99 protein-coding genes, 2 tRNA genes and 1 pseudogene are annotated in these 115,343 nt (G+C 41.0%); 56 read left to right on the forward strand and 46 right to left on the reverse strand.

Features of this window, described 5'->3' with window-relative positions; translation table 11 throughout:
- Positions 1–384 (forward strand): WGxxGxxG-CTERM domain-containing protein (locus AB0756_RS31740; RefSeq protein ID WP_408104034.1); only part of this gene is annotated, 384 nt, incomplete at its 5' end.
- A 158-nt stretch (positions 385–542) separates the two neighbouring features.
- Here the strand turns inward: AB0756_RS31740 and AB0756_RS31745 are convergent.
- Positions 543–1,454, reverse strand: a complete 912-nt coding sequence (locus tag AB0756_RS31745; protein ID WP_050045842.1) for a pentapeptide repeat-containing protein — start codon at positions 1,452–1,454, stop codon at positions 543–545.
- Positions 1,455–1,759: 305 nt separating this feature from the next.
- On the opposite strand from AB0756_RS31745, the gene AB0756_RS31750 reads away from it, so the two are divergent.
- Entirely contained in the window at positions 1,760–2,179 is a 420-nt protein-coding gene (locus AB0756_RS31750; protein ID WP_038082891.1) for a response regulator, read from the forward strand.
- 301 nt (positions 2,180–2,480) lie between these two features.
- Here the strand turns inward: AB0756_RS31750 and AB0756_RS31755 are convergent, their stop codons facing one another.
- Positions 2,481–2,672 (reverse strand): hypothetical protein, encoded by a 192-nt coding sequence (locus AB0756_RS31755; RefSeq protein ID WP_167844696.1) that lies wholly within the window; start codon positions 2,670–2,672, stop codon positions 2,481–2,483.
- Here AB0756_RS31755 and psaB point away from each other — a divergent pair.
- Entirely contained in the window at positions 2,671–4,887 is a 2,217-nt protein-coding gene (psaB, locus tag AB0756_RS31760) for a photosystem I core protein PsaB (protein ID WP_038082893.1), read from the forward strand. The genes AB0756_RS31755 and psaB overlap by 2 nt on opposite strands.
- A 688-nt stretch (positions 4,888–5,575) precedes the next feature.
- Here psaB and AB0756_RS31765 read toward each other — a convergent pair.
- Positions 5,576–7,624 carry an alkaline phosphatase D family protein gene (locus AB0756_RS31765; RefSeq protein WP_038082895.1) on the reverse strand — a complete coding sequence of 683 codons (2,049 nt, stop codon included), beginning with the start codon at positions 7,622–7,624 and terminating at the stop codon, positions 5,576–5,578.
- A gap of 720 nt (positions 7,625–8,344) precedes the next feature.
- Between AB0756_RS31765 and AB0756_RS31770 the strand changes: the two genes are divergently transcribed.
- Genes AB0756_RS31770 through AB0756_RS31780 form a run of 3 tightly spaced genes read left to right on the forward strand, consistent with a single transcriptional unit; the run spans position 8,345 to position 9,598 of the window.
- Positions 8,345–8,815 (forward strand): hypothetical protein, encoded by a 471-nt coding sequence (locus tag AB0756_RS31770; protein ID WP_038082897.1) that lies wholly within the window; start codon positions 8,345–8,347, stop codon positions 8,813–8,815.
- Positions 8,816–8,872: 57 nt separating this feature from the next.
- The gene (locus AB0756_RS31775; RefSeq protein WP_038082899.1) at positions 8,873–9,265 is read left to right on the forward strand and encodes a hypothetical protein; all 393 of its coding nucleotides are present in this window, start codon (positions 8,873–8,875) and stop codon (positions 9,263–9,265) included.
- A gap of 24 nt (positions 9,266–9,289) precedes the next feature.
- The gene (locus tag AB0756_RS31780) at positions 9,290–9,598 is read left to right on the forward strand and encodes a pentapeptide repeat-containing protein (protein ID WP_050045845.1); all 309 of its coding nucleotides are present in this window, start codon (positions 9,290–9,292) and stop codon (positions 9,596–9,598) included.
- A 439-nt stretch (positions 9,599–10,037) separates the two neighbouring features.
- Here AB0756_RS31780 and AB0756_RS31785 read toward each other — a convergent pair whose 3' ends face one another.
- From AB0756_RS31785 to AB0756_RS31800, 4 genes are all read right to left on the reverse strand, one after another.
- Positions 10,038–10,298 carry a hypothetical protein gene (locus AB0756_RS31785; RefSeq protein WP_237265888.1) on the reverse strand — a complete coding sequence of 87 codons (261 nt, stop codon included), beginning with the start codon at positions 10,296–10,298 and terminating at the stop codon, positions 10,038–10,040.
- Positions 10,299–10,372: 74 nt separating this feature from the next.
- On the reverse strand, positions 10,373–10,852 hold the full coding sequence (locus tag AB0756_RS31790) for a DUF4383 domain-containing protein (protein WP_038082900.1): 480 nt from the start codon (positions 10,850–10,852) through the stop codon (positions 10,373–10,375).
- 758 nt (positions 10,853–11,610) lie between these two features.
- The gene (locus AB0756_RS31795; protein ID WP_082051713.1) at positions 11,611–11,772 is read right to left on the reverse strand and encodes a pentapeptide repeat-containing protein; all 162 of its coding nucleotides are present in this window, start codon (positions 11,770–11,772) and stop codon (positions 11,611–11,613) included.
- Positions 11,773–12,033: 261 nt separating this feature from the next.
- Positions 12,034–12,162: a hypothetical protein gene (locus AB0756_RS31800; protein WP_272899745.1), complete on the reverse strand. Its 129-nt coding sequence runs from the start codon at positions 12,160–12,162 to the stop codon at positions 12,034–12,036.
- Between the two features lie 1,343 nt (positions 12,163–13,505).
- Here AB0756_RS31800 and AB0756_RS31805 point away from each other — a divergent pair.
- Together AB0756_RS31805 and AB0756_RS31810 are read left to right on the forward strand one after the other, a co-directional pair.
- The gene (locus AB0756_RS31805; RefSeq protein WP_038082902.1) at positions 13,506–13,991 is read left to right on the forward strand and encodes a globin family protein; all 486 of its coding nucleotides are present in this window, start codon (positions 13,506–13,508) and stop codon (positions 13,989–13,991) included.
- Between the two features lie 134 nt (positions 13,992–14,125).
- Positions 14,126–14,428, forward strand: a complete 303-nt coding sequence (locus AB0756_RS31810) for a P-II family nitrogen regulator (protein ID WP_038082905.1) — start codon at positions 14,126–14,128, stop codon at positions 14,426–14,428.
- 310 nt (positions 14,429–14,738) lie between these two features.
- On the opposite strand, the gene AB0756_RS31815 is transcribed toward AB0756_RS31810, so the two are convergent.
- The 4 genes from AB0756_RS31815 to AB0756_RS31830 form a co-directional block, all read right to left on the reverse strand.
- Entirely contained in the window at positions 14,739–16,325 is a 1,587-nt protein-coding gene (locus AB0756_RS31815; RefSeq protein ID WP_038082907.1) for a B12-binding domain-containing radical SAM protein, read from the reverse strand.
- A gap of 115 nt (positions 16,326–16,440) precedes the next feature.
- Entirely contained in the window at positions 16,441–16,785 is a 345-nt protein-coding gene (locus tag AB0756_RS31820; RefSeq protein ID WP_050045846.1) for a hypothetical protein, read from the reverse strand.
- A gap of 443 nt (positions 16,786–17,228) precedes the next feature.
- Complete coding sequence (locus AB0756_RS31825) at positions 17,229–18,188, reverse strand: orange carotenoid-binding protein (protein WP_038082909.1); 960 nt, start codon at positions 18,186–18,188, stop codon at positions 17,229–17,231.
- 43 nt (positions 18,189–18,231) lie between these two features.
- Positions 18,232–18,444 carry a response regulator gene (locus tag AB0756_RS31830; RefSeq protein WP_237265889.1) on the reverse strand — a complete coding sequence of 71 codons (213 nt, stop codon included), beginning with the start codon at positions 18,442–18,444 and terminating at the stop codon, positions 18,232–18,234.
- 678 nt (positions 18,445–19,122) lie between these two features.
- Here AB0756_RS31830 and AB0756_RS31835 point away from each other — a divergent pair.
- The 3 genes from AB0756_RS31835 to AB0756_RS31845 all read left to right on the forward strand — a co-directional run bounded on the left by AB0756_RS31835 (position 19,123) and on the right by AB0756_RS31845 (position 22,832).
- Positions 19,123–20,712, forward strand: coding sequence for a B12-binding domain-containing radical SAM protein (locus AB0756_RS31835; protein WP_038082911.1), 1,590 nt, complete (start codon positions 19,123–19,125; stop codon positions 20,710–20,712).
- A gap of 311 nt (positions 20,713–21,023) precedes the next feature.
- Positions 21,024–21,422, forward strand: a complete 399-nt coding sequence (locus AB0756_RS31840) for a hypothetical protein (RefSeq protein ID WP_038082913.1) — start codon at positions 21,024–21,026, stop codon at positions 21,420–21,422.
- 549 nt (positions 21,423–21,971) lie between these two features.
- Positions 21,972–22,832 carry a CheR family methyltransferase gene (locus tag AB0756_RS31845; RefSeq protein ID WP_050045847.1) on the forward strand — a complete coding sequence of 287 codons (861 nt, stop codon included), beginning with the start codon at positions 21,972–21,974 and terminating at the stop codon, positions 22,830–22,832.
- A 72-nt stretch (positions 22,833–22,904) separates the two neighbouring features.
- On the opposite strand, the gene AB0756_RS31850 is transcribed toward AB0756_RS31845, so the two are convergent.
- On the reverse strand, positions 22,905–23,348 hold the full coding sequence (locus AB0756_RS31850; RefSeq protein ID WP_050045848.1) for a hypothetical protein: 444 nt from the start codon (positions 23,346–23,348) through the stop codon (positions 22,905–22,907).
- A 264-nt stretch (positions 23,349–23,612) separates the two neighbouring features.
- Here AB0756_RS31850 and AB0756_RS31855 point away from each other — a divergent pair, with 264 nt between their 5' ends.
- Entirely contained in the window at positions 23,613–24,536 is a 924-nt protein-coding gene (locus tag AB0756_RS31855) for a chemotaxis protein CheB (protein WP_237265890.1), read from the forward strand.
- 87 nt (positions 24,537–24,623) lie between these two features.
- On the opposite strand, the gene AB0756_RS31860 is transcribed toward AB0756_RS31855, so the two are convergent.
- Entirely contained in the window at positions 24,624–25,526 is a 903-nt protein-coding gene (locus AB0756_RS31860) for an isoaspartyl peptidase/L-asparaginase family protein (RefSeq protein WP_038082917.1), read from the reverse strand.
- The gene (locus AB0756_RS31865; protein WP_272899746.1) at positions 25,523–25,645 is read right to left on the reverse strand and encodes a hypothetical protein; all 123 of its coding nucleotides are present in this window, start codon (positions 25,643–25,645) and stop codon (positions 25,523–25,525) included. Before AB0756_RS31865 ends, AB0756_RS31860 begins: the two co-directional genes overlap by 4 nt.
- A 967-nt stretch (positions 25,646–26,612) precedes the next feature.
- On the opposite strand from AB0756_RS31865, the gene AB0756_RS31870 reads away from it, so the two are divergent.
- Positions 26,613–27,839 (forward strand): sensor histidine kinase, encoded by a 1,227-nt coding sequence (locus AB0756_RS31870; protein ID WP_038082918.1) that lies wholly within the window; start codon positions 26,613–26,615, stop codon positions 27,837–27,839.
- 56 nt (positions 27,840–27,895) lie between these two features.
- On the opposite strand, the gene AB0756_RS31875 is transcribed toward AB0756_RS31870, so the two are convergent.
- Together AB0756_RS31875 and AB0756_RS31880 are read right to left on the reverse strand one after the other, a co-directional pair.
- A complete protein-coding gene (locus AB0756_RS31875) occupies positions 27,896–28,309 on the reverse strand; it encodes a response regulator transcription factor (RefSeq protein WP_038082919.1) in 414 nt (137 codons plus the stop codon).
- Between the two features lie 327 nt (positions 28,310–28,636).
- Positions 28,637–29,344, reverse strand: coding sequence for an alpha/beta hydrolase (locus AB0756_RS31880; RefSeq protein ID WP_038082920.1), 708 nt, complete (start codon positions 29,342–29,344; stop codon positions 28,637–28,639).
- Positions 29,345–29,738: 394 nt separating this feature from the next.
- Here AB0756_RS31880 and AB0756_RS31885 point away from each other — a divergent pair, with 394 nt between their 5' ends.
- A complete protein-coding gene (locus AB0756_RS31885) occupies positions 29,739–29,975 on the forward strand; it encodes a hypothetical protein (RefSeq protein WP_038082921.1) in 237 nt (78 codons plus the stop codon).
- Between the two features lie 165 nt (positions 29,976–30,140).
- On the opposite strand, the gene AB0756_RS31890 is transcribed toward AB0756_RS31885, so the two are convergent.
- On the reverse strand, positions 30,141–30,359 hold the full coding sequence (locus AB0756_RS31890; RefSeq protein WP_038082948.1) for a hypothetical protein: 219 nt from the start codon (positions 30,357–30,359) through the stop codon (positions 30,141–30,143).
- Positions 30,360–31,381: 1,022 nt separating this feature from the next.
- Here AB0756_RS31890 and AB0756_RS31895 point away from each other — a divergent pair.
- On the forward strand, positions 31,382–31,936 hold the full coding sequence (locus AB0756_RS31895; protein WP_237265891.1) for a vitamin K epoxide reductase family protein: 555 nt from the start codon (positions 31,382–31,384) through the stop codon (positions 31,934–31,936).
- Positions 31,937–31,990: 54 nt separating this feature from the next.
- On the opposite strand, the gene nuoB is transcribed toward AB0756_RS31895, so the two are convergent.
- Entirely contained in the window at positions 31,991–32,725 is a 735-nt protein-coding gene (gene nuoB, locus AB0756_RS31900; RefSeq protein ID WP_038082923.1) for an NADH-quinone oxidoreductase subunit NuoB, read from the reverse strand.
- 222 nt (positions 32,726–32,947) lie between these two features.
- Here nuoB and AB0756_RS31905 point away from each other — a divergent pair, with 222 nt between their 5' ends.
- Positions 32,948–33,328 carry a cupin domain-containing protein gene (locus AB0756_RS31905; RefSeq protein WP_038082924.1) on the forward strand — a complete coding sequence of 127 codons (381 nt, stop codon included), beginning with the start codon at positions 32,948–32,950 and terminating at the stop codon, positions 33,326–33,328.
- Between the two features lie 222 nt (positions 33,329–33,550).
- Positions 33,551–34,390, forward strand: coding sequence for a hypothetical protein (locus AB0756_RS31910; RefSeq protein ID WP_050045850.1), 840 nt, complete (start codon positions 33,551–33,553; stop codon positions 34,388–34,390).
- Positions 34,391–34,466: 76 nt separating this feature from the next.
- On the opposite strand, the gene AB0756_RS31915 is transcribed toward AB0756_RS31910, so the two are convergent.
- Positions 34,467–36,626 (reverse strand): Tex family protein, encoded by a 2,160-nt coding sequence (locus tag AB0756_RS31915; protein ID WP_038082925.1) that lies wholly within the window; start codon positions 36,624–36,626, stop codon positions 34,467–34,469.
- 217 nt (positions 36,627–36,843) lie between these two features.
- Between AB0756_RS31915 and AB0756_RS31920 the strand changes: the two genes are divergently transcribed.
- Positions 36,844–37,158, forward strand: a complete 315-nt coding sequence (locus tag AB0756_RS31920; protein ID WP_063779504.1) for a hypothetical protein — start codon at positions 36,844–36,846, stop codon at positions 37,156–37,158.
- 154 nt (positions 37,159–37,312) lie between these two features.
- On the opposite strand, the gene AB0756_RS31925 is transcribed toward AB0756_RS31920, so the two are convergent.
- The 4 genes from AB0756_RS31925 to AB0756_RS31940 form a co-directional block, all read right to left on the reverse strand.
- The gene (locus tag AB0756_RS31925) at positions 37,313–38,887 is read right to left on the reverse strand and encodes a hypothetical protein (RefSeq protein WP_050045851.1); all 1,575 of its coding nucleotides are present in this window, start codon (positions 38,885–38,887) and stop codon (positions 37,313–37,315) included.
- A gap of 299 nt (positions 38,888–39,186) precedes the next feature.
- The gene (locus tag AB0756_RS31930) at positions 39,187–39,819 is read right to left on the reverse strand and encodes a hypothetical protein (protein ID WP_038082926.1); all 633 of its coding nucleotides are present in this window, start codon (positions 39,817–39,819) and stop codon (positions 39,187–39,189) included.
- Between the two features lie 125 nt (positions 39,820–39,944).
- Complete coding sequence (locus AB0756_RS31935; protein WP_050045852.1) at positions 39,945–41,075, reverse strand: hypothetical protein; 1,131 nt, start codon at positions 41,073–41,075, stop codon at positions 39,945–39,947.
- A gap of 246 nt (positions 41,076–41,321) precedes the next feature.
- Positions 41,322–41,813, reverse strand: coding sequence for a DUF4385 domain-containing protein (locus AB0756_RS31940; RefSeq protein WP_038082927.1), 492 nt, complete (start codon positions 41,811–41,813; stop codon positions 41,322–41,324).
- A 271-nt stretch (positions 41,814–42,084) separates the two neighbouring features.
- Between AB0756_RS31940 and AB0756_RS31945 the strand changes: the two genes are divergently transcribed.
- From AB0756_RS31945 to AB0756_RS31960, 4 genes are all read left to right on the forward strand, one after another.
- The gene (locus tag AB0756_RS31945; protein WP_038082928.1) at positions 42,085–42,552 is read left to right on the forward strand and encodes a VOC family protein; all 468 of its coding nucleotides are present in this window, start codon (positions 42,085–42,087) and stop codon (positions 42,550–42,552) included.
- 99 nt (positions 42,553–42,651) lie between these two features.
- On the forward strand, positions 42,652–42,939 hold the full coding sequence (locus AB0756_RS31950; RefSeq protein ID WP_038082929.1) for a hypothetical protein: 288 nt from the start codon (positions 42,652–42,654) through the stop codon (positions 42,937–42,939).
- A 93-nt stretch (positions 42,940–43,032) separates the two neighbouring features.
- Positions 43,033–43,374 (forward strand): hypothetical protein, encoded by a 342-nt coding sequence (locus AB0756_RS31955; RefSeq protein ID WP_050045853.1) that lies wholly within the window; start codon positions 43,033–43,035, stop codon positions 43,372–43,374.
- Between the two features lie 176 nt (positions 43,375–43,550).
- Positions 43,551–44,630: a chemotaxis protein CheB gene (locus AB0756_RS31960; RefSeq protein WP_038082931.1), complete on the forward strand. Its 1,080-nt coding sequence runs from the start codon at positions 43,551–43,553 to the stop codon at positions 44,628–44,630.
- 35 nt (positions 44,631–44,665) lie between these two features.
- Here AB0756_RS31960 and AB0756_RS31965 read toward each other — a convergent pair whose 3' ends face one another.
- On the reverse strand, positions 44,666–45,244 hold the full coding sequence (locus AB0756_RS31965; protein ID WP_050045854.1) for a hypothetical protein: 579 nt from the start codon (positions 45,242–45,244) through the stop codon (positions 44,666–44,668).
- Between the two features lie 174 nt (positions 45,245–45,418).
- Between AB0756_RS31965 and AB0756_RS31970 the strand changes: the two genes are divergently transcribed.
- Together AB0756_RS31970 and AB0756_RS31975 are read left to right on the forward strand one after the other, a co-directional pair.
- Positions 45,419–46,879: a CheR family methyltransferase gene (locus AB0756_RS31970; RefSeq protein ID WP_050045855.1), complete on the forward strand. Its 1,461-nt coding sequence runs from the start codon at positions 45,419–45,421 to the stop codon at positions 46,877–46,879.
- A 290-nt stretch (positions 46,880–47,169) separates the two neighbouring features.
- Positions 47,170–50,193, forward strand: a complete 3,024-nt coding sequence (locus AB0756_RS31975) for a chemotaxis protein CheB (RefSeq protein ID WP_050045856.1) — start codon at positions 47,170–47,172, stop codon at positions 50,191–50,193.
- Here AB0756_RS31975 and AB0756_RS31980 read toward each other — a convergent pair.
- Both AB0756_RS31980 and AB0756_RS31985 read right to left on the reverse strand, forming a co-directional pair.
- Positions 50,190–50,942 carry a class I SAM-dependent methyltransferase gene (locus AB0756_RS31980; protein ID WP_038082935.1) on the reverse strand — a complete coding sequence of 251 codons (753 nt, stop codon included), beginning with the start codon at positions 50,940–50,942 and terminating at the stop codon, positions 50,190–50,192. The two genes, AB0756_RS31975 and AB0756_RS31980, sit on opposite strands and share 4 nt — an antisense overlap.
- Positions 50,943–50,952: 10 nt before the next feature.
- A complete protein-coding gene (locus AB0756_RS31985) occupies positions 50,953–52,533 on the reverse strand; it encodes a metallophosphoesterase family protein (RefSeq protein WP_038082936.1) in 1,581 nt (526 codons plus the stop codon).
- 119 nt (positions 52,534–52,652) lie between these two features.
- On the opposite strand from AB0756_RS31985, the gene AB0756_RS31990 reads away from it, so the two are divergent.
- On the forward strand, positions 52,653–52,835 hold the full coding sequence (locus AB0756_RS31990) for a hypothetical protein (RefSeq protein WP_050045857.1): 183 nt from the start codon (positions 52,653–52,655) through the stop codon (positions 52,833–52,835).
- On the opposite strand, the gene AB0756_RS31995 is transcribed toward AB0756_RS31990, so the two are convergent.
- The 6 genes from AB0756_RS31995 to AB0756_RS32020 all read right to left on the reverse strand — a co-directional run bounded on the left by AB0756_RS31995 (position 52,818) and on the right by AB0756_RS32020 (position 60,937).
- The gene (locus AB0756_RS31995) at positions 52,818–54,134 is read right to left on the reverse strand and encodes a PAS domain-containing sensor histidine kinase (protein WP_038082938.1); all 1,317 of its coding nucleotides are present in this window, start codon (positions 54,132–54,134) and stop codon (positions 52,818–52,820) included. The two genes, AB0756_RS31990 and AB0756_RS31995, sit on opposite strands and share 18 nt — an antisense overlap.
- Positions 54,135–54,336: 202 nt before the next feature.
- Positions 54,337–56,196 (reverse strand): CheR family methyltransferase, encoded by a 1,860-nt coding sequence (locus AB0756_RS32000; protein WP_050045858.1) that lies wholly within the window; start codon positions 56,194–56,196, stop codon positions 54,337–54,339.
- 99 nt (positions 56,197–56,295) lie between these two features.
- The gene (locus tag AB0756_RS32005; protein WP_038082940.1) at positions 56,296–57,342 is read right to left on the reverse strand and encodes a chemotaxis protein CheB; all 1,047 of its coding nucleotides are present in this window, start codon (positions 57,340–57,342) and stop codon (positions 56,296–56,298) included.
- Between the two features lie 348 nt (positions 57,343–57,690).
- The gene (locus AB0756_RS32010; RefSeq protein WP_038082941.1) at positions 57,691–59,574 is read right to left on the reverse strand and encodes an ABC transporter ATP-binding protein; all 1,884 of its coding nucleotides are present in this window, start codon (positions 59,572–59,574) and stop codon (positions 57,691–57,693) included.
- Between the two features lie 374 nt (positions 59,575–59,948).
- Positions 59,949–60,491: a single-stranded DNA-binding protein gene (locus tag AB0756_RS32015; RefSeq protein WP_038082942.1), complete on the reverse strand. Its 543-nt coding sequence runs from the start codon at positions 60,489–60,491 to the stop codon at positions 59,949–59,951.
- A gap of 215 nt (positions 60,492–60,706) precedes the next feature.
- Positions 60,707–60,937, reverse strand: a complete 231-nt coding sequence (locus AB0756_RS32020; protein ID WP_050045859.1) for a hypothetical protein — start codon at positions 60,935–60,937, stop codon at positions 60,707–60,709.
- 143 nt (positions 60,938–61,080) lie between these two features.
- Here AB0756_RS32020 and AB0756_RS32025 point away from each other — a divergent pair, with 143 nt between their 5' ends.
- On the forward strand, positions 61,081–62,409 hold the full coding sequence (locus AB0756_RS32025; protein ID WP_050045860.1) for an ABC transporter ATP-binding protein: 1,329 nt from the start codon (positions 61,081–61,083) through the stop codon (positions 62,407–62,409).
- A 50-nt stretch (positions 62,410–62,459) separates the two neighbouring features.
- Here the strand turns inward: AB0756_RS32025 and AB0756_RS32030 are convergent.
- Positions 62,460–63,030, reverse strand: a pseudogene (locus AB0756_RS32030) (Uma2 family endonuclease).
- Positions 63,031–63,109: 79 nt separating this feature from the next.
- Positions 63,110–65,638 (reverse strand): mannose-1-phosphate guanyltransferase, encoded by a 2,529-nt coding sequence (locus tag AB0756_RS32035; RefSeq protein ID WP_038082871.1) that lies wholly within the window; start codon positions 65,636–65,638, stop codon positions 63,110–63,112.
- A gap of 362 nt (positions 65,639–66,000) precedes the next feature.
- On the opposite strand from AB0756_RS32035, the gene AB0756_RS32040 reads away from it, so the two are divergent.
- The 5 genes from AB0756_RS32040 to AB0756_RS32060 all read left to right on the forward strand — a co-directional run bounded on the left by AB0756_RS32040 (position 66,001) and on the right by AB0756_RS32060 (position 72,471).
- Positions 66,001–66,189 (forward strand): hypothetical protein, encoded by a 189-nt coding sequence (locus tag AB0756_RS32040; RefSeq protein WP_050045861.1) that lies wholly within the window; start codon positions 66,001–66,003, stop codon positions 66,187–66,189.
- 8 nt (positions 66,190–66,197) lie between these two features.
- On the forward strand, positions 66,198–67,019 hold the full coding sequence (locus AB0756_RS32045; protein WP_050045862.1) for a cobalt-precorrin-6A reductase: 822 nt from the start codon (positions 66,198–66,200) through the stop codon (positions 67,017–67,019).
- Between the two features lie 1,271 nt (positions 67,020–68,290).
- Positions 68,291–69,658 carry an IS4 family transposase gene (locus AB0756_RS32050; protein ID WP_038082873.1) on the forward strand — a complete coding sequence of 456 codons (1,368 nt, stop codon included), beginning with the start codon at positions 68,291–68,293 and terminating at the stop codon, positions 69,656–69,658.
- A 1,097-nt stretch (positions 69,659–70,755) separates the two neighbouring features.
- Entirely contained in the window at positions 70,756–71,340 is a 585-nt protein-coding gene (locus AB0756_RS32055) for a ferric reductase-like transmembrane domain-containing protein (RefSeq protein ID WP_137986306.1), read from the forward strand.
- A 99-nt stretch (positions 71,341–71,439) separates the two neighbouring features.
- Entirely contained in the window at positions 71,440–72,471 is a 1,032-nt protein-coding gene (locus AB0756_RS32060) for a WD40 repeat domain-containing protein (RefSeq protein WP_082051715.1), read from the forward strand.
- 408 nt (positions 72,472–72,879) lie between these two features.
- Here AB0756_RS32060 and AB0756_RS32065 read toward each other — a convergent pair whose 3' ends face one another.
- The 7 genes from AB0756_RS32065 to AB0756_RS32095 all read right to left on the reverse strand — a co-directional run bounded on the left by AB0756_RS32065 (position 72,880) and on the right by AB0756_RS32095 (position 80,525).
- Complete coding sequence (locus AB0756_RS32065; protein WP_038092645.1) at positions 72,880–73,281, reverse strand: hypothetical protein; 402 nt, start codon at positions 73,279–73,281, stop codon at positions 72,880–72,882.
- 396 nt (positions 73,282–73,677) lie between these two features.
- The gene (locus AB0756_RS32070; protein WP_038092641.1) at positions 73,678–73,947 is read right to left on the reverse strand and encodes a YciI family protein; all 270 of its coding nucleotides are present in this window, start codon (positions 73,945–73,947) and stop codon (positions 73,678–73,680) included.
- A gap of 108 nt (positions 73,948–74,055) precedes the next feature.
- Positions 74,056–76,506, reverse strand: coding sequence for a phenylalanine--tRNA ligase subunit beta (gene pheT, locus AB0756_RS32075; protein ID WP_038092639.1), 2,451 nt, complete (start codon positions 76,504–76,506; stop codon positions 74,056–74,058).
- Positions 76,507–76,655: 149 nt separating this feature from the next.
- A complete protein-coding gene (locus tag AB0756_RS32080) occupies positions 76,656–78,623 on the reverse strand; it encodes an Hsp70 family protein (protein WP_038092636.1) in 1,968 nt (655 codons plus the stop codon).
- Positions 78,624–78,695: 72 nt separating this feature from the next.
- The gene (locus AB0756_RS32085; RefSeq protein WP_038092632.1) at positions 78,696–79,703 is read right to left on the reverse strand and encodes a hypothetical protein; all 1,008 of its coding nucleotides are present in this window, start codon (positions 79,701–79,703) and stop codon (positions 78,696–78,698) included.
- Positions 79,704–80,042: 339 nt separating this feature from the next.
- Positions 80,043–80,372, reverse strand: coding sequence for an S-layer protein (locus AB0756_RS32090; protein ID WP_038092629.1), 330 nt, complete (start codon positions 80,370–80,372; stop codon positions 80,043–80,045).
- A 15-nt stretch (positions 80,373–80,387) separates the two neighbouring features.
- On the reverse strand, positions 80,388–80,525 hold the full coding sequence (locus AB0756_RS32095; protein ID WP_167844697.1) for a hypothetical protein: 138 nt from the start codon (positions 80,523–80,525) through the stop codon (positions 80,388–80,390).
- A 448-nt stretch (positions 80,526–80,973) separates the two neighbouring features.
- Between AB0756_RS32095 and AB0756_RS32100 the strand changes: the two genes are divergently transcribed.
- Complete coding sequence (locus AB0756_RS32100) at positions 80,974–81,384, forward strand: acyl-CoA thioesterase (RefSeq protein WP_038092626.1); 411 nt, start codon at positions 80,974–80,976, stop codon at positions 81,382–81,384.
- Positions 81,385–81,548: 164 nt separating this feature from the next.
- A complete protein-coding gene (locus tag AB0756_RS32105) occupies positions 81,549–81,791 on the forward strand; it encodes a hypothetical protein (RefSeq protein ID WP_038092623.1) in 243 nt (80 codons plus the stop codon).
- Positions 81,792–81,828: 37 nt separating this feature from the next.
- Here the strand turns inward: AB0756_RS32105 and AB0756_RS32110 are convergent, their stop codons facing one another.
- Together AB0756_RS32110 and AB0756_RS32115 are read right to left on the reverse strand one after the other, a co-directional pair.
- Positions 81,829–82,614 (reverse strand): TrmH family RNA methyltransferase, encoded by a 786-nt coding sequence (locus AB0756_RS32110; protein ID WP_038092619.1) that lies wholly within the window; start codon positions 82,612–82,614, stop codon positions 81,829–81,831.
- 510 nt (positions 82,615–83,124) lie between these two features.
- Positions 83,125–83,206 (reverse strand) — tRNA-Leu (locus AB0756_RS32115).
- 191 nt (positions 83,207–83,397) lie between these two features.
- On the opposite strand from AB0756_RS32115, the gene murA reads away from it, so the two are divergent.
- The 3 genes from murA (at position 83,398) to AB0756_RS32130 (ending at position 86,152) form a co-directional block, all read left to right on the forward strand.
- Complete coding sequence (murA, locus tag AB0756_RS32120) at positions 83,398–84,792, forward strand: UDP-N-acetylglucosamine 1-carboxyvinyltransferase (RefSeq protein ID WP_038092616.1); 1,395 nt, start codon at positions 83,398–83,400, stop codon at positions 84,790–84,792.
- Positions 84,793–85,214: 422 nt separating this feature from the next.
- Entirely contained in the window at positions 85,215–86,090 is an 876-nt protein-coding gene (locus tag AB0756_RS32125; RefSeq protein ID WP_072040756.1) for a M48 family metallopeptidase, read from the forward strand.
- Positions 86,069–86,152, forward strand: a tRNA-Leu gene (locus AB0756_RS32130). The genes AB0756_RS32125 and AB0756_RS32130 overlap by 22 nt, the downstream gene beginning before the upstream one ends.
- A gap of 446 nt (positions 86,153–86,598) precedes the next feature.
- Here the strand turns inward: AB0756_RS32130 and AB0756_RS32135 are convergent.
- Complete coding sequence (locus AB0756_RS32135; protein ID WP_050045866.1) at positions 86,599–86,889, reverse strand: hypothetical protein; 291 nt, start codon at positions 86,887–86,889, stop codon at positions 86,599–86,601.
- Between the two features lie 317 nt (positions 86,890–87,206).
- On the opposite strand from AB0756_RS32135, the gene AB0756_RS32140 reads away from it, so the two are divergent.
- The 20 genes from AB0756_RS32140 to AB0756_RS32235 all read left to right on the forward strand — a co-directional run bounded on the left by AB0756_RS32140 (position 87,207) and on the right by AB0756_RS32235 (position 112,210).
- Complete coding sequence (locus AB0756_RS32140; protein WP_050045867.1) at positions 87,207–87,473, forward strand: hypothetical protein; 267 nt, start codon at positions 87,207–87,209, stop codon at positions 87,471–87,473.
- A 425-nt stretch (positions 87,474–87,898) separates the two neighbouring features.
- Positions 87,899–88,720 carry a WecB/TagA/CpsF family glycosyltransferase gene (locus AB0756_RS32145; RefSeq protein ID WP_038092611.1) on the forward strand — a complete coding sequence of 274 codons (822 nt, stop codon included), beginning with the start codon at positions 87,899–87,901 and terminating at the stop codon, positions 88,718–88,720.
- Between the two features lie 153 nt (positions 88,721–88,873).
- Positions 88,874–89,443, forward strand: a complete 570-nt coding sequence (locus tag AB0756_RS32150) for a hypothetical protein (protein ID WP_038092608.1) — start codon at positions 88,874–88,876, stop codon at positions 89,441–89,443.
- 610 nt (positions 89,444–90,053) lie between these two features.
- Entirely contained in the window at positions 90,054–90,881 is an 828-nt protein-coding gene (locus tag AB0756_RS32155; RefSeq protein WP_038092605.1) for an ABC transporter permease, read from the forward strand.
- Between the two features lie 15 nt (positions 90,882–90,896).
- Complete coding sequence (locus tag AB0756_RS32160) at positions 90,897–92,159, forward strand: ABC transporter ATP-binding protein (protein WP_137986307.1); 1,263 nt, start codon at positions 90,897–90,899, stop codon at positions 92,157–92,159.
- Between the two features lie 306 nt (positions 92,160–92,465).
- On the forward strand, positions 92,466–93,671 hold the full coding sequence (locus AB0756_RS32165; protein WP_050045868.1) for a hypothetical protein: 1,206 nt from the start codon (positions 92,466–92,468) through the stop codon (positions 93,669–93,671).
- A 279-nt stretch (positions 93,672–93,950) separates the two neighbouring features.
- Positions 93,951–94,892, forward strand: coding sequence for an alpha-1,2-fucosyltransferase (locus tag AB0756_RS32170; protein WP_167844698.1), 942 nt, complete (start codon positions 93,951–93,953; stop codon positions 94,890–94,892).
- 147 nt (positions 94,893–95,039) lie between these two features.
- The gene (locus AB0756_RS32175; protein ID WP_038092599.1) at positions 95,040–96,065 is read left to right on the forward strand and encodes a glycosyltransferase family 2 protein; all 1,026 of its coding nucleotides are present in this window, start codon (positions 95,040–95,042) and stop codon (positions 96,063–96,065) included.
- Positions 96,066–96,082: 17 nt separating this feature from the next.
- Complete coding sequence (locus AB0756_RS32180) at positions 96,083–97,009, forward strand: glycosyltransferase (RefSeq protein ID WP_038092595.1); 927 nt, start codon at positions 96,083–96,085, stop codon at positions 97,007–97,009.
- 63 nt (positions 97,010–97,072) lie between these two features.
- The gene (locus tag AB0756_RS32185; RefSeq protein WP_038092592.1) at positions 97,073–98,284 is read left to right on the forward strand and encodes a glycosyltransferase family 4 protein; all 1,212 of its coding nucleotides are present in this window, start codon (positions 97,073–97,075) and stop codon (positions 98,282–98,284) included.
- A 68-nt stretch (positions 98,285–98,352) separates the two neighbouring features.
- Entirely contained in the window at positions 98,353–99,702 is a 1,350-nt protein-coding gene (locus AB0756_RS32190) for a glycosyltransferase (protein ID WP_063779506.1), read from the forward strand.
- Positions 99,703–99,713: 11 nt separating this feature from the next.
- Positions 99,714–100,847, forward strand: a complete 1,134-nt coding sequence (glf, locus tag AB0756_RS32195) for a UDP-galactopyranose mutase (RefSeq protein ID WP_038092589.1) — start codon at positions 99,714–99,716, stop codon at positions 100,845–100,847.
- Positions 100,848–100,963: 116 nt separating this feature from the next.
- The gene (locus AB0756_RS32200; RefSeq protein ID WP_038092586.1) at positions 100,964–102,811 is read left to right on the forward strand and encodes a glycosyltransferase; all 1,848 of its coding nucleotides are present in this window, start codon (positions 100,964–100,966) and stop codon (positions 102,809–102,811) included.
- Between the two features lie 48 nt (positions 102,812–102,859).
- Positions 102,860–103,978 carry a glycosyltransferase family 2 protein gene (locus AB0756_RS32205; protein WP_038092584.1) on the forward strand — a complete coding sequence of 373 codons (1,119 nt, stop codon included), beginning with the start codon at positions 102,860–102,862 and terminating at the stop codon, positions 103,976–103,978.
- A gap of 259 nt (positions 103,979–104,237) precedes the next feature.
- Positions 104,238–104,912 (forward strand): class I SAM-dependent methyltransferase, encoded by a 675-nt coding sequence (locus AB0756_RS32210; RefSeq protein ID WP_038092583.1) that lies wholly within the window; start codon positions 104,238–104,240, stop codon positions 104,910–104,912.
- Positions 104,913–104,976: 64 nt separating this feature from the next.
- Positions 104,977–106,245, forward strand: coding sequence for a glycosyltransferase family 4 protein (locus AB0756_RS32215; RefSeq protein ID WP_050045871.1), 1,269 nt, complete (start codon positions 104,977–104,979; stop codon positions 106,243–106,245).
- A gap of 15 nt (positions 106,246–106,260) precedes the next feature.
- Positions 106,261–107,391 (forward strand): glycosyltransferase family 4 protein, encoded by a 1,131-nt coding sequence (locus AB0756_RS32220; RefSeq protein ID WP_038092580.1) that lies wholly within the window; start codon positions 106,261–106,263, stop codon positions 107,389–107,391.
- Between the two features lie 33 nt (positions 107,392–107,424).
- Entirely contained in the window at positions 107,425–108,594 is a 1,170-nt protein-coding gene (locus AB0756_RS32225; protein WP_038092578.1) for a glycosyltransferase family 4 protein, read from the forward strand.
- Positions 108,595–109,104: 510 nt separating this feature from the next.
- Positions 109,105–110,007: a hypothetical protein gene (locus AB0756_RS32230; protein ID WP_408034790.1), complete on the forward strand. Its 903-nt coding sequence runs from the start codon at positions 109,105–109,107 to the stop codon at positions 110,005–110,007.
- Between the two features lie 238 nt (positions 110,008–110,245).
- Positions 110,246–112,210: a glycosyl hydrolase family 28-related protein gene (locus AB0756_RS32235; RefSeq protein ID WP_038092576.1), complete on the forward strand. Its 1,965-nt coding sequence runs from the start codon at positions 110,246–110,248 to the stop codon at positions 112,208–112,210.
- A 32-nt stretch (positions 112,211–112,242) separates the two neighbouring features.
- Here the strand turns inward: AB0756_RS32235 and AB0756_RS32240 are convergent, their stop codons facing one another.
- A complete protein-coding gene (locus AB0756_RS32240; RefSeq protein ID WP_063779507.1) occupies positions 112,243–113,424 on the reverse strand; it encodes a nucleotidyltransferase domain-containing protein in 1,182 nt (393 codons plus the stop codon).
- A complete protein-coding gene (locus AB0756_RS32245; RefSeq protein ID WP_237265892.1) occupies positions 113,421–115,193 on the reverse strand; it encodes an ABC transporter ATP-binding protein in 1,773 nt (590 codons plus the stop codon). The genes AB0756_RS32240 and AB0756_RS32245 overlap by 4 nt, the downstream gene beginning before the upstream one ends.
- Positions 115,194–115,343 lie beyond the last annotated feature (150 nt).

The following is a 115,343-nucleotide window of genomic DNA, read 5'->3' on the forward strand; positions in this document are numbered from 1 at the left end:
GGTAGCGGTTTGGGTACTGGCGGTACCACCGATACAACGGGTACTGGCGGGACAACAGGCACTGGTACCAATGGTACAGGCAGTACTGGCATTGATACAACAACAGGTACTGGCGGGACAACGGGCACTGGCACCAGTGGTACAACGGGAACTGGCACCAACGGTACAGATACCACTACAGGAACTACCACTACAAATACAGATACAACAACTACAAACACAACTCAAGGAACTAGTGAAGTGAGAGGCGATCGCGGTTTCGATTGGGGTTGGCTCGGCTTGCTTGGTCTTATTGGTCTTACAGGTCTTATTCCCAAGCGGTCTCAACCTCACGCATATCGCGACCCTAATGAGGTAACTCGTTCTGGTTCCACCAGATCCTAGGTAAGAAGAAGATCTCTACCCCCCCTTAATCCTCCCGATGGATTGAGGGGAAATCTAATTTTCAGTTCCCTGCTCTTTTCAAAGGCAAAGTTAGAGTGGGTTAAAATTGATACTAGAACTTTCAATGTTGGCAGACATTGCTCTACAAGAACCCGTTTTCAATAAATTAAAACTCCTCTTTGGCGGCTACAGTCAAATCCTTGAGTTGTTTCAAAATGAACTTCTTTAAAGATTGTACGTTTAAAAGAAGCATCTGTTAGATTGGTCTTTGTGAGGTTAGCTTTAATAAATATCGCTCCTTCAAGAGAAGCTCCTGTGAAATCTGCTTTTGTCAAATTAACTTCTTTAAAAATAACTCCCCGTAAGTGTGCGTTTTGAAAGCAAACTCCCATAAGATTAGTTTTGTCAAAGATAATTGTTTTAAAATGTGCGTTTTTCCAAGAAGCACCCTCAAGGTTGGTTTTCCAGAAGCTAGTTCTTTTAACGAGAGATTTCATCAGGTTAGCTCTTTGAAGCTTGGCTTGATTGAGGTTAGTTTGATTGAAGTAGACGTTTAATAAATCTGCTTCCTGAAGGTCAGCCTGCCAAAGGGTTGTTTCCTGAAATATAGCTTGAGTTAGGTTTGCCCTTCTCAAAATTGCTCGTATAAGATTTGATTTCCAGAAAATTGCTGCCTGCAAGGAAGCAGCTGTTAAGTTCGCGTGAGTCAGTCTGGCTTTTTGAAGGTCGGCTGCATCAAGGTAAGCACCGATTAAATTTGCTTGGCTGAAATCGGTTTGGAAGAGAACTGCTTCTGAAAGAACAGCTTGGCTCAAGCACGCTCGACTTAAAGATGCTGCCTCAAGGGTTGCTCGCGTCAAATTGGCTTGATTGAGATTTGCTTGACTGAGATTCGCTCGATTGAGATTTGCTCGAGATAGATTAGTCCCTTGGAAATAAGCTCCACTGAGATTTTCTCCCGCTAGCTCTGCATCACTGAGGTCTATTTGTACTTGACAACTTTCTTTCTTGTGATAATTCCAAACGTATACTCCTTGCTTTAACAGTGCAAGATGCTGCTGGTTTGCCATCTCGTCATCATAGATTTAAAATACTGGTAAATTGCACGTAGTTAATTATTTATAAGATTATATAACAATTCCTATTTAATTTTTGAATACATATAGATCGAGCATTGACCATATGAGGTTTTTGTGAGACACAGACATACCTACTAAATTATTTAGAAAATTTTAAGCTTTAATTATTGAGTCGTCGCTCATCAGTGTTATAATGAATTGATTTTCTAGTTTTCAATCAAAACAGCTTTCAATATTGAACGTGAAAGAAAATTTAGCCATACTTAATTATTGATTTTTTAGCTGTTCAGTCTATTATGTTCACCGATTTCGCTTATCCAAATAAATTTCTATCTCTGAGTGGTTTGCAAGTACTTGTGGTAGATGATGACAGTGATACCCGTACATTAATCGGGTTGATTCTAAATGAGTTTTCAGCACGGGTTAGGACAGTGACATCGGCTCGTGATGCTTTAGAAGTGCTAGGACAATGGCAGGTAGATGTTTTAATTAGTGATATTGCAATGCCCAGAGAGAATGGTTGTTCGCTGATTCGCTGTATCAGAATGCATGAAGATAAACGAGTTAGCCAGATTCCTGCTATTGCCATAACAGCCTGGATGGCGGAAGATGGACGCGCAATAGCTTTCGAGTCTGGGTTTGATATGTACGTAGAAAAACCTATTGACCCCGAAGAGCTAGCGGCTGCTATTGCCGAGCTTGTTGGAAGAGAATGAGTGCAGATTTTTGTTCAACTAAAAATGGAATGAAGCTTTGTCAAACACAACAATATCATATTTAACAGTTTATTAGTATTTTGTATATTTCTTAATATTGGTAAGAGCCCTCGCTTTCTGGTGTATGAAAACGAGGGTTTAAGGACTTTTCTGTAAATATTTATAGTTTGTACTATTAGCTTGGAAATTCGTATTCAGGATCACAAACAGATGTAATACTAATCTACTTCTTAGGTAGGAAATGGAATAGAAGTGGTAGCAGTTAAATTAATTTATTACTTCTCAGGAAATGAATTCCATCCTACTGCTTGGAGATGAAAATCAGGAAGCTAAACCTTTTTGAGGCTCCTACCTTGTCAGTTTTTTCTACTTTTTCTGTATAGATGGGTTTTCGTTTCATCCTGAAAGAGTGTTTCTTCAAATGCAAGTCTGCTAGTTCTACCGAACTAGCAACTCGGTGTCTTTGTTTAGGCAGGACTTGAGTAAAATTCATGGCAGTAAAGTATCCTAAATTTAACCAGGATCTCGCACAAGACCCGACGACGCGTCGGATCTGGTATGCGATGGCTATGGGAAATGATTTTGAAAGCCATGACGGTATGACAGAAGAAAATCTTTACCAAAGGATTTTTGCAACTCACTTCGGTCATGTGGCGATCATTTTCCTGTGGGCATCAAGTCTGCTGTTCCACGTAGCTTGGCAAGGTAACTTTGAACAGTGGATTAAAGATCCTCTTCATATTCGTCCTATCGCTCACGCGATTTGGGACCCTCACTTTGGGAAACCAGCAATAGAAGCTTTTACCCAAGGTGGTGCTAGCAATCCCGTTAACATTGCGTACTCAGGTGTGTATCACTGGTGGTACACCATCGGTATGCGGACGAACAATGACCTGTACCAAGGCTCTGTGTTCCTCTTACTGTTAGCGGCACTTTTCTTGTTCGCTGGTTGGTTGCACTTGCAACCCAAGTATCGTCCTAGCTTGTCTTGGTTCAAGAGTGCAGAACCCCGTCTGAACCACCACCTAGCAGGTTTGTTTGGTGTGAGTTCTTTAGCTTGGGCCGGTCACTTGATTCACGTCGCTATACCTGAATCTCGCGGACAACATGTCGGGTGGGATAACTTCCTCACGACTCCACCTCACCCAGCAGGTTTGGCTCCTTTCTGGAGAGGTGACTGGGGCGCTTATGCTCTTAATCCAGATTCGCCCAACCATATATTTGGGACAGCACAAGGTGCGGGAAGTGCAATTCTGACGTTTTTGGGTGGTTTTCATCCACAGACTGAATCCCTGTGGCTGACGGATATGGCGCATCACCACTTGGCGATCGCTGTCATTTTCATCATTGCCGGTCACCAATACCGGACTAACTTCGGGATAGGTCACAGCATCAAAGAGATGCTCAACGCCAGAAACTTCTTTGGCATCCGCACGGAAGGACAGTTTAACCTACCTCACCAAGGTCTATACGACACCTACAACAACTCCCTACACTTCCAGTTGTCCATACACTTGGCGGCGTTAGGTACTGCTCTTTCCTTGGTGGCTCAGCATATGTACTCCATGCCGCCCTATGCCTTTATAGCAAAGGACTACACAACGCAAGCGGCTTTGTACACTCACCACCAATATATTGCTGGTTTCTTGATGGTTGGTGCTTTTGCCCACGCTGGAATTTTCTGGGTGCGCGACTACGACCCAGAACAAAACAAGGGCAACGTACTCGATCGGGTCATCAAGCACAAAGAAGCGATTATTTCTCACCTAAGTTGGGTATCCCTGTTCTTGGGTTTTCACACTCTAGGTTTGTACGTCCATAATGATGTAGTGGTGGCTTTTGGAACTCCTGAAAAGCAAATTCTCATTGAACCAGTTTTTGCTCAATTCATCCAAGCTTCTCACGGTAAAGTCCTTTATGGATTAAATACTCTGCTGTCTAACTCAGATAGCGCTGCTTCATTGGCTGGTGCTCCTTATTTACCGGGTTGGTTAGATGCTATCAACAATGGCACTAACTCTTTGTTCCTAACCATTGGTCCTGGAGATTTCTTAGTTCACCACGCGATCGCACTAGGTCTGCACACAACTGTTCTAATTTGTGTGAAGGGTGCCTTAGATGCCCGTGGTACCAAGTTAATGCCCGACAAAAAAGATTTTGGTTTTACCTTCCCCTGTGATGGTCCAGGTCGTGGTGGTACTTGCCAAACTTCTTCTTGGGAACAAACTTTCTTTCTTGCTATATTCTGGATGCTTAACTTGTTAGGATGGACTACCTTCTACTGGCATTGGAAGCATCTCGGTATTTGGCAAGGCAACGTAGCTCAGTTCAACGAGTCTTCTACATACCTCATGGGCTGGCTGCGCGATTACCTCTGGGCAAACTCCGCTCAGTTGATCAACGGATACAATCCTTATGGCATGAACAACCTCTCTGTCTGGGCTTGGATGTTCCTCTTCGGACACCTAGTTTGGGCGACTGGCTTCATGTTCCTGATTAGCTGGCGTGGGTACTGGCAAGAGTTAATCGAAACTCTAGTTTGGGCACACGAGCGGACTCCTTTAGCGAATTTAGTTCGCTGGAAAGATAAGCCTGTTGCTTTGTCTATCGTTCAAGGTTGGTTGACAGGTCTAGTTCACTTCACAGTTGGCTACATCCTGACCTACGCCGCCTTCCTCATTGCCTCAACCGCAGGGAAATTCGGTTGAAATTTTTAAAAATTTAAAATTCTCTGATCTTTAGCAAGCCTCCCTTTCTATGCTGTTACGCTAGAAAGGGATTTTTGTATGCTAAAAGCATTTTTTCTATTAGAGTTGTCAATTCTACAAGCTTATTCAAATCGAGCGGCTATTACTGCGTACTATTTCATCTAGCAAAGAAATCTATAACTACAAAGCAAAACAAAAAAAGCCTCCGGTGCTATAGAGGCTTTTGATGAATCAGCTGCTTTTTAAAAGTAGTAAACGTACATATTTTTATTCTGGCTTTAAGTCGTTAATAGACCCACAGTCAAAAGAAATAAAGATTCTTAAGTAGTGCTATATACAGAGCAACTTTATCTCATTTCAAAGGAACATCCCAATGAATGCACATTGCCCTCAGAATAGAATTCTGGGGCTATACAATTTACAGCGCTTTGCATCTGAATGAGGTACACCCTTTCATCCCCCCTTACCAAGCTACAGTGGTGTACGAAGTTTTACATAGTGCATTCATTGCGGTTTCGATCCCCCCTAACCCCCCTTAAAAAAGGGGGGAACTTCTTTTCATCTCTTTTCTAGAAATCTGTACACCATCGTAACCTTACCAGGGGGGAGACAGAGGGGGGTAATTTTTGTACCTTACCAAGTTGAAATCCGCTGTAAGTCCGCCTGCGCGGACTTCATATACCTGCACCTACTGATTTGAAATTGAGTAACTCAAAGTGTATCTAAATTTATCAACTTCTCCTTGTTTAGGATAAAATGTATGCTTTGTTTTTGTTTCGTCTGAGTCTTGTAATATATCTAGTACACCAAGTAATCTTTTATTAGTATAGTCTTCTTCAAAGAGTTTAATTGTAATTCTATAGTTGTAGGAAAATTCTGTGTTTTCAAATATCCAATTGTCATTTTTTTTCATACTTTTGGTAAATTTCTTGAAGAGATTTATTTGATTATCTACATAAACTTCTAAAAGACAGTCATCAGTCGCTTTAACTAAACCAACTGCAGCATCTACTGTCTGTGATAGAGCCTTATCAAAAAGACTAATTCCAGTTGTATTAGTAATCGTAGCAGTAACTTCCTCACATTTCAAAGATTTCAGAGTAAATTTTTTAGGTTGATTTTCAAAAGAAAACAAGTTTCTATCTATTTGTTGTCCATTTTCGTTAAATACCAAAACTTCAACTTTATCAGTGGAAATATTTACCCTCGTAAAATTATTTTCAGTAATGACCTGACTGGGTGTAACGACTTGTTCTTTATAAGAACCTAACAAATTCTCAGAATGCGGTATTTTTTCATCATAACCAAAATTGCTTGGTTTTCTACCACCTACGCTTTCTACAATGGCACTAACAGCGTTTTTTATAGCGCCATCAATAATCCAATCAAGTGGTGATGTAGAATCCGTATGGAAGAAATGAGGCTCGTATAATGGAGATGAAATAACCTGAATAACCTTTGTTCCATTAATCTCTTTGCCTTCTAAAATAGAAGTCATGGAACAATGAAAATCTCCAGAAAGAAAAATGACTTTTGTTAGTTTTTCTTGAGCAATTTTATTAAGAATTTTATTTCTGTCATTGTAGTATTTGTGTCCATATCTGTATAGTTCTCGTTTGTTTTCAGGGAATAAAGGAGTCGAAGAAACTATACATTTTACTCGATCTTTACGCTCGCTTAACCATTGCATCAATGCATCTTCTTGTTGTTGAGATATAATTTTATCCTCAATTGGGTTGCATTCTGTACGAAGATCCATGACAAAAAAATCAGCACATCCATCTTGATAGGAATACCAGAATGTATTACTTATATCATTATCGCCAGTTGGATGGGTTTGATTTTTATTAGTAGGATTATGCATATCTTGATAGATTTGATAAGCTTTTATTGCATTAATTTTATGAGTCCTTTGGCCTTGGGTTTCAGGAGAAACATCTTTATCGGGAAACTCATTTTTAAACTCATGGTCGTCCATAATCATGAAAGTTGGTATTCGAGCCATCAAGTTTTTAATATTCTCTTGAGAGAAAGCAAGTCTATATAACCTGTAATAATCATCTTTTTCAACAGTAGGAAAAATCCATGTTGATAGATAATCTGCATAAATTTGGTCTCCACAAAGAATTACTTGAGTTAACGGATTTTCTTTGTGCTGATTAAAGATCTGTTTGTATATTGCATCTGCTTCTGTTTTATACCAAATAATATGCCCCTCATCTATAGTAAGTCCCTTGGGGAGAATCTTATTGGATATACTAACTACAGGATTTTGTAGCATCCAACGACACGAACCTAAACCGATTGAACATCCAGAGTTGGAATTTAAAGACAAAGTTTTTATTTCAAACTCATCTAGCAGATGCCACTCAAAAGAATTCCAAGCCACGACATTATTATTATTAGATGTTACGACACCAGTAGTCTTCAGAAAAGTATCGTCTTCAGAATTCGGTGCAACCCCAACCCATCCAAATTGATAAGTATATTTTGTATCTGGTTCTAAATCAATAATTTCTATACCACATGACCAATCTAAAGATTCCTCCATTTTTTTTACGTGATATTGGTAAGTAGAGTTCTGTACCTTAACTTTTATACGTATAACCCCGTAAATATTTGTGTTTCCGTCCTTTCCTTGCTCGCCTTTGCCAAACACAAAAGCCTTAATTTTATTATTATTTTCTTTCATTCCAATAATTGCTCCAACGTGCAAAGGTTGTACTGTGGCGACCATATTTTTTTCCTTTTTACAAAAGCTTAATTTTCAAATCAAGAATATAGCTAGAAATACGCAAAAATTGAACTTTTATATAAAAATTTAAGGTTTTTTGTATCAATTTGTTATACCTCGGACTTACGCATTGACAGAACCCGTCGGATATGGCTAAACATTTTTAGCGCTTCAACGCTTGATTTTTAACAAATGAGAACTAATATCAACTACCGTAGGGGCTCAAAGCCTTGCACCCCTACAAGTCTGAAACGACGATTATATTGATATATACGATTGTAAACTTGCACTTAATATACTTTTGCAAACACTTAAGGCAAATGCATTAGAATTTTCTGTATTCATTTTTTTGTATTCTTCGTCACTTCTCAAATTAAATTTTGTTCTTCCTTAAGGAGAATTAGAATTAGCTATATGGCAGAGGTTAAGATATTCAAGATATTTTTGAATATAAATATAGCAGTCATAAATGATTTACAAACACTTCTTCCTTGTCTTCCTTGTTTAGATCTCAAATAGGATTGCTATAGATGAGTTATGACTCGACAAGACGTTGAGGCGATCGCTTCGCTGTTACCTTCGGCAGAACGCGCATCTACAAAAACTTAAACCACGAGCATAACTTCTATTCTAGGATTGCGTCGCCTGTAAGTGAATAACATAAAGTTGGGTGAAACCAAGCTTTGTGAGTGACTTATTCACATTTATGAAAAATTTTGAACTATGAAAAAAGCTATTTTCCTGATATTACCTATGGTTTTAATGGTGTTTCCCAATGGGAAAGTGCAAGCCCAACGAGTAGATTCTTCTAGAGAAACTGCGTACTTGGCATTAGTTAAGGGCGATACTCCTAACAATTGTAGCTTTATATCTGCCGACTACTTAGAACGGGTGTCAGACATTGTTGAAGATTTGTTGTTTGTCCGCCCTGATGATTCCCCAGAATGGGTCAGATATAAAGTGCGCTTCACTCCCGATCGCGATTATGCCCGTAATACCTTGGAATGGACTGCGCTTGCAGGAGGAAATTATACTAAAGCTTTTGTAAATTTCCGCAACAACAGCGTCCAATCCCGCACCTTCACAATGGCTGTTAATTACAACCAACCTAATGAAAGACGGTGTCAGTGGGAGGTAAGAGACACACAACAGGGAATTCAATCAAATTCTTCAACTTCATCTCTAAATCAGTGAAAAAGTTTTATATCTTTTTAAAGGTAATTGTTTTGCACAGTCAAGGAGAAATGAAAAATGAGCGACGCATCAATGCCCAACCAAGCAACTGAGCCAGACCAAAATATTGCTTCATCTCAGCAGGCGCAACAGCAAGCACCTCCAAATGCAGGTGGAAGTGCTCTGTTAGATGCAAATATAGCAGCAGGAGTCAGCACAAACCCACAAGGAGAAGTGCTCGCCGATCCAATTGCAACAAATTTCTCATCTGCAACTAGAACAGGTAATGCCAAAACCGCCGACGTTTCAACTGTTGCAGGACCTTATTCAGGCGATCTCGAGCAGTCAGAAAAAGGCTCAGTTCATCTTCAAAATAATCCCGATCTTCCCGATACTAACGTTCCAGGAAGACTACCCGATACTGACCAAATCGGTCTTCCAATCGATCCTGAGACCAATCTTCGAGACTAAACAATCACTTCCAATAAAACGAATATGAACATAGATGAATTTTCCAAACAATATGCAGTAGGTAAAAGAAATTTTAGCGGCTTGGATTTATCCGAAGCTAGCCTAAGCCATGCAGATCTTTCTCAGATAGATTTATCGCACACTAATTTAAGCAGAGCCTTTTTAGCAGGAACAAATTTAAGTAGGGCAAATTTGAGGAAAACAAACCTGCACGGTGCAGACCTCTGTCATGCAGACCTTAGTGAAGTGGATCTTACAGATGCTGATTTAGGAGCTGCTTGCTTGTTCAAAGCAAACTTAACTGGAGCAAAACTTGATGGCACAAATTTGTAATGGGCAGCTTTGGCGCAGGTCATACCATCAAACATTGACCTAAGTAATGCCATTATCAGTGAAACGATCCTACCTAGCGGTTACTCATCGGATGAAGATGATGAACTGAGGCGTGCAATTTCAAGAGATTCGTTTTATAAGTGGCTTCAAACAGCAGCAATATATGAATAAATCGCAGTCAAGCAAAACTACAGGCTTATCATAGCTCGTTATCCTCATACCTATACAAAGGTAGTTGAAAATTTATCCTAACCCAAACACTTAGCGTAAAAATTAACTATCTGAACTTTCTATTAGTCCTTTACTTTTTACAGATGTACCTCACTAAATTTACAATTCCCCCTTAAATTAGGGGGAATTTTTTTATCAATTTGATCTTGCAATTGATGAGTCGAGCGCTGTAGACGGGTTTTTAATTTTAACAAGCTTGTTACAAAATTTAGCTCAATTTTGGATCTTGAGCTTGTTCGGTATCCTCGGCTGTTTGTAGTTCTTCAGTTGTTTCGTCATCCGATAGCGGAAAAGGGCTGAGAGGATTAGTTGTGGAATCGCCTAAAGTAACGTGTACCCCTGGTTCTGGTGCTTGAGTTAGGTCTGGTACATCTTCAGACATATCCAAGTCGGTCATGCTAATGCTAGAAGAGTCTGAAGTTGCTGTAAACTGCTCTTCGATAGGATGTAACGAGTCTTTTGGTGTCATAAACTTACTTTTCTTTACAGAGATTACACAGAATCTGTAAAGACTCGTTATAACGAGTCTTTACGCATTATGGATTAACCATTTTGCGATACACTTATACCCTTTACCTTAGCTGGAATAATAAAGCCATAGTAGAAAGTGGCTAGTGCGGCTAAGGCATTGAACCAAACATTATTACCAAACAGTGGCATCAAACCGAACGTTGTTTTAGCGAAGGGTAACAATCCCATAATGGCGATTGCGGTATAAGCAACTGCAAAACTAACATTGAATAAACGTGCGCTGCTGGCGCTGAAATAGGAAGCAATTCCTAACAATCCAACAGAACAGCGTACAAGGTTATGCAAGAAATTAGTAGGGAACAAGCCAAATATATAGCCAAATCCCTTAGCATAAGGGCTTTCAGTTGCACCAAGTGGAACGTAAGATACATCTGTTTCAGGTATTGAAACCAAACCAGGTATAAACCCAGCTATACCTAAAACCAAAAACAGAATTCCAACTGCCAGAGCGCAATAACGCTCTGTCAACTTTCCTGCCGTAACGTTTTCCATGTTTTATGACTCCAAGTTTTGTAGAAAACCAATATTAGTTCTCTGACTTCGCACATCATGCTAAAAAAATTAGAATTCTTTTTACCTCTAACTAACGAGAGTGATAAATTACCAGTTGCTATATCTAAATGAAGGTGTTACTGTGAAGGTAAAATGTAATTGTGAATACAATACTTATTTACCTATCTCATGTCTCAACATACTTCTATTGATAGGGTACAAATCATTTATTGATAGTAAATAATTAGGTTAGTTATACCACCAAATACAGCGTTTTTTGGAATTCATGCAGTACATATTTAAGACTGCTAACCCTGAGATACAAAGATTGAGGTGTACTTCAATTGCTGGGTCATGCTATATTTTTTATAACTAAAATTTTGTACCATCATTAAATCATAGGAAAATATAGCTTGCAGAATTGAATTGGAAGTTTTTTAAATAACGATTAATTGCTAGTTATACTACTTTGATAACAAGTTATTCTCATATTATTTTGCATTACTGTATAGCAGTCCTAACTGAGTTACAAACACCTCTTCCTTGTCTCCCTTATCCCCCTTGTTCGGATCTCAAATAGGATTGTTATAGCCAGTTAATTTTATTGAAATTATAGATGTCCTCTGACCTTTTTCTCCCTCTAATGTTGCAATCTAGGGGTGTGGTCAAAAGTCGTTGGTAATTGAGCGATCGCTTAATATCTGTGAGATACATATAATGATAATCGTCCAAAGGGTAGGTTAACCTAGCTCACCTTGTTAACTTTGCTCCACTCCTCTTAAGTCTGCGTGAATCAAGTGTGCTCCTATCAGGTGTGCCCCAACCAAATTTGCATTAGTCAAGCACACATGAACCATGTTTACGTTGCTAAAGTCCCGTTCTCCTAATGCGTATCGTCTCAAAAGTTCCTGAGTATCCATATCTTTTGTTTCCTTAAATTTCGTTAAAAGATTTTGTCAATAAGTTTAGTAATGGTCTGTCACATCAGCTTGCTGATGTTTTATGCAGGCGTATACTTTTGAAGAAGGTAGCAAGAGATGGAGGCAGATGGCAGGTATGCTCAAGAATATGTGGATTCAAACTCCAACAAGAGTGTGAACACCGCATTGCTGACATAAACTGACATGGAAAACCTCTTGAATTATTTGGCAATTATCTGGACACGGTACTGAAGTATTCGCTTAGCCAACGGTATTCAGTCTGATAATCGGTTGCTGTGGCTCCAACAACTTAGGTTTGTTGAACAAAGCTTTAGACCGGGTAATTATTTGCTGCAGTTCTAGGCTTTGGATGGTGTTTTTCTTCCGCATAAAATTTACCTCTACTGTAATGGTTAATAAACTGGCATTTCTTGGTAACAGTGACTACAACGCCAGTAAATTCCTCCCAAGCCCATATGACGAAGCAAAGTATATGAGCAGCAAGGACAAATAGACCTACCGAGGGCAGGTTGCTTGATATATGTGCCCATATTTTCCTGACTGCTTCCAGTTATAGAACGAGATAGGTCTTTAAAAGACTTATTTAATAAGTGCATATTTTACTTAATTATTGTTAAAACTGAACTGAATATTCATTCTTGTTACAAAGAATTTATATTTGCATTTATGGTGATTTTTGTTTTGAAATTTTCCAACTTCCGATTTTTATCCCTAAAGCTTTTTAGCATTTAGCTATGTCTTTTTTCCTTAATGAATTTGAGTTTCACTCTAAACCTATAAAACGAGCTTTCGTTAGATAAGATAACTATAGGAATGACAGCAAAATTAATAGAAATGGCACGGGAGCGTAGAACTTGCTTACCCAAGCATGGCAATTGTCCAATTCAACCTCATAAGATGATTACCTAAATAAACTTACATACAACACCTCTCGAACCTAATAGGGTGTAGAGATTTAGATCCGGGAAGGCGTCTATGGCAATGTGTCTATGGCGTAGTCACGTAGCCGAAAGTATTTCTCTTTAGTTTTATCATAGCATGGAATATTTAATTACGCTTGTAAAATTGAGCAACTAACCAATTCTACCGATGAACTTTTGCCAAATTTAGGCACTTGGTTTATTGATATCTGTTGTGGAAAACAGTTTCAAGATATAGTATGGCGGTAATAGCAAACTCATTCTCAATAAAATTAATTATTGAGAAATACCCTGGCTACGATGCCCATTAAGCCCTTGATTTTGATGTAGATATCAATTACGTATCTCCTAGCCCTTTAAAGCTGGCATAGTGCATTCTAGGTGAAGTTAGCTGAAAGCCGTGAAAATCTCTACCCATGTTGTACACCCATCTGTACAATAATCATACCTAAATTTATACAGATGGAATTCCACAACATAAAATAAGCGCTAGCTTTAAATTTGGCTATCTTATAGTTAAATTGTATTTTCCCTATTTGTGATTTCTTATTTGTAATTTGGGAAAATACGAGAATTGTGAAGTATAATTTAAATAGAGAAACAGCGACGTTTCTGATATTAGGTTTTAACGTTGCGAATACTTTTTACAGCGTTGACAGTGGCTACTTTATCAACATCTGTTGGAAAGGTATCCACCGTTTATGATTTGTCTAGAAAAAGATGCCACTATCTTTAGTGAGCCGCGACAGTTTTAGATCAACTTGATTTCATTGTTTTTAAAGGAATCTGTTAATGAGCCTTATTATAAAGTCGATTGTGAACGCGGACACTGAAGCTCGCTATCTCAACCCTGGAGAATTAGACCGGATTAAGAGCTTTGCCAAAAGTGGTGAGGTTCGTATGCGGCTTGTTCAGGTTTTAACAGAAAACCGGGATCGCATTGTTAAGCAAACTGGAAACCAGCTGTTTCAAAAGCGCCCTGACATTGTCTCTCCTGGCGGTAACGCCTACGGTCAAGAAATGACTGCGACTTGCCTGCGGGACATGGATTACTACCTGCGCTTAATTACCTACAGTATCGTGGCTGGTGAGAACACGCCGATTCAAGAGATTGGGGTCATTGGTGTTCGAGAAATGTATAGGTCTCTTGGCACTCCGATTGAGGCTGTTGCTGAAGGCATCCGTGCGATGAAGAATGTTACCACCTCAATTTTATCATCAGAAGACGCAAGCCTTGTTGGCGGTTACTTTGACTACCTAATCGCTGCCATGCAGTAGGGCTGTCGTCAACATGGGAGTTGACCGTTAGTCGGCTCAGAAGACGAATCTACATCTTAGGGGTAGAAGTTGTAGCGCCTGTTTTATGAAAAACTTAAGCTTGAGAAGCTAAAACCTATTCTCTGGAGTTCTCCATGTCAAACTTCTCTCCCCTCGAATCCGCCGTCTTGATCACCATCATTGGGGAAACGGTGCTGAAAGACCGTATTGTCAAGCTACTGAAAAGTCATAGTGTAAGCGGCTACACTATTAGTCAAGTACAGGGTGAGGGCGGACACGGAAGACGCTTGTCAGACTTAGCAGGCTACAACACTAATATTGAAATCAAAACCATTGTTTCATTAGAAGTATCTGATGCTATCCTTGGCGCACTGAAAGAGGAGCAGGGTAAGCATGCCTTGATCGCTTTCCGACACAATATAGAAGCTTTCTATTAATTAACCTTTCTGAACCGAGCAGTTTTGACCAATCTGTTGCTTGAGCAAGTGCCAAGAAAAAAGGCAGCTATGCTGGAGGCACGCAAGCAATTGTTGAGAACCTTTTAATTTTCAGAGGTTTGATCTGGTGTAACCGTTCACCAGTAATCGAAGCTTAACGTAAGGCTAAGGAGATCCCTCTTCTAAGGGACTTCCAAATTAAAAAATCTCCAAGTTTTTCTTGTGGAATGGGCATTCCTGCCCGTCCTATAAACTGGGCGGGCAGGGATGCCCACCCCACATTCCGGGGTAATTTATTTCTTGGAAGTCCCTAAGCAACTACAGCCTTTGTTTCTACCTCTATCTTGCTCGCTGACTCTGCCAGAAACTGCGCTACCTGTTCATTAATCTCCCTTTTGACAATTTGGCGATACTCCACGAAATGCTCGATTTGGGCACAAACTGCGAGATAGCTACTTAAGCCGCCCGAATTGTAGCGATACATATTCCAAAGATTGCGCCAGAACTGCCAACGGGTTTTGCGAAAGACACCTTGCCGCCAGCATATGGTCAACAAGGCACGAATCGTTACCCAATTAATCGGTTTCTTCGCACCTTTACCTTTCTTAGGATAAGTCGCCTCGCCCAGAATTCGGTAGTGGCGATAAGCACGATCGAGGAACTTCGCCGGGTCGTATAATTGCCAAAATGCCTCTACATACTCGTGGGCAATCTCCTCTAAGGGACGGGTCGGTACGTAATTCATCAACGTGGTTTGGTTGATGTTAGCTGACTTACTACGGAGTCGTCCTTCCTCTTCTAACCGATGCCAGAGGGCTGTATCAGGTAATGCTTGCAACATACTGAACAGCGCTGTGGGAATTGATGTTTGTTCTACAAATTGCACAATTCTCGCGCCTGCGCCCGCCTTCTCGCCATCAAAGCCAATGATGAATCCTGCCATCACCCGCAAGCCCGCTTTTGCGATCTTATTCACTGCCTCACTCAAGGAGTCCCTTGTGTTTTGATGTTTTTGGGTCAGCGTTAAACTGGCTTCATCCGGTGTTTCAATGCCTAAAAAGACGGCTCCAAAATTGCATTGCACCATCCAATCCATTAAGTCTTGGTCGTTTGCCAAATCGACCGAGGCTTCTGTGGCAAAGGAAAAAGGATACTGGTGTTTCACCATCCAGGGTTTTAGTTCTTTAAGGAACAGTTTGACGTTGCGTTTATTGCCAATGAAATTGTCATCCACCATGAAAATGCTGCGTCGCCAACCCAGCTCGTAGAGGCGATCTAGTTCTTTAAGCAGTTGTTCCGGAGCTTTTGTGCGCGGCTTACGACCGTAGAGCACAATAATATCGCAAAACTCGCACTGGAAGGGACATCCTCGCGAAAACTGTACCGACATTTCTGCATAGGCATCGAATTCCAACAGGTCAAACCGGGGAATGGGCGTATTGGTAACATCTGGTCTTTCGCCATTTGCACGGAAGGTTCCCGATCGCTCGCCCCGTGCGATCGCTTCGATAAACAGCGGCAAGGTTATCTCTCCTTCATCCAAAATCATATAGTCTGCCCCTACATCCATCACTTCCTGCGGTAATGCAGTTGCGTAGGGTCCACCTACTGCTACCCGTTTTCCTCTGCGTTTCGCCTCCTGGATCTGCTCTAATAAATCTTCCTTTTGCACGATCATGGCGGACAGAATCACCAAATCTGCCCAATCCCATTCTACTTGGGTAACTTCGCGGACATTGCGATCGACTAGCTTAAATTCCCAATCCTGCGGCAAAATAGCGGCAACCGTCACTAACCCAAGCGGCGGCAACATCGCTTTGCGATTAAGCAATGCCAAGGTCTTTTCAAACGACCAAAAGCTTTTGGGAAACAGGGGATACAGGAGCAAAATATTCATCAAAAACCTCCAATAAACTGTATCCCTCGCTAAGACTGAATGGTGTATTCAACATACCACTCGCTGGAGAGTAAGATACACACTGATTAACTTAGATTACTAGAATCTAGTGTTTTTAAATACAGGTATAAACTGTACTGTAATTATACACTTTCACAAAGCGTCTATGTCTAAGAATTGCCCCTAAATTTGCTAATAAACAGATGCTTGCCAAACCCAACAAAATGAATGTAGGAGCCATAACTACACCAATCATGAACCAAGCTAGTACATGCAGTATCATGAGTAGAGCAAAGATACTGGCAATTCCAGCAGCTTGCCAGACCTGAACAGTCGGACGATGCAATAGTCTAAAAATTATTGTCAATGACGTAGCCAGCAGATTGGCTGGAATTAGAAAGGCACAAATGCCAATACAGTAAGTGCTGGAAAATCCAGTTAACGTGTGAAAGTCGAGCATTAGTTTCCTGGCTAAATTGCCAGATTTTAATATGGATATTTGACCTGAGAATCTTGTAGAGGCAGGAAGCTAGAGTAGCTAGCTATGCACTTAGATATGTCCCAAACTGGCATTTCTTGATAACATTCAAATACTTGTGATATAATTTTTATCGTTTTAGCTAAAAAACATCTTTACCTTTGTAAAAGTTCCAAAAATTGTGTTGCAACTAAATATGGGGTCTTCTCTATAAATCTTCAATCCATGTTGCACCCAAGCTTCAGCGAATAGTATTGCTAATAATTGAGCTTGATAAAAACAAAAAAAAACCCGTGTTTCAGGGGTTCAAAGGGTTATGCTGCTGCAAATGAGTTGCTCGCTACCTAAATAGCCCCTTTCTAATAGAATATTTACCAACTCTACTCCTCTAGACCCACCCAGATACTGCCTACCCCAAACCTGTTCTACTGGCTAAAGCCCATTTTAAGTAGTTCCTGGGGAGATGCCAGCACGTCAATTGCCACAAAGAAAATTTTGCCTTGCGGATTGAGCAAGAACCGCCATGCTAGATTTATGCCAACACTGTCACCAAACCAGGGAGTTTGCACTTTACCCGTCACTTGAATCTGGGTGAATTCTCCTTGTGTTGGTTCAGATACCCCTCGCTCTGGTATGAGCTTGAGTCCGTAGCATTCTTCGCGCATATAGGCGAGGATGTTCTCCTGACCCACAATCGGTTCTTGGAAAGGGGGTTGCAGGGCACCATCTTCAGCAAATAAAGCTACAGCCCCTTGGAAGTCAAAGGCGTTCATATTCTCCATATAGTTTAGGACTATCAAGTTGTTGATGCTCTCAATGCTGACCTTAGCTCTGGGTGCGATATCTTTAGGAGGAACCACAGGTTCTTTGACTTTTTGGGTGTTAACCGTTGGGGCATACCCCATATTGACAACAATATTTTGTAATACGGTGAGTTGTTGACCCCCTTCAAGTTGACGGATAGCTTGGAGGACATCAGATGCCTGTGGAGACAGTTCATAACTTTCTGGAATGGGAGCAACGATTCCTTGTTTCATCCACTCACCTAACTGATACCAGAAGCCCAACTTGATATTTGTGCCGAAAGATGAATATGTACGGCAGATGAGAGTATCACTATGGTTAACTAGATCGCACATAACTTGCGTTTGCTCTCTAGCAGGCATCTGCTTGATTTGAGTCAGGGTTTTTTCTGCGAAGACCATATTGGCTGCTCCCATAGCAGCAGGAGTAATTGTAACTCCCATCTCGGTATAGGCAAACCAAAGTAAAGCCAACTGATCCTCTGCACTGAGCTGATTGAATGATTCAATCGTAGCTGAAATTGCATGCTTCACTTGAGTTTCAGGAAAAATGGAGCGTGCAGACTCGATAGTAAAAGACATTTTTCAAAATCTCCAGAACGAAATTACATTAATTGATAGTGTTTCAAAAATGGTGATGCTCACTTGAAACTGATGTTTCTAACTGCTGTTCAAGACTTAAATCACCATGTCTAGGAACATGACCTAAAATCCGTTGCGCGATCGCATATGAGGACTGTTGGCAAATAGCTAAATAGGCAAGCACAGCCACGAACTCATCAATATCTAGGGGTTTGGTAAACCATAGGTCAAACCCACCAGACAAAGCCCTGTTCATTGTCGCCTGAAACTTTCTTCGCTTTAGTTGCAAAACGCTGTCCTAAATAACGTAACTGTTCAGGGGGTAGAAGTGCGAGCGGAAAAAAGTTAGCTTTAATTGGGACAGCAGTAACGTACTACATACAGTAGATATCATTTAACCATAGCCCGATTTTTTTGTTGTTTTCACCATCCCAAGAGGGAGAAGTAATTGAGAGTGAGCAAAATCTCTAACCTAACTATATTGTTAAGAAATTATGTACAGAACACTACATAACTTCTACTTAGTCATATTGGCGTTTTTGCAAGCATTGTCACAAAAAATTAGCTGAAATATTAAGTCTTAAAATTTAGCCACAGTTATACAAAAATTTATATAAATTCATTCTTTCAGTAGATGTTGAAGGAAATAGAAAATAATTAATGTTTTGAAGAATTAACTTATGAACAACTCATAATTCTTGACTTACACGATAAGACAAATTTATTATATTGCATAATGATTTGATTGAAATGTATAAAAGGTTTCTATAAAACCTCGTTAGTTTGGTCATAAGACCTCTTTCGTAAATGCTGGATTTGGATTTGAATGGTCGATTTTTGCGTCGCATAATCCGACTTTTGTAAAAAGTTTTACGCATCCGCTTGTACCACAATCGACCAAAACTGCACTTAGAATCTTAAAAAGAAGGAGCGTATGAAAACACTGTTGCTCTACCCCCAATTTCCCCAGTCCTTTTGGTCTTACGATCGCGCGATGGAAATGGCAGGACTCAAAGCAGCCATTCCGCCCTTGGGAATTATTACTGTTGCAGCACTCCTAAGAGAAGATTGGGAAATCAGATTTTATGACCGCAATGTCAGCCTAGAGACAGAGGCAGATTGGGAGTGGTGTGACCTGGTTATTCTCTCTGCTATGCTGGTGCAGAAACCGGATTTCCACGCCCTAATTCAAAAAGCAGTGCGGTTAGGCAAGAAGGTGGCAGTAGGTGGACCCTACCCCACGTCTGTGCCGCAAGATGCTCTTGACTCTGGAGCGCATTACCTCATCCTGGATGAAGGAGAGATGACAGTTCCGCAGTTCCTCGAAGCGATCGCTCTTGGGCATACCCAAGGGATCTTCCGCTCCACCCAGAAACCAGATGTCACGACTAGCCCCATGCCCCGCTTTGACCTGCTTGAGCGCGATGCATACTTCATGATGGCGATTCAGTTTTCTCGCGGTTGTCCCTTCAATTGTGAATTTTGTGACATCATTTCCCTCTACGGTCGCAAACCGCGCACTAAAGAACCTCTTCAAACCTTAGCAGAGTTGCAAACCCTCTATGACTTAGGCTGGCGGGGGTCACTCTTCATTGTCGATGACAACTTTATTGGGAATCAGCGCAATGTCAAACGCCTCTTACGAGAATTGATTCCTTGGATGAAACAACACAACTATCCTTTCACCTTCATGACCGAAGCCTCTGTGAATTTAGCAGAAGATGATGAACTGCTAGAGCTGATGGTAGAAGCAGGATTCTATGCTGTCTTTCTCGGCATTGAAACTCCCGACCAAGACAGTCTCGTTGTGACGCGCAAAATGCAAAATACACGTAACCCGCTAGTAGAAGCCTGCCGCAAGATCAACGTTGCGGGACTGCTAATTTATGCAGGGTTTATCCTCGGCTTTGATGGAGAACGCTCCGGTGCGGGTGAACGGATTCAAGCCTTTGTTGAACAAACTAGTATTCCTCAACCGATGCTAGGTATCCTTCAAGCCTTGCCCAACACTGCCCTCTGGAACCGACTCCAAACAGAACAGCGTTTAATTGAGGGCGTCGGCGTCACGGCTACGGGAGACCAGAATACCCTCATGAATTTTGTTCCCAGCCGCCCCATTGCCGAAATTGCTAGAGAGTATGTTGAAGGCTTCTGGACATTGTACGAACCCGCGAACTATCTGAGGCGATGTTTTCAGCAGTGCCTCAATATTGTTCCTCCGGCAAGGCGAACACAAACCATGCAACTACCCTTGGGTAAGGAGTTGCGGCTTATTGCCCAGTTAGTCTGGCATCAGGGCTTACGACGACCTGACATTCGAGGGCAGTTTTGGCGACAACTATGGACGCTTCTGCTGAGAAAGCCCCAAGTTCTTAATATGTATTTGGCGCTATGTATTGCGGGAGAGCATTTTTGGGAGTACCGAATTTTAGCCAGAGAACGGATGACTCAACAGCTAGGCTACGATCCACTATCCGTCTCTGTACTAAGAGAGCTTGAACCTGTCAGGAACAGTAGGTGTTGAGGACAGCAAAACATGGGTGTGGTCAAAAGTCGTTGGTAATTGAGCGATCGCTTAATATCTGTGAGATACATATAATGATAATCGTCTTAGGTGGGATGGGGAGGTGGAGCAACGCTCCACCTCCCCATCCTCATGACAAGCTAAATTTCGGCTCCTTGTATTTCTAAGGGGAAATGAAGGACTGGTGGGGCTTCTGGAAAACTTTTTGGGAAAGCTAACACGAGTTCGTCATGCACCAACAGCAATGCAGTAAAATTTTGACTTCACAAACTCCCGAAATATGAGAGTGTTTTAAGAAGATGTGAACTCAAATGAAATTTAGTGATGAGATGCGTTCCATTTGGATTAAATATATCCTTGATTCTATTGATAACGGTTATGTTAAAAAAGTGATTAGTCGCCTCAAGCGATGGCAAGGAGAAGGACAAAAAAGTGTGTCAAATTTATCTAAGTATTTGTTCCGCTTTCAGGATGCTGTTCACTATAACAAATATCGGTCAATGGGTTTACCAATTGGATCGGGAGAAGTAGAAAGTGCCCATCGTTATATTCCACAAAAACGCTTAAAAATTCCTGGTGCGACTTGGCATCCTAATACGATTAATCCAATGCTTGCTTTACGAGTGATTCGGGCTAATCATTGGTGGGCAGATTTTTGGAAACAAATAGTACCCGAAACAAAAATTTATGAAAATATTGCCTTTGCTTGAATACTTTTTCAGTCTTCTATAATTTATTCTCATAGTCATTTAACTTCATACCGAGGTTAATATCACCCCAATGCTGAGAATCTTTAAGAGATAGCTATCCTGTCAAAATAATACTAAATATTTTTAGCCGCCCTATTAAATAAAAATTTAGTTAACAAGGTGAGCTAGGTTAACCTACCCTTTGGACGATTATCATTATATGTATCTCACAGATATTAAGCGATCGCTCAACTACCAACGACTTTTGACCACACCCGCAATCTAGAGGGGAATTTTTTTGTCAAACATAGAAACTGTACAAATAAAACTTACCTGCAGGGGCTGAAGTAGAAGTAAAATGAAAATTTGTAAATTTTTATAAAATTTAGTGATTCTTCTTTACTGAGAGCGATAATTCTAATAGCTATTTAAAATCCCTCTCAATAAAAGTGCGAATACTGTAATATTTATGCCAACAGCAGGGTTCTTGCCTGTTAAATGCTGTATCAAGACAATTGTCTATCTGTAAGCACGGTAAAGGTCGTTTATAGCCAATAAGCAATAACTCAGATGTCTTCACAACTAGAGCAAGGTGATTTTGAGGCATTACTAGACTATTTGAGGCAAAAACACAATTTTGATTGCGCCAGTTATAAGAGTAGCGGCTTAAGCCGTCGAATTTGCTCTCGGATGCGGCAAATATCTATCACCTCCTTCGGAGATTACAAAGATTATTTAGAAGAGCATCCAGAAGAAGTTACTCATGTTTTCAATACCCTAGAGGTTAGTGTGACTGGTTTCTTTAGGGATAAAGCAGATTGGGATTATCTCAGCAGCGCGATTGTTCCTGAAATCATTGCAAGTAAGTTATCGAACGAACGTATCCGAGTGTGGAGTGCAGGATGTGCTTTTGGACAAGAAACTTATACTTTAGCAATGATTTTATCTGAAAGTGTTGGGTTAGAACAGTTTCGCAAACGGGTTAGAATTTATGGCACAGATATAAGTGAAAAGGCACTGAATCACGCTATCCAAGGCAGTTATCTCAGTTATGAAGTCAAAAATATTCCCCAGTCTCTGTTGAATCGGTATTTTGAATTTGCCAATAACTATTATGTTTTCCGCCATGACTTACGTGGCTCCATTATTTTTCAAAATCACAATGCAATCCATGACACTCCAATACCTCGGATTGATTTATTAGTATGCCGGAATATGTTGATTTATTTTAGTCAAGAAGCACAGACTAGAACTTTAGCACGCTTTTACTTTAGCCTCAAGGATAGCGGTTTCCTCTTTCTTGGTAATACTGAGATAGTACCCAATTTAGACCTCTTCACAATCGTAAATCTTAAGCACCGCATTTTTGCTAAGGTACCGCAGGCTCATTTCAGTCCTCAGCTATTAGTTCAAGCATTTAAGCGAATTTAACGTCATTTTAGGTTAAATAAATATATAAATAATTTTGCAGGACTACTTAATTCTTACTTCTACCACAACTATTTATTGTGGGTTTCCTCTCAAAGATTGTTGCCTGCTTTTTTCCTGCCTTCTAGAGTTAAACCTACCTTGACTGGCTGCAAACAGAGCTTGTGCTTGGGCAAAGTTAGCTTGAGATTGAATAAATTTTTTATGATTGTCAGCGCTCATCATTAGGTTCTCTGCCTTTAACTCTGCTAAATCAGACTTTTCCTCTGCTAGTTGTTCGGCAGTCCAAGTATTATTTTTTTCAAAAAGAGTTTGGGGAGTGACTGTACGCGATACTGTTTCCGTGTCGGGTTCTACGGGTTCTAACTCAATTAACTCCTTCTCAATCTCTGGCTCAATGGTTTCCTCGCGATCGCCTACAGTCTCAATACCTAAAGCTTTCTGGACTGCTTCTAAAACCTCAAGATATTTTTGAATTGCCAGGTATGGTGTAACGGGCTCGGAGTTCGGGTCTATCATAGTACATCCAAACATAAGTTACAGGCTCTTATATATATTGACAAATTTTTTGACTAATTTGACATTTTTTTTTGCTTAACAAATCTTTGAATTCAGCTATCAAAATCTATAGTTGCTCTAAGTCTTCGTTATGAACTGGATACACCGGGACGAATAAGAAAACTTTTTTTATCTTCTACCCTCTACCTTTCTTTTGATACTTTACGAAGCAAGGGACCGCTTGGAACAAACTCAAACTTCACTTGTCCGGATTGTGGCGGTAGTTTGTTCCAACTACAAGAACGAAATTTTCTCCAGTTCCGCTGTCGCGTAGGTCATGCTTGGTCAGCAGATAGTTTACACGCAAAGCAGGTTCAAGTCCAAGAAGAGGCATTATGGCCAGCAATTCGCTCTTTAGAAGAGCGAGCCGAGCTGATGTTTAAGTTAGCGGCTGATGCAAGATCTAACAAGCGCACTCGGTCAGCAAAGCTTTTTGAAGTACAGGCATTAGAAGCCCAACAACGCTCCGATATCATTCGACAAGCACTTTTCATGGGGCAATTGCCTGCTAAGACAACTGTTGCGATCGCTGACAAGGTATCTAATAAGGAGACAGAACAAGAAGCAGCGACTGACAAAGTGGTGTTACTAGCAGCAGGTGACGGTGGAATAAAGGCATTAAGCCAGATTTTAGTTGGTTTACCATCAAACTTTTCTGCAGCTATCATCGTAGTGCAACATATAGACACTCAGTCCGAATCCAGCTTGATGGCAGAGGCTATAAGTCGCTCCTCCACTTTGCCAATGAAGCTTGCACTCGAAGGAGAGCGATTACAATCGGGGATGGTTTACATTGCTCCTCCAAACCAACATTTGCTGGTGACTTTAAATGGCACCATTTGTCTCTCTGAAGCAGCACTCGTGGATTTTGTACGCCCCTCTGCTGACCTGCTGTTTCAATCAGCAGCAGCAAGTTTCAAACAAAAAGCGATCGCAGTTGTCCTTAGTGGTAGAGGTAAAGATGGTACTTTAGGGGTACGGGCAATTCATCAGATGGGCGGTAAAGTCATTGCCGCCGATGAGAGTAGTAGTGACTTTTTTGAGATGCCCGGTGCTGCTATTGCCACCGGGACTGTCAATTTCGTCCTTCCAGTGAACGAAATTGCTTCTACCCTACTCAACTTAGTGATGGCAGAAGCAACAGAATGAGACTGATGTGAGATTTAACTTACCTTCCCCCTTGTCCCCCTTATCCCCCCTGTCTCCCTTGTCCCAACAACTCTCAATCTTTCATCACTATCGTGCAAAAGCGTGTTCTTGAGCATACCTTCTTGTAAAGGCAGTCGGCTTGTCCTGTACCTCAGTCATGTAAGCACAAGCCATATCAGATGAGTTATGCGCCCAACCAACTCGTCCCTGGCGATCCAGAAGGATACAGCCTGCTTCTCCTGAAACCCTAGACGCTAAGAAGTCAATCGCCATCTGTGCTGCTTCGTCTGGGTGTCTGTCTCCAGCAAGGAAATCAATCGCAGTTTTAGATAAAACAACTGGAATAATTGACTCGCCATCACCTGTCGTTGAGCACCCACCAAGTCGATTATCAGCGAATAAGCCAGACCCAACAACTGCACTGTCACCAACGCGACCTGCGGGTTGATTTGTAGTACCGCCCGTTGAGGTACCAGCAACTAAGGTACCATTGCTATCCAAAGCTACACAGCCAATAGTGTTGGGGCGATCGATAACTTCTTGCTCCTCTTCCCATTCTTCCTTTTGCTCTTGAGCAATTAAGTTTTCTTTTGCACACATTTCGGCTCCGTTTTCTGCTGCATAGCGTTCTGCGCTTCGCGCTACAAGCAGCATTGGTTTTCGATCCATAATCTTACGAGCTACCGAAATAGGATGCCGCACGCCTTGAACGGCTGCGACTGCTCCCCAGCCTAAGGTAGCACCTTCCATGATTGCTGCATCTAGTTCTACCTCTCCCTGAGTGTTAAGAACTGCACCAAAACCCGCGTTAAATGTAGGGTCTGCTTCAAGAACGCGAATTGCTGCCTCAACAGCTGCTCCAGCACTACCCCCTTGCTTCAGTATTGCCCAACCTGCTTCTACTGCTGCCAAACAACCTGCATTGTTCGCGTCTACTTTTTCCTTTACAATGGTTTTTGCTCCACCATGAACAATAATGCTTATTGTCATAAATTTCCTTGAATGTTGATAAATTGTCTCTCTAATAAAGCTGCCAAAAACTGGCTTGAAAAAGCTAAGTGTGGAGAGCCGTAATAAAGCGATCGCTTCTGGGCGGCAAGCTTTTTCACTTTATAACTCTCTGCCCACCAAAAGATGACTTAAAGACATAGATATTTGCGAGCATTGCTCACTATACAAAAGTCAGTGATTTTAAAGATAAAAGTGAGTCATTGATTGGAAAACAATGATGGCTTAACTTATAACCTCATTTAAAAAAATACTGTTTTTTCTTGATTTTAACTTCTCTCAATAGACGTATTTCTCTGTTAAGCTATAAGTTAAAAAAATATTAATTTGATTTGGTATTTTAGATATCATTTGAAATGTACAGCAATCGAATATCGTTCCACGATCGATCTCACGATTTCTCTCACAGCCAAAGTTACCGATCTCTTCCGCTATAGTTAAGTATCGATATTGTCAAGAAAAAAGCCCCCCTTTTCTATTTTGGGGACTTTTAAAATTTGAAGCTACTATCGTAAGGAAAAATCTTTAATATATAGCAATCCTAAATCATTTGTAAAAAAAATGGATTGCTAATGGCTAATGGCTAATGGTGAGACCAGCCCTGTAGGCGGGTTTCCCGCGCCGTAGGGGACTGGCGAACCCGAAGGGCTAATAGCTTTTTGACCATTAGCTATTAGCGATTAGCAGTCTTTACTCTTATTCTTATATTTCATTTAGGACTGCTATATATATTGTTAAGGAGTTAGACTGCATCAAACCAGTCTTTAACTATCTAACAATTTAACCCTGTGACTTTGTTTAAGCTTCTACCTAAAGAAGGGCTCAATATTAAGTAGCACTGTAGCTTTAAATACAACATTTTTATCCCAAGCTTTGCTTGGGAATAAGTAGATGAGGCTCTGCCTCATGTGACTGGAGTGGAGCCTCCTAAGTAAGGCATTTTCAGCCAGACACTGGAAACGAGAAAGGACTGGGTTGGCAGTGCCTACGCCAGAGTTTTGTCTTGAAAGCCGTTTAAAATTAAACTGAGAGGGTTTTTCGATTCACTTCCTCCGCACCAGAAGCACAATGAATTTTAGTCAGTTACTTGATGAAAAAATAGAGAGCATCGTCCAAAACTGGGTTGAAGCAGTTTGCCTAGATCGACAAATTTCGAGTACCGATAATTTAACACATTCAGCTATACGGAATCACCTTCCCGATGTTCTCAAAGCAATGGCAACCGTGCTTTCTCAATCCCAAGACAGCGATATTGAATCCATCGTGCAAAACAGTCTCGAACATGGTGTTTTACGTGCTGCACAAGGTTTTACTCCACCAGAAATTGCACGCGAGTATCGTCTGCTACGGCAAATCATATTTTCTACTCTAGAAGCAGACTTAGTCAACGGTACAGTTCGAGAAGTCATGCGAGTTCATAGAGCGATTGACGAAACGATCGATGAAGCTATCGGTCAGTGCTTTAAAAGTTATGTGGAGGAGCGATTGCAGGAACTACAGCAGCTACAAAGTCAGGCAGAATTAACCAATCAGGAACTAACTCGCTTGGTAAAAGCGAATCAGGAAAACCTTTCTCAACTAGCCCACGAACTCAAAAATCCTCTGACTTCAATTATTGGATACTCCGAGTTGATTTTGCGATCTTCTCAAAAGAATATTCAGCCTGAGGGGACTCTTAGCCATCTTGAACATATTGAGCGAGTGTTGCGTAATGGCAGACAGTTACTTCGCTTAATCAATGATGCTCTGGAAATGTCGCGGTATCAGGCTGGGAAGATGCAACTGCATCCAGTACCAACAGATGTATGCTCTTGTATTGACGATATGGTGAAAATGTTGGAACCTCTTGCAAGTGCAAAAGACCTACAGATAATTGTTGATTGCAATTTAGCGCCGGTCGATCGCTCCAATTCAGACATACCTAAAACTGTCGTTGTCGATCCGTTAAGATTACAACAAATCGTCACAAATCTTCTTAGCAATGCCATTCGCTATACAGAGTCAGGAAGTATCAAATTAAGGTGCAGTATGCTACCTGACGATCGGTGGTGTCTTTCAGTCAGTGACACAGGCGTTGGCATTGCACCAGAAGACCAGATGCGTATCTTTGACCCTTTCTTTCGAGCTGAGAGTAGTGTTAGCCATCTCGTTGATGGTACTGGCTTGGGGCTAGCAATTGTCTCGCAGTTAGTAAAACTTATGCAAGGAAAAATAGAGTTAATTTCGCAAATAGGCGCTGGCTCCACTTTCAGTGTTATTTTGCCTGTCACCTTGAGCTTGAAGACTAAAGAATGAAAGATGAAATATAGCTAAAATATGTAGATGATTTTTCATCTTTCATTTTTTATACTTTAAACTGTATGGCTCATAGTATCTTTTAATCGTAAAAATGCTTTAATTCTTGCCATTAGTTCATCATAATCAATAGGCTTGCGGAGAAAGTCATTAGCTCCTAAATTTAACCCTTCAGGTATATCTGCTTCCACATAAGCCGTAATCAGAATAATGGGAATAAAAGGTAGTTTTTTATTCTGCCGAATACGCCGCGTAACTTCGTAACCGTCCATTCCCGGCATCATAGCATCAAGCAACACCAGATCGGGTGGTGATGCTTCTATCATGGTTAACCCTGCTTTGCCATTGCTAGCAACATCAACTACATACCCTTCTTCTACCAAAACTGCTTCTAAAAGATGCAGGTTATCTTGTGTATCATCTATAACTAAGATGCGTTTAGCTTGAGGTTTAACTTGAGAAGAGAACATAAAATGAAGCTTCCTTTTGGGTAAAAAGGTTTGTCTGAATTTTGTGCCTTACTACCATTACCTCAGGAGGTACGGTGTAAAATGCCAGCGATCGCACTTCTGATAAGACTGAAGCAACTTCAACTGTATTTTGGGGTTTTACACGTTGTAGATCCCCCCAACCCCTTTAAAACGGGGTTGGGGGTCCGTCCTGTTTGAAATGAAAGTTTGCTTTATAGTAGCTAGTTGTTAGCTGACTAACCTCTTACCTCAGGAGAGTCTCACCTTCAGCCAATCGGAAATAGATAGAGGTAGATCCCCGTCTGAACTTTGGTTACTAAATTTCATTTAAACGCTTTCTGGCATAAACCAGGTCAGCCCAGAGCGTGCAATTGTTGCAGGTACTGTGTGGAAACCATCGAACTCTTGATAAGTGACTTTATAGCCAGCTTTGTTCAAGGCTGGCACAATTCTACGACTGCATCGGTCAATTTGCAGGACGTTGTCCCACTTACCGTGTGAGATAAAAATACGCGGTGAATTCTGTATTAAAACAGGTGGGACGAACCCTGGTGAGAAAGCTATGACATGAGAGAATAAGTCGCCATTGGTGATACCGATACCAAGTGCATAAGAAGCACCATCAGAAAAACCTTCAACTGCAATGCACGTTGGGTCTATGGCGTAGTGACTAAATGTTTGCGCTAGGGCTTGGTCAATAAAGGCGATATCAAGACCGTAGTGACCGTACAATACATCCCAAGTTTTCAAGCGTGAATCAGGTGCAAGTAGAACGACCCCAGATGCATCAGCAAAGTTTAGAAATGGGGTAAGACCGCTACGTCCATTACCACCTGCACCGTGCAGCATCAGTATGAGTGGTGCGGGTTGAGAAGCTTGGTAATTTTTTGGTATGTAAAGAAGACCGTCGCGCTCGGTATCTAGTTCTAGTGGTTGCAGACCGAGTAGTGGAGTTCCTACTGGCTGCGTTGGTCGCGATCGCAATTTTCCCTGAGTTGCTGTCTGTACTGGCTGCTTTAGTTTATCTTGTGTCATCAATCTATTCCTCGACCTATTTTGAGTGGAGTGCATTGTTGTCCTTAGTGAGTGAATCACCCTACACCAATGCTCAATAGGTAGCGCCGCCTTATCGGTAGGTACACAATATTTGTCAAGCGTAATATTTAGTAATATCGCTGTTATTTAAGATTATTGTTTTTAACAAACCTACTAGCAGAATATTACAATAGTTTATTGACAAAATATTAAAAATAAAATTTCATTTCATATATCAAAATAATGTGTTCTTTATTACAATTAAACTTTACAGAATCTAGGTCTTTTAGTAGAACTATAAGAAAAGGTGAGTAATCCTTAAGGATGATGTCGTAAGTCGTAATTATTTGGAAATATAGCAGCAAGTCATTCTTAATGATACGGCAAAAAACTCATGCATTCACAAGATACCCAAACAATAAGAGTTGAGAATAAACATCGCTCAAGAGAAACCAACTTGAACTATACAAGTTATCAGCAACAAAGCAACTTAGAGTCGATGGAGCAGGAAGTACATAAAGCTATTCCAAGCCAAACTTCACTTAATCCGCTAGTACGCAATGGTTTAATTGTAAGTATTTTAGCGTTGCTATTTGTGGCTTCTATTTACTATGGGGTTATCAATCCTTAACCTGTCCCAAAGCCAAAGGTCATTTCATCTCAATCGCATACAGAGAAGCTATTGATCGAGCAACGTATCTAAAGACCAAGAGCAGCGCAAGCTAGGCTTTTAGAGTGGCAGAATTAGGAGCATTCTGCAAAAATAAGGCAAGATGCTATTTGTCTCAAAGGCATTTTAGTTCAGAGTTCCATCAATATCTTCCTCATGCAATAAAATTGTGGTTTCAGGACCAATTCTCCCCATATCTGGTTCTGGACCCTTTGCCATTTCAACAGCATATTTCCAGGTGTGAGAATCTGGTTGAAAATATAAAATTTTGCCTACGCCTCCAACGAAACGAACGACTTGATATTTATTGAATTTGGGAGGTACTGTTAATTGGTCGGTTATCATTGCAGATACTCCTAATAAATTGGTTACTTCTTGCTTCTTCTTACAAAAGAATAAATATAAAACCCAGAAATAACGTCTAACTAAAGAGTTGTATGAATTTCTACCTAGAGTTAATTTTTTATTAACAAATGCTGTAACTTCTAACACATATATTTTACTTTTATATTTGTATAATTCATAAATACAGCAGATTTCAACTTGGTGAGGTACAAAAATTCCCCCCTCTATCACCCCTTGGTAAGGCTACAGCGGTGTACAGATTTCTAGACAAAAGATGAAACATCGTGAAAAGGGAGAATTGGAATGAAGTTCCCCCCTTTTTTAAGGGGGTTAGGGGGGATATAAACCACTTTTAATGCATTTTAGAAAACTTGGTAAGTAGGTCAGTATTAAAAATTATCGTCATGACAAGGCAGATGGCAGAGGGCAGATGGCAGAAGGGAAGAGGTTTTTAGGCAACTTTACTTTTCGTTACATACTTCGGTTTTTTTGCGCCTTTCTACTTACACCACCGTGGCTTGGTAAGGAGGGATGAAAGGGTGTACCTAATTCACATGCAAAGCGCTGTAAGTTTTGACTGTTAAGTTTGCAAGGGCTTTCAACTTATTTAAGAACTGAGAAACTTATAATTTCTCACAATTATTTTGGTCGAATATTACTTTAAATATTACTTTGTAGTTGCGATAAATGAGAAGAATTGCAACTGTGCAAAGAACGGATAAATCCATTCCTTAGGACAGAAGTCTTAAATCAGTAAGTAAATTAATCTAAAAAAAAGGGGGCGCTAGTTAAAATTGCAGAAGCAATTTTTAACAAATAACGATTATTTTCTCTACTTAAAAGTAGGGAAAATAATTAATAAATTCTTTTTTACGAAAACATAATAAAAAACTTTACCATCAAGGGCTTTCTAACTGCAAATATCCACTTTAAGTAGAGAGGCGCAAAAAAACAGAATTAATTATATAACGAAGCCTAAAAAGCTCTTCCCTTCTGCCATCTGCTCTGCCATCTGCCTTGTCATGACGACAATTTTTAATACCGACCTACTTATATATATTATGAATCCAGAGCAACTCAGTCACGAACTGCGATTTGGCGACAGCCCCGACTTAATTCGTCGCCGTTGGATCGTTGGTCTATCTCTAGTAAGCGCTACCATGGGAATCTTGGTCTCGCTTTATCAAACCGGAATTATTCGCCACTTGCCTGACCCACCAATACCATATTTTGACTCAGACCGAGTTGACGCGTCTGAATACGCATACAGTCGGCTTGAGACTCCTGATGGGCTGATGATGGTAACCAATTATGCCATCACAGCTTGGCTAGCCGGAGCCGGTGGTCAAAATCGGGCGCAAGAGAACCCATTATTGCCGATCGCAATGGGTGCTAAACTCCTCTTTGACGCGGTTACCGCACTTGAACTCGCTCGTGAGGAATGGAGCGAGAATCAAGCGTTTTGTGCGTATTGCCAGATTGCAACACTTTGCTCCCTTGCATCAGTTGCGATCGCAGTTCCCGAAGTTTTGAGTGCGATCAATACCCTCACAGGTCAAGGGAAGGATAAAGTATGAAGGATAAAAGCTGAAGGATTAAAGTGTAATTTTTAATCCTTCAGGCTTTATCCTTTATCTTTCATTGGTCACTGTTTGCCCCACAGTCAAAAGACCAGGAGGCATTTCTGTTCCCATTGCTTGTGCTAGCGCTGCCGGTGGCTTATCGCGCTCGGGGGATCGCAAATACTCTCCCGTCAAGATGCGTGAACCGGGTTTCATGCTGTGGGTAGTGCTGTAGTAGCGATGGGTCTGGGTAATTTTACCTCGCTCCTGCATAGAATCATTAGAGATTTTTTTGCGAAGCTTGATGATAGCATCCATGATTGCTTCTGGACGGGGAGGACAACCAGGTATGTACACATCTATTGGCAAAAGTTTATCAGCACCCCGAACAGCTGTTGGAGAATCCGCGCTGAACATACCACCAGTAATCATGCAGGCTCCCATTGCAATAACGTACTTTGGCTCGGGCATCTGCTCGTAAAGACGCATTGTCGGCTGAGACATTTTCACGTTTAAAGTTCCTGCCAAAATGATTAAATCAGCTTGACGCGGACTAGCACGAGGAATGAGACCAAATCTGTCAAAATCGAATCGGGAGCCAATCATAGCTGCAAATTCAATAAAGCAGCAAGCTGTACCGTACATCAGAGGCCACAAGCTAGATAACCTCGCCCAGTTATACAGGTCATCTATGGTCGTCAGTATAATATTTTCTGAAAGTTGATTGGTTACTCCATAGCTTGTTGGAGCTAAAATTGTTTCTTTCCCAGATGAGCCATTTGGATTATTTTCATTGGGATTCATGAATTTGTCCGGTCTCTTAATAAATTTAACGCTTGTTTTGTTTTTCAAAGCTCTGCTATAAAAATATAAATTTTTTAGATAGCAATTTATTCCGCCATTAGAAATAAGCTTTGATTAAATTTATATGTGATATGAAATACGATAAAAATATAATATAGAAATACTATTTGATTGTTGAGATAAAGATAGAGCCAGTATGCCCACCCTACTACGAAATGACAAATGACAAAAGTTGTTTTTGGTAACGCTGCAAGCGAAGGTGCAAATCGTTGGGGATGGTTCCTCGGTCACTTCATCACCCCAATTAACGATCCGCGATCTACAGAAGAACTAGAAGTAAAATGGGCTACCCATAAAGCTGGTGACAACAGAGCGGAATGGGCAGTCAATAACCAAGCTGCGACTATCTCTATTCTGATTCATGGAGAATTTCGCTTAAAATTTGAAGATAGGGAAATTTTATTATCACGTGAGGGTGACTACGTTCTCTGGCGTGCGGGTGTACCCCATTCTTGGGTAGCTGAGTCTGACTGCACGATTCTCACTATCAGATGGCCTTCAAAACCAGGTGATAGCGTCTCTACAACACCTAGTAGTAGTTAATAGGGTAGGTAGCTATTTCGTGGGAGCAATTGCCCTCAGAATAAAATTCTGGGGCTACACAAACAAAGTCCACCTACGTGGACTTCTTATCAAGTCCGCATAGGCGTGATTTTAATCACAAGTATATTTTTTCCAAATTGGGATGCTCCCTATTTCGTTGACCTCTACCCCTGTTACTTAACTTATTGGTACAATAAGTCAATAGTTTTGCTATCAACTTAGATGGAATCTGTAAACGAGGATAATACCGAGCTAATATTTTTAAAAGATTTACAGTTAGGATTGTGTAATAACGAGCCTGAAAATGTGCAAGATTTGACTGTACTCTTTGAAATTATGGATGTTATAGAAAATACTATAGAAGTTTTAGAAAAAATTTTCACCGGAGTCAATCAATTCAATAGCACAGTTGCTCAATCTCAAAAAACTAAACAGAAAGATAGTCAATTTATAGAATCTACAGAGCCTAAGTCGGGTGAAACATTGGAAATTGAGGATAGAATAGAGCTTTTATCCGAGCAAGTAGAAACTCTAAAGCAACTGTTGTATTACCGGGAGGTAGAACTACAGGAGATAAGACACGAGTTGCACAATACTAATATGGATTTGTGCGCTGCAATTAATTCCCCTTGGCTATCACTTGATGAGGCTAAAGAATTAGCAAAACAACTTTTGGTAAGTAAAAAGTCCAGCCATGAAATTTTAGCAGAACTGCTCGGTACTATCTGTAATTTGGCGCTTGAACCTTTAGATTTAGAGGACAGAGAAATATCAAATTTTATTAAAGCTTCAATCAACAAGCCAGTCAATTGTAGTCTGACAATTAATTATCAAGGGTCTCTCACCGATATGATAGCGGTGAGAAAGAAAGCAGCGGAAACTCGGGCAAAATCTAAAATGCTTAGAGAGCAGTCTCGTAAAATTCAGGCTCAATCTAGACAGCTTAAAGCTCAATTCATAGAACAGGGAATTAAATTTGTTAGCTCTCAAGCTTCATTCACTGCCCGTCAGCGTAACTTTAGGCGCAGGCGAAAGCTGAAAAAAAATTATCGAGCTGACTAAAGTCAGCTCGATAATTTTGTCGATTTTGAAGAGTTTGCTATTCTATAGCTCATCTTTAGAGAACAAGCCAAAACATTTACTGCTTAACGGATTTCATTGACAAACTAATCCGCTTCAGTTTCTCATTCACTTCCAGCACTTTGACTTTCACGACTTGTCCTACTTTCACAATTTTCTTGGGATCGTCTACAAATCTGTCAGCCAGTTGAGAGATATGTACCAATCCATCCTGATGTACGCCAATGTCAACGAATGCACCAAAGTTAGCAACATTGGTAACAATTCCTTCTAGTTCCATTCCAACTTTCAAATCAGCGATTTCCTTAATTCCTTCTTTGAAAGTAGCATACTTAAACTCAGCTCTTGGATCTCTTCCCGGCTTTTCCAATTCGCTCAAGATATCGCGTAATGTTGGTTCGCCAACGCTGGCGGTTACGTATTTTTTGAGATTGTGTTTTTTGAGTTGTTCGGCAATTGTGGTGATTTGAGTTAAGGGGACTTTTAAATCGGAAGCGATCGCTTCCACAACCGAATAACTTTCTGGATGCACAGCAGTATTATCGAGAGGATTTTCACCATCACGAATGCGTAAGAAACCCGCAGCTTGTTCAAATGCTTTTGGTCCCAACTTCGGAACTTTTAGCAGTTGTCGGCGGTTTTTGAATACACCATTTTGGTTGCGATAGGCAACAATATTATTGGCAACACTAGACGTAATACCAGAAACAAAGGTAAGAAGTTCTTTAGAAGCAGTGTTTAAGTCTACACCAACGTAGTTAACGCAGCTTTCAACAGTTTCATCCAATTTCTTCTTTAACAATTTTTGATCCACATCATGCTGATACTGCCCTACCCCAATCGATTTGGGTTCAATTTTGACAAGTTCTGCAAGGGGATCTTGCAGGCGACGTCCAATACTAATAGCCCCCCGAACAGTGACATCTAAATCGGGAAATTCTTCTAGAGCAACTTTGCTAGCTGAATAGATAGACGCACCCGACTCGTTGACTATCACCTTAATTGGTTTTCTATCCAAACTTTGCAGAGTTTCCAAAACAAATTCATCGGTTTCACGCGAAGCTGTACCGTTACCAATAGCAATTAACTCTATTTTGTATTTCTCAATTAAATTTTTTAGAGTTTTTGCAGCTTCCACACGCTGGTTTGCTGATAGATGGGGAAATATTGCTTGATATTCTAAAAATTTACCTGTTTGATCGAGGACTGCGACTTTACACCCAGTCCGAAAACCCGGATCTACCGCCAAAGTGGGTTTCATCCCTGCTGGTGCAGACAGTAATAACTCTCGTAAGTTAGCTTCAAATGTTTTGATAGACTCTATGTCTGCAAAAGTTTTCTTTTCAGAAATGACCTCGCTTATCAAGGATGTTTTCATCAAACGGGTGAAAGCATCTTTGAGCATTGCTTGATAGAAGTCCCGCACTGCGCGGACTTTTGTTTTAATTTCTTTTGATTCCAAATAAGACAGGATAACATCTTCATCAAAAGAAATATCAAAAGATAAGATTCCCTCAGCTTCACCGCGACACAATGCCAGCATATTGTGAGGGGCAATATTTTGTACCCGCATTTGGTAATTGCGGTACATTTCAAATTTCGTTGTACCTTCTGGATAGTCATTCTTGATACGGGAAAAAAAGACTCCTTCTTCTAAAAGGTATTCCCGTACATAAGAACGCAACTCTGCTTTTTCAGCCACTTCTTCTGCAAGAATATCAGAAGCACCGCGCAACGCCTCTTCTGCGGTTTTGACACCTTTGTCTTCAGAAACGTATTTTGCTGCTTCCCCATCCAGAGAAGCGGCGACTCCATTTTTGACGTTTAACGATTTAATAAACTCTGCAAGCGGTTCCAACCCTTTTTCTTTTGCAACGGTGGCTCGCGTGCGACGTTTTGGACGGAAGGGTAAGTATAAATCCTCAAGTTCTGTTTTTTGCAAACAGGACTCTATCTTTTCTTTAAGTTCGTCAGTAAGCTTACCTTGTTCTGCGATCGCATTTAAAATTGTGGATTTTCTTTCTTCCAATTCTGTTAAGTAAGAATACCTATCTGCCAGTTGGCGTAACTGAACTTCATTCATTTCCCCAGTCCGTTCTTTGCGATAACGCGCAATAAAGGGAATTGTCGCACCCTCAGCCAAAAGATCCAGCGCGTTTTGCACCTGATAGGGTTTAAGGTTTAGTTCGATAGCCAGTGATTGAGGAATGTTTAGCATCGGGTATTGCAGTTGAAATATATTTATCAGCGCAAGTAGATAATGTTAAGCTAGTTTAACAGACAGATTCGGAATCTTGTATTTATACGCTGTTGTTATGAGTAACGTGTTAGAGCTAAAACTGAATAGCTGTTAGATTAGGCACACTTGTTACCGACAACAGAGACCTATTATGCACACATTAACGCTTCTGCTATTAGCCCAGAGGTGAGGAAAAATGGCTTTGTTTTTCTTGATTCCGCTACTTACCGGCTTGGTAGGTGGCTATATCTTTAAAAAATGTACTGACGAAATTGGGTATTTCGTGGGGATATTTGCAGCTCTGTGCCTTGCTTTAAGCTTGGTGTTCGCACCGTGGCAAGTGTTGCTTTTGCTGCTCCTAGTTATTCTCATGACCACCCAAAAACTTTTACAACGAGTAGAAGACCATGATGAAAACTTAAATAACACTGACAGAAGAGAACTAACCGATCCCAAACCCCAGGTAACTGAGGAAGAAGTAGGACGGAAATACCGTGGTATCAGTTACTAAGCAATAACTCCTACTGATACCGCCACCGAGAAAAACCTGCAGGAGTAAGCCTTTGAGATTTCATAGGTCAAGCGGCTCCTGTAGTTTAAGTTACCGGGCGAAAGGAAGATTTTAGCGATCTTAGGGATCGCAACCGACAAATTTTTAAGAAATTTTAATTGCAGTCGTCACCACATCTAGAAACTTTTGCCCACACTCTTGTTGTTTGAGTCGTACTGGGATTGGGTACAAATTCCACTTTAAGAACCTTCAACTTCTCTTGAGGTTTAAGAACAGCTAAAGCTTTTTGTTCTTGATAACTAAAGTGAGGTAACTGCGGTTTATTTTTCCTTAACGTTACTCCTGGTTTAACAGTTACAGTAACTACCGCTCCTGGTGATGGAACAACACGAGAGTCAGTAGATTGTAAAACTTCGCTTAAAGGTTTCCCAAGCAATGCTGCACCTGGCTTGTTGTTAACATTGCCTAAAAAAATCCAACCATCAGGGGTAGAAATTTCTTGGAATTTTGAAGATGAAGTCGCAGCAGATACTTGCTCGATACTTTGACTGGATTCTGGCGATCTCACTGCAAAAAGATTTTGTTTGGGAATCCATGACAAGATTGTGCCAACTATTGCTATAACCCCAGCACCTACAAGAAATTTTCCGATTCCAGTAAATTGTTGATTTTTTTTCGATTGTGCTTGAATTTTTTGCTGCTGAGGCGGTTGGTACTCTTGTTGTCTTTCTTCAAAGTTTGTAGATTCGGTATTTTCTTCAGAATCATGAGTCTGTTGTAAATGATTCAAGCTTTGACTAACCCACTCATTAACATCACGACAAAGAGGGTCTTCAGTTGTATTTTGGACGGTATCGGCTCTACCAACTGCATGAGGTTCAACAATCCATTCCATTGTTTCCCCGACAGCATCCGATGTATCTACTACAGAGTCCCAAGGATCTTCTAATATATCTTCTTTTACTGTATCAACTTGACTTACGATAGAAGTATTAACCTGCTCTACTCTTTCTTTGAGTGTATTACCTCCATCATTTATACAAAGGTAAGCATCTTCAGTGACACCCTTGGATTCATTAACGACAGGTGGCTTTACCTCTTCAGGTTTTTCTTTTGCGTTTTCTTCGACAACTCTAGAAGCATCAGGCTGTTCAATAATATCATTAAATACAACTTCTCCAGTATTTCCACTAAAGTTAACAACCTCAGCTACGTTCCTAGCGGTATCTACAACAGAAGGCTTGACTTGGTCTACTGTATCTTTAACTGTATCAACAACACTTAGGACAGAAGGCTTAACCCGGTCAACCGTATCTTTTACCGTATCAACAGCACCGACTATGGAAGGCTTAACCCGGTCAACCGTATCTTTTACCGTATCAACAGCACCGACTATGGAAGGTTTGACCTGCTCTACTGTGTCTTTTAATGCATCTCCCACACCGTTAACACTATCATGAACAGCATCAGCTACAGTTTGAGCTGCACCCACAACGCCTTCTACAGTAGCATTAACACGCTGAGCCGTACCCTTACCTACCAAAGCACCAGCAACTGCGCCCACAACACCACCAACAGTTCCTCCAACTCGGCGACCGAGCAAACCACCAATCGCTGCTCCAACAATTCCACCCCCTATACCTGTTGCTGCTCGATAAGCTATGGGTTGCTTCCTCTGAGAACAATTAGCTTTTTCTTGACGCTCAACAGGCTGCTTGCGATCGCTCATAGTTAATCTCTCCTCTCGCTTAAGGTAGTATCAGACCTAACTGAAGCAGCTCGTTATCAATTCAAGATTAATTTATCAGTCATTCGATAAACCGTTAATAACCTAAAGACATATAAGCAGTTCTAAATGAAATATAAGAATAAGAGTGAAGACGGCTAATAGCTAATGGCTAATTGCTTATTGACCATTAGCAATTAGCCATTAGCCATTAGCAATCCAAATTTTTTACAAATAATTTAGGATTGCTATATGTCTGCCAAATTATCAGAAAATAAGGTGGGAATTGCCCACCCTAAGTCTTATTTCTGGTTATCTACTGGGACTAAAATGTAAGTCGTCTGGTTATTGGAGTTACCGGGGATATTGGGTGTGTTGGGGAGATTAGTTCCCTGAGCCCCAGAGGGTAAATTATCCTCAGCGACTTTAGTGGCTACATCCACTGTACCTTTGATATTGTCGTTAACGCCTTCAGCAGCACCTTTGACGATGTTCACAGTGTTGTTAACGGTGTCGCTAACATTCATTGCTGTAGCTTTGACAGCAGACAAAGTACTGTTGACAGTGTCGTTAATACCTAAAGCAGTATCCTTGACACTGTCTCCTACATCGTTAACAGTATCGTTCACACCATCAGCGATCGAACTGATTGCATCACCCACACCTTTGACACTTTGATTAATAGTCCCGGCTGTATTCTTAACCGAGTTCCCCGCTCTTTTTACAGTTTGGTTAACCCTTTCGGCTGTACCCTTAATAGTTAAAGCTCCAGCTATTGCACCTAACGCAGCACCAATGAGTGCTCCAATTGCTATTTTAGATAACCCATTGTTCGAGTTTCTACCTGATTCATAAGAAGTATTGGATTGGTCTTCTGTAAAATCAGTATTGTCTTCAGCGTTAGGATGCTCCAAAACCTGCTGATTTCCATTCATAAGAGTCATTTCCTTTATGCCACAATAGACTCAATTAGTAAACAATTAACAGTTATCAGTACACCGTTAGCGAGAACTGATAACTGATAACTCAACACCTAAATAATGTTTGGAATGTCAGGTGTTTATTTGTCGTAATCGTTAAGTAGAATAATGTCTTTCTCAAGTGGAGTTGTTTCTCCTGTATCTATCAACAGCCCACTGTCTTTAGGAGTAGCGGGATCTGCTGAAGACAAAGTTGGAGCAACGTTAAGCCCTTCTACTGGGTCTGGTGCTAAAATGTAGATCGTTGGTGTACGGTCTATTTCCACTTCATTATTTTTGGATTGCTGATTGTTGGCAATCGTGCGATCGCGATCGCCTTGATTTTGACCTATCGATGCATTCTCTGCTGCACTTTGTACGGATTGGTTAACACCTTGCGCTGTGTTTTGTACCGCATCTGATGCATTTGCTGCGTTTTCCTTAATTCCTTCAGATGCGCGATTTGTTATATCTCTTGTCGTGTCCGCCGCACTTTGTACAGCTTGGTTAATACCTTGCGCTGTATTTTGTACTGCGTTTACAGTACCTTCCACTGTTTGCTGGGCGACTTCAGCGAGCCCTTGAGAGGTATTCTGTACCGTGTTTACTGTACCTACTAAAGCTTGTGTGGTTCCTTCAGCAACACCCTTTGCAGTGTCTACTGCACCACCTACGATAGCTTCAGTAGCTCCCTCAGCAATACTTTTCACGGCTTGTCCTATACCTTTGCCTGTGTGGCTGAGACCTTCACCTATAGTCTTTGAAGCCTCTCCAATACCTTTTGCTGCAGTATTCAACCCTTGACCGACTCTCTTACCTGCAAAAGCACCAATTAATGACCCTAATGTACCAGCAACAAGTCCTCCTACCAATGCTCTGGTTAACGTAGGATTCAGACCTTTGGTAACTGCTTGAGTATTGGATTGACCGGAATTGATGCGGTTAACATCATTGTTTCTGGAGACATTAGTATCTATGTTAATGTTTGCTGAACCCCCATGAGGTTGAGTAGAACTGATGGGGTTAGCATCATAGTTTCTAGAAACTCCAGCATCTACATTCAGGTTGGCTGAATTTGCATGAGGTTGACCAGAAGCTATGCGATCGCTTGTCGGCTGCTGTGCAGCATCGCTATTAAAGTTTGTGGTTGCTGAACCCGCATTAGGTCGAGCGGAAGTTGTGCTATCGGTATTTACACCCTGTCTGTCCGAAGCTTGCTTGATTTCTTGCATAGTAATTATTCCCTTTATTTAAAAAAAGGTTCGACATTCATTTGTTGAAGTTCTCACAAGCAAATCTAACGATTCAAAATGGCATTTTAACCGTTCTAAAGATATAGACAATCAATTAATTCCCGCTCCAGAAGTTATAGTCTTTAGGCGTAGTTAATCACCGAATGATTTTTGTACAAAAAGTTTCTTTTTTCTACGGATATGTACCGAACTATAGATACAAGCATTATCAGTAGAAAATTTCTGTTATATCATCTGTATCGCTTTATGCTTTGCCAATAACTGACAGTATCTCTCATTTTTCTTTGCCAACATCCATTTTTCTTTAAATATTGCTGCCGATTCAGCCTTAACAGGGTCTACTTCATTTGGCAAAATATCTTTTCTAGCTTTTACAACAGCTTCAATAGAAGTTTCTTTTTGAGGATTGGTTTTGTATTTTTTTCCGCTCTTATGATTGGCATAGCGGCGCGATCGCGTATGACCCATTTGTAAGAACTTACGTGCCATATCAGCCCCAACGAAATCATCTTTCTCCAAATATTCAAGAAACATTTGGTATATTTTTTCGCTTGATTGTCTTGCAATTTCAGGAGTTTTAAACCGCCAATAAGGCAAAATCTCTGACTTATACGGTTCTACCAAAAGCACTCCCTGCTCGCCCTTCCCAACGCGATAGAGTTCGGGATTTTTTCGGAAATCAATACTTTGAAAATCTAAAGAGTAATCAAATGACATGAGAGGATGTTTGTAAAGTTTCAATTCATACTGGCTATGCCATGAGAAATCGCATGGCAAGTACCACAATGAAGAGGAACCCAGAGCAGTCGCCTCAACGGGGGAACTTTGTTTGTATAGTAGCGAATTATATTCGCCCAAGACTTTTAAAACATCCTCTATAAAGAAAGCCTACAAAAATCCGAGCGCTAGATTTAGTTACATTCTAGAACATGATAAAGTAAATTAAACTCAACATCCTTCGAGCCAAACAAGTCAACTTTGCCTACCCATGCTACCAAGTTCCCAATCTCTTAAAAGAGCCCTAAATGTGGGAGATCTGCGGCAAGTCCATCACATAGCCCTCAACGTTCATGATATGCAAGCCTCAAGACAATTCTACAACGGTATTTTGGGCTTGCACGAGTTGACAGGTGATGAAGTTCCTGCAACCTTAGTAGATTTAGTCGCACAAGGAAAAGTAGCCAATTTCGTTACTCCTGATGGTACTATCCTCGATTTATTTTGGGAACCAGACTTATTACCACCAGACCCAAACCCAGAACGAAGTTTTACCAGAGCATATCACTTGGCATTTGACATCGCGCCTGATTTATTCGATCGCGCAGTTGAAGTTTTGAGAGAAAATCAAATTACCATCGCCCACGGACCAGTCACTCGTCCAACAGGTAGGGGAGTCTACTTTTACGACCCCGATGGCTTTATGATAGAGATTCGCTGCGATCCTATGGGGGGATAATGGGGATAATGGGGACAAGGGAGATAAGGGAGACAAGGGAGATAAGGGGGACCACTAACAACTAACAAATAGCCACTAACTACTAACCACCAACCAGTAATGATTGACTCCAAGACATACCAAGTTATTGAAGAAGCAATTAAGAGACCTCCCATTACACACGATCCGCAAAGACAATCGTTAAAAGCTTGGGCAATGTATTGTTTGCGCGATCGCGGTTTCAAGGTAGTGTATGCTCAAAATGGTGACTTTGCTGTAGAAACGAGAGGCGGAGAAAAGATATATTTCAAAGTTACAGAAAATACAACAGATTTAGATAGCCAATTTGCTTGGATTGTTTGGGATAGTACAACCAAAAGTGCCAACCTGATTCCATCACAAAAATGAACTACCAGCCCTTACTTCAATAGCACTCTTGATTTGGTTGGCGGTGCGTTCAAAAGATTCTGTAGTATGTATTATTTACATATTTACTTTTATATGAACTATCTTTTGATAGGCAAGAGCCGGGAATTGAGAGCCACGAGTCGGGAATTTCGCGATCGCTTGCAAGAACTGAGCTTTGAGAGCCAGGAACTGATAAGCAAGAGTCGGGAACTGGGAGCCATGAGTCGGGAAATAGCTGCCATAAATCACCAAATTCGTGTCGAATTACAAAAACAAAAAGACACGAGTGAGAAACTCTGTATCGAAGTAGAAGAACTGATAGCCAGGAGTCGGGAACTGGTAGCCGAACGTCAGGAACTCAGCGTCCTATTACAAGAACGTATTGCACAAAACATTGAATTGCAACAACGTATTACAATAGCATTAATTCAATAATAAGTAATAAATGATACCCTTTAGCAGGTTTTTTGCAGCGCAATAACTAAGATGATTCACAACCGCTCCTCATGCCCGATCGCAGCCCTATCTAAAGAAAGTGTTGTACGTCAAGCCAGTATGTTATCTTGAAGTGCCAGGGGTAACATAAAAGCAAAAATGGTTAGGAGCAGCGAGTGTTAAAGCCAGATATTGTTGTTGTTGGAGCATCAGCCGGAGGACTTAAAGCTTTTGAAACACTCGTTTCTCAACTGCCTGCTGACTTTCCTGCAGCTGTCTTTATCGTCTGGCACATTTCCCCAGATTACCCAAGTATGTTACCCAAAATTTTGGCGCGGGTCACTTCACTGCCAGTGGCACACGCCATTGACAGGGAGCCAATCAAAGCTGGTCGGATTTATGTGGCTCCTCCCGATCGCCATTTGTTGGTTGAGCCAGGGTTTGTCCGGCTCTCTCTCGGTCCCAAAGAAAACCGCTTTCGTCCGGCGGTCGATGTCTTGTTTCGCTCTGCGGCTCGCTCCTATGGAAAGCGCGTCATTGGGGTGGTGTTGAGCGGCAGTCTCGACGATGGTGCAGCTGGGTTATATGCCATCAAAGAGCGAGGTGGTATCGCTGTAGTTCAAGATCCCTCTGATGCGCTTCACTCTTCGATGCCGAGGGCGGCGATGAAAGCAGTGACAGTCGATTACTGCGTGCCTATCATCGAAATGGGGGCTTTGTTAGCGCGTCTAGTTAACAAAGCAATTCCCGAACAGGAGGACAATTTGGTGTCTGAGAAAATGGATATTGAAGTTGGTGTTGCGCGGCAGGATAACCCTCTGGAATTAGGAATTATGAAACTAGGCGCTCTTTCTCCCTTTACCTGTCCTGAGTGTCATGGCGTACTGTTGCAGTTGAAAGAAGGTAACCTGCTTCGCTTTCGCTGCCATACAGGGCATGCATATTCGCTCAATACCCTTTTAGCCGAGGTAACGGAATCGATTGAAGAGTCTCTCTGGGATAGCATCCGCACTATCGAAGCGAGTGAGATGTTGATGACTCATACCGCGAAGCATCTGCGCGACATGAACGAGCATGAGGCGGCAGATCTGCTTTTGCAAAAAGCTAAGGACGCAAAACGACGAGCAGAATTGGTTCGGCAAGCAGTGATGAGCAACGAAATATTGAGCCAGGAAAATCTGGATAAAGAAATAAAGCTCAATCAGGCAAATTTGGCTCGAGAAATAAAGCTCAATGAAGAAATAGAAGGTTTTTAACTGATTCCGCGAAATTCCCCATTCGGCGGAGTAGTTCATAGTCCCTTTCTCAGGTCAATATTTCTTGCCCCTAATGTTTTGCCGAAAGCGACTGCTTGCCGCAGTGAAGCTCTCAATGTCTGACCGTTTGCAAGCAATTCTTTGACGAAACGCTCTTGTTCAGCTAAATTTGTGAATTTTAGTTGCTTTAGAGGTTGTTTTTCTACTGCTTGCTGAAGATCCCCATTCGGCAGTATGGGAATTTGGTGAGGAGGTTTATATGCGGTTGATGAACTTTCTGATGCAACCCTCAATGAGTCCGTTGTGGAGGTAAGTTTTGCAAGCTGCTGTTGCAACTTCTGAATTTGGCGATCGATGCGCTTTAACTGCCTCCCCCGCTCGATCGCGGCTCTGTAATCCTCCACTTGATTCGGTTTCAAGTGTTTTAGTGTCTTACCATCAAACATAGGTTGACGGCTTCTCACCTGCCAGTATTTACAGTTGGTTCGGGCAGTGCCTCCCGGCTTCACTTGCACCAACCAGCAATGTTGCAGAACCCAACCCGCCCCAGCCACTTGTGCTCGCTCGGCGTTGAGCGCTTCCAGGGTAGATTGAAGCTTTTTTACTGTGGACATTTTTGATTCGTGTGCAAACTTCAATCTCAATTTAAAGTTAACATATATTCGTATGCAAATCTATATAATAGATTTGCATACGAATATATGAATCGATCGCTCCTGTGTGACGGGAGAAATAATCCGCCATATAGGGGCGGAGCGACGTTAACTTTTTAACATCCGGGATAAAAAATGTCTGCTCAAAGGCAACCCCAGAAGAGGTTCTTGTGCAATGGAGTACAAGACACGGATAAACTAAGCTCAGAATTTGAAACTCTGTTAGACTACCTCAAGTACAATCGGGGCTGTGATTTAACAAGTTATAAACGCTCTAGCCTGATGCGACGGTTTCGGCACCGGATGGAAAGTATCAACATTGATACTTATGAGAGCTACTTAGAATATTTGCAATACCATTCACAAGAGTATCTTGCTCTTCTCGATGATGTTCTCATTAACATCACTAGCTTTTTCCGCGATCGCAACGCTTGGGATTATTTAGCAGCAGAGGTCATTCCCAAAATTATTGCCAGTAAGCAACCCGATGAACCCATTCGAGCCTGGAGTGCAGGCTGTGCAACCGGGCAAGAGATCTATAGCCTGCTCGTCTTATTAGCAGAAGCACTCGGTCTGGAAGCTTGCCGACAGCGAGTTCGATGTTTTGCCACCGATACGGATGAAGCAGCCCTTTGGCACGCACGCCGAGCAACCTACAGCAGCAAAGACATTATCGATATTCCCGCTCAATTGCTCCAGAAATACTTTGAACACACTGAAACAGGCTATGTCTTTCACCCCGAACTTCGCCGCACCATCATCTTTTCTCCTCACGACTTGACTCAAAATGCTCCCATGTCCAAGATCGATCTGCTCATATGCCGCAATGTCTTGATTTATTTTAATCCAGACGCTCAAGCCTCCGTCCTAACGCGTTTTCACTTTGCGCTCAATAACACAGGCTTCCTCTTTTTGGGTAAGGCAGAAACAGCACTCAGCCGCAGGCAAATTTTTAAGCCTGTTGATATAAGCCAGAGGATTTATACCAAAGGACTGAAACTAGAACTAGATGACTACCGCTTTATCAATCCAACGTCTCACAGACAGCTGGCAACTCATTTATTGCCAATTCAGAACCACTTCTGGGAGACTACCTTCGAGATCGGTTCTTCTGCTCATCTAGCGATTGACGCAAGCGGTTGTCTGCTCCACGCCAATGAACGGGCAAGAACCTTATTTGGCTTATCATTTGACGATTGGAAACGCCCTTTTCAAGATCTGACAATTGCAAAGTTAATCAATGCCAATATATTAATGCAAGTACTTCACTCCCATCAGGCTCTAACCGTTTTAAAAAATGTTGAGTGGACAACGGAAAAAAGCACAAAGCATTTCGACATTAATATTTCGCAGGTATTTACCACTAAAAATCATTTGCTGGGAGTTACTTTGAAATTTATTGAAACAACTGATTGCGAGCAACTCACCCAAGAACTGGAGTCTACTCGCTCCGAGTTAGCCAGAGTGTCTAAAATCCTTGCAGAAAAAACATCTGAACTCATTATGGCTTACAATGAGTTAGAAAGTACTCGGAAAGAACTGGAGCTTTTACATCAACAGACGGACTTCATCGTAATTGAAAACGAGAGCTTTTAAATAACAAACTTCACAAATTTGTTGTTTTCTGTTCGGAATTTTTAACGAATTCGGCGAAATTCCCCATCCGCCATGGAGGGGAGGTAAGACCAAAACTCGGACGAAAGTCTAAGTTGAGGCACTCGCCGTTGAGTACGGAAGCCCCAACTTCAAGCGCAAGCTAAGTTGGGGTAGTTCACCCATTTTTCTTATAAAATTGAAAATCTCGCTGACATTGATTAGAACAGGTTTGTTCTGTCACGATAGTACAGATAGGCGATCGATACCGCTCGGCAGAACAGCTATTAAACATGGCACCCAGACGCGTTTCCAAAAAATCTCAACCCAATCCCTCTGATGGCAAAGTTCCTCCTGACAATCAGCAAGACAATTTCAATGAATTATTTCCAGTGGTGGGGATTGGAGCCTCTGCGGGAGGATTAGAAGCATTTACCCAATTGCTGAATTATTTGCCAACCAATACGGGCATGGCGTTTGTCATTATTCAGCACATGGCTCCAGAGCAGGAAAGCGTGCTTAGCCAGATTCTGTCTAGGGCAACCCAAATGCCCGTGCGTGAGGCACAAGATGGCATGGAGATCGCACCGAATCACGTATACGTCATTCCACCCAATGCCAGTATGACCATTGCTCAAGGGTTACTAAAGCTCGTGCCTCGCTCAGGTACCAGTCGGGTGTTTATGTCAGTTGATACGTTTCTGCTTTCCCTTGCCGAGGAGCGGGGTAACAAAGGGATCGCCGTCATTTTATCGGGTGCCGATTCTGACGGAGCGCGGGGTCTAGAGGCAATCAAGGCGGCTGGAGGTGTAGCGTTTGCTCAATGCCAGGAGTCAGCACAAGTCGATAGTATGCCCAACACGGCGATCGCCACAGGTCAGGTAGACTTTATCTTACCGCCCGACCAAATTGCCCGGAAGCTAGCTGAAATTAGCTCTCATCCATACATTGCAAGCCTTACCACAATTGAGTCAGAGACAAACTCATCTCCGGCTACCAGTCAGGAGGCACTTGCCATTATCTTCAATTTGCTGCGGAAGGCAACAGGTCTTGATTTTACTCATTATAAACAAACTACCTTAAATCGCCGGATTCAACGGCGAATGCTCTTATACAAGCTCGAACGTCTGGAAGATTATGCTCGCTATCTCCAGAGCAATCCAGCAGAAGTCATGGCACTGTATCAAGATTGCTTGATTCATGTCACCAGTTTTTTTCGCGACCCAGAAAGCTTCAATGCCTTAAAAAGTCTGGTCTTTCCCGTTATCATTGATAAATCACCAGGCACACCCATTCGTATCTGGGTAGCAGGTTGTTCAACCGGGGAAGAAGCTTACTCGATAGCCATCTGTATGCTGGAGTTTCTCTCCGAACAAGTTCCCCGCATACCGATTCAAATTTACGCAACTGACATTAGCGAGACAGCAATCGAATATGCCCGCAACGGGGTTTACACGCTCAGCCAAGTTGCAAATGTTACCCCAGAACGGCTCTACCGATTCTTTGTTCAAGTTGAGGGAGGCTACCAAATCAGTAAGTCTGTACGGGAAGTTTGTGTCTTTGCCAGACAAAATCTAATTGGCGATCCCCCATTTTCGCGGCTGGACTTAATTAGCTGTCGCAATGTGCTGATCTATTTAGGAAACGCTTTACAGAAAAAACTCCTGCCAATTTTTCACTACGGTCTCAAGCCCACAGGCTTTCTCATGTTAGGGACTTCAGAAACAGTCGGTGACTTTGTAGACTTGTTTACCCTGTGCGACAAAAAAAATAAAATTTATGCTAAAAAGTTGACAGCATCTCGACCCAACATTGAGTTGACTGCCAGCTCTTATTCTCCAACCATTATCAACCCTCAACCTTTTGTGACAGAACAGCTTCCCAACGAACTAGAAATCCAGAGAGAAGCAGACCGGATTGTTTTGAATCAATACGCCCCTGCAGGTGTTGTGGTCGATGTCAACTTGGAGATTCTGCAATTTCGGGGACAGACTAGCCCTTATCTGGAACCATCTCCCGGTCGAGCAAGCTTGAACCTGCTGAGAATGGCAAAAGAAGAATTGCGGCGAGAGCTACAAACGGCTATCTACCAGGCAAAACAGCAAAAGCTGCCGGTCAAACGGGAAGGCTTGCAGGTGAGAGAAGGTGGTAACGAAGCGCTTCTGCAACGCATACCTCGCATCCGGCAAATTACCATCAATGTCATTCCATTCCAAATTGGGGCATCTCAAGAGTGTTTCTTAGTTCTGTTTGAAGATACTCCCCTCGTTTCGGAGTTACCTGCAACCGATGATGGCAGTACCCCCTCCAAACGCAGGACTAGAGAAGCGGTTGAGATTGCTCGACTCAAGCACGAACTGGCAACGAGCCGAGAGCATCTCCAATCGATCATCGAAGAGCAGCAAGCCACGAACCAGGACTTGAGAGCCGCCAATGAAGAGATTTTGTCGAGCAATGAAGAGTTGCAAAGTACCAATGAGGAGTTGGAAACCGCAAAAGAAGAAATTCAGGCGGCGAATGAAGAACTGAACACGGTAAATGATGAACTGCGCCGTCGCACCCAGGAAGCGACGCAAGTGAGCAACGATTTGCAAAATTTGCTTAACAGTATCCACATCCCGATTTTGATGCTGGGAGCCGACCTCCAGATTCGGCAGTTTACCCCAGCGATGGAAGGCATCTTCAACTTGATTTCAACGGATATCGGGCGACCGCTGAGCGACATTACCCACAAACTAAATGTGCCTAACTTAGAGCAACAGATTTTAGAAGTGATTCGGACGCTCAACTTAAAGGCTCAGGAGATTCAAGACAGGGACGGACATTGGTATCACCTGAGAATTCGCCCCTATCGCACGATTGATAATAAGATCGATGGGGCAGTGGTGGTGTTAATTGATATTGACGACCTCAAACGCAGTAATGCCCAATTGATGGAAGCAAGAGATTATGCTGATGCGATTGTAGAAACCGTCTGGGAACCGCTGATCGTGCTGAATGCTGAGTTGCGGATCATCACAGCAAATCGTTCGTTCTACGAGACGTTTCAGGTTTTACCCGTGCAAACAGAGCAGCAGTTGATTTTTCAATTGGGTAACGGACAGTGGGACATTCCCCAATTGCGATCGCAACTCGAAGAGATTCTTGCTAGTAATGCCCAGTTTCAAGATTTTGAAGTCGAGCATGATTTCGAGCGGATCGGACGTAAAATCATGCGGCTCAAAGCTCGCAAAATGCCCAAGATTGACAGCACCCAAATGATTTTACTGGCGATCGAGGACATCACCGAGCAAGGACGATTAGAAACAGCATCCTAAGGCTTTTCAAACACCATAAAATGTTGCTGCGGTAAAAAGTTTTTTGTTTCGCGCCAAACCAACCCGACAGATTGCATTTCCTTTTTGACTTGCCTCTGAGTCATTTTATGCAAAGCTTTAATGGCAATAAAAGGATTTTCGCCCCGATACTCAATGAGTACAACACGACCACCAGGTTTCAGCCCCGTCACAATTCCTTGCATCATCTCTCGCGGATACTCAAACTCGTGATAAGCATCCACCATCAAAGCCAAATCAACACTCTCTGGTGGTAACTTGGGATCGCTAAGAGTCGCCAAAATAGGTTCAACGTTGGCAATCTTTTTCTCTTGCTTAAAAAACTCGATAATCTCCAGCATTTCTGGCTGAATATCCACAGCCAAAACCTTTCCTGTAGAAAGTAAAGGCGCAATCCGAAAACTCATGTAACCAGTACCAGCCCCGATATCCGCCACAATATCATTAGACTTGAGATTGAGACCATTCACTACTTTGCTGGGCTGTTCCTCAGCCTCTCGACTCGGTCTTTCCAACCAACCAGCCCCCGTGTGTCCCATGACTTTGGCTATCTCGCGACCCATATAATATTTACCAATTCCATCTGGGCTGTGAAGACGCCGTTGTTCGTATACAACCGAGGATGGTGCAGAATCTGCGTTCGCTATTTTATGAGAACTAAGTACCCAAAAGCACAATATTCCCAAAATAATTACAGTCAAAGGTAAAAAAACGTATTTTGCTTTAGTCATGGGTCATCGGTCATTGGTTACTGATTGCAAACGCCTCCAATTCGCGATTGTACCACTCTCCTTGAAAGCGTTCTTTAATAAATGGTCTAACAATAAACTTGGCTGGGGAACCATCGCGAACATCGATTCGCACAAAGGAGTAAGGAAGACGTTTTTGAGTGTCGTATCCGTTGCGACCTACAAAAAGAAACGAGTCAGCAATTTTACGACTGTAGCTACCTGTTGCATCTTCAAAAGTTTCCATTAATTCCGATCCCTCCTCTCTTTGGCGACGGGGACGGCGACCGCTACCACCAGAAACTATACAGTGAATATGGGAATCACCGTGTCCGGTGTGAGTTGTGCGGAGATACTCCAAACAATGGGCATGACCGTTTAATATCAAATCAACTATCGGACGTCCTTGAGTGAGAGAACCAAGAGTTTCCGCGACATCATCAAACACCCCACGCAAGCGATGGCGAACTGCTAAAGTCTGGGATTGGTGCCACTTGCTTGCTTCAGTCACGTAGGGTGGATGGTGAAAGTAAAGAACCCGCCCGCGCACCTCTTGAGTATTCCAAGATTCAATTAATCTTTGCTTCAGCCAGTTGAGTTGTTCAAAGTCTACAGGTGGGGCGTGATGGGATTCAAGCTGTTTCTCTATGTCAATTTTGACTTCATCAATTTGGTATAGCTTACTTTTGAGAGCGTCAAGTTGTTCGGCTTCTTGGGGAATCTCTGGATTGAAGCGAGAACAAGCTTCTAAAATTTGCGTTTCTTCTTGTTCTATTTCGTGACGGCGTTTTTCTAATTTACGGCGTTCTGTTTCCCCTTCTTTTGTAGTAGGGAGTGGAGAGGGTGCATTGAAGGTGTTGGAGTCCAGGGCAAAAAAGTCAATCCCACCATAACGAAAGGTGTAATAGCGGTTGGGTAGGCGGGTAAATTTTCCGGGTTCGTATCGCAAACACCTTCCCGTGTTGGTTTTAGCTGTATAATGACTGTTTAAATGACGTTCTAACTTTTCGCCCGGAGAAAAGTCTTTGAGGTAGTCAAGAAACGCTCTTGCATAGGCATTACCTTGATAAGAACCATGCCAGCCGATTTCTATATCTTTGTAACGGAATAGGCGTCGCAGTGGTAGTGTAGTTCCTGCTATGAAGCCATACATCAACGGCACATCGTAGTAATCGTGATTGCCCAGAACTGGCAAAATTGGTGTACTAAATGTCATGCGATCGTAAGAAATGTCTTGAGAGTTTTCTCCTCCTACTAGGAACTCGCGGTAAGGTTCAATAAAATTTTGCGGATAATATTCATGGGAACCTACTACATAAATCACATCTCCCGTATGGAGAATAAAACGGCATTCGTCGCGTTGGGTGAGCATTAACTCTGCAACTAACCGTTGTGGGTGCTGCCCGTAAGATGGCTTAGACCCGGTATCGCCTATTACCATGAAGGAAAATTCGGGATTCTCTGAATTGCCGTCATCCAAGACCAAGCTGGTTTGATCGATTCCGCATTGAATCAGGCTTGGATGTTTCCACCGCACCCGTTCTTTCATTTTTTGAATTTTTACGGGAATCGGCGAGTCGAATATATATCGCATTGTAAATTGCTCTAGGATATAAAATTTCCGAATTTTTACTATTTTTTGGTAATTTATATCCCAATTGTACTTCTTTATTTCTTTTTACTGGGGAGAGCGTGGTCACGAATGGATCGGAGATGCTGACTCGATCTTTGACTGGAGGCGGAGCCTCCAAATATGTATTCCCAGGCGGAGCCTGGGAACGAGAGTTGGTGGAGATTGGGAACGAGAGTTGGCGGAGCTTGGGAACGAGAGTCGGTGGAAATCGGGAACGAGAATATTTACCGCTCACCGATCGCGAGTCACTGAATTCTTGGTAATTCTACTCGGAAAGTTGAGCCTTCTCCCAGTTTGCTTTCAACTGAGATAGTTCCTTTCATTAATCGCACTAGCTTATCTACGATCGCCAGTCCCAATCCAACACCACCTTGCTTGCGCGTTGTAGACTTATCGACTTGCCAAAATTCTGTAAAAATGTGTGCGATTTCTGATTCGGGAATGCCAATGCCGGTGTCTTTTACCATAAATACCAAACGCTCTCCGTTGACTTGTTGTATTTCTACAACTACGCCGCCAGTTTCTGTAAACTTAATAGCATTAGTTATTAAGTTAGTCATTACCTGTTGCAAGCGATCGCGATCGCCAATCATGTTGGGATTTTTACTATCGGAGTGCAAAACCAAAGTTAAGTTTTTCCGTTCGGCTAGAGGTCTCAAATCTTCTGTAATTCTTGTGACTAACTCTACCAAATTAAACTCTTGTAACTTTAACTCTATCTTATCTGTTTCCAGTTTGCAAAAATCCAGTATGTCTTCAATTAATTTTAAAAGGTGTTTGCCACTTTGAGTAATCCTTTCTACCATCTCTCTTAATTCTGGTGCTAACAGATGGTAGTAGCGGCGCAGTAACAATTGGGAAAATCCCAAAATGCTATTCATTGGTGTACGCAGTTCGTGAGATATCACTGCTAAAAGCTGCGATTTAAACCGTGAAGCTTCTTGTAATTTTAAATTTTGAATTTGAATTGCGTTTATTTTTTCTTCTGCTTGTTTGCGAGACGTGATATCTCTAATAAGCCACCGCCAACCAACGAGTTGCCCTTCGTTATCTCGTATAGTTTTTGCTGTCAGGCTAGCATCAAATATGCTTCCTTGACGGGGTTGCAAGTGGATTTCCCATTCTTGCATTTCCTCCAGATCGGTTAAGCGTTGTAATTGATATCGAAAAACTCGACGCTCTTCTGGAGGACAAAAGTTTATCAGTGGTTTTCCGATTAAAAAGTTTTTTGATATTTTTAAGAGATTAGCCGCAGCATGATTTGCTTCTAAAATTTTCCCCTGAGAATCTGTTACCAAATAACCATCAGGAGCAAAATCAAATAATTCTTGATACCGTCTGCGTTCTGTGGCTGCCTCTTTGCAAGCCATCGCCAATTGTTCGTTTTGCTGGCGCAATTCTTCTTCTGCAACGTGCAGTTCTTCCAAAGCAGTACGGAGTTCCTCGAAAGCCTCAGCTAACAGGTCTTGTTGTCGTTCTGGCGATTCCCTGACACGATGATGTAGAAGTTGGGTATGTCGGCGCACCTCATGGACTTGCCGACCAAAGTTTTCCAAATTCACAAGCTTTCCTCTTATCCTCTCCTCCACCGTAAAGATACTTGTCTTATCAAGATGCTTAATCTATCTACTAGGTTAATAGTGTGGTTGCAATCTCTCATAAATCTTGGTTACTCCTTCTGATTATATTATCCTCCTAATGACTAAATAATGAGATGGTAGGACAACAAAGAAAAAGACTTTTTTCACTTGTGAGCTTTTAGGACTATTCCTCTTGTTCGCCCTCTTCCATCAATAGTATGACACCTTGAATATCGCTTGGTGCTCCTAAAAGGGGAGTACAGATTACGTGGCACTGAATGGTTCGCCCTCGGCGGTTTCTGGCACCTAGCACTACTTCATAATAATCCGATTCCCTGCTTATAATACATCGAATTGGCTGTCGGAGTGGTTCTAGAGGCAAGCCGATATCCAAACTCATCAAGTGTTTTGAAAAAACTTCATCAAACCGCAATCCCCACAAGTCCTCAGCTTTACGGTTCCACATTAAGATGTGTAAATCGGGGCTGAGCACAATAACTCCAGCACGAAGACTGGTGAGAATAGATTCCAAAAAGCCGTTAACTCTGTTAAGTTCTTCACTGCGTTGGCGCAGTTCTTCATTTATCGTCTGCAACTCCTCATTTGTGGATTGCAGTTCTTCATTCATGGTTTCGAGTTCTTCGTTTGTAGACTGGAGTTCTTCGTTGGTAGTTTCTAGCTCTTCTACAGTAGACTGGAGTTCTTCGTTGGTAGTTTCTAATTCTTCATTGGTAGATTGCAGTTCTTCATATGCAGTTTCTAATTCCTGGTTGGCGTGTACTAGTTCTTGCTGTAAGTTTTTAAAGCGGGTAACATCAGCAAAAACAATTTTTATACCTAATATTCTCTCAGTATTCTCATCCAACAGAGGCATGATTTGCAAGTCTAAATATTTCGTGTCCCGGTCGGATGTAGTCCACTCAACATCTTTTAATACTACGGTGCGACGATTGGTGCGAACCTGGTCGATACGTGATCGCAATTCTACCGGTCGGTAGGAAAGCTCTAAATCTTGCAAAGGACGACCTAAATCTCTAGGGTTGAGATTAAACGAGTTACGGGCTTCAATATTAGCTAGGATGAGCGCCCCATTGAGGTCTACAATGATTTGGGCAATGGGATCGATCTCAAAAGCGGCTTCATAAATGCGTATCCGATCGACCATATCTGGAACAGCTTGCTGCCTGCTAGGATGAGCGATGTTCAATAGCATATCGCGCAAGTTGCCATTTTGATCTTTAATAAATACCCGTTGTCGTAATTCTAACGGACTGAATGAGTGGTTTCTACTAAACAGCATTTCTGCTTTTCCTAAAAAGAGAAAGCCGCTATCGTTAAGAGCAAAATGAAATCGATCGAGAATTTTAGCTTGGGTTTCCGTGTTGAAATACATCAAAGTATTCCGACATACCAATAAGTCAATTCGGGAAATAGGTGCATCTTGAACCAAATCGTGACGACCAAAAATCACACCGCGACGCAGCTCTTTTTGAACAGCATAGCGACCATTGACTCGCTCAAAGTACTTCTCTTGTAAATTTGGAGGAACACTTCGCACCTCTTTTGAACCGTAGTGTGCTTGGCGAGCAATATTGAGAGCCTCCTCATCCACATCCGTAGCAAACACCTTCACTCGTGCTGCGTACTGTTCCATTCCCAGTGCTTCTGCCAGTAAAATTGCTAAGGTATAGGTTTCCTCCCCAGAAGCACAACCAGCGCTCCATACGCGGATGGGCTTACTAAGATATTTGTTAGCTACAATTTGCGGAATAATTTCGTTTGCTATGTATTCCCAAGCTTGTGAATCCCGAAAAAAAGCCGTAACATTTATCAGGATTGTATTAAATAGCTCGGCAAACTCATCTGGGTGTACTTCCAAGTAATCTAAATACAAACTATAATCTTCTATACCTAAAAAATGCAATCGTTTCCGTATTCGCCGACTTAAACTTGTTCGTTTGTAACCGCTAAAATCAAAACCTCTATTCCGTTTGATATATTCTAGTAGGTTTTCCAAGTCAGGGTTGGGTTCAACAGTATCCATATAAGTTTTATACTTTATAAACCTTCAAACGGTATTAAGCTATTATTTTTATAAAAAATAACAGTACAAAAAAAGACTTAAGATGCAGCCAACTTTCAACTACTCCTTAATTGGTTCCTCTAAACTCAAAGATGATAAATCTTTATCTTTTGTCATCCCATCGCTCTTAAGAAGTACCTCTTGAATGACAGCAGCACGCTTTTGAGCATCTTTTGCCTCTTCTTCTAATCGTATTGCTGAGAGAGTTTGGTTGCGCTCGCGCATTCGTTGAGACATGCGATTTGCAAGAGAGGCTCTCTCTTCTAATGCTCTCAGAGCAATCCACAATGCGTCCTCTAAAGCATCAGATTGTTTGGCTAGCAGCGTTGCTCCAGAAAAAGCATGACCCGTGCGACATCGGAATCGCAACAAATCCCTATCGGACAGATCCCAAAGTGTACCGCCGCAATCAGGACACGCAAAAGGAGATGGTTTGCCCGGTTTATCGTCGTTGTTAAGTGGTGCCATCTTCATCTCTGCCAAATCAGATTCAAATGCTAGCTCCTCAGGAATAGGATCTTCTCCTCCAACTTCCACTGGCGTGTTTACCAAATCTATCAACTTGCTGGGAATATCTGATAGTGGTAATACATAATCAACGTCATTTACGTTCTCAATCGCGTTTCGCGGCATTCCTGCATACAATGCATCCTCAGGGCTTTGAACAACTGCTACACCACCGCGCATTTTTACTGCCTTGAGTCCTGCAGTACCATCATCGAGACTACCTGTCAAAACGACACCAATGACTCTTTGCCCGTAAGCTCTCGCTGCAGTCCGAAACAGGGGATCTATTGCAGGACGATGGCTGTTTTCCCTTGGACCAAGCGTAAGTTGTAAGGTTCCTGGTTTGACCAATAAGTGATAATTTGGTGGAGCAATATAGATTCGTCCTAGCAAAAGGGGTTCACCATCTCGAGCATGAACAGCGGGTAAATTCCCTGCTCTTTCAAGAATGCGGGGTAAAACGCTACTACTATAGCTGGGTATGTGTAAGACTATTAAGACAGCAGCGTTCAAGTCTTTTGGCAAATTTTTTACTAACAAGGTCAGTGCTTCGACTCCGCCCGCCGATGCTCCAACAACAATAATGTCGTGTCCGGGCATTTTTTTTCCTCCTTGTTTTGATAGCAGAGTCACGCTACACTGCTTAAGCTTAGGTTAACAGAACTGGGTTACTTATTTACCTAGCTTTTAAGAGATTTATCACCCTTTGGGCAAGGCAGATGGCAGAGGGCAGAGGGCAGAAAGGAAGAATTAAGTATCAGTATTGCCTTTGTGCTTTACCCAACAGGGTTTAAGACCCCCGCCTCTTTTAGGTGGTCTTCTCTTCAGGTGGGGTCTGAATCTCCACCCGATCGCATAGCTGAGAGCGTACTTCTGCCTTTCTTCAACGTAGGAGCGGTCTGCAAGATCCCCACTTCTGAAAGAAGTTGGGGATTTTAGCAAACAAACTTAGGACGCTTTCACTTGGCGCTGTCGTACACGTTCGGGGCTACCTGTAGGAATTGATGCAATGAGCTTCTGCGTGTACTCTTCTTTAGGTTCTCGATATATTGTCTCTGCTGTACCCTGCTCAACAATTTGACCGCGATTCATCACTAAAATGCGATCGCTCATAAATTTCACGACACTTAAATCGTGAGAAATAAAGATATAGGTCAATCCAAATTCTTCTTGTAATTCTTTGAGCAAATTCAAGACTTGCGCTTGCACCGAGACATCAAGAGCAGAAACCGATTCATCACAAATGATAAACTTGGGATTCAAAGCTAAAGAACGGGCAATACAAATTCTTTGGCGTTGTCCGCCAGAAAATTGGTGAGGATAGCGATTGATAGCATCTGCACTCAAACCCACTCTTTCTAAAAGATAAGCTACGCGATCGCGACGTTGCTGCTTTGTCTGATGCATAGAGTGAATCACCAAAGGTTCCATAATTGCATCCCCAACCTTCATCCGAGGATCGAGGGCGCTAAAAGGATTTTGAAACACAATTTGCATTTCCCTTCGCAACTTTTGCAAAGCTATTCCCTGAAAATGCGTAACATCTCGTCCCTCAAACAAGATTTCACCACTCATGGGTTGAATTAATCGCAGTAAGGTTTTACCAACAGTGGTTTTGCCACAACCAGATTCTCCTACCAATCCTAAAGTTTCCCCTTTTTTAACATCAAAGGAAACTCCATTCACTGCCATGTGGTAGCGTTTTGTACCGCCAAACAAACCCTTTACAGGAAAACCAACTTTCAGGTTGCGGACTTGCAACAAAGGCTGCTGTTGCTCCAAACAAACCAATCTTTGAGAAAACTCCTCAGTCGTGACTTCTTTTGGTTGGGCTGGTTGTTTGGGCTGTATCACTACATCTCCTGTTGGCGTTTCTTCAACTTGCATGTAATCGGAAACTGTTAGGAGTTTGTGAGGGCGGTGGTTGAGGGTAGGGCGACAAGCAACTAAGCCTTTAGTATAAGGATGTTGGGGATTGGCAAAAATTTGTGCTGCAGCACCTTGTTCTACAATTTTGCCCCTGTACATCACCGCGACTTTATCGGCTGTTTCTGCAATCAGCCCTAAATCGTGAGTGATAAAAATCATAGCCATATCGCGGCGCTGTTGTAATTCCCGCAACAACTCAAGAATTGTTGCTTGAACTGTTACATCTAACGCTGTCGTTGGTTCGTCAGCAATCAATAACAATGGGTTGCACGAAATTGCCATAGCTATCATCACCCTTTGCAATTGACCGCCAGAAAGTTGGTGCGGGTAACGGTCTAATATGGACTCTTTATGCTGTTTAACCAAATGTGCGAGCTTGTACTCATCCGGGGTGGATGAACCAACAGAAGTTTTCCAAGTTTCTATATATTGTTCCTTCAGTGCTTCATCACTCGGAAGCAACTTCACTTCTTGCAGGCGGGCGATCGCTTGTCGTTTTGCTTCTTCTGATGAGATATTTTGATGTTGTAAAATAGCTTCTGTTAACTGAAACCCAATGGTGTAAACTGGATTGAGAGAACTCATGGGTTCTTGAAAGATCATGGCAATATCGCCACCCCTATGAAGTTGCATCTCCTCCATTGGCAACTTCCGCAGATCTATAGGCGTACTATTTTCTTGGGGACTGAACAAAATTTCACCCCCGCTTATCCTCCCTGGATATTGTATCAAACCCATCACAGCCAGGGACGTCACCGATTTTCCGCTTCCCGACTCTCCCACTATTCCCAGAGTTTCTCCTCGGCGCAACTCAAAAGAGATACCATCCACAGCTTTAACAACTTTGGTATCACCCACAAATTCAACTTGCAGATTCCGAACATCTAGAATAGTGTCTCTCATAGCGGTCAGGTTTAAAGCGTTGCTTATAAATATTTGGATTTTAACAGTTATTGCTAATGGATGATGGCTAATGGCTAATGGCTGATAGCTAATGGCTAATGGCTAATGGATGATGGCTAATAGCTAATGGCTAATGGCTGATGGCTAATAGTGATTTGAATCATCATCTTACGTCCTCGTTCCCATGCTCTGCGTGGGAATGCGTCTTGTGTTGTTTTTAAAGTACTCCCAAGCACACACAATTAGGCATTAGCCCTCCCTTGTTCGCTAGTCCCCAGGGGGCGGGAAACCCGCCTGTAGCACTGGACTCACCGCCTACAGCGCTCGACTCACCATTAGCCATTAGCCATTAGCTATTAGCCATTAGCTATTAGCTAAAAAGGAATATCATCTGGATCTTGTTCTTCTACAGGCGCTGAATAAGTGTTGCGCTCGAAATTTTTACTTTGGGGTACGGGTTGTTCGTTGAAGCTATTTTGAGGAAGGGCGCTCGATCCGTTTGTTACTGAATTTGGTGTAGATATTGGAGCGTTGTAAGTCGGAGAGGATTGTACGGACGCCACAGGTGTAGGAGATGATGTTCTGCTTGTAGATGGTAACGAACTCGTGTCAAATCCCGTTCCTAGAGAGTGAATCTTTTGTACTGTAAATTCTGCTCGCTTTTCTTTATATCCTTCCTGATGCGGTACGGTATTCATACTGAGGCGTCCTTCTAAAAGGACGCGATCGCCTTGATGATAATTTTGATGAATATCTTTTGCTAAGTTACCCCAGCCCACTGCTCTTAAGGTTGCTGGTGGATCTTCTGCTCTCAGTCCTGGAAACTGTACCACCATTTCGGTGAGTTCCAATCCATCTGGTGTATGACGCAATTGTGGTTCTTGAATGATTTCTACCATCAAAAAACAAAGATTCATGGAATTCCTCCTTAATTAAAACCAGTGCAAAATTTAAAGGACATTTCCAAAAAAAGGTGTAAAAACGCTTTAAACAATCCGTCTTTATCGGGACTGTACGCAATACACGATTCATTTCCGGCGATGTCTAACGGAACTCTTTCATAAGATTAACTAATAGTCAGTAGCGAAACAGTTGGGATGGAAAAATCGGCATGAGATTTTGGTGATAATTTTTAAATTAAAAAAGACTTTAATTGGTTGTCGTGCATCACTTCTAGCACAAAAGCCAAGCGATTGTCGCAAACAACTCTAAAACTGCTCGCTACCTTCGCTTGACTAGCATAGCATTTGACACTTGAATAGTATGATTGTACCATATAGAGTGCAATTATGGCTCTCACACCAAGAGCTATATGGAAGTCAAAACGCGCACCCAACTCCGGACAGCGATCGCGAATGTGCATTCTCTAAGTCTCAAAACAAAACTGTTGAATGGGAAAATCTCCCGGCTGATAAAAATTCGTTGTATCATTGGCGCTGTCACTGGTCAATAGCTCAAATTTCATTGACCATTGACTGTTGACCGTTGACTATGTATTAAAAACTCGTGGCGCAAGTTGTTCTAGAAAACGTTTATAAAAGTTTTCCTCCTCGTAAAGGGGAAAGTATTGCATCGCCCACCCAATCCCTATCGAAATCAGATAACAACAGTGATGCTGTTCGCAGTTCGGACAATGCTGGGGTTCTGCGGCGCATTAACCTGACGGTGACAGATGGTGAATTTATGGTTCTGGTAGGACCTTCTGGTTGTGGGAAAAGCACTCTATTGCGGTTAATTGCTGGGTTGGAAGATCTGACAGGTGGGAATATTTGGGTAGGCGATCGCTTAGTTAATAATCTCCCACCGAAAGAGCGAGACATTGCAATGGTATTTCAAAATTACGCTCTCTACCCTCACATGACAGTGTATGACAACATTGCTTTTGGATTGAGGCGGAGAAAAGGGGGGGACTCGGGGTCCCCTCTGGGGATAGGGGGGAAGGGGGAGAAGGGGAGCGGGGGGGAAAATAACTCCCTACTCCCCAATCTTCTCGTGGCAATGACTAAGAAATTACCGAAAGGGCTAAGATACATTTCTGACAAAGAACGAGCAGTGGATAAACGGGTGCGTGATGTTGCTCAGTTACTGCAAATGGAAGCTTTGCTCAATCGTTTACCCAAGCAACTTTCTGGAGGACAAAGGCAAAGAGTCGCGCTAGGACGAGCAATTGCACGAAATCCTCAAGTGTTTTTGATGGACGAACCTCTTTCTAACTTAGACGCAAAACTCCGCACGGAAACTCGCGCTCAAATTGTCAAATTACAACGTCAATTGGGTGTTACAACAATTTACGTGACCCACGACCAGACAGAAGCCATGACCATGGGCGATCGCATCGCTGTTCTCAATCAAGGACAGCTCCAGCAAGTTGCATCGCCGTTAGAACTTTACAATTATCCTGTTAACCGCTTTGTTGCAGAATTTATTGGTTCACCACCGATGAATTTTATTCACGTAGAGTTTCATGCACCCCTGCTGATTACTAATGGAGATTTTCGCCTGACTCTACCAGAGGCGTGGGGTCAGGCGTTACAAAAATATGATGGTCGAGCGCTGGTGTTGGGGATTCGTCCGGAACATCTGATTTTAAGCGTACCCGCAACCAAAAATTTACCCGTGAAAGTGGAGTTAGTGGAGAATTTGGGCAATGATACTTATCTTGCTACAAGACTGCTCGACCCCAATTTTCAAAAATCTGCTTTTTCAACCAATGAGTTACAAGTACGAGTTCCGTCGGATCGAGTTATACGTTTTGGCGAACAACTGTGGTTATCTTTAACACCCGAAAAAATTCACTTTTTTGACCCAGAAACAGAGCAGGCGATATTTTTGTGATTGGGGTTAGGGGTTGGGGAAAAGTACTCTCTTGATTCATTCCCTACTCCCTAACTTCTAGTCCCCAATCTCTTGACCAAAAGAATGGGATACAAGCCCCGTCCTTCTAGGACGGCTTTTCTTGATTCCTGATGTACAAACTCTTCATGTGCTAGTGTTTGCAATCCTTGCTGTAGAACTGCTAAAACTTCAGCTAAATTCCCTTCTCGCAAAGCTGAAACTGCTAACCACAATCCAGGAAAGATTTGAGAACGAATGACTCCATCTGCGTCTGGTTCTAAATAAATGTATCGTCCTTCTTCGAGACCGAACCAATCTACACGATTCTCGTAAATTTGCCAGACAATGTACTCTTGTACACCATTGCGGCGATAGGCATTCAACTTATCTGTCACCCACATCTACCCCAGGTGTAGCAGCACTGTATGTTACTAACCAGCCAACTATTTGAGCGTGAGGTCTACCGTGATTTTTAATCCTTACTGGTGAAGCCACGTATACAACTCCTTCGACTAATTCAGCTTTCTTGATATGAGGCATTCCAGCGTAGCGCTACTCGAACTCATAGCGCGTTAAGCGATCGCCACTTTCTAAAGGAGGTAGTTTAGAAGTTGTATACATAAGTGTTATTGGTGAGTAGATAGTAGTTAGTGGTTAGTGGTAATGACAAATGACTTCTAACCACTATCTACTAACATTCTTACACTTCAGCCGCAACAGTTTCTTGCTCTCTTTCTACAAAGGCTTGTACGCGAGCGCGGTATTGCCTGAGAGAATCATCGACCCAATCGCGATCGTTGCTGTTTGCATACAAATGTACTATTGGTTCGCTGGCATCTGGTAAGACCAATACCCAACTATCATCGTAGGGTTGACAGATTTTCACTCCATCAATCAATTCGAGATTTTGGGCTGGGTGAGTTTCTACTAGGTGGCGCATCAATGCTCCTTTTGCTGTCCACGGACAACGCACCGTGTACGTTCTGTGAATGACTCGTGGTAATTCAGTACGGACGGTGGTTAGAGAACGCTCTTGTATGGTCAGCATTTCAATAAGTTTGGCAATGCAGAACATGGCGTCAAAACCGGGATGCAGGTGGGGGAAAATAAAGCCTGTATCGCCACTACCTCCCAAAACCACATTGGAATTTTTCTGACATGCTTCCATTAAGGCTGTGGGGTTTGCCTTTGTACGAATCACTCTACCATCATGACGGCGGGCAATTTGCTCTACAGCACTGGAAGCGTGAACTGGTACAACAACTGTTCCTCTTGGTTGCGCGGTTAATATCATGTCTACCATGAGGGCTGTCAGCATTTCACCACGAATGGGCATCCCTGCTTCGTCAACTAAAATCAGTTGCTCTCCATTGGCTGAAACTTGGACGCCAAAGTTAGCCTTTAATGCTTCTACAACGTGCCCTAACTGGGTTAGGAGGGTTTCGCGGTCAGTGGCTGACATGGCATTTTTATTGAGACTGGCATTGAGCACGACTGCATCAGCCCCAAAATTGTCTAACATCTGCGGCAAAACGGCTCCTGAAACCGAGTAAACGTAGTCGATGACAACTTTGGCTCGGCTGTTACGAATTGTGTCAACGTGTAGCAATTTTTCAAAAGCCGTGCAGTAGCGATCCATAACTTGGCTGGGGTAAGCAACGTCGCCAATTTCATGAATCTGCGATCGCCGCATATCTTCTTTGAAATAAGCCCCCTCAATTTTCTTTTCCAAGGCTTTGGAGATGTTAATTCCCTTAGCATCCATGAATTCAATCAGGATGTAATCCGGGCGGTCTGGATGTACCCGCACGTGAATACCGCCTGCGACCGACATAGTCGGTATGACCGTGCGAGTAATGGGAATGGCTGTTGCATCTAGGTTTTGAATATCAACACCGACGGACATCAAACCCGCAATTAATGACCTGGTGACCATGCGAGAAATGTTGCGTTGGTCGCGAGAAACTGTCACCCGAGAGCCTGGTTTTAAGATAGAACCGTAAGCGGCTCCTAACTTAACGGCAAATTCTGGCGTGGTGTCGATATTTGCCAAACCTTGGACTCCACGTTGCCCAAATAAATTGCGTTGGGCTGTATTTCCCCAAATCAGGTTAATGTTGAGGATTGCTCCTGAATCTATTTTTTTGCTGGGCCAAACTCTTACAAAGGGGCTGATTTGAGCTTCTTCTCCCACTGTTGAAAGCGAACCAACTATAGCGCCTTCCAAAACATGGGCGCGACGGTCTACACGCGCACCACGGCAAATGACACTTGCTGATAGGTGTGCTTCTTCACCAATAATGCCTCCATTCCAGATGATAGGGCGTTTGAGATTGGCGTCAGAACCAACAGTAACGTTATCGCCAAGGACAGTTCCCGATTCGATAACAACTCGCGCTCCAATTCGGCAATTGTCTCCGATAACGGAGGGAGCTTCAATCTGTGCTGTGGGTTCAATGTAAGTATTCTGACCGATCCAAATTCCAGGAGAAGCTTCCTTATAAGCAAAGTCTAGTTTAACTTTGCCGTATAATGCATCGTACTGAGCCTCACGATAAGCATCTAAGTGACCGACATCACACCAGTAACCTTGAGCAACATAACCAAACATTGGCTCATTCTTCTCAAGTAGCAACGGGAACAACTCTTTTGAGAAGTCACTTTCCTGGTTCGCTGGTAAGTATTCTAAAACTTCCGGTTCTAAAATATACGTACCCGTATTAACAGTATCGGAAAAAATTTCACTGGTAGAAGGCTTTTCTAAAAATCGTCGAATTCGTCCTTGGTCATCGGTAATCACTACCCCAAACTCAATAGGATTGGGAACGCGGGTCAAAATCAAAGTTGCTTTTGATTTCTGTTGTTTGTGAAATTCAATGGCTGCTGTTAAGTCAAAATCTGTTATACTATCTCCGCTAATGACTAAAAAAGTGTCATCAAGAAGTTCGGCAATGTTTTTTACACAGCCTGCAGTCCCTAAAGGCTGGTCTTCTTCTACGGCATAGGTCATTTGTACGCCAAAGTCGCTACCGTCTTGGAAGTAGTCTCGCAGAACATCAGGTAAATAGTGGAGTGTGGCAACAACTTCTGTGATTTGATGCCGTTTTAAAAGATTAATGATGTGTTCGGCAATGGGTCGATTGAGTATGGGAACCATTGGTTTGGGTAGGTCGCAGGTAAGCGGACGAAGCCGTGTTCCAGAACCCCCTGCCATCAGAACTGCACGCATAAATCCTCCTTAGCTGTTTGCACGACTTGCTACCTCAACACCCACAAGATAATTTCTTTATTTATCTTATGTATCTCTAAGTTTAGGGAACTTTCGCAAGATGCATCCAATCGGAAATAGGGATAACTACCCGTCACACTAGCTTGTTTGTTAGTACAAAATCAAGATATACGGAATTCAATCGATTAACTTTGTTTCTAAAGGTTAAAGGGTATGGCGATCGCTTTCCAGTCTTGGTATAAAAGATCGGTATGCCATTAATAAGAGTGGTGTATTCGATCGCATAACTGAGTTGTAGATTTGTTAGACCTATACTTAAAGAAATGGACTTTTTTAAGATAGAGTTCAATGGAGTTGTATAAATGGAATTAGTCAGTTTGATATTGATAGTAGGTTACGGGCTAGGTCTGTGGAAGTTTTGGAGTGGCTTCGAGCGCACTAACTTTCAACGCTCTTTTCCCAATCGTCTGAGTTTGGCTTTAATGTGGCCTATTTTATTTAGTACAAGTAAGTCCTACCGTCAAAACTTTAGAAAGGCGTTAAAAGGTTAAGCGTCTCTGTGGAACGCGTGTGGTTGATCGGCGGAACTCAAGAGAGTGCTTCTTTAGCAGTTCTTCTCTGCCATTCCCAAATTCCTTGTACTGTTTCTGTAACAACAGAGTCAGCGCGATCGCTCTACCCAGATAGCCCTATGATACGGGTTTGGGTGGGGCGATTGATTGCAGAGAGTTTAAATGAGTTTTTGCGGGAACAGCAAATTGTTGTTGTGATTGATGCGTCGCACCCTTTTGCTGTGGAGATTTCTCAGGTAGCGATCGCGACTTGTGAAAAATTGCAAATCCCCTACTTGCGCTACGAACGTCCCGTGTTGGAAGAGGGAGAAGGGGCGAAGGGGGGAGTTGTTTGTGTTGATGGTTTTGATACGCTGCTAAGTGGAAATTATTTAGAGAATCAACGAGTGCTGTTGACTGTGGGGTATAAACCATTGCACCTGTTTTTACCTTGGCAAAAGCGAGCGACTTTGTTTGCGCGATTGCTTCCATCTGCTGTGGCTTTGGAAGCTGCGTTTCAAGCTGGGTTTACCAGCGATCGCTTGATTTGTTTGCGTCCTCCAATAGCTGCGGATTTGGAAATAGCTTTGTGGCGACAATGGGATATTTCTTTGGTTGTGAGTAAGGCTTCGGGCTCCCCTGGGGGGGAGGATGTGAAGCGCCAGGTAGCAGGGGAATTGGGTGTAAAGCTGGTATTGGTTTCTCGCCCGGAGGTTGTTTATCCACAACAAACAAGTGATTTTTTGGTGGTTTTGGGGTTTTGTGAAAGATATATTTGGAATCGCACAAACGCAGAAGACACAGAGAAAAGAGTGGGAAAGAATCGGTAATTTCAGACGGACAAGGGAGTCGTAGCGAGTTATGAAGTTCAATGTTGTCATTGGACATCGTAACTCTCTCCCTTGTCCCCCTGCTTCGGACTCAAATTAGGAGCGCTATATTCCATAAGTGCATAAAGAGATTTTACTGACACCTATTAGTAAGAGGAAGGAAACGCATACCAAGTTCAGAAGGGCTAAAGCCCTCTCTTTAATTGGGCTAGGGTGTACACCAAGTCTTCTAAAGTGTATTCTTGCGGTTTCGATCCTCCCTAACCCCCCTTAAAAAAGCTATCCATTACCCGCATCTTTCTTAACAATCGCAAAACTCGGATGAAGAAAGGGTTTGAGGAGAAATACGGACTCTAGGGGTTGACAAAAATCAAATGATGTAGAGTAGGGGAGATGGAAGTGGTGGTCTGATGGCGGATGTGGATAGCCATGCTTGTTAAAGATCACTCGAGTGGCGAGGGAAAAATTTGTGGAAGGAATTGCGACAGAGAACCTTTCAGGGGCAGTGGATAAGCAAAGGAAAAGTCTACAATGGTGAAAATGTAAGGAGAATAAGTTCTAAAAATATTCGACAACAAATACTTGAGTAAAAAGAAGTTAGTGAGGTGCGAAAGTCATTTTTAGATGGGGTTTGCAGCAGGTTGTATGAGTACGGCAATCATCGCCAGAACACTACTGTTTCAAAAACGATAAAACAGGTATCAGATTCAATCTGTTGCAGAGCGGCGCGAGGGGGCTAAGCCGCCCCCTCAGGACTCCCCGGCGTGCCAGTTTCAAATGACCATACAAAAACTACTACTGATGCCTCAAAGGGTACAAATGGTCATCTTCAACTGGCTGAATCAAAAATCATGAATTCTGCCAGATTTTGAGCACTGAGCTTGAATGTCGTCAAGAAATTGAAAAGACTGCACTTCGAGCTAGCCCAAGACTGGCGCAACAGTTTCAACAGCGATTGTGACACAGAGGGTGTCCAATGGGAGTTGAAGATCTGTGCAGATAGTATAATTATGATGGAAAAAATCATTCAGACGCTCAGCAGTAACGGTGAATGAAGCAACAGATGCGGAGACTAGGGGACAGTCTGAGGCTGTGAGATCACAGATGAGGATCGAACCTCAACAAGCGTTGTCAACGCAAGAGAAATTGGCGGTATAAACCGCTTGGGGGCGAGACTCTGCGCTTTGGTTTGTCTCGACGCCCGGTGTCTGTTAGATCACCATGTAGAAAGAGGATATTGGCGAGTGCTTGAAAACAAGAGGTAAGTGTCAATGTATCAGTGGGCAGAAAAGGAACTCGAGAGTCTGGATTTGGGAGATAGAAGACGGGAAAAACGATTGAGAAAAATGGTGGAAGATTTAGCTTCTCAACCCGGAGAAAGTGTACCACAAGCGTGTGGAGATATAGCAGCAACAACAGCCGCGTATGATTTTTGGAAGTCGCCCTATTTCCAGCCAGATGATATTCGGCAAGCGCATCAAACGAGTACAATTAAAAGAATAGAATCACATCAAATCCTACTGGCAATTCAAGATACAACGAATATCGATTTAACACACCATCCTCAAACGACAGGTTTGGGATATCTGGACTGTGCAACAAGTTTTGGATTAAAAGTCCACTCCAGTTTGGTGGCTTCAATAGATGGAGTGCCATTAGGAATTATTCATCAACATGTGTGGACTAGAGAACTGGAAAATTTAGGCATATCTAAAAAACGGCATCAAAGAGAAACAGCAGAAAAAGAAAGTCAACGTTGGTTAGATACAGAACAAGCTATACATCAGTTAATTCCCCCAGAGAAAATTGTGGTGACGGTAGCGGATTCAGAGGCAGACATATTTGATTTATTCAATCAAGAACGAGCCCAAAATTTTCATTTATTGATTCGTGGAACTCACAACCGAAAAGTAGACCACAATGCCAAGTATTTACATGAAGCCATCAATGCAACACCTGCACGTGGGGAGCTGAAGGTGGAGGTGAACCGCTCACCACAACAGCATTGGAGAATCGCCCATCTCACTATTCGATTTGCCACATTGGACATAGCAGTGCCATCGAATCATATCAGAAGAAAGCAGCTAAATCCTGTGAAGTTACAAGTGATTTTAGCCAGAGAAGAGAATCCTCCAGAAGGCGTTAGTCCCATTAGTTGGTTATTATTAACGAGTCTTGAGATTAAGAGTTTAGAAGATGCGGCCCGGTGTGTGCGTTGGTATACGTATCGATGGTTAATTGAACGCTACCACTATGCATTAAAGAGTGGCTGTGGAATCGAAAAATTACAGTTAGAAACTGGGCGTCGCATCCACATGGCACTAGCAACTTATTCAATTGTGGCATGGCGTTTACTCTGGTTAACTTATGAAGCGCGAATGCACCCACAGACTCCGTGCGATACAGTTTTAGAAACCCATGAATGGCAATCATTATGTGTGACTATTTCGCAAAATCCTCATCCTCCACAAACACCACCCTCTCTTAATGAAGCTGTGAGAATGATTGCTAAACTGGGAGGTTTTTTAGGACGAACTCGTGACGGAGAACCGGGTTTAAAGACAATTTGGCGTGGTTTAAAAAGATTACATGATATTGCTGCTACCTGGAAATTACTGAAAAACCATTGTGCTACTTAACAATTAAGATTTTTGACGGTAGCAGGCAGAGAACAGAGGGCATCTATCTTCTGTTTATCCCTGCTATCAATACAGTTGAAGAAATGCCAAAAATCCGGGTGGCAACTGTTAACGGACTTCAAACTTCATCCCATTTTTCTGATTCTTCCATCTGCGGTGTGCTTTTCCCTTGCGTGCCATTTGGGTCTTAAACCCTTGAACATTCGCTCACTCTATGTTGGTCACGAGCAAGTATTCTCCAATGAACAGAGCAAAGCGATGCTGCATCTACTAGCTTCTTTCAGCACTTCAGGCTAACACCTGAAGTGCTATCAACAACAAAATTCCACAAGTTTTGCCAATCTCGCAGAATTCATGATTTTTGATTCAGCCAGTTGAAGATGACCATTTGTACCCTTTGAGGCATCAGTAGTAGTTTTTGTATGGTCATTTGAAACTGGCACGCCGGGGAGTCCTGAGGGGGCGGCTTAGCCCCCTCGCGCCGCTCTGCAACAGATTGAATCTGATACCTGTTTTATCGTTTTTGAAACAGTAGTGTTCTGGCGATGATTGCCGTACTCATACAACCTGCTGCAAACCCCATCTAAAAATGACTTTCGCACCTCACTAACTTCTTTTTACTCAAGTATTTGTTGTCGAATATTTTTAGAACTTATTCTCCTTACATTTTCACCATTGTAGACTTTTCCTTTGCTTATCCACTGCCCCTGAAAGGTTCTCTGTCGCAATTCCTTCCACAAATTTTTCCCTCGCCACTCGAGTGATCTTTAACAAGCATGGCTATCCACATCCGCCATCAGACCACCACTTCCATCTCCCCTACTCTACATCATTTGATTTTTGTCAACCCCTAGAGTCCGTATTTCTCCTCAAACCCTTTCTTCATCCGAGTTTTGCGATTGTTAAGAAAGATGCGGGTAATGGATAGCTTAAAAAAGGGGGAACTTCATTCCAATTCTCCCTTTTCACGATGTTTTATCTCTTTTCTAGAGATCTGTACACCACCGTAGCTCTTTAATTGGGAGAGAGGGTTGGTAAGGGTTTTTCCATGATTTATCGGGGCTGTCTTCGTCAATGAAATGATTGGGAGATTTACCATGTTAACAATGGATATGCCTTTACAGGCTAATATTTTAGGTTTCTTGGCATTAACTTGCTATATTCTCACACTACTTCCCACAATTCTGAGAATCGTGTTTCCTCAGACAAAGGAGACTGGAATTCCTCAAGTGCTTCTTAAGCATCGGCGCTCGATTGGCATTTTAGCTTTCGTTTTTACTGTGTTTCATGGTTTGCCATTAATCAAACAAAGAAATATCGATCTGTTCGATTTAAAAACATTTTGGATTTATTTACAGGGGATATCCACTTTCATAATTTTTGCCTTATTAACAATTACCTCAAACGATTGGAGTATTAAGAAGCTTAAGAAAAATTGGAAGATATTACATCAACTTACCTATTTTGCCATGTTTCTAATTATTTGGCATATTTGGGACAAAATGTCATATCATTGGACGTATTTAACGCCTATTGAACTGATAGCAATATCGGGAGTCACAGTTTTATTTCTCTACAAGCATTACTGGATTCAATACTTCTGTGGAAAACAAAAACAACAGAAAAAAAACGCAGTTCCTATGTTACCAGCAAGTAAAAGTAAAGTGACCAACCATCGGTGACTCGCGAGCGGTTAATTTTTTGGTAACAAAAATAAGAGTGCAAGCAATATATAAATGGATGTTACAAATTTTTTACTTTAAATATGGGAGAACTTTTGTATGCTACCAAAATTAATTCCTAAGAAAGTGTCAGTTGCACTTGCAATTACAGCTATCATAGGTGTTTTGGGATTTAGTTGGTCTAAATCGCTTTCTCAATCAAAGCTGGAAATGTGCGTACCAGCTTCTCAAGATTATAAGACTCTTAAAGGGCATTCGTATTGGGTTTATGCGATCGCAATGAGTCCAGATGGCAAAACTTTAGCTTCTGGTAGTTATGACGGTACTATTAAGGTTTGGAATCAACAAGCTGGCAAATTACTTTATAGCATCCAAGGTCATACAAGTGACGGTCATGGTGACGCGGTAAAATCTCTTGCGATCGGTTCCAACGGACGTATTCTCGCCAGTGGTAGTTGGGATAACCGAATTAAATTGTGGAATCTCGAAAACGGCAAATTAATTCGTACATTGACTGGACATTCAGACAATATTGATTCGGTTGCTATTAGCTCGGATATGAAAACCTTAGCATCCGGTAGTTGGGATAGAACAGTTAAATTATGGGATTTGAAAACTGGTAAATTAATTCGCACGTTAAAACACAAATACCCAGTACAAACAGTTGCGATTGATACACAAAGGCAACTTGTCGCCAGTGGTACTGAAGACGGAAAAATTTTTATTTGGAATCTTGTTAATGGTCAGTTAAAACTTCCCTTAGCCGCACATGAAAAAGCAATTTCATCTTTGAGTTTTAGTCCTGATGAAAAAATTCTTGCTAGTAGCGACTATGAAGGAAAAATTAAACTATGGAATATGGATAACGGACAATTGTTAAATACTCTTAGCGGACATAACGGAGCAGTTTGGTCAGTTGCTTTTAGCCCCAATGGAAAATCTATTGCTAGTGGTGGTTATGACAGGACAATTAAGCTCTGGAATGTACAAAACGGTCAATTGTTAAAAACTCTATCAGGACACGATAAAGCAGTTTGGAGTGTGGCTTTCAATCCAGAAAGCGATCGTATTCTTGCAAGTGGTAGTGCAGATGAAACAATTAAGATTTGGAACTTGTCTGAAAACCTTTAAAAAGGCATAGGTTGCAGTTTTATAGCTTGTTAGTCATACAAAGTCCCTCTCGATCGGGAAAGCATCCCAATGAATGCACATTGCTCTTAGAACAGAATTCTGGGGCTATACGAACCGAGTCAGCGCAAGCGGACTTGATTGAAGCCTGTGTAGCGCCCTCTTTGTTTGTATAGCCGCGATTTCCAATCGTCAGCGTTTTTTCCTCATTGGGATGCTCCCTTCGGTCTGTGCAATTTTACACATGAATCCCCGTCAATAAAGGATGGGGAGAAGTCAAAAGCAGTTGATAACGACCCCGGTCGCTTTTAATATAGATTGAGATTATTGATTTTTTGTTAGCGCTCCCATTTCTTTAAGGAATGGGAGCGTTTTTGAGTTTGGCGCGAGAGAGCTACTCACAGCCTTTGTCTACTTCTTCCGTCTGTTGATGATGTGAATCACTGCACCTGCAGCTCCACAATCAACTGCATCTCCAAGGGTATCTTTACCGGGACGAGTGATAGCACCAACGGCTACACCAGATGCTGCACCGACTGCGACGTCTTGAGCCAAACTGCGGTTTTTAGGAGACCTCCTCAAACCGTTAGCACCGTTAACAGCAGCACCAGCAGCACCACACTTAACAGCATTATTAATTACGGAACCACGACCTCTAATAGCTCCGGAAACAGCACCAACACCAGCGCCAACAGCTGCATCGCGTCCCACTTTTCTGTCAGCTAGAGCAGATTGATATGGCAGAAAACTTGCGCCAATTAAACCAGTTGCCATCAGGCTTGATAGCACTGTACGTTTCAAAATCCAATTCATAGACTTACTCCTCAAACGTTGAACGATATTATTTGAGTTTCATTTTCCCCTTCTCCAGTCTATACAAAAATCAACGGTTTTTACATGAAAAATCTTTCACGATCGCCGTAATTTTCATTCATCAAGGCACCAATGTGTAGCAATTTTCTTTGATTTGTAAAATACACGCAGCGTGGGTATTGCTTGCCAGATAAGGCTTTTGAAGGGTAAACCGCATTCTAAACTACTTAATTGTTTTTTTATAAACTATTTAAAATTACTATATCTTTTGACTTACTATTATTTCTGCAATTATTCCATATGTTGTATGCCATTTTAGCGATCGTCACATTCTTAGCAGTGAATTGTTAGTAGTTAGCTGTTAAGAGTCGCTACTAACAATTCACTGCTATTCACTTAGAAAGCTTGAATCCACTCTTTAACTGTATACTCAGTCCAAATACCGTTTTGCCAATAGGGATCGGCTTCAACTAACTGACGCACTGTGGCTTCGTCTTCAGCTTCGTAAATACCAAAAACTTTGGTGACATCTTTGGTAGGTCCGATAGTAATCAATACACCAGATTCTTTTTGCTTTGCGAGTCCCTCTAAATGTGCTTCGCGGTAAGGCGCACGTTTTTCTAGAACATCTTCGCAGTAACTTCCCCACATCACATATTTAGGCATGGTTATTTTTTTGAGAATTATTAACAACCGCAAATGCACGCAGATGCAAGCAGATAATAACCATCATATCAGCGTCCATCTGTGTTCATCTGCGGTCAATAATTCCAATTAACTTCTTAAGGTCACCCCAAATTTTTCAACCAAAGCTTCGCGTACTTTGTTATGAACGGATTGCACTTCAGCATCGGTCAAAGTGCGATCGCTCGCCCTATAGAGCAAGCGGAATGCCAAACTCCGCTGTCCTTCGGGGACGTGTTCGCCACGATACTCGTCAAAGAGTTCCACACCATCTAACAACTCTTTACCCGCTTTGGTAATTGCTTTTTCAATTTCAGCAACGGATACCTTCACGGGTGCAAAGAAGGCGATATCTCGGTCAGAAGCTGGGTAAGTGGAGTAGGGTTTAAAGGGCGGTACGAGAATTTCATCAGCGTCTAAAGAAGTCAACAGCACGCCTAAGTCTAACTGGAACACGTAGACAGAATCCGGTAAACCTTTTTCTTTCCGGACTTGAGGATGTAGCTGTCCAAAGACACCCAATCTATTACCCCGAAGCCATAAAGAAGCAGTTCGCCCTGGGTGCAAGCGGGAATCTTTGCGATCGGGTTGATACTCTACGTTCAACCCCATATGCTGAAATACACCTTCTAAAATTCCTTTGGCTTCATACCAAGTCATTGGCTCTTCGCGACCGCTTGTTACCCACTTGCTTGAAGTTGTATCACCTCCAAGAATACCAGCAACCGCCTCTGCTTCCCTCAGCCCATCTTCGTCTTGCCAAAAAATCCGTCCAAATTCATAGCCATTGAGCGAACCGTTTCCCTGCTCTATATTGTACTGAAATGCATCAATCAATCCAGCTATGAGGTCAGTTCGCAACGCCGAATATTCTGCAAACAAAGGATTGCTCAGAACAATCTGTCTGTCTTCCCCAGGTTTTACTAAGGAGTAATGCATCAGTTCGGTCAATCCTGCGGCTCGAAGCGACGCTCGCAACTTGCGCGTTTGTTCCCAATCAACAGGCAAGTAACCTGCTTCTGCGGTTTCTGGTAAAGTGTCGCAGAACTTATCATATCCGTAGAGACGGGCAACTTCTTCTATTAAATCAATTTCTCGTTCTAGGTCACGGTAACGATAGGGAGGAACGGAAACCATCCACCGATTTTCATCAATAGGAGTTAATTTGCACCCAAGTGCTGTTAGTGTACGTTCAACATCTTGGCTTTGTAGTTCTCCTGTATCTTCCCCCAAATCGGTAGGACCGAGAACCTGATTTACTCTGTCCAAACGCAATTCTATCGATCGCACCCAAGTGGAAGGATCGGGGCGGGAGTCAGAAATTTCTTGATGTGCGATCGTACCTTCAGCCAGTTCGCTCAAAAGTGACAAAGCGCGACGTGTCGCCATCTCCAATTCAGCGCGGTTGACGCCCCGCTCGTACCTAGTGGAAGACTCACTTCTCAAACCCACGCTGCGAGAAGAACGGCGAATTGCCACGGAATCAAACAGTGCAGCTTCCAATACCAGGTTTTGAGTTTCATCATGGACTTCAGTGTCTTCTCCACCCATAACTCCCGCGATCGCAACAGGTCGATCTCCTGCAGTAATCAATAAGTTTTGAGTTGATAGAGTGCGAGTTTGCCCATCCAGAGTTTTAATAGTTTCACCAGCATTGGCAAAACGGACGCCAATTTCTAAAGAAGTACCGGGGCGCGTCGGCGTACCTGCAACACTCAAGAGACGTTCTCGGTCAAAAGCGTGCAAAGGTTGTCCCCATTCTAACATTACATAGTTAGTAATATCTACAACATTATTTATGGGTCGTACTCCAGCAGAACGCAATCGCTGTTGCAACCAATCAGGTGATGTTGCAATTTTAACATTTTCAACGCTCGTCCCGATATACGCGGGACAAGCTTGCGTATCTGCTATTTGGAGAGATAAATTAAACTTACCTTCCGAACTTGATGTTTCACCAGGTTCGCTGAGCGATAGCTTTGCATTAGTTAGGGCTGCAACTTCACGGGCTATCCCTACCATACATAAAGCGTCAGCACGGTTAGCAGTAGCAGTCACATCTAAAATGACATCATCTAAACCTAATAGCGGACGCACATCGCTACCCAAGGGTAAGTTATCTTGAGCAAAAATGTGAATTCCATCCACATCGTTAGGCAAACCCAGTTCCTTCAAAGAACAAATCATACCTTCAGATGGGACACCGCGTAATTTTGCAGGTTTAATTTTTAAGTCGATGTTAGGTAGGTAAGTTCCTACAGTCGCTACTGGTACGTAAATATCTGCTCGGACGTTAGATGCGCCACAAACAATATTGAGATTTTCACCCTTACCTATATCGACTTGGCAAACACTCAATTTATCAGCGTTAGGATGGGGTTGACGTTCCAAGACTCTCCCCACAACAACACCATTTGCCCAAGTTCGGCGATCTTCAATATCTTCTACTTCAAACCCAGCTAATGTCAGTGTTTCTGCTAACTCTTCCGGGCTAAGTTTTAATTCGACGAGTTCCTGTAACCATTTAAGTGAGATACGCATGAATGTGTTGGGCTGTTCGATGAGTTTATAAACGCACAGTCTATTCTAAAACTAAATCTTGGCTAATAGCTAATAGCTAATAGCTAACTGCTAATTGCTAATTGCTAATTGTTGTTTTTCATCAGCCATTAACCATTAGCCATTAACCATTAGCCATTAGCAATTAACAACCTTGCTTTATCGGCTTGTTCTTGAACGCTTTCCTTGAGCCATTCGCCAATGGATTTACCAAGTTTGACAGAAATTGTTGGATCTTGTATGAAAGTTTGTTGAATTTGTTGCTGTAACTCCGGTTTCTTCTGACGTGCGAGTTCATCAATTCTAGTGTCTGAAACGAATTTACGTATCCAAGCGGGTATGTCTGTATCTTTAATGAGAGATTCACCCACAAAGTAAGCTAAGACTCCAACAATCGGTGCAATAATTCCCGTAAAAAACAGGATATGAAATAAGCCAGCTAAAATAACTCCGACGATAATACCGACAAGGTGACCGACAAAGACCGAAAGCCCTGTAAAATCATTAAATGAGATGGAAGTCGGGACTTTTTCAGCGCGATCGCCCAAATCAATGCTTTTATTTCCAAGTGTCCCAATGGGTAAACCATACTTGAGACAAATGGAATCTGTTTTTTCTCTCACCTCGTTTTGAACATCTAACAGCCACCGAACTAAACTAGCAGCCATTTTGTCATTGGCTTCACTTCCTGTTAACCAAGTTTTGGCTTTTTGCTGTATTTCTGATTCAAGAGCAGAGAGGGTTAAAATTTTGCGATCGCGCCATAATTTTACACTAGGAGCAATAACTTGGTCTACCAAACCATCTGCTAAGTCTTCTGCTAACTTTTCTAGAAAAGCAGGTATGCGATTTCCGACAATACCTGTCAATTCTCGGTCAAGAAATTGACCGATCTCTTCCAAAAACCCTTCTGTACGAACATAAACTCGTCCCCAACGCGATAATCCTCTGGCAATAGAAAGTTCTGCTTCTCCATCTCGCTTGCAAGATAAATTTGGAAAGACTTCCTGAGATATTTTTACAATAAAGCCCATTTTAGAAGCACTCCCTGTGAGGAGAATCGAACTCGGTTGAATTCCTATTTGCTCCAATTTTTGTTTGACTTCTTGCAATTGGTCGTGAAAAGCATCATACCAACTTTTATTCCCAAGCGCTGGCAAAGGTTCATGGAGGATAGCTTGCATCGTTTTGCCATTCACTACAGGCAAAAATCTAAATTTTCTTTGAATATCTTCAATCCCGACATTCACTAAATTCTTGTCATAAGAATCCTCATAATTAAAATATTCTTCTTTCGCTTTTCGGCATCGGAGTTCGCAGCGATTTTTGTATAATGGGCTTTGCTCGAGCATGCTTTCAAGTTGTGAAATCTCTTCTAGTTGTAAAATTTCTTCATCTCTGAGGACTTCTCCCAGTCGTAAAATTTCTTCATGTCCTTCCCTGTATTGCTTGTGACATTTAAGGCTTGTCTTGAGAATTTCTTTATCTATCAGAGATGCACCTAAATCGTGTCCGAAATCTATGGGAGTATCAGACATTCCTTTCACAAGAGTGTAATCTGTTGTAGAAGAACCAATATCAACAATTAATACTGACTTTTGCAATTCATTGATAGTGAATATGCCACTTTCTTTGGCGTGCATTAAAGCCGCTCGTGACTCTTTCACGACTGTGATATTTTGCAATCCCTCTTCCGAAAGAAGTTTCTTGTATGTTTCAATTTCTTCTTGCCACCATCCTGACGGACAACCTATAAAAAAGTGATTGATATCATCTAATTGAATTTGTTTTGTATCAATGAGATGTTTGTAAATAGCTTTGACAAACTCTTGAAGACTTTTTTTATATTCTATAACATTAAATTTTCTAGTTTTAAAAGCTATTTCAAAGAGAGTAGCATCAGACATTTGACACGCCATTTCACCGATAATCACCCCTTTATTAGGATGATGGGCGATAGCAGTAATTTGGCTTTTTCTATTATTGATGAGTAAGCTTTGCGGTTCTGACTCTGAATTATCGGCTCTAACCCAAGTTAGTGCTGTTTCCCCGTGTCCTAAATCAAACCCGATAATTTTAATTTCTTGATAGTCGTGCATTGTAAATTATTATTTTTTAATTGTTAGTTGTTGTTGGTTAGTTGTTAGTTGTCTTCTACTACCGACTAACAACTAACTACTAACAGGTTCAATAACAGATCCCGGTAAAAGGACTTGATTATCTTTAATAAAGGCGTGTTTTAGAGTAATATAATCTGTGACTTGTGGATCGAGACTGGGCTCAAAGTAAAACATTGATAAAGGTTCCATCTCTAAGTTCTCTTCCTGCAAGGGTTGATAAACTCGAGCCTCAATTCCATAGTGTCTTAAAATTGTTGCTGCTTGTTCAATGCGTCGGCGTACAGCAGTTGGAAGTTGAGTTTGTTTATCTAAGGCGTCTGCCATTAAGTCTTGTAAGTACTCTAATAAATCTAAATTATTTTCCAACCCTAGTTTGGATGCTTTTTCTTCTCTGACTCCATAAGCAGCAACAGTTAAATCTATTGACTGAAAAGCTTGATAGAGGTGGTCTAGTAACTTATCAATGTTGATACTTATTTTTGCTTCTTTCTGCAATTCTACCTGTGATATATTATCTGAATTTTCAGGTAACTTGATTTCCCGAACTATCTTTCCTATAATTCCTCCCGTAACTGCTCCTATTAATCCCCACCAATAACCTCCCGCCAAAGTTCCCGCTACACCTCCGGCGAGTAAGCTGCTAATGACTTCGCGATTGTGTTGGATTTGTTGCGAGATGGCTTGCTTGCGATCGCCCAAGTATTTCTCTAAATGAGCAATGTTGTGCAATGGCAATAGAGTACTCAAGCCAAACTTGGTTAAGCCTTCCTGGTTTTGCGATCGCATATTATCGGCGCTCATTACAGGAGTATCTTGACTGGGGCTTTGCATTTCAACCAATATCAAAATACTTGTGTATCGCTCGAGCATTTTTAGCATGACTGTTGCAAGACGTGCTTGCTGTGGCGTCAACCCGTTGATGTATTCACTATTAAAGTCTGCAAGTCTGTTAATCTCGTTTTGTACTAGCTGAACAGCTTGCTCGGATGTCTCTATATTCTCTAGTTGAGTTTTCAGTTTTTGTTTTTCTTCTTGATAAGAAGATACAAGTGTTTTCATGATAAATATTGGGGCATCCCTTCACTCTTGTTTCCAACCTCTGGCTGGCAATGACTTCAGATGGGTTACTGCGTCCTGTACTCTACTGAATAGGCAAGGCTGAGGCTCTCCGCGTGCATTCCCAAGCAGCTCCTTGGGAACTAAAAATTCTTGTTTCTTAATTCATTTTAACATTATTTTTCACAGTTGTATGGTTGATTAGTGCTTACATACTAGCTGTGAATTCGTTTTTTTTGCTCTAGCGATCGGCTTATATTTTTTTACTTACAAAAAGAAACCCAGTTTTTTCAAAACCAGGCTCTTTTCACTATACTTTACAATTTTGGTGCAAGTTTCCCTTTAAGACTGCTCTGTTTGCAAGCGAGAATCTTTTTGGGGTAACTGCTCCTTTTCTGAGGATTGAGGTTGTTGTCGCAATGAGGGTGGAGTCGCTTGACGAAATGCTCCACAGTAATACATTGTCATCACTGCTTTAAACGCCCAATGGTCGGGTGATACATCGCTAAAAGGTATGGGTAAAGTTTCTGCTTGGTTGCGGACACAAGCATCAGGAACTTGACTTCCGTGGGTAGGAGGAGTCACAGGCGAATCTTGAGCATTAACAAGAGCAGTGAAGTAGGTAGTATTTAATACTAGTATACTGGCTGCTACAACTTTAAAGAAATTCATTGCTGTAAAAAAGTACTAAGTCGTAGAAAACATAACAATCGTTAGTAGTAGCATAACCATTCCAACCACCCAAAGCATTAACGAACCCCAACCTACAGAATCTTCCTGTACTTTATGCCAGAAATTAGTTATTAAATTTTGACGAGTAGCCATAACAATTCCCTCCGATTTTTAGTAGCTCTTACCAGACGCCACTAACCGAATTTCAACCATTAAGATTCACTAGCACTTGACCGCATTAATTGTGAGAAGCTGCAAGCTCCCCGACTTCTTTAAGAAGTTGGGTATCTAAGCAAACGAACTCACAACAATGAATGCAGGAGATCGCTAGAGTACAATTTATGTCTTGAAATTCCACTAAATATGAGTGTTTAAACTCACTTTCCCAATTCAATAAACACGATTCCAGAAAAGATATTTCTTCTCTGTATATATTTTTATTCTCTCACAAGTAAGAGTTGACACTTGCACGATCGCACTTTCTTGAGAAAAAACTTAATGCTGATTATTGTTCGCGCTAAAAATATAAACAAAAAGTGACAGGCAATTATCGGATTAATACTGCTACAATATCATCTGCTTTCTGCCGTTCATTCCACTCATGCAACCATTTAAAACATTACTGCGGGTCAGGCACTACGAAATGGATGCCCTGGGACACGTTAATAATGCCGTCTACCAAAATTACTTAGAACAAGCCGCTGTAGAACATTCGGAACACTTAGGTTTGACTCTGGATGTCTATCGAGAATTAGGTGGCGTGTTTGTTATGCGACGAGTAGAAATTGACTACCTCCGTCCTGCGATCGCGGGTGATACCCTTGAGGTGACAACTTGGCTCAAGGAAATGCGAGGGACTCGTGCTTATCGAAGGTACGAAATTCGCAAGCAAAGCCAAGAAGATTTATTGGTCACGGCTGAAGCGTTGTGGGTATGGGTGGATGTTAAAACAATGCGTCCCCGAGCAATCCCAAATCTTTTGCAAGAAAAATTCTTACAAATAAGTATGTAATTGTAAAAAATGTTGTTAAAATCTGACCAATCATCACGTAGGCGTGGCGGTTTGACTTATGAAAGAGTATGATCTACCTTTAGCCTGTAAAGATCTGACTTTATAGGGAGGTGCGGGTGCTGTAACAGTATAGGAGTAAGTGATAAAGGGGATTGTAAACAGATATGGATCAAAACGAGCAACAACAGCGCCGTGCTGCTGCTAAGGAGTTTCTTAAATCTCTCAATCAGTTAGAAGATATGCTGCATGAGGACACTCTTGAAAATGAAGAAACCATAGAGTTGCCCAATGCTTGTATTGGTGAAACACAGGAAGCCAACGATGCATCAGCAATTGATTTAGAAGCTTTTGAAGACGCAGTTGCTGACATCGAGCAATATATGGCAAAGAAAAATTATGAATTATGAATGATGAATATTATTTTCATAATTCATAATTCATAATTCATAATTTATAATTCCTTTGCCTTTGAGCTTCGTAAAGCATTAACGCAGCACAGATCGCAACGTTTAAAGATTCTACACCGGGTTGTAAAGGTATTTTGACTTGTACATCTGCCATCGCAGTCAATTCTGTTGATAAACCAGCACCTTCGTTTCCTAACAAAATCAAACTGGGTTTGCACCAGTCTACTTCCCAGTAAGTTAAAGACGCGTTTGGCAAGGTTGCGACAACTTGCATTCCTTCTTCTTGGCTTTGCTGTACTGTTGTTCTGAGATCCGGGCTAACTGCCGTTGCCAAGCGAAACCACTGTCCTGCAGAAGCACGTAACACTTTTGGATTATCTAAATCCACACTATCTTCACTCACCCACAATCCCGATACACCAGCCGCAGCGGCAGTACGAATTATTGTACCTAAGTTGCCGGGATCTTGTATTGTTTCTAATGCTAACACGATATCGGTAAACGGAACTTTCAGAGTGCGATCGCCTCTTTTTGCTGTTGCCACGATACCATCGGGTTGTACTGTAGTCGCGATCGCTTTTAAAACTTCTTCGCTGACAGTTTCTGCTCTTTCGCTGAGATTGCAAACTTGCTGCCATAGAGAAGAATTTGCTGCTTGCCATGCCGAAGTACAGCATACCACCTCTAGAGGATAATTCACGCTTACAGCTTCTTCTACTAAATGCGTTCCCTCTATTAAAAATAGATCTTGCTTGTGCCTCTCCTTAGAAGAGTGAAGTTTGCGAATTTGCTTTACCAGAGTGTTTTGTAAACTAGTTAACATAGAATGAATTATGAGTTATGAATGATGAATGTTGAACTTGCTATTCATAATTCATCATTCATCATTCATCATTTTTTGTCTCTCCTTAGAAGAGTGAAGTTTGCGAATTTGCTTTACCAGAGTGTTTTGTAAACTAGTTAACATAGAATGAATTATGAGTTATGAATGATGAATGTTGAACTTGCTATTCATAATTCATCATTCATCATTCATCATTTTTTGTCTCTCCTTAGAAGAGTGAAGTTTGCGAATTTGCTTTACCAGAGTGTTTTGTAAACTAGTTAACATAGAATGAATTATGAGTTATGAATGATGAATGTTGAACTTGCTATTCATAATTCATCATTCATCATTCATCATTTTTTGTCTCTCCTTAGAAGAGTGAAGTTTGCGAATTTGCTTTACCAGAGTGTTTTGTAAACTAGTTAACATAGAATGAATTATGAGTTATGAATGATGAATGTTGAACTTGCTATTCATAATTCATCATTCATCATTCATCATTTTTTATGCGGAACCCGGGACTTGAACCCGGAAGCCTTGCGGCACTAGAACCTGAATCTAGCGCGTCTGCCAATTCCGCCAGTTCCGCGTGTATTTTTTGTGTTATTTTATTCACAAGTTTTCATTATCTCTCAATGATTTCCAATTGTCAACTAGGAAAATCTAAATTTTGCTACCGGCTACCCCCTATCCCCACTCCCCATTTTCAAGATAATAGTGGACAATCAGAATCTATCGTGTAGAATCGAAACCAACTTATATCGTATAAAATAGTTCTTTATGGAGGGTAGGCTTATTATTCCTTCAAGCGGCTTACCAGATGCCAAATCTTCTGAAGCAGACTCCTCAGTCTTGCAAATACGGGGCGGGCATCGTTTGCACGGTCATGTAAGAATTAGTGGGGCAAAAAATTCGGCACTAGTCATAATGGCCGGGGCTTTATTATGCTCTGGAGAATGTTATATTCGCAATGTGCCGCTATTGACGGACGTTGCACGGATGGGTCAAGTTTTGTCAGCTTTGGGTGTTGGCTTGAAGCAAGATGGAGAAATCTTAGAGATTGATGCCAGAGAGATTACAACATCTAAGGCTCCTTACGAACTGGTGACGCAATTAAGGGCAAGTTTTTTTGCGATCGGTCCAATTCTAGCAAGGTTGGGAGTAGCACAAGTTCCGTTACCAGGGGGGTGTGCCATTGGAGCAAGACCTGTGGATCTCCATGTTCGAGGATTGCAAGCAATGGGGGCTGAAGTTCAGATCGAGCATGGTATTTGTAATGCTTATGTTCCTGGCAATAACAACCGATTGAGGGGAGCAAAGATCTATTTAGATATTCCTAGTGTGGGTGCAACAGAAACTTTAATGATGGCTGCAACTCTTGCAGATGGCGAAACTATCATTGAAAATGCTGCACGCGAACCGGAAGTGATCGATTTGGCAAACTTCTGTATTGCCATGGGAGCAAAAATACACGGTGCGGGAACCAGTACGATTACCATTGTTGGCGTACCCGAGCTGCATTCCACGGAGTATGATATTATTCCCGATCGCATTGAAGCAGGGACTTTTTTAGTAGCAGCAGCCATTACCCGTTCGGAACTTCTTCTATCGCCAGTCGTTCCAGAGCACCTCATTCCCGTGATGGCCAAACTTAAAGAGATCGGAGTCACGATTGTTGAGGAAGCCCCTAAATGCTTGCGGACTTTGCCAGCAGAGACTTTGAGGGCGGCTGATATCGAAACTCTACCCCATCCCGGCTTCCCAACAGATATGCAAGCACCTTTTATGGCATTGCTAACATTGGCTGAAGGGGATAGTGTAATTAATGAATCCGTGTTTGAGAATCGTTTGCGTCATGCTTCGGAGTTAAATCGCTTGGGGGCTGACATTCGCGTTAAGGGGAACACAGCATTTGTTCGAGGAGTTCCCGTGCTTTCAGGCGCACCAGTACTCGGTACGGATTTGCGAGCATCAGCAGCGTTAGTCATCGCCGGACTCGCCGCACAAGGAAAAACTGTCGTTCAAGGATTGCGTTACTTGGATCGGGGTTATGACAGGCTCGATATGAAATTACAGCAAGTGGGTGCTAAAGTAGAGCGTTTACCTGCGGTTCCAGATACGAATGCAGAAGAAACCTCTAGGGTTGTTAATCCTCAAGAGTCGGCGGCGGTTTAAATCAGGTTGAGAGAGAGTATCCCTGTTTTGTAAAAATACCTGGCGAATAGAATTCGCGCCTATACAACCGAAGTCCGCCTCCCGTGCGGACTAATTACAGCCTGCATAGTGCTTCTTCCCATCTCGTTCCCAGGCTCCGCCTGGGAATGACTTGTAGGAGGCTCCGCCTCCCATGCGGACTAAAATGTCTTCCTTATCTTCAAAAGATCGAATTTGAAGTAATTCAAGAATTTCCTCAAGAGTTTCATCAGAAGTTGTTTCAAGTTGTTGAATAGCAAACTCCTTTGTTTGATATGTTGAGCGAGAATATCAGCTCCGTTCATACATCTTAAACTCTCTCCCTTATCTCCCTTATCTCCCTTGTCTCCCTTGTCTTCATAAAAAGCTATACTAACAATGGTAAGGTCAAAAACACTTTCACCATGTTACTCCCCAAAACTCAATTGATTGGTCTCAAAGCTGATTCCTTTCGCCATCCACTCGATCTGGAGGCAACTCAAGCACTGAAGCAGATCCCTGGTGTCGATATGATAGTACGGAGTATCTTGGGACCTCTGGCGGAGCAGGTGTTTTATGTAGAAAATATTGCATCAAGTGTTCTGGTTGGTGAAAAACAACTGCCTCACTTACACCAGTTGTTGCTAGACGCTTGCAAAATATTAGATATAGAGCCACCTCAGTTGTATGTGAGACAGCATCCCGCGCCTAACGCTTACACCTTTGCCATGCGGGGGAAACAGCCGTTTATTGTGGTGCATACTTCTTTGATTGATATGCTCGAACCCGAAGAAATTCAGGCGGTGATTGCTCATGAGTTGGGACATCTCAAGTGCGACCACAGTGTTTACTTGACTCCAGTGAATATATTGATATTGGCAGCAGCAGTGGTGCCAAATGTTGGATCTTTTTTGGCTCAGGCAATACAAGCACAGCTTTTGGAATGGATACGCTGTGCTGAGTTTACTTGCGATCGCGCCGCGTTGTTGGCAACTCAAAATCCTAGGGTCGTGATGTCGGTGTTGATGAAACTTGCAGGTGGTTCGCCGACTCTAGCACCGCAGCTTAACCTGGATGCTTTCATTGCCCAAGCTCGTGCTTATGATGAGATTAGCAAGACAGAGTTGGGTGAAATGGTGAAAGCTACCCGGACATCTCAGTTAACTCATCCGGTACCCGTACTGAGAGCTAGAGAGATCGATCGCTGGGCAAGCAGCAAAGAATATCAAAAGTTGTTGCAAAATCAAAAAATAGGTTATAATAGTGAAGTTGCTACCAAGGGCGAGTGGCGAAACTGGTAGACGCACCACACTCAAAATGTGGCGACCTTGCGGTCATAGGAGTTCGATTCTCCTCTTGCCCATTAGATCGGGAAACAAAAATTAGTTTTCAGAAGGATTAGGGAGGCTTAGCTTCACCCGCTGTATTTTGGTTAAAATCTTTGATGAAAATCACCCTTATTTACACAAGACTGCACGGTTTATACTGTGGAATCTATGTTTTTGTAGGTAGTAGGGGTGGGTTATGCCCGGATTTGAATGGGGTTGGTAGTTCCCATCTCGCGCCGTTAGGTTAATTTCTTGATAAAAAATTACCTGAAAGTTTATACAAATCGATGTATGGCAAAGTTAACATACATAATTACAGCCGATTTTAGCTGAATAAACCACACCTTTTGCAAGGGCGCAATGCTTGTGCCCTTGGAAGCACGGTCATTTACCAAAAAATGGCTGCAAGTAGCGATCGCAAACTATCTCACAAGGACGAATCAATCTTTTGTCTCCTTTAGCATAGCAGCCCTCTGCTTTTTCAAGCAAGTTGATGTATAGGAAATGAGAATAGTGTATCGGAAGGAAAAATTGGACTGGGAACTCCACCAGAAACTGAACCAACCCTTTTCTGTTGAACCAAATTTCCATTAGATATCTTTATAACTTCTTCTTTTGGATTTCTACCTATATGTCCGGATAACCGAAACACATAGCGAATACTGATAGTAAGTGTAAATTTTTGATGAAGCAATGTGCGTTTTCTTTTGTCAAAACACTTTATAAGTAAAGAAGAGAAACTGCGATCGCCTGTGGCAGATGCTCCGTGCATCGCACTTTTTATGTACTTAAAAGATGTGATTTTAAGGATCTTTCACGTCTATTTCTAGATTTATATCCAGGATATTTTCTAGAAAAAAAGTAATGCTTTTCGTCTACAGCAAGGCTCTCTTTGGATAAGAAATGGTAAAAATATGCACGACTTTAATATTCATTCTTATTTATGTTTTTGGGAGCGCAATTTGACGGTAGAAGGACAGCGAATTATAATTTATATAGATACTGAAAACGAAAGACAAATGTATATGTAGCAGTCAAGGTTTATTTTCTGAGTTTTGTTTCATATTTCTTGAAGTCAAGGTGATAGGTATGCGATTGAAAAGGTGGGAGTCTCCACGACGAGAAGGTAGGAATGACAAAGGTAGAGGTGGGTCTGCAAGGCAGCGACAACTGAAGAAGCAACAGCAAATGCTTCGCAAAAAACTCAAAGAAGGCGAGCGATCGCCTAAGAGCAAGCTAGATAACAGTAAGAATAAAAAAAAGGGGGGAAGAAAGCTTAATCTTCCCCCCTTTTTTTTGACAAAAACAAAATGTATCTGTCGTTTGGTAAACAACAGCAGTTGTATGCAGAACTAACAAAATTTGGCTAGATATATTGATTATTTTATGAAAAAAGTATACTAGTTGACAGTTATTTCTTAAAAATTGAAGCGTTAGAATTAAATATTTTTCTTTTTCAGAATTTTGATTTTGATTGTTACTTTTCTACCTTTTTATCTAATTTATGAAATTAATTTAAAGCAATTATAAATTTATTGTAAAGTTGTCCGTAGAAATGCTAATTTGGCATCTTTTTAGAGTAGATTGCTATAGAGGCTCAGATAAACAAATTACTACCAGGGAAGTTAGAGATTTACTGAACAAGCTGCTGCATCTCCATGTGTTAACTTTTGACCTAGATATAAGCCTTAAAGATAGACTGCGATAACATCACTAGCTATCTTCAGTCTTACGAAGGGTCGAGTTCCTGTTAATATTCTGTTGGACACAAGGAGTGACTTATGGTAGGAGGAGCTTTTCGGCCTACTCAAAAAGTGTTAGATTTTCCTATTACTGCCTTGCGCTTTAACGATCAGATGCAGACAATACTTAAGTGGGCTAAAGCTCGCGAAAGCAAAACTGTATGTGTTGCCAATGTCCATATGCTGATGGAGGCTTATTGGAATCCAGACTTTGGAACTGTATTGCAGAACGCAGATTTAGTGACTCCTGACGGTATGCCTCTTGTATGGATGATGAAGCTTTTAGGGGCGCGTTATCAGGACCGTGTTGCAGGGATGGACATATTGTTAGCTGTGTGCGAGTTGGCTCAAAAGCAAAATGTCAGTGTTTTCTTTGTAGGCTCTCAGACAGAGATTCTTTCTCGTATGAGAAACAGATTGGAGACAGAATTTCCCAGTCTGAAAATAGCAGCTATGGAACCTTTGCCCTTCCGTCCCATGACTCCTGCTGAAGACGAAGCACTGGTTGACAAGATTAACTCGAGTGGTGCAGGAATAGTGTTTGTGTCTTTGGGGTGTCCAAAGCAAGAGAATTGGATGGCTCAGCATAAAGATAGAATCAAAGCCGTCATGATTGGTTTAGGGGGTGTTTTCCCTGTCTATGCAGGGCTTCATAAAAGAGCACCTCGCATGGTAAGAGATTTGGGTTTTGAATGGCTCTACCGATTGCTGCAAGAACCCCACCGCCTTTGGAATCGTTATACAACAACTATTCCACCGTTTGTGTGGCTGGCTTTTAAGCAACTATTGGCATCACCCTCTGTTATCAGTACACCATTACATATCCGCGAACGGTATTTGGGGTGGAAGATAGTGGATTAGTAGATTGGTGACGATGGTGACTTAGGGGCTTCAAGCCCCTCTCTAATTTTTAGGAGAATATCCCGAACATTAGAAAAATCTCTTGAAAGGACAGGAGCTATTGAGGACGTCACAATTAACTCTTCAAGTACTGAAGGTATTGCAGGCATTTCCATGCACCGCTTTGCTCCCGGTCCTGCACTCATTAAAAATGTCTCTATCGTTGGATTTCATTATGGAATTAGCATAGGACAATATGAGTACCACATAACATTGGAAGATATCTTGCTGAAACAACAGCGCGTTGCAGGAAGAAAGAATGACAAGAATACTCTTAGCATAAGGGCGCTAAAAAGTACTAATGATGTTCCCGTCATATCTGTACATAGTTCTTATGGATTTGTGATTGTGGCTGACTCCTACCTTAACGGGGAAACTGAAGCCAGAAAAAACGGTGTTGGTGTGCAGAGTGCTGGAAGATTATTCATAAAAAATGTAAGTGTAAAGAATTATGCCACTGCAGTACAGTATCCCACTCCTCTAAGAAATCCCTTGCTATTCGCCATTGTGATTTTTCATCGCACACTAACACAACTGCTGGCACGGGCGACCTCTTCATTGAGGATGTTATTGCAAAACTCTCAAGTCTCCATCCTCAGAATGTTTGGGCACGTCAACTTAATAGTGAATGTCAGAATCCACAACTTCGTAACGTGGGCGGCAAAGTCTAGATCTTTGCTATGAAGACTGAAGATGCTTATACAGTGCTTGAAGCTTCCAAAGGAAGTCAAACAGAGATTCTTGGTTGAGTATTTCGTCCCAATCAGGATGCACCAGCTAATACACTTGTTGCGATAATTCGTGACTTTTAGGTGTCGCTTGCATATAGGATAGCAGGGCAAGCGGCTCGAATCGATTTGATTATCCACTTCACATTAGAGAAGAGCGAGCAGGAACTGTAAAGGAACTATCCCTCGCACAGCTCTCGTCGATGGGTATTGGTCAAACTGTTCCACTATACAACAGTATCAAATAGCGGCATCTTAGATATTTGTTTTCCTCATGATAATACTTGTCTTAAAAAGTTTATAAAGTACTTCTACGGTTTTAAGCCTATAGAGCAGTGCTCTTAAGAAGACTTGATACACTTACATTACAATTCTCGTTTAAATAATAGCTTTTTTTTTAAAGATCGGATAAAAACCTCAGTAAAGATACAGATATGTCCTGATATTAAGATTGAGCAATGAAGAAAATAAAAGAATAATAAAGACAGTGTTTTTTTGGGGGACTTAAGTACATGCACTGTAAGCGATCGCAAGTTGTCTAATTGATGCAACATACGGATAAGTAGATGAACAGCAAAGAACTCATTATTGAGGCGGGTCGAACCGAAAGACAATATTGGAAAGACTTGTGGACATACCGGGAACTTTTCTACTTCCTGGCATGGCGTGATATTTTAGTCCGCTACAAGCAGACTGCGATCGGACTTGCTTGGGCCTTGATTCGACCATTTTTGACGATGGTTGTCTTTACAGTTGTGTTTAGCGTTGTTGCGAAGTTACCCTCCGAGGGAGACACACCTTACCCAATTTTGGTGTTTTCAGCACAGTTGCCTTGGCAGTTTTTCTCTGGTGCGCTTAGTGAGTGTAGCAACAGCTTAATTAATAACGCTAACTTGGTTTCTAAAGTCTACTTTCCTCGATTGATCGTGCCGACAAGTGCAGTGATTGTTAGTTTTGTAGATTTTATGATTTCCGGTATGATCCTACTGGGGCTGATGGCATGGTACAACTTTGTTCCAGAGTGGCGTATTTTAACTCTACCAATATTTATTTTGATTGCATTTGCAGCAGCAGTAGGTGCAGGATTGTGGTTGGCAGCGTTGAATGTGGAGTACCGAGATTTTCGCTTTATTGTGCCGTTTATTGTTCAGTTTGGGCTGTATATCTCTCCCGTAGGATTTAGCAGCAACGTTGTACCGGAAGAATGGCGGTTGCTCTATTCTTTGAACCCGATGGTTGGGGTCATTGATGGTTTTCGGTGGGCGATTTTGGGAGGAACATCAAGAATTTATGTGCCGGGATTTGTGCTGTCTCTAGGGGTAGTTGTTGCGGTATTTGTGAGCGGGATTTGGTATTTCCGCAAAACGGAACGTAAATTTGCTGATATAATTTAGCGAGGAGTGAGCTAAGTGTCTGATACAGTCATTCGAGTTGAAAATTTAAGTAAAAAGTACGTTTTGGCTCACCAGCAGTTAGGAGGGAGTAGCAGTTATAATTCATTGCGCGATGCGATCGCAACTGGAACCAAGTCTCTAGCTCAAAAATTACTGAAGCCTTCAGAACGGAAAAAAATCAACCCGAATCGTGAAGAGTTTTGGGCCTTAAAGGATGTTTCATTTGAAATTAAGCAGGGCGATCGTGTTGGTATTATTGGACGTAATGGTGCCGGGAAATCAACGCTACTAAAGATTTTGAGCCGAATTGTAGAGCCAACAAGCGGTTCTATCCGGATTAAGGGGAGAGTTGCTAGTTTACTGGAAGTAGGAACAGGTTTTCACCCAGAGTTGACTGGAAGAGAGAATATTTTTCTCAACGGTGCAATTTTAGGCATGAGCAAGCTAGAGATTCAACGAAAGTTTGATGAAATTGTGGCATTTGCTGAAGTAGAAAAGTTTTTAGATACGCCAGTGAAGCGGTATTCATCAGGAATGTATGTGCGTTTGGCGTTTGCAATTGCTGCTCACTTGGAACCAGAAATACTAATTGTGGATGAGGTATTGGCAGTGGGAGATGCCCAGTTCCAGAAAAAATGTTTAGGAAAAATGAAGGATATAGGGCAAGAGGGAAGAACAGTACTATTTGTTAGTCATACTATGAAGATAGTAGAAGCGCTTTGTTCAAAAGCTATTTTATTAAAAACTGGTCAAGTTATAGAGATTGGTCATGTAAGTTCTGTGATGAGAACTTATTCAAATATGCTGGGTGGAAATGCTGGAGGAGAAATATATCATGTTGTAAGTGATAAGTTATCTTGGAAAGGTATTGCAAATCGTCAAGATTTAAATACTTTAAGTCATGCAGATGACTTGAACTTGGTGTTGCACTTCAAAACTCATAGTCAAAAAATTGAAAATTTTTATATTGATTGTGAAATTTTTAATGAACGAAATGACGACGTAATACATCTAAAATCAAAATTTGTATCAGAGGGTTTTAGTGTAGATAAGTACACAGATTTTCATATTGAATATCTTATAAAATCACCCAATCTAGCGCCAGGTAACTACCATATGACATTGTACATATATACATATCCTGATAACAAAGAAGTTTTTTGGGCAGAAAAAATTGATGTTTGTAATGTTTTAGCATCAAGTCATTTTAACTATTCTGAAGTGTTGGATGGACTAAAAGCGGCAACTATACCTGACTTTAATGTTGTGATTAAATAAAATTTTGTTAGAAAAGTATTTTGGAAGGAGAATCATGAGCGCAAACATGAAAATAACTAATAAAAATTATTTCTTCTTTTGGATGCATTTTTTTATAGTTTGCACAATCTTCAAAACCTTGTCTTAGATAGTTCTAACATTACCTGAGAATTTAATAAAAATTAAAAAAGGATAAATAATATGAGTTTTTTTATTAAATAAATATGCACGAATAAATTGCTTACACGAAGTAGAATTAAGTGTAATTCTCTAACGCATCTATCTTGAGAAAGTAGAGTGATATATGCAGGAAAAATATAAATTATCATGAAAGTAATTCTAATCTGTGGTTTTCCACCTGCCAAAGACAATTTAAAGGCACCAACTGCTCTTCCATATCAAATTTTGAAGTATGCCCCAGAAAACATAGAAATTGATTTATATTACTTTCCACTTTGGTATAAAACAGAAAAATCTCAAGAGACTTTATTAGAAGAACTTAATCTTTTAAGATTAAAAAAAATTTATAAATTGCAGCGCCCAAATCGTTTGATTCAAAAATACATCAATTGGCGGAATCGTAAGCAAGATTTACCAGGTGGGGTTACATTATTTCCTATCGAGCAACAAGCTATCAATCAAATTAATGCATCAAAAGCTGATGTAATTTGGCTTTACCCTCATTGGCTTATTAATTGGATTACATATCTAAAATCTAAAAAGATTGTTGTATCAGGTATGGATTGCTCTGTTTTACATTCTGAACGTATGCTCCGGTATGGGGGATGGTCAACGATTGATGAAGTTACATCAGAAGTTCATAATCTTCGACAAAATACTAATCTTGAAAAGTTGCTTGGTAAAAAACCTGTAAAGGTTCATATGGTAGGAATAGAAGATGTAAGTAAATACGAATTTATTTCAGGAACAAGAGGTCAAGCATATTTTGTACCTCATCCACATTCTGATTATGTACCTTTACAAAACAAACTTACGCAAACACAGGGTAAAATAACTGTTTTGTTTTCTGGAGGTGGTCACACAGTATATGTAGGAACTCATCTTGAGCAAATAATTAAATCATTAGTAGATGCATCTGAAACACTGGCATCTAGGTTTCAGTTCTTATTCATTGGTAATGACTATGAAGTCTTTCAGCAAAAGTTAATCAGTTCTGGTTACTTTGCTGAGCATTTTAACTGGGTTGAAAACTACTCCAAAGCTATTTCAAAAGCACAAATTCAGATTTTTCCGATTGCAGTAGGTTCAGGAACCAAAGGCAAGGTGTTGAATGCTCTCGCTACTGGTCTTTTAGGAATTGGCTCCAAGTTTGCGTTTGAAAATATTAGTGTTCAACCAGGAGAGGATTGCATAATGTATACCGAACCAGAAGAAGTGTCTCTATACTTATTGAACATTTTGAACAATCTTTCCATTTATGAAAAGATGGCTGATTCAGCTTGTATAAAAGTTAGATTGGAACATTCTCCTGAAAAAACTTCTGAAATATTTTGGTCAAAACTTTTTAGCTAATAATATGGAGTTGTTAAAGGAAATGCTTAAAAATGTATACAAATCTTTTACAAATAAGACACATACGATCGGAACTCGTAATGAAGCTATTATAAACGCTTGGCTCATTGGCTTTAAGGCACTTACCGAATCTGACGCATTTGCCTTGTCCATAAAGCTTTTATCAGACACCTCATATTATTTTTATCGCCTTATGTAGCCGAATACAACACACAGTATTAATTCGTCTTTTAGAAGAAAGTTTTTGGTGACAACAATTATTGATTGAGTGTTTTTCAAATGATCATTGTTTCTCTTTTTGAAGGATTGGGCAATCAAATGTTTCAGTATGCTATGGCTAGACGCCTAGCTGAGAAACATTCAACAGTACTCAAGCTAGATGTTTCATCTTTTGAATCAAATAAGCAGCGTCAATATGGTTTACACTGTTTTAATATTCAAGAACATATAGCAACACAAGACGAAATTGACGCTCTATTAAAGCGACCAAGAAATAAATTCGAGAGGTTTAATAATAAATTATTGAATAAGATTGGTAAAGTAAGTAGACCAAGCCAAAATTTCTTTTTGGAGAAATATTTTCATTTCGATCCTTGTGTTTTAGAAGCACCTAATAATACGTATTTGCATGGATTTTGGCAATCTGAAAAGTACTTTATCGATATTCAAGATATTTTAATAAATGAATTTTCATTTAAATATCCTCAGGACGATACAAATAGAGATTTAAATGAAAAAATTAAATTTCATGAATCTACTGCTATACATATTAGAAGAGGAGATTATATTAATAATGACGAAACTAATCAATTACATGAAGTTTGTAGTTTAGATTACTACAATAAATCCATTACTTATATAGCTGAGAGAGTTAGCAATCCTCACTTTTTTATTTTCTCTAATGATTTGCAATGGGTAAAAGAAAAATTTCAAATAAATTTTCCCATTACTATTATTGAATATAATAACGGTTTCAGAAGTTATGAAGATTTACGGCTGATGAGCCAGTGCAAGCATAATATTATTGCTAATAGTAGTTTTAGTTGGTGGGGAGCATGGTTGAATCAAAACCCAGATAAAATAGTTTGTGTACCGCAGCAATGGTTTAGAAAGAAATATCAAGATACAAAGTATTCTCTTCCTAAAGATTGCATACCGTGGTATAAAGATGATTTCTTAGATACTAAAGATTTAATTCCCAAAAACTGGATACAACTTTAAACTTGAATTTTCATTCATTTTAAGATTTTTTTTAAATCAATGAAAACTAAGAGATACAGTCTTCAGTACGGTTACAACAACTGGTTCATGTTATCCAGAATAATGTCTTCCTCAATCGAATAACTCAGAAATAATTGATGAATCCAAATGAATGAATCACATTCTTACCGTGCTACAATTTTACCTGTTCGTGATGGAATACAACGGCCTCTCTGGTCAGTGATGATTCCCACTTACAATTGCGCTAACTATCTGCGCGAGACACTAGCAAGTGTGTTAGCGCAAGATCCAGGAAAAGACTTGATGCAGATAGAGGTGGTTGATGACCACTCCACTAAAGATGACCCAGCAGCAGTTGTTGAAGAACTAGGTCGTGGTCGTGTAGGCTTTTATCAGCAACCAGAGAACGTAGGCTATATCAAAAATTTTGAAACTTGCCTACAGCGATCGCGTGGCCAGTTAATCCATCTACTACATGGTGATGATTGCATTAGAGATGGTTTTTATCGCAAGCTACAACGTGGTTTTGATGAGAGACCCGAAATTGGTGCTGCTTTCTGTCGGCACATATTTATGGATGAACATGGTCATTGGCATGCTGTTTCTGCACTAGAACAGTCTGAGAGTGGCATTCTCAATAATTGGTTGGAGCGAATGGCTGTACGACAAATTATCCAGACTCCATCAATAGTAGTACGACGTGAAGTGTACGAAAAACTAGGTGGATTTGATAGCCGTATACGTTGTAATGGTGAAGATTGGGAAATGTGGGTAAGAATTGCTACACAATACCCTGTATGGTACGAAGTCGAGCCTTTAGCATTTTATCGAATGCACTCTGCCTCTCTTAGTGGACATTCTATGCGTACTGGTGAGAATATACGAGATTTACGTAAAGTGATTAGTATCATCAAACAATATTTACCTCCAGACAAAGCTAGTTATATTTCGAGTAAAGCATTAGAGTTTTATGCCTTTGAAGCACTTAATTATGCAAGAACATTTGCTGTAAAAGGAGATACAAGTGCAGCCATGATTCAAATTCAAGAAGCTTTGCAATGTTATTTCTCCCCAAAAGTAATTAATGCTTCTTTAAAGTTATTGACACGTGGATTTCTTCGCTTAATTAAATTAAGGTTAAATACTAAATTAGGAAAAACCTCTATCAGCTAAAAAAGCAAATATTAAATATGAAACCACTTCTAAGCGTTATTATTTGCACTCATAATCCACGAAGAGATTATTTAGACATGGTATTGCAAGCTCTAAAGGAGCAGTCTTTATCGACCGAGTTTTGGGAACTTTTACTAGTGGATAATGCCAGTGAAAAACGTCTTTCGTCAGAAATTGACTTAACCTGGCATCCTCAATCACGTCACATTCGTGAAGAAAAACTAGGATTGACTCCTGCTCGCTTAAAAGGTATTGAAGAGGCAGTAGCTGAAACTTTAGTTTTTGTTGATGATGATAATGTTTTAGACTCAGATTATTTAGAAGTAACACTACAAATTAGCAAAGATTGGAAATTTCTTGGCTCTTGGGGTGGCCAGATAAGGCCTCAATTTGATGAACCTCCAGCAGAATGGACAAAACCTTATTGGCAATGGTTAGCTATTAGAGAGTTCGATAAAGATATTTGGTTGAACATAATAGAAGCTAATGTATATCCTTGTGGTGCTGGAATGTGTGTCCGAAAAGTTGTAGCTGAAAAATACGTTAGTTTGGTACTGCACAACTCAAAGCGTTCTAACTTAGATAGAAAAGGAAATTTATTATTTGGTTGTGGAGACATGGACTTAGCATTCACAGCTTGTGATATTGGCTTAGGCATGGGGTTATTTGTAGCCTTGAAACTAATTCATCTAATACCAGCAAAACGGCTTCAAGAAGATTATCTTGTGAAATTAGCTGAAGGCAATAGCTACTCGACTTTAATATTGAATTCTTTTCGAGGTAAGATACCGATTCAACCAAAAAAGTCTTGGAAAGGTAAATTTTATGAATTTTATCGTTTTTGGCGTATGTCTTTAAGAGAACGCCGATTCTACTGGGCTCACAAACGAGGTGAAACTCTAGCAATCCAAGAAATATTAAACAAACAAATTACACATAATTAGCTTTTGTCAACAATCTTTACTTGTTAGTTAAGATTTAGAAAACCTAAAATTTAGGTACTCAAAATGTTCAAAAAAATATTAGTAATATCTCCTGTACCTTTTGCCCCTCAAGATGCTGGCAATAGAGCTAGAATATATGGACTCCTAGTCAACTTACAAAAACTTGGTCATGAAGTACATTTTTTACATATTGAACAAGAAATAAAAGATGTTGACTTAATGCGCCAAGCTTGGGGAGATAAATTTTATTCTTTACCCTATACAGGAGGTATAGAACGAAAACGAAGCTTATCTCAAAAAATTGTCAGAAAGTTAAGATGCTATTTCACGGGTTATCCTAAATATCCCAATGCAATAGATGATTGGTATGATAACTCTGTAAATAAGTTCTTAGTAGAATTGCATGATAAAGTAAAATTTGATGTTGTTATTACTGAGTATGTTTTTTTCTCTAAATTTTTGCAGTGCTTTGGTAAAGATGTTTTAAAAATCATCGATACTCATGATATTTTCGCTAACAGAGCAGAAATTTATCGTAAAAGGGGTCAAAAATATTATTGGTTTTCTACAACTGTTAAGGAGGAAATTAAAGGGCTTCGGAGAGCTGATTTAATTCTCTCCATACAGAAGGATGAAGAAAAGTATTTTCAAAATTTAATTGGAAATAAAGTCATTACAGTAGGTCACACAGTTTCATTACGTCAACCAAGGTATATATCAGAAGTTCGTCAAAAAATACTTTTTGTTGCTTCTAATAATGATACTAACATTCATGGAATTAATTATTTTATTCATGAAGTTTTTCCGAAAGTAAGAATAAAGCTTCATGATGTGCAATTATTAATTGCTGGAAATATATGTGATGTAATTCAAGACGATGAGGATCTGATTAAACTTGGGTATGTAAATAATTTGAACGATATTTATGATACTTCTGATATAGTTATTAATCCTATCTTATTTGGAACAGGACTAAAAATTAAAACTATTGAAGCTTTAGGACAATCCAAAGTTTTGATAACTACGCCAGAAGGTGCTAAAGGTCTAGAGAGAGGAGATAAAAAAGCTTTTTTGATTGCAAATGATTCAGAGGAATTTGCAGAATTTTTGATTGAAACTTTAACCAATTTAGTGTTATCTAGGAATTTATCCAACAATGCATACTCTTTTGCTAAAAACTATAATGAAGAACTTTTTCATCCTTTGGAAAAATATTTAAACAATAATATTTCGCCATCAATAGAAAAAAATGAAAATAATATTTGCCATATATAAAAATTAACAATTCAAAATACTAACATAAATAATCAATTGGTAGCGTTACAAATTTATTCATAAACCAAATGCAAAAAAAACCTAAAATTCAATTTGTTAGCAGAGACATTCCAGTTGAAAATACTGCTGGTAATTCTACTTATATTTTAGATTTTATAGGCTACTTACAACAATCGGGCTACGAAATAGAGTATACACTTGTTAGCTCACCACTCAATGGTAAAATTCCTTGGTATGTCATTCCATCAAAATTGGCAGAACTAGCCCATGTGTCAGCAAGGGATTATCTACGCATTGGTCGGCTTATAGTTAAAATTAAGCTATCAGACTGGCTCATTGCACCTGTTTGGCTGGTTTATATGTGGTTGCCAGACAGGTTGAAGAATGTTTACCGTTTTGCTAGAGATAAACAACAAACGAGCGATCGCCCTAAAGGGTGGGATGCTCTAGCAAAACCTGAAGAAATCGCTTTTGCCAATTCACGATTTGTCAAATTTAAACCTGATGTTGTCATTGCTAATTATGCTTTTTTAGGAAATATTTTAGACTCTCCTGCTTTAGATGAAACTGCATTAAAAGCCATCCTAACTCACGATGTCCGTCATCAAAGAACTGCTTATTTTAAACAATTAGCAGTTACTGCTCGTGAGTCGGACTGGACTCAGGAGAAAGAAACTATACAATTACGTAAGGCAGAAGTATTGCTGGCTATTCAGGAAGAAGATGCAAAAGTCTTTCAAGAAATGGCACCTCAGTGCGAAGTAATTCACTTGCCTATGTCAGCCTTGTCTCATACGCCTGTTGGAAAACAAGTACCAGGGCGTTGTTTATTTGTAGGAAGTTCCGCAGATCACAACCTGCTTTCTCTCCAGTGGTTTCTCAGCAATGTATGGCCGATTGTTTTACAATCAGTTCCCCATTGCAGTCTTCATATTTGCGGTTCTGTATGCGATGGAATTGAAAAAACTTTTCCAAATGTTCGCTTTCTCGGTAGAGTAGAGGATTTGAAACCCGAATACAGTAGTGCAGAGGTATGCCTCATTCCTCTGATCATTGGTAGCGGTTTAAAAATCAAGCTTGTAGAAGCTTTATCACACAATCGGGCATGTATCTCAACAACTGTTGGTATTCAAGGGCTGCTTGAGATAGCAGGTCGTGCTGTTCTAGTGGCAGATACTCCTGAAGATTTTACAACAGCTATACATACACTGTTAACTAATGCAGAAAAACGCCAATATATGGAAGAACAAGCCGGCAAGTATGTGACTGAAAAACTTTCCCCTAAAGCAGCATATCAGCCATTTGTAGACAGGATTGAACAACACTTACAACAAGTCGCAAACAGAACCACGAAACAATCAGTTGATAACGGTTTCACTGGTAGCAGAGACTTGACCTCCAATTTAATAAATAATTAGGGAGAGACAGTATGAAATTTGATTGGCTAATTATAGGCGCTGGATACTCTGCTTGTGTAATAGCTGAACGAGTTGCTAATGAGCTTGGGCAAAGAGTACTGATTGTCGAGAAGAGAGACCACATCGGTGGTAACGCTTACGATTACTACAACGAGCATGGCATCTTAGTTCATAAATACGGTCCCCATATTTTCCATACCAAATCAAAAAAAGTTTGGGATTATCTCTCGCAATTTACAGAGTGGAGACCCTACTATCATCACGTGCTTGGAGTGTTGGAAGGTAAAAAAGTTCCTATCCCTTTCAATCTCAACTCTCTCTATGCTCTTTTTCCTCCAAAATATGCAGAAAAGCTAGAGAATTTGCTTCTAGAGCACTTTGGTTTTGGAGTCAAAGTACCCATTTTGAAACTGCGTGAGAGCGCTAGTGGCGATCTAACCTTCCTAGCTGATTACATTTATAACAATGTCTTTCTCCACTACACTATGAAGCAATGGGGTGTGAAACCAGAGGAACTCGATCGGGGAGTCACCGGACGTGTTCCCGTGTACATTAGTCGGGATAACCGTTACTTTCAAGACCCCTATCAAGCAATGCCCAAACTTGGTTATACTGAAATGTTTCGCCAAATGGTAGCTCACCCCAATATTAAAGTCCTATTAAACACAGACTACCGTGAGATTATCAACGAAGTTAAGTTTAACAGAATAATTTGCACGGGTCCGATTGATACCTTCTTCGATTATATGTACGGCGAGTTGCCTTACCGTAGCATCAACTTTAAGTTCGAGACTTTAGACCAAGAAAAGTATCAAGAAGTTGGTACAGTCAACTACCCCAACGATTACGACATTACCCGCATTACGGAACAAAAATATCTCTCAGGGCAAACTTCACCCAAAACCACCTTGGTCATGGAATATCCTCAAGCTTATGTACCAGGGAAAAACGATCCCTATTACCCTATCCTCAATGAGGAGAACCGCGAATGTCTGGAGCTTTACCTAAAAGAAGTAGAGAAACTCAACGGTACAGTACTATTTGCAGGGCGTCTGGCAGATTATAAGTACTACGATATGGATCAAGCAGTTATTCGAGCACTTGGTTTGTTTGAAAAAGAAATAGCACAGACTACAATAAAATAAAAATAATATTTGAGAGAAAAAGGTAATAGCTAGCTATTCAATGAGTAAAGCTCTATTAAATCATGGTACTGCATCTACTAAAGAAACAAAATATGTATTGAATAGGTATAAACCAAATGAACATTGTTAGCAGAATTCAATTTCCTCGTACACCCGAAACTTCTGGGTTGTACATGAAATGCAATGAGGCAGCAGTGCTTAATTTTTATGAAGAAAATACAGAAGTATCCTTAACAAAAAATGGTATTTTATCCTTCAATTCTTACTTTAATTCATTATACGAGAAATTCTATGCTAAATATACAGAACTTTACTCTCTGTATTACTTATTAAAGCTTGAAGGTGATTTTCAAGTCTCTCTCTACAGAGAATTCCATGATAAAGAAAACAGGGAGCTTATTCACGTAGAGATCTTTGAAAATTGCCAAAATTCACAACCTGTAAAAATCTTGCTACCAAATTCTTGGCGGAGTGAAGATGCTGGTAGAGTTTACTTGGAAATAACCTGCTTAAGTGAACGTGGTTCATTCAAGAATGGATTCATAGCAACCGAGCAACCCAGAGTTAGGGAAGTAGCCTTGGGTATTGTGACTTGTACATTTAAGAAAGAAACTTATGTTAAAAATACAGTTAACACTATTATAAAAGACAACTTTTTGCAAGATAAAAAACTAAAAATAATTGTTGTTGATAACGGGAAAACATTAAAAAAAGATGATTTTATAGACTCAAGAGTTCAATTAATTCCTAACAGAAATTTAGGTGGAGCCGGAGGATTTACTAGAGGCTTAATACAAGCATTTCAGGAAGCAGTTCACACGCATTTCCTATTTATGGATGATGATATAGAGTTAGAAAGTGAATCTATTTACAGGCTTTTCACTTTGTATGAGTATGCAAATCAAGATTTTGCAATTTCTGGTAGTATGTTGGATTTGTATAAGAAGCATATATTGTATGAAGCAGGAGCGCTATATTCTAAATTCTTAAATACTGATGGTAGCTATGGATACAATCCATTTGCAGTTGTTCCCTTGAAAAAGAATCTTAATCTTAATAACTTTGCAGATAAAAACAGTTTAATATTTGAAGATAAACCAGAGTATGGAGCATTTTGGTTTTTCGCTTTTTCGAGAAAAATTATTGAAGAAATAGGTTTACCAATGCCTTTCTTTATAAGGGCAGATGATATAGAGTTCGGCTTAAGGATTACAAAACACCTTGGTAAACAAATAGTAGCTTTCCCTGGTATAGCTGTTTGGCACGAACCTTTTTATACTAAAAATCCTGTTTGGACTGATTACTATTCATCTCGGAACCAGTTGGTGATACATTCTATCCGTGATTCATTAAAATATTTAAATGCTGTCAAGTTTCTCACTAAAATTTTGTTGCATAAACTCTTGATTTTTGATTACAACTCAGCGGAAATGATGTTAAGGTCTTTTGAGGATTATATGAAAGGACCTTCGCTACTTAAAACCGAAGATCCGGAAACAATACATAATAATATTTTGAAACTAAGTCAAAGCTATAAAACTCAAAATATACAATTTGATGATACATCCCATGGCGATATTAAAATCAAAAAAGAAACTAATAATAGTAAGAAAAATACTTTTTACAAAGTTCTATTTTTAATAACTATTAATGGTCATTTATTACCAAATTTTTTACTAAGTAATGAGAATGTATTTTACTGGATTGGTTCTGAGTATGAGGACTGGTGGACTAAAGTATTTGCAAAAAAGCAAATTTTTATATGCCGAGAAAGTAACCCATCTATTGTGCGTCATCAAATAAGTAGAACTGTATGCTTTGCCATTTTGTTGAGGTGGTTCCAACTTGTTATTAAAAATGCTTCTAAATGGAAATCGAACAGTTCTGAATGGAGAGAGGCTTTCAAAGATTTCACTACCCTTGAATTTTGGAAAGAATATCTCAAGCTCAATGAGCAAAATTAACAGCTTAAATACAAGCGCAATCAAAAATTTAAGTCTGAGCATTACCTTATGCAAACACTACAAACTGAGCAGCTACAACCTATTAATCTTACCCCAATCCCAGATAATCCATTAGTTTCAGTATTAGTTCCAAACTATAACTATGCCAAATACATAGGGGAGGCTTTGGATAGTGTTCTTAGCCAAACTTATCAGAATTTTGAAGTTATAGTCTGCGACGACGGCTCTGCCGATAACTCTTGTGAAGTTGTCAAAACTTATGTTCAGAAAGACTCTAGAATTAAGCTGATCGATAAGGAGAATGGAGGAGTTGCGACTGCTCTAAATCGGGCATATCGCGAAAGTAAGGGAGAGATTATTTGCCTACTAGATGCAGATGACATTTGGATGAATAACAAACTGCAAAGAATTTTAGAGGTATTTAAATCCAACCCTCAAAGTGGTCTTGCTATTCATAATGTGATTAAAATTGATGCTCAAGGCAACTTTATCAATTCCACTCCCCACTACCGGAAATTAGCGATAGGTTGGATGGCACAATTTGCACTGGAAAATGGTGGATTTGTTTACGATATACCTCCAGCTTCTGCATTAAGTATGAGACGTGAAGTAACAAACTTGTTATTTCCTCTAAATGAGACCTTTAGAAGCAATGCAGATAGTCTGATCTTTCGTCTTGCGCCATTTATAACAGTCATTGGTACTGTAAGCGAGGTGTTAAGTAAATTCCGTTTCCACGGAGCAAATACAACAAGCCTATTGACTGTAACAGCAGAACGTTTGGAACGAGAGGAAGTTGTTTTTGAACGCTTGCACCAAGAACAAAAACGATTTTTAACAGAGGTTTATGGTGCATCAATAGCAAAGAGACTAAGTGACTTGAAGCACAGTGTGTTAGTCTGCAATGCTCGTTACTTAGTTGCTCGTCTTCGAGATAAACCAGGAAAAGAGCGCAAGCAAGTTCACCAACAGCTTGTTTCTCACCCACAATTTCATGAATATTTTGGGGAAGCTTTATTTCAAAAGTGGTTAGTGCAATGGGGTCAGTATTGTCCCGATGCATTTTTTGTATTCTTGTTTGACCAAGTTTATGGTTCTGGTTCCCTTAAGCGTATAGCAAGATTTTTGTTTAAGCGCAAGCAAACTGTAAATTTTGTGGGTGGGTAATTGAAAGTCTTGTAAGCCGAATACCATTGGCTGTTCCGTAACCTTCCGGATAGATGCCTGAAGCCATGGAAAATATTATTACTTAATGCCCACATACTAAAGCGCGATCGCCCTTCCTGAAATTGGTGAAGTACTTTAGTCCAAACAAAATTGAGCCACTACCGGCTTGCTTAGCATCATGTAACATTCTGTAATACTTTGTAGCTAAACGTTGGTCTTCGCACACCTAATGTCCTTTCTATAAAAAGGGATTTGTCAAATGCTGAAACTAAACCTTGGTTGTGGTTCCCAAACTCCAAATGGCTGGGTAAATGTAGATTATGCGCTTGGCGCTTGGATAGCAAAGCTACCAGTTTTTTCTCTCATAAACAAAGTTTTTAGAATTATTAACATTGATTGGTCAGATGAAATTTTCATGCATGACCTCAGGAAAAGATTTCCTTGGAAAGATAATTCAGTCAATATTATTTATAGCTCTCATACTCTAGAGCATTTGTCAAAAACTGAAGGACTAAATTTTCTCAGAGAATGTTATCGAGTTTTGAAGCCCAATGGCATTATTCGGATCGTAGTTCCAGACTTAAAAGCGATTGTTGACAAGTATCAGCAGGGTGAAATAGCAGCCGATGAAGTCCTCGACCAACTTCATGTCAGCTATGAGTCGCCTGACGACGGATTCCTGAAGCAAAAACTAGCACCATTTATTCGATTTCCTCATAAGTGTATGTATGACACTCCCACGTTATTACGGGTTATGTCTGATATTGGTTTTGAGGTTGCTAGCAAGCAGGGTTTTGAAAGTGAGATTGACGACGTAGAGATAGTCGAACTATCAGATCGAACTATTGAGGCTGTCATTGTGGAAGGGAGAAAAACATCTAGTTACTCTTACAAGGCGAGGGAATTCACGCAGCCTATTTCTGTAGCTGTTTAAAGTTTACTAAATAGAGAGTAGAATCCCCTATCGCTCCTCATCCACAAAAGTTGAAGGCTTTATTATGCAAGATAAATTTCGCTTAGGTGTTGTATTTACACATCCAACCCAACACCACGCGCCTTTATGGCGAAAACTCAATGAACAACCCGGAGTTTCAGTATCGGCTTTTTACCTCTGTAATGAGAACCAAGTGGGAGGAGATCCAGAACTGAGAAGCACAGAACCTTGGGACGTGGATCTAGTCAGTGGTTATCAATACGAGTATCTAAAAACTTTGACCGGAAAAATCTCTTCTCAGGTCAACAAAAAACTGTTCAATCCTGGGTTATGGACTCGCTTAACACCGCAAAATGTGGATGCAGTTTTTCTACCTAGTTTATCGACATACTCTTACCGCTTAACCGTTCTTCTGTGTAAGTTGCGGGGTATCCCAATCATCATGCAGAATGATGCAACTATTATCACAGATAATTTTTATAAGAGAACCCGAAAAATTGCAATTTCTGTGCTTTATCCATGGACATTTAATTTGGCAGATTACTGGATTTCTAGTGGTGACCATAATGAAATTTATTTGCGACATTATGGAATCCCTGATGAAAAAATGGTACGTGGTTGCTACCCTGTCGATCGGGATAGGTTTGAAGCAACAATTACGCAACATCAACAGGAAATTCAACAAATCCGCCAACAACTTTGCTGGAATGACGATACCTTGCTCTATGGCTTTACAGGTAAATACATTGAGCGGAAAAATCCATTTGAATTTATAGAGGCGATCGCCAAAGCTCATCAAAGAGATCCTCGTATCAGAGGAATTATGATTGGTGGCGGTGTATTGGAAACCGAAATCAACAAACACCTCGCCGCCTTGAATGGAGAAGTTCTTAACTTAGGCTTCGTTAACCAAAGTCAGCTTCCGCTGTATTACGCAGCAATGGATATTTTTATTTCCACATCCCGTATCGATCCCCACCCACTAGTCATTTCGGAAGCCATGGCTGCAGGTTGTCCAGCAATTCTCAGCGATCGCTGTGGTAACTGGGGCTATAATGACACTGTTCAACACCGTTACAATGGACTGGTTTATCCCTGCGGTAATGTCAATGCTTTGGTTGAAGCAATACTAACCTTAACTGACGGTAATATCCGTAACGCTTACAGCCAACGCGCTAAAGAAGTGTTTTCACATCAAGATTTGAACTGCGAGCTAAACGCATTTTTAGAAATTATTAGCAAAATAAAAAGCAAGCAGGGAAAAGCGGCTGTGGGCTTACAGCAGACACTGCTTCAAACAAAATCCAACGGAATACCTGTCAAATCATCCTAGTTATCAAAAGTTACTATGCGCGTTGCAATTCTTCGTAGAACGCCAGGAGTTTTTTTCAGCATGGATGTCTATGCTGATGCTTTGGTTAGTGGGCTTAAGGCGGTTCGTCCTTCTTGGGAAATTGTTGAATTTGCGCCAGAACTAAATCCCGATAAAAAAGAGAAGTCCTGGTTATATGGTGTTTGGAGCTATTATGAACGTTACTGGCGTTATCCTTTAGTGGTAAGAAAAAAACAAGCTGACATCTTCCACATCATAGATCACAGTGATGGTCATCTAGCCCGTTGGCTTAAGAGAAATCATCAACTAGGTGTAGTAACATGCCACGATTTAATTAATTTAATTCAACCAGAGAACATCTACGACCAGGCAAGGATATCTTTTGTCAGTACAGCAGCTTGGAAATTTTCTATCAGAGGAATGCACCAAGCCGATCGTATTATCACTGTTTCATCACACACTGCACAAGATGTCGTGCGTGAATTGAAGATAGAGCCAGAGCGGATTGCAGTTGTACCAAACGGAGTTGAGCGTATCTTTCACCTCCTTCCTCAGGATGATATAGCATCGTTTAGACAACAACACCGTGTTTCACCAGAAACTTTATGTATACTCAATGTGGGTTCAAATCATCCACGCAAGAATATTTTTACAGCATTGAAAGTCATTAAAGCGCTTAAAGATAAAGGATTATCTATTCAGTTTTGGAAAGCAGGTGCAGATTTTACTGCCGAGCAAAAAAAATTTATTCAAACACACAGCTTAGAAAACTGCGTCACCTATTTAGGTAAGCCAGACAAAGAGAGCTTAGTTAATATTTATAACGCAGCTGATGTGCTTTTATCTCCCTCACTTTATGAGGGTTTTGGAATAACAATTTTAGAGGCAATGGCGTGTGGGACAGTTGTCATCACTTCTAATGTAACATCACTTCCAGAAGTCGCGGGTGATGCTGCTATTTTAGTAGCACCAAACGATGTTACAACGATGGTGAAGGCTGTAGGCGAGCTTTTAGAAAAACCTTTATATCGAAAATCATTAGTCGAACGCGGTTTAGCAAGGGTCAAAATGTTTACATGGGAGAAAACAGCGGAGCAAGTTGCCACTCTTTATGAAAAACTTCTGGAAAAAGAAAGGAAAAATTAGTTATCTATGAATTAATTCAAGAGGATTTTTAAAATGCACATTTTAAGTGTACATAACAAGTATCAAATCCGTGGGGGAGAAGATGAATCTCGCGAATCTGAAGAAAAGCTCCTGCAAGAGATGGGTCACCAAGTAGATGTGTATGAAGAAGATAATCAGCAAATTGCATCTCTAAATCCAGCACAATTAGGGTTGAAAACAATTTGGTCAAAAGAAGCTTACAATATAGTCAAACAAAAACTTCGTAGCGCACCCTACGATATTGTCCACATCCAAAATTTTTTTCCTTTAATTTCTCCCTCAGTATATTATGCTGCCAAGGAAGAGGGAGTACCTGTAGTTCAAACTTTACATAACTATCGACTGCTATGCCCGAACGCTCTATTTTTCCGAAACGGAGGCATTTGTGAAGACTGTTTGGGTCAGTTAATCCCTTATCCCGCAGTGATGCATAGTTGTTATCGCAACAGTCAAATTGCTAGTGGCGGAGTAGCAACAATGATTAGCCTGCATCGAAGTATGAATACCTGGACAAAAATGGTAGATGCATATATTGCTCTTACAGAGTTTGCAAAACAAAAATTTATTGCAGGTGGTCTTCCTGAAGAAAAGATATTAGTTAAACCAAACTTTGTGAGTCACGATCCTGGTTTTAGTACAGAGTCTGGTGGCTTTGCGCTTTTTGTAGGGAGACTTTCTGTAGAAAAGGGTTTAGATACTTTATTAACTGCTTGGGAGCACCTTGGTACACAAATCCCTCTCAAAATTGTCGGTGATGGTCCCCTAGCTGACCAAGTCGTAAAAGCAGCAAAACGACTTCCTCAAGTTGAATGGCTAGGACGCAAACCAATGTCAGAAGTTTATACCTTAATGGGTGAAGCAATGTTTTTAGTGTTTCCGTCGAAATGGTATGAAACCTTTGGTCGCGTAGCAATTGAGGCTTTTGCCAAAGGAACTCCAGTCATAGCTGCTAATATTGGTGCTATTGCAGAACTTGTAGATTCTGGTCGTACCGGGCTGCATTTCTGTCCTGGGGATGCAGGGGATTTAGCAGCAAAGGTAGAGTGGGTTTTAGCGAATCCAAAAAAGCTAGCTCAGATGCGTCAGGAAGCGCGGGCTGAGTTTGAAGCCAAGTATACTGCTGAGAAAAACTACCAAAAGCTTATTGAAATTTATACTAAAATTAATAAGATTGTAGCTTGATTAATTGCAGAAAAAGGGTAATAAATGAGATCGGAAATAGAGCTTTATAAAAAAAAAGACGGATATGTTAGAAACTCCATTCTATTACTATTAGCATTTGCTACTGCTTTCTTTCCTCGAATTATAGACGCTATAGGCGCACCTCCAACTATTAATTTTGTTCACTTTGTAATTGTTCCTCTTGCTTGTGGAATTATAATTAGTACAACTAAAGTTAGGAATAAAAAGCAGAAATCTATTGCGAAAATTCTCTTAATAAGCTTATTCGTCCTACTAGGTGTCATGATTATTAGTGCTCTTCTAAATCAAGCTGGAGTTATTAATGTTTTCTTAGATTGGATGTTGCTTACTGAGCCTTTTCTAGTAATTATAGCAATGGTTTCTATCCCCTTTTCTATTGAAAGGTTCAAAAAGTTTAAAACTTGGATTATGGGCTTTATTAGCCTACATATTTTTTTGGCTTTTGCCCAGCACTTTCTAATTACCTTTGGCATTCTTCGAGTAACTAGTATGCAGCCCTTTGACAATGTCCAAGGAGTTTTCTACCTTTCTGGCTCTGGCCATGTTGTTGGTGCTTCTGTTTCTATGTCTTTTGGTTTGTACTTTTGGCTCAGTACAAAAGGAACCCCAATCTGGTTGCGAGCTTCTGTGTTTACTACAGCCTTCATTCAACTTTTATTTGCTGATGCAAAGCAGGTAATCGTAGTCTGGATGATAGCCTGGGTACTACTGGTACTAACTAGATTAAAAGACATAAAAACTGCTCTACAATATATAATAGCTGCTATATTGGTTAGTTATTTGCTATATTGGTGTATATACAACGTGGAAGCCTTTGTTGCTTTTAAAGGCTGGATTAGACCAGAACTTTACGGTCCTGAAGGTAAAGCTACAATACTTAAGAGTGTACCTTTTCAAATAATTCCTTCGTATTATAAATCATCCTTAAATTGGCTATTTGGTTTGGGTCCCGGTCACACTATTGGACGGTTGGGGGGGTGGATGTTAAAAGACTATAGTAGTTTATTAGAGCCATTAGGTGCTACTATTCATCCTGCTAGTCAAGCTGTTTGGTCTTTCTGGTTCAGTCCAGAGTATTATTGGCTGGACTCAAGTTTTTTCGCTCCTTTATGGGGCTGGGCAGGAATTTGGGGAGATTTAGGATTTTTGGGTCTGGCAGCTTATTTGTTTATCTGTTCAATCGTCTGGTGTCGGATTTGCCAGGATGACTTTTCCAGGTTTCAGTTACTTACTGTAATGATTTATGGTTTTATTTTTACTCAGATGGAAGAACCTGGATATATGCTCTCTACAGCAATGCTCATTGGTTTGGCATGGCAAGAACGTCAAATTATCAGAGCTACCCGGAAGAGCTTTCTATACCCCAATGGAGCTATTAATCAATCGCTCTAACTAACGATAGTATTTTTTTTAAATAATTTTATAATGTTTATTAAAGATCGTAAATTTTAGAGAATTTTAAGATATTATCCCAACATTATACGTAATTTTAATCTGGATTTTAATGCTTGTTTTTTGAAAGTCATTAAGTAATAGATTGGTCGGTTATGAACCGTTGAGGTATTCTATAAACTCTTGTAACGTCAATTATATTTTATAAGTAATTTTGACGGAACTATTGTGGGTAAAAATGAAACATTTTTCATCAGTCATATTTTTTATACCACTGCTAGGCTGCGTTTACGGAGGCATTTCCTCCATAGCGCAGGTTCAAACCAGTACATCATGTACGCCGAACATCAAAGGTATTCAGGGCAAATACCCTGAAAAAATGAATTTTGTCAACGTTACAGCCTACCCTTTCTGCGTCAAAACAAACCTTAATCCCGAAAACCGAGAGGCTGTAAGGCGGAATACCATTGCTATTCAAAAAGCAATTGATGAAGTTGCTAATCGGCAATTTGCTATCAAAACATTGTATTTTCCTAAAGGTGTTTATTATTTCGATAATACCCTTGATTTTACAAATAACGGTTGGCAAAAGCTTCCCCGTTATTTATCCGTATTGGGCGATAGTCCAAAGGATTCGATTATTAAGCTTGTTGATAACGCGCCAGGTTTCAAAAATCCCGATCGACCTAAGGTCTTCTGGAAAATGGCAAATTCCAACCGGGCGCAGAACGACGCGCACAACAATTATGTACGCGACCTTAGTATCAGGACAGGAGCCAATAATCTTGGGGTAGTAGCAGTTGATTACGTTGCTAACAACAATGGTACTATCGAGAACGTTGCAATCCGCTCCGACGATCCTCAAAAACGTGGTGCGGTTGGGCTGGGTATGTTGCAAAGGTGGCCTGGTCCTTCGTTCGTCAAAGATATTGAGGTTGAAGGCTTTGACTACGGCATCAAACTTTTAAGCGGTCAATACGGCGTTTTCTTTGAGAAAGTTATCCTCAAGGATCAATTGAAAGTCGGCTTTTATGATAACAATTACGCTGTAGTGCGTAATTTTGTGAGTAGCAATAAAAATCCGGTACCGGCATTCCAATCTAGTAAACAACCAGAGCAGCATTCGACAATAATTGATGCCGTTGCTGTATATACCGGGAAAAAAGCAACTGATACGCCTGCATTCGATGTAGGAGCTTCCCAAAGCTTCTTACGTAACGCGACTATCAAAGGATATAAATACTCTTTGATAAAGGATACAACGAAATTAAGTGGTTTTATTCGCGAGTACGCATCGAAAAAGTCCAAGCTATTCTCCAAAAGCCCAGACGTGTCAATGAATATTCCCGTCCCATCCTCTATTCAGTGCGATAGCTGCAACGACCCAAAAAACTGGTATATCATTGAATCAAAAGGTCCAACTCGTAACTGGGTCGGACATGATTACACTGACGAAATTCAAAAGGCATTTGCATCTGGCAAGCCAGTCATTCAATTTGCACAGATTCCGGGTCTTCCATCCAAAGATACATGGCCCACTAATGTTATTCGCTTCCGTAAACCACTCATCGTTCCTTCCCACGTTAAGCGGATCAATTTCTGGTATCAAGGCAACGATAAAACTACGAATTTTCCCGCAGGCAAATCGCTTTACGTTGTAAGTGGCAAAAAAACTGATACTCCACTCATCCTGGATACCCCAGGCGGTGGCGGAATCCATCACATTGGATCGCGTACCCTGCTGATTAAATCCTCGTGTATTGACTATAAATCTGTTCCAGGAGCAGGCAATGTCTATTTTGAAGATTACTGTGGCTCCTTTACAGTAGCCAAAGGACAAAAAGCCTATGGTTGGGCTCTTAATCCAGAAAGAGAGCGGTATATTCACAACAAGGGTGGCTCGTTACGTATTGTTGGATTAAAATACGAGGGCAATCAGACTGTTATTAAAACATTCGATGGTGGTAAAACTGAATTGCTAGGCGGCTACATTTATGCCTTAGGGGATTGGGCCAAAAATCGAGCTATCTTTGAAAGCTATGATTCCGAACATTCTCTTATCTATCTCGTCGTCAACCACGGTCATGCCGGTTACGATTGGTCAGTAAAGGAAGTGCGTGGCAACACGGTGAAGACCCGCAGTGGTGTCTCGGATCGTAACGTGCTTCATGTCGGTTACAAAGCAGTCCCCGCTCCGAGGTAGTGTCGAATACTGTTAACGAATTACACAAAACCTCAATTTGTCAGGTGGGTAATCTTGGCATTGTCCACTTTATGGTTAAGAGGAAATGCTAAGTATTTAGCACCTTTTCTATAAATTAACCAATATAAGAAAGATTGGATATACAAGAATTTATCTTGCCAACGTTCTCTTACTTGAAGATGGTAAAGGCTTTTGCCAAGAAACCTTTCTGAAGTTCTAACTTCACCAAAAAGCTCGTTATAGATTTTAGGTAACAAAGTAGGTACTATATTATCTTCTGTTATCTTTTGCCATGTTTCTTTTGGTAAAGCAACTCCAAAAAGATGATTCACCAAGTATAGCCCTAAACAAAGTATCCGCCTACAGCCTAAAGTTTGGCTCAATTCGAGGACTTTTTCCCAATTTAGGTTCGGGTGATTTTGAACAAGCGTAGCAAGATCGCACAGCCATGCTAGTCGTATCCACATATGCCTAGATCCATGTACGCAGAGAATTGGTATCCAATCTTCTAAAGGTAAGTTGGATATAGTTGTGCCTGCAAAGGAAAACGGTTCTATATCTTGCCACAAGTGTTTGGGTTCAATGGAAGACACATACTTTGGAGCAATTCGCCAATGCACTTCTATAAGAATTCCTTTTTGAGGGTGAAAAAAGTCATAGGTATGCTCAGTTTTAGCTCTCAAGTAGTCAAGTTCTTCTGCATAAGTCATTTCAAGTTTGGGTTGATATCCCTGAGAAATCAGCAGTTTTTTAACAGCAAAGATATCTTGTTGCTGAACTAAGATATCCAAGTCTACGAACTGACGCAAAGCTACATTACCGTATATTAAGTTTGCTAAAACTGGTCCTTTGTATGGTACGGCGACAATTCCTTGCTCTTTCAAGAAATTTAGGAGCTTAAGAAGTTCTCCAGTAAGAAATAAGTTACGCGTAGCAATAGATTGAAAGATGCTGCGGAACTTTTGTAAGGTAGATTCAGAGATATCTTTTGGACAAATCGTATTAAGGCGAGTGTATAGCAAAGGTATTACACCATGTGTATATGCTAAGTGAATTAAATTCTCCCAATCTATCTTTTTTTGAACCAATATTTGAATTTTTTGCGTAGTTACATCATCAATTTCTGGACGGATACAACAAAGTATTAGCTCTATTTCGGGTTTAGTACTAATTCGTAAATTTTGATTTTCTGGGTTTTTAGATAAAGTTGTCATAAATGAGTTGAATTACCTTTGTGTTGTTTTAAACTTCCAACCACACTACTTTCAAATGAATTGCTTGTACCAGCTTGCATTTGTGATTTCCAAGATTCAGCGTAGAGACTGTCTTGAGCCAAGAGTTCATCGTGAGTACCTGACTCCACAATCTGACCGGCACGCATAACATGAATAATGTCTGCCCGCATAGCCAAAGTGAAACGGTGAGTAATGACAATAGCAGTGCGATCGCTTGCCAAGGTGCGAAATCGTTCTAGCCAGTCGTGTTCAGCCCAAGGGTCCATAGCGCTTGTAGGTTCATCCAAAATAATGATTTGAGCGCGTCTAAAAAATGCCCGTGCCAGAGCCAGACGCTGCCATTGGCCACCGCTTAAATCGGTTCCTTCTGGAAACAACTTACCCAACATCGTGTTATACCCTTGGGGCAGTTGCATAATCTTATCGTCAATACCCGAGGCTTTAGCAGCAGCTTCAATCTCTGTCTGATTCGATGCTGCCCATATATCACCCAAAGCAATATTTTCACTAACTGTTGTGTAGTAGGGAATTGGAGACTGAAACAAAACAGTAATTAACCTACGGAGTTCTTGTACGGAAAACTCACGTATATCTATGCCATCTAATTCAATGCTTCCTGATTCAGGGTCATAAAAGCGACATAAAAGCTTAATCAGCGTACTTTTTCCTGCACCATTATCACCAACAACTACCACAATTTTGCCAGCAGGCAATATTAGGTTAAAGTTCTCTAACACTGGTTTTTCTGTACCGGGATAGCGGAACGTAACTTGCCGAAAGTGAATTCCCTGTTTGGGTATTGCTGGTACGGGCAAAGGATTAGGCGGATTTACAATTTTGGGTTGGATCTGCAAGAACTCAAACAAGTTACTGATAAATAAACCATTACGATAAATCTGCCCTAAGTTACCTAACAAAGATTTGACAATACCCTGTCCTTGATTAAACGCCTGAACAAAGAGGGCTAAATCCCCTAAACTCAGAATTCCTAGCAATACTTGCCTTCCCATCCAAGCTAAAGCAACACCAGAAACGAGCAGCACAAAGATGGCAGCAGCAAATCGACCTAAAGTTTGCTTTTTCAGTAGCTTAAGTTTTTCTTGTGTGAGTTGTCGATGCAACTTTTTGTAAGACGACTGAAAATAATCACCAAAGTCAAACAGCCGTACTTCCGCCGCCGTTTGGTCACCGGTCAAAAGCGAGTCATAATAAATTAACCAGCGACGAACAGTTGTTGTTCGTTGCGACCATTGATACTGAATTTTATTTAGATACATTAATATATAGAATGCAGGGAAAGCACTAACTACTAGAATCATCGGCAGCCAAAGACCATAGGGTAACAAGATTGCTGCCACAGCAAACAGAGTAATGCTATTTTGCAATAAACTACCCGTACTTTCTAGTAATGCGAGAGCTCGCCCACTTGCTCCTTCCTTAGCTCGGTTAAGCTTATCGTTATCCTCTGAGGATTCATAAAAGCAGTAATCAACAGCAACGCACTGTTTATGAATCAAATCAGTGACATAATCGTGTACTAGTTCTGATTGAGCAGTACGAATCCATTCACCCGCACTACTAAAAAACTCGCCTACGAGTAACAAACCTCCAATTACCCCTACGGGAGCCAAAATCTTCTGGATGCTCGTCCAAGAAACACCGCCTCCAACAACTACCACCAAATTATCTACTAGTTGTCGAAGCAGAGTCATGGAGATAGCGGGAAGCAATCCTTGAACTAGCAGCATAATTATCCAAGCTACAGTCCAGTATCGCGATGCGGCCCAAACCAAGCTAAAAATTTTATGTATTTGAAATAGAATTTTATTCGCGCTACTAAATTGTCTTAACAACGTAACAGCACCTCTTAATATTAGGGATAAAGAATAGAGTTTGAA

The organism is Tolypothrix campylonemoides VB511288_2 (assembly GCF_045999855.1).
GTDB lineage: Bacteria > Cyanobacteriota > Cyanobacteriia > Cyanobacteriales > Nostocaceae > Scytonema > Scytonema bouteillei_A.

Excerpts from the sequence above, each read along its gene's own strand:
- AB0756_RS32095 (WP_167844697.1), bottom strand. The coding sequence starts at position 80,525 with ATGGCTACTCGTCAAAATTTAATAACTAATTTCTGGCATAAAGTACAG.
- AB0756_RS32240 (WP_063779507.1), bottom strand. The coding sequence starts at position 113,424 with ATGACAACTTTATCTAAAAACCCAGAAAATCAAAATTTACGAATTAGT.
- AB0756_RS32085 (WP_038092632.1), bottom strand. The coding sequence starts at position 79,703 with ATGAAAACACTTGTATCTTCTTATCAAGAAGAAAAACAAAAACTGAAA.
- AB0756_RS31755 (WP_167844696.1), bottom strand. The coding sequence starts at position 2,672 with ATGAATTTTACTCAAGTCCTGCCTAAACAAAGACACCGAGTTGCTAGT.
- AB0756_RS32035 (WP_038082871.1), bottom strand. The coding sequence starts at position 65,638 with ATGCGTGCAGTTCTGATGGCAGGGGGTTCTGGAACACGGCTTCGTCCG.
- AB0756_RS31830 (WP_237265889.1), bottom strand. The coding sequence starts at position 18,444 with ATGAACAGGGCTTTGTCTGGTGGGTTTGACCTATGGTTTACCAAACCC.
- AB0756_RS32005 (WP_038082940.1), bottom strand. The coding sequence starts at position 57,342 with ATGCCCGGACACGACATTATTGTTGTTGGAGCATCGGCGGGCGGAGTC.
- AB0756_RS31770 (WP_038082897.1), top strand. The coding sequence starts at position 8,345 with ATGAAAAAAGCTATTTTCCTGATATTACCTATGGTTTTAATGGTGTTT.
- AB0756_RS31800 (WP_272899745.1), bottom strand. The coding sequence starts at position 12,162 with ATGCGGAAGAAAAACACCATCCAAAGCCTAGAACTGCAGCAAATAATT.
- AB0756_RS32210 (WP_038092583.1), top strand. The coding sequence starts at position 104,238 with ATGCTGAAACTAAACCTTGGTTGTGGTTCCCAAACTCCAAATGGCTGG.
- AB0756_RS31810 (WP_038082905.1), top strand. The coding sequence starts at position 14,126 with ATGTCAAACTTCTCTCCCCTCGAATCCGCCGTCTTGATCACCATCATT.
- AB0756_RS31840 (WP_038082913.1), top strand. The coding sequence starts at position 21,024 with ATGAAATTTAGTGATGAGATGCGTTCCATTTGGATTAAATATATCCTT.
- AB0756_RS32110 (WP_038092619.1), bottom strand. The coding sequence starts at position 82,614 with ATGTTAACTAGTTTACAAAACACTCTGGTAAAGCAAATTCGCAAACTT.
- AB0756_RS31775 (WP_038082899.1), top strand. The coding sequence starts at position 8,873 with ATGAGCGACGCATCAATGCCCAACCAAGCAACTGAGCCAGACCAAAAT.
- AB0756_RS32000 (WP_050045858.1), bottom strand. The coding sequence starts at position 56,196 with ATGGATACTGTTGAACCCAACCCTGACTTGGAAAACCTACTAGAATAT.
- AB0756_RS32070 (WP_038092641.1), bottom strand. The coding sequence starts at position 73,947 with ATGCCTAAATATGTGATGTGGGGAAGTTACTGCGAAGATGTTCTAGAA.
- AB0756_RS31815 (WP_038082907.1), bottom strand. The coding sequence starts at position 16,325 with ATGAATATTTTGCTCCTGTATCCCCTGTTTCCCAAAAGCTTTTGGTCG.
- AB0756_RS31805 (WP_038082902.1), top strand. The coding sequence starts at position 13,506 with ATGAGCCTTATTATAAAGTCGATTGTGAACGCGGACACTGAAGCTCGC.
- AB0756_RS32065 (WP_038092645.1), bottom strand. The coding sequence starts at position 73,281 with ATGAATTGGATTTTGAAACGTACAGTGCTATCAAGCCTGATGGCAACT.
- AB0756_RS31945 (WP_038082928.1), top strand. The coding sequence starts at position 42,085 with ATGCTACCAAGTTCCCAATCTCTTAAAAGAGCCCTAAATGTGGGAGAT.
- AB0756_RS31765 (WP_038082895.1), bottom strand. The coding sequence starts at position 7,624 with ATGGTCGCCACAGTACAACCTTTGCACGTTGGAGCAATTATTGGAATG.
- AB0756_RS32215 (WP_050045871.1), top strand. The coding sequence starts at position 104,977 with ATGCAAGATAAATTTCGCTTAGGTGTTGTATTTACACATCCAACCCAA.
- AB0756_RS32200 (WP_038092586.1), top strand. The coding sequence starts at position 100,964 with ATGAACATTGTTAGCAGAATTCAATTTCCTCGTACACCCGAAACTTCT.
- AB0756_RS31910 (WP_050045850.1), top strand. The coding sequence starts at position 33,551 with ATGGAATCTGTAAACGAGGATAATACCGAGCTAATATTTTTAAAAGAT.
- psaB (WP_038082893.1), top strand. The coding sequence starts at position 2,671 with ATGGCAGTAAAGTATCCTAAATTTAACCAGGATCTCGCACAAGACCCG.
- AB0756_RS31915 (WP_038082925.1), bottom strand. The coding sequence starts at position 36,626 with ATGCTAAACATTCCTCAATCACTGGCTATCGAACTAAACCTTAAACCC.
- murA (WP_038092616.1), top strand. The coding sequence starts at position 83,398 with ATGGAGGGTAGGCTTATTATTCCTTCAAGCGGCTTACCAGATGCCAAA.
- AB0756_RS32190 (WP_063779506.1), top strand. The coding sequence starts at position 98,353 with ATGCAAAAAAAACCTAAAATTCAATTTGTTAGCAGAGACATTCCAGTT.
- AB0756_RS31850 (WP_050045848.1), bottom strand. The coding sequence starts at position 23,348 with ATGATAGACCCGAACTCCGAGCCCGTTACACCATACCTGGCAATTCAA.
- AB0756_RS32080 (WP_038092636.1), bottom strand. The coding sequence starts at position 78,623 with ATGCACGACTATCAAGAAATTAAAATTATCGGGTTTGATTTAGGACAC.
- AB0756_RS32135 (WP_050045866.1), bottom strand. The coding sequence starts at position 86,889 with ATGCACGGAGCATCTGCCACAGGCGATCGCAGTTTCTCTTCTTTACTT.
- AB0756_RS31970 (WP_050045855.1), top strand. The coding sequence starts at position 45,419 with ATGTCTGCTCAAAGGCAACCCCAGAAGAGGTTCTTGTGCAATGGAGTA.
- AB0756_RS31940 (WP_038082927.1), bottom strand. The coding sequence starts at position 41,813 with ATGTCATTTGATTACTCTTTAGATTTTCAAAGTATTGATTTCCGAAAA.
- AB0756_RS31780 (WP_050045845.1), top strand. The coding sequence starts at position 9,290 with ATGAACATAGATGAATTTTCCAAACAATATGCAGTAGGTAAAAGAAAT.
- AB0756_RS31965 (WP_050045854.1), bottom strand. The coding sequence starts at position 45,244 with ATGTCCACAGTAAAAAAGCTTCAATCTACCCTGGAAGCGCTCAACGCC.
- AB0756_RS32205 (WP_038092584.1), top strand. The coding sequence starts at position 102,860 with ATGCAAACACTACAAACTGAGCAGCTACAACCTATTAATCTTACCCCA.
- AB0756_RS31985 (WP_038082936.1), bottom strand. The coding sequence starts at position 52,533 with ATGCGATATATATTCGACTCGCCGATTCCCGTAAAAATTCAAAAAATG.
- AB0756_RS31930 (WP_038082926.1), bottom strand. The coding sequence starts at position 39,819 with ATGAATGGAAATCAGCAGGTTTTGGAGCATCCTAACGCTGAAGACAAT.
- AB0756_RS32040 (WP_050045861.1), top strand. The coding sequence starts at position 66,001 with ATGGAATTAGTCAGTTTGATATTGATAGTAGGTTACGGGCTAGGTCTG.
- AB0756_RS31975 (WP_050045856.1), top strand. The coding sequence starts at position 47,170 with ATGGCACCCAGACGCGTTTCCAAAAAATCTCAACCCAATCCCTCTGAT.
- AB0756_RS31835 (WP_038082911.1), top strand. The coding sequence starts at position 19,123 with ATGAAAACACTGTTGCTCTACCCCCAATTTCCCCAGTCCTTTTGGTCT.
- AB0756_RS31845 (WP_050045847.1), top strand. The coding sequence starts at position 21,972 with ATGTCTTCACAACTAGAGCAAGGTGATTTTGAGGCATTACTAGACTAT.
- AB0756_RS31935 (WP_050045852.1), bottom strand. The coding sequence starts at position 41,075 with ATGCAAGAAATCAAGCAAGCTTCGGACAGACAGGGTGTAAATACCGAT.
- AB0756_RS31980 (WP_038082935.1), bottom strand. The coding sequence starts at position 50,942 with ATGACTAAAGCAAAATACGTTTTTTTACCTTTGACTGTAATTATTTTG.
- AB0756_RS31890 (WP_038082948.1), bottom strand. The coding sequence starts at position 30,359 with ATGATAACCGACCAATTAACAGTACCTCCCAAATTCAATAAATATCAA.
- AB0756_RS32155 (WP_038092605.1), top strand. The coding sequence starts at position 90,054 with ATGAACAGCAAAGAACTCATTATTGAGGCGGGTCGAACCGAAAGACAA.
- AB0756_RS32175 (WP_038092599.1), top strand. The coding sequence starts at position 95,040 with ATGAATGAATCACATTCTTACCGTGCTACAATTTTACCTGTTCGTGAT.
- AB0756_RS32225 (WP_038092578.1), top strand. The coding sequence starts at position 107,425 with ATGCACATTTTAAGTGTACATAACAAGTATCAAATCCGTGGGGGAGAA.
- AB0756_RS31870 (WP_038082918.1), top strand. The coding sequence starts at position 26,613 with ATGAATTTTAGTCAGTTACTTGATGAAAAAATAGAGAGCATCGTCCAA.
- pheT (WP_038092639.1), bottom strand. The coding sequence starts at position 76,506 with ATGCGTATCTCACTTAAATGGTTACAGGAACTCGTCGAATTAAAACTT.
- AB0756_RS32140 (WP_050045867.1), top strand. The coding sequence starts at position 87,207 with ATGCGATTGAAAAGGTGGGAGTCTCCACGACGAGAAGGTAGGAATGAC.
- AB0756_RS31955 (WP_050045853.1), top strand. The coding sequence starts at position 43,033 with ATGAACTATCTTTTGATAGGCAAGAGCCGGGAATTGAGAGCCACGAGT.
- AB0756_RS31990 (WP_050045857.1), top strand. The coding sequence starts at position 52,653 with ATGCTGACTCGATCTTTGACTGGAGGCGGAGCCTCCAAATATGTATTC.
- AB0756_RS32145 (WP_038092611.1), top strand. The coding sequence starts at position 87,899 with ATGGTAGGAGGAGCTTTTCGGCCTACTCAAAAAGTGTTAGATTTTCCT.
- AB0756_RS32185 (WP_038092592.1), top strand. The coding sequence starts at position 97,073 with ATGTTCAAAAAAATATTAGTAATATCTCCTGTACCTTTTGCCCCTCAA.
- AB0756_RS31905 (WP_038082924.1), top strand. The coding sequence starts at position 32,948 with ATGACAAAAGTTGTTTTTGGTAACGCTGCAAGCGAAGGTGCAAATCGT.
- AB0756_RS32220 (WP_038092580.1), top strand. The coding sequence starts at position 106,261 with ATGCGCGTTGCAATTCTTCGTAGAACGCCAGGAGTTTTTTTCAGCATG.
- AB0756_RS31825 (WP_038082909.1), bottom strand. The coding sequence starts at position 18,188 with ATGTCTTTTACTATCGAGTCTGCACGCTCCATTTTTCCTGAAACTCAA.
- AB0756_RS32150 (WP_038092608.1), top strand. The coding sequence starts at position 88,874 with ATGCACCGCTTTGCTCCCGGTCCTGCACTCATTAAAAATGTCTCTATC.
- AB0756_RS32090 (WP_038092629.1), bottom strand. The coding sequence starts at position 80,372 with ATGAATTTCTTTAAAGTTGTAGCAGCCAGTATACTAGTATTAAATACT.
- AB0756_RS31895 (WP_237265891.1), top strand. The coding sequence starts at position 31,382 with ATGACGACAATTTTTAATACCGACCTACTTATATATATTATGAATCCA.
- AB0756_RS32125 (WP_072040756.1), top strand. The coding sequence starts at position 85,215 with ATGTTACTCCCCAAAACTCAATTGATTGGTCTCAAAGCTGATTCCTTT.
- AB0756_RS31860 (WP_038082917.1), bottom strand. The coding sequence starts at position 25,526 with ATGACAATAAGCATTATTGTTCATGGTGGAGCAAAAACCATTGTAAAG.
- AB0756_RS32180 (WP_038092595.1), top strand. The coding sequence starts at position 96,083 with ATGAAACCACTTCTAAGCGTTATTATTTGCACTCATAATCCACGAAGA.
- AB0756_RS31795 (WP_082051713.1), bottom strand. The coding sequence starts at position 11,772 with ATGGATACTCAGGAACTTTTGAGACGATACGCATTAGGAGAACGGGAC.
- AB0756_RS31885 (WP_038082921.1), top strand. The coding sequence starts at position 29,739 with ATGCATTCACAAGATACCCAAACAATAAGAGTTGAGAATAAACATCGC.
- nuoB (WP_038082923.1), bottom strand. The coding sequence starts at position 32,725 with ATGAATCCCAATGAAAATAATCCAAATGGCTCATCTGGGAAAGAAACA.
- AB0756_RS32100 (WP_038092626.1), top strand. The coding sequence starts at position 80,974 with ATGCAACCATTTAAAACATTACTGCGGGTCAGGCACTACGAAATGGAT.
- AB0756_RS32055 (WP_137986306.1), top strand. The coding sequence starts at position 70,756 with ATGTTAACAATGGATATGCCTTTACAGGCTAATATTTTAGGTTTCTTG.
- AB0756_RS32050 (WP_038082873.1), top strand. The coding sequence starts at position 68,291 with ATGTATCAGTGGGCAGAAAAGGAACTCGAGAGTCTGGATTTGGGAGAT.
- AB0756_RS31950 (WP_038082929.1), top strand. The coding sequence starts at position 42,652 with ATGATTGACTCCAAGACATACCAAGTTATTGAAGAAGCAATTAAGAGA.
- AB0756_RS32230 (WP_408034790.1), top strand. The coding sequence starts at position 109,105 with ATGCAGCCCTTTGACAATGTCCAAGGAGTTTTCTACCTTTCTGGCTCT.
- AB0756_RS32015 (WP_038082942.1), bottom strand. The coding sequence starts at position 60,491 with ATGAATCTTTGTTTTTTGATGGTAGAAATCATTCAAGAACCACAATTG.
- AB0756_RS31785 (WP_237265888.1), bottom strand. The coding sequence starts at position 10,298 with ATGACACCAAAAGACTCGTTACATCCTATCGAAGAGCAGTTTACAGCA.
- AB0756_RS32235 (WP_038092576.1), top strand. The coding sequence starts at position 110,246 with ATGAAACATTTTTCATCAGTCATATTTTTTATACCACTGCTAGGCTGC.
- AB0756_RS31925 (WP_050045851.1), bottom strand. The coding sequence starts at position 38,887 with ATGAGCGATCGCAAGCAGCCTGTTGAGCGTCAAGAAAAAGCTAATTGT.
- AB0756_RS31820 (WP_050045846.1), bottom strand. The coding sequence starts at position 16,785 with ATGCTCGACTTTCACACGTTAACTGGATTTTCCAGCACTTACTGTATT.
- AB0756_RS31880 (WP_038082920.1), bottom strand. The coding sequence starts at position 29,344 with ATGACACAAGATAAACTAAAGCAGCCAGTACAGACAGCAACTCAGGGA.
- AB0756_RS31750 (WP_038082891.1), top strand. The coding sequence starts at position 1,760 with ATGTTCACCGATTTCGCTTATCCAAATAAATTTCTATCTCTGAGTGGT.
- AB0756_RS32020 (WP_050045859.1), bottom strand. The coding sequence starts at position 60,937 with ATGCACATTCGCGATCGCTGTCCGGAGTTGGGTGCGCGTTTTGACTTC.
- AB0756_RS32105 (WP_038092623.1), top strand. The coding sequence starts at position 81,549 with ATGGATCAAAACGAGCAACAACAGCGCCGTGCTGCTGCTAAGGAGTTT.
- AB0756_RS31875 (WP_038082919.1), bottom strand. The coding sequence starts at position 28,309 with ATGTTCTCTTCTCAAGTTAAACCTCAAGCTAAACGCATCTTAGTTATA.
- AB0756_RS31920 (WP_063779504.1), top strand. The coding sequence starts at position 36,844 with ATGGCTTTGTTTTTCTTGATTCCGCTACTTACCGGCTTGGTAGGTGGC.
- AB0756_RS32060 (WP_082051715.1), top strand. The coding sequence starts at position 71,440 with ATGCTACCAAAATTAATTCCTAAGAAAGTGTCAGTTGCACTTGCAATT.
- AB0756_RS31745 (WP_050045842.1), bottom strand. The coding sequence starts at position 1,454 with ATGGCAAACCAGCAGCATCTTGCACTGTTAAAGCAAGGAGTATACGTT.
- AB0756_RS31790 (WP_038082900.1), bottom strand. The coding sequence starts at position 10,852 with ATGGAAAACGTTACGGCAGGAAAGTTGACAGAGCGTTATTGCGCTCTG.
- AB0756_RS32165 (WP_050045868.1), top strand. The coding sequence starts at position 92,466 with ATGAAAGTAATTCTAATCTGTGGTTTTCCACCTGCCAAAGACAATTTA.
- AB0756_RS32010 (WP_038082941.1), bottom strand. The coding sequence starts at position 59,574 with ATGAGAGACACTATTCTAGATGTTCGGAATCTGCAAGTTGAATTTGTG.
- glf (WP_038092589.1), top strand. The coding sequence starts at position 99,714 with ATGAAATTTGATTGGCTAATTATAGGCGCTGGATACTCTGCTTGTGTA.
- AB0756_RS32170 (WP_167844698.1), top strand. The coding sequence starts at position 93,951 with ATGATCATTGTTTCTCTTTTTGAAGGATTGGGCAATCAAATGTTTCAG.
- AB0756_RS32245 (WP_237265892.1), bottom strand. The coding sequence starts at position 115,193 with ATGCTGCTAGTTCAAGGATTGCTTCCCGCTATCTCCATGACTCTGCTT.